Here is a 115,343-nt window from a genome sequence, read left to right as displayed (position 1 = left end):
TGATAGTTAATGAATCAGCGGGGGTTTTAACCAGCATATTTAATTGATTGTTTTATTTTATAAATGTGGGTATAATAAGCTTATCTCTTGCCTGATAAATGCAATGAATTTGATTGCGGATTTGAAAATCACGGCCGCAAAGGTAGTTAAATGAAATCAATAACATTCAAACTAAGGAAGTGTTTGAATAATGTTTACTGTTCCGATTCCATTTTCATTCCATTGAACAGTAATAAAGGAATCTGTTAAAGTTCCTCCTTCCAGAATTGTGTAATTTCCTGTAATTGTCCAGAAATATGTACTACCTTCAATTGACGGGACGCTAAAGGTGATTGGGTTTCCCATACAAATTTCTGTTTCTGAAGCAGTAATGACCGGAGTAAAAGCCGTATAAAACGGATTGTCTATACTCCAAATCGGCCCTGACGGACTACCTCCCAAGTTTAAAAACCCGTCAGTTGGAATTCCCGAAGTGTTGTACGATTGCGCAATATCATTTGCCAACTCTCCGGATCCTTCGTCAAAATGACAAAGCAAAACTGTATTTACGTCACTAATAAAGGGTTGGGTGATTGGTGCAAAACCGGTGCTGTATCTGATTAAATTTGAAATTCGCAGTTCGTCAAAATATCCGTTAAACGAAGGATATTCCACGCCGGCATCGTGTTTTTCTGCTCCAACAACTAAAAATGGATCGCTTAAGGGAAAACCTGTGCTTCGATTGTCGCGGTAGCTGATATTTCCTGTTGGCCCGGTTCCCTGAGCATCCTGAACTCCGTCAACAAAAATCTTCATCAAACCGGAACTTGCGTTTCGGGTAACCGCAATATGATGCCAGAGATTATTGGCGATATTTGTTGTACCAGTTATGGTTCTTCCATTTCCCAATCTGTCAACACCAAAAGCTACTACTCTTTCGTTAGCACTGCCTCCAGTAGATTGTCCAATTGCAATTCCAAAATCACCGTAATCGCCCGAGCCGTAGATATCTCTGTCAATCACGATATTGCCTGTAATCCAGCCGTCTCCATTCATTTGGTCATAAACAAATCCAGTGTTATTTGAAGATAAACATTTCAGCCAGAAATCAATAGTCATATCGTCTCCGACATCTATGACTGTTTGTGGGTTTATCTGAAATTTGACACGGTCAATATCATCAGAGCCGTTGCCAAAAAACTGTAAACTATATTGAGGTAATGAACAAAGGTAGCCGGAATTATCTCCCTGATATTCATAAGCTCCGGCATCGGGCAAACCGTTGTTAATTCTCAAAATCTGATGTTGCTGATGTGTATATTCAAAAACGGGTTGTAATGAAATTCCATCAATTTCACCGGGTACAATTCCTGCGTTAATGGCCGGAGATGCTGATGACAGGTGATAATTATATACCGAAGAATTTTCAAAACCAGGGCTTGTGGTTGAAACATTTCCCTGATTGATATTGGCAGTACCATTCAATACAGTACCGTTACCGGCAAACAGATTGTTTATTAATTGTACCTGTGAAGCTCCGGACTGAACGTACAAAAAAGTCCCCGAAGCTTTATTGTTAACAATGGTATTATGAACCAAATAAAGTTCATTCACCGGATTGCTTAACCCTTCCGCTCCATAAGTGATGATTGTACTGTTGGGTGAAGTTTGTGCCTGCTGAACTATATTGCCAATCACAAATGAACGTCCTCCGTTGGGAAGGTCAATATTGTAGCTCGAAGCCCCATCAGCTTCATCTCCAATTCTGTTGTAATAAATATAATTATTGTGCGCCCTGCTTTTCAGGGTATGTCCGGTAATGCTATGATGTGAATAATTATACCTGAACGTCAGGCTGTTTAAATGATTGATATACACATTGTGAGAAAACCCGCCTGCCCCTTCCCCATGATATGCAAATTCAGAATATTCGATTAACACATTGCTCGAAGTATTACTTCCTGCAAGTATGCCCATTTGATTGTGATGGAAATAACAATGCCTGATTGTTAAATCTGTTCCTTCCAAACGAATCCCTGCTCCATTTTGGTCAGGAACAGCACAACCCGTAAATTCGATATTTTCTACTGTATTGTTATTGCCTTTTATCACCCAAATTGCTTTACTTTCTGCACTGTTGCCATTTGAGTTTAGAACTGCCATGCCGCCTTTGCCCTTAAAAACCAGATTATGTCGTGTCCAAACAGCGACATTGCTTTCGTACAATCCGGCATCTATTTCAATGGTATCGCCATGATTGACTAACGAAGCAACCTGGCTGGGCAAAGTATAGGTTCTTGTTGCCCCAACTTTCCAGATTGTTGCAAATACGGGTAGCTGGCAAGCCCAAAAAAAGCAGAAAACAAAATAAGGGAATTGAATAAAAACAGTTCTCATATCTCACCTCTTAAAGTTAATAATCAAAGCAGATCGAAATACAGATCGAAGCTACAATATTAACCCGATAAGATAAAGCACTGTTTCAAAAAACGAATTGCTGTGTTTTTATAATAAGCAGGAAAACAGTCAAAGAATAAATCGGCAGGTTATTCCTCATCAAAACTTTCGTCTAAAACAGATTCTTCATCTTCATTTTCTTCGCCCGAAAGTTCTCTCATCAACTCCTCCATCATAATATAGTCCACTGCTTCCTGAACAGAAGGTGTGATATTCAATACACTTGAGAGCTGAGAAATGGTAATCAGTTTTTGGACGTTTTCATTCAAACCGGTAATTACCAAAGTTCCTCCGGCAGCTTCGCAAAGTCTGTTTCCGACTAAGATAGTTCCTAATCCTGATGAGTCAACGAAAACAACTTTGCCAAGATCAATTACAATATTAGAAACGCCTCCCTCATTGAGCACTTTCAGTTCAGTTTTAAAATCAGCTGCATTTAGAGTGTGAAGTCTTTCTTCCAATACACTAACAATAGTATAGCTTTCTTTTTTATCGAGTGCGAATTTCATTTTATTAGTTTGTTTAATTGCGAATGAATAAGCGTATTAACCGCTGATAGTACCAAAATGGTTGTGTAAATATAAAATCGAACAAAAATAATGACAAAAATGTTAAAAGTGCCAAGAAAAAGTTTCGATATTGGAATAAAATACTACTTTGTCAAAAAAACAACTGCAAAGATTTTGTTCCATTTATTTTGACATACAAAGGATGACAAAATTGCAGATTATTTTTCATAAAACGACACAATAGCACAATTTCCTGCCGAAAGGTGTTTATTTATTGATAGGAAACATCGTTTAGTTTGGAAATATTTTTTAGGTCTGATTTTTGCCAACTAAATTTTATATGGAAGCAAAATTTTCACAAAAAGTTAAGGACGTAATATCGTTCAGTAAAGAAGAGGCAATGCGCTTCAACCATGGCGAAATAGGTTTGGAGCATTTAGTATTGGGTTTGTTGCGAGAAGGCGAAAGTCTCGCTATTCAGGTTCTTAAAGCACTGAATATTGATGTCATTTTGTTAAGGCGATCAATAGAAGACAATATTAAGAACCAGATTTCTCATCATCAGGCTGTGAATGCCAATAACATTCCACTGACCAAACAAACCGAAAAAGCTTTAAAAGTTACTGTTTTGGAAGCTAAAAGACTACAAAGCGAAATCATCGGTACCGAACATTTAATGTTATCAATTCTAAAAAATCCGGATAATATAGCGATTCAAATTTTAAATCAGTTTGAGGTTAGTTATGACAGTTTCAAGGAAAAATTAGATTTTCTTTTGAACAGACAAAACCTGCCCTCCAATGAATATCCTAACGATTCGGATGATGATTATGATGATGAAAAAAAGAGTGGGTTCAGCACTTCGCGCAAATCAAATATCAAATCAAAAACCCCAGTTTTAGATAATTTTGGTCGGGACATCACAAAATTAGCTGAAGAAGGCAAATTAGACCCTATCGTTGGAAGAGAAACTGAAATTGAAAGAGTTTCGCAGATATTAAGCAGACGCAAAAAAAACAACCCAATTTTGATAGGTGAGCCGGGTGTTGGTAAAACGGCAATTGTCGAAGGATTAGCTTTGCGAATTATTCAACGCAAAGTTTCAAGGGTATTGTTTGATAAAAGAATCGTGATGTTAGACCTTGCTGCTTTAGTAGCCGGCACCAAATACAGAGGTCAGTTTGAGGAAAGAATGAAAGCCATCATGAATGAATTGGAGAAAAACCGGGATGTTATTCTCTTTATAGATGAAATTCATACTATTGTTGGTGCCGGAGGTGCAACAGGTTCTTTGGATGCTTCCAATATTTTCAAACCGGCTTTGGCAAGGGGAGAATTACAAGCGATTGGTGCTTCAACATTGGATGAATATCGTCAGTATATTGAAAAAGACGGCGCATTAGACCGGCGTTTTCAAAAAGTTTTGATTGAGCCGCCAAGTGTTGAGGATTCTTTACTGATTCTCAATAACATCAAAGATAAGTATGAGGAGTATCACAATGTTGAATATTCTGACGAAGCTATCACTGCTTGTGTTTTGTTGAGTAACCGATATATAACAGACCGTTACTTGCCTGATAAAGCGATTGATGTTTTGGACGAGGTTGGCGCAAGAGTTCACCTGAAAAATATTCATGTTCCTCAAAACATTATTGAGTTAGAGCGTCAGATTGAAGAAATCAGGGAGGAGAAAAACCGGGTGGTTAAAAACCAACGATATGAAGATGCTGCCCGTTTGAGGGATAAAGAAAAACGCTATCAGGAAGAATTGGAACGCGCCAAACAGGAATGGGAAGAAGAAGCTAAAATTAAGAAATATCCGGTCAGTGAAGATGATATTGCTGAAGTAGTAGCCATGATGACAGGGATTCCGGTCAAACGAGTGGCCCAAAGCGAAAGCCATAAATTGCTTCACATGGACAAAGACATTAAAGAAGCTATCATCGGACAGGATGAAGCTGTGGGTAAAGTAGTAAAAGCTATCCAACGCAACAGAGCCGGTCTGAAAAGCCCCAAAAAACCAATCGGTTCTTTTATTTTCTTAGGTCCTACCGGTGTTGGGAAAACAGAACTTGCCAAGGCTTTAGCCCGCTATTTATTTGATGGAGAAGATGCCCTTATCAGAATAGACATGAGTGAATATATGGAAAAGTTTTCTGTATCTCGACTCATTGGAGCGCCTCCCGGTTATGTTGGATATGAAGAAGGCGGTCAATTGACTGAAAAAGTACGCCGCAAACCTTATAGCGTTGTGCTTTTTGATGAAATTGAAAAAGCGCATCCGGATGTTTACAATATTTTACTTCAGGTTTTGGACGATGGTCAACTTACAGATGGATTAGGTCGTAAAATAGACTTCAAAAATACTCTGATCATCATGACATCTAATATTGGCGTGCGAACTTTAAAGGATTTCGGTGCAGGTGTTGGATTTAGTACTTCTGCCAAAGAAGAAGAGGCGGATTCTTATGCTAAAAGTGTGATTCAAAAAGCACTGCGCAAAACCTTTTCACCTGAATTTTTAAACCGGATTGACGATGTGGTCATCTTTAACTCATTAAGCAAAGAGGAAATCTTCAGGATAATAGATATTGCACTGAATGATCTTCGCAAACGTTTGACTGCGTTGGGCTATAAATTAGAATTATCGCCTGCAGCCATCAGTTTCCTTGCCGATAAAGGATACGATCCTCAATTTGGCGCAAGGCCATTACACCGGGCTATTCAAAAATATTTAGAAGATCCTTTAGCTGAAGAGATGCTGGCGGCTAATTTGGTTTCAGGTGATACTTTGTTGGTTGATCTTGACGAAGACAATAAAATTATTGTAAAGAAAAAGCAAGCTGAAACCATTGAACATTAAAGTGATTTCATTTAGATAAAGTTAAAAAAGGCTGTCTGAAAAGGCAGCCTTTTTCATTTGATGCTTTGTTAAGTTTCTGCTTCCTCAATAAATCTATTTCAATCAATATCTTCCGTGTAAGAAGTTAAAGTCTTCCACAACTTTTGACACAAACTTATAAGGTTGCATACTGTGTTCAACATCCATCACCAGTGCAACTTTTTCTGCAAGGGTAGTGATGTGATTGGTATTGTTCAGTCTATTGGCTTCAGCAATAACTTCCCTGATAATAGAGATGTCTTTATCACTCAATTTTGCAACCTCCGGAAAGGTAATTTCATAGTTATCGGGAAGAAAGTTGAATAAAACCTCTTTAAGATTGGCTTTACTTTTCAGGTTAACCACGGTAGTTCCGGCTGCTAAATCTCCTAATCGCTGTCCTCCGGTTATAATGATACTGATAATTGCTACACCTCCAAAAGAAATTAAAACATCAATGGGATATAAAAGCCACCTGAGTAAATATCCGCCTATAGAAACCTGAGAACCATCCATATTGACCACTTTCAACCCTTTTGCATATTTGCCTACGCTTTGACCATTGAAAAAAACTTCAGCCAACAGATTGTATAAAAAAATTGGCAAATATGCGATGAGTATATAAAACCAATCGTCTAAATACCAAAGATTAGCTTCATCTACTACGATGATTAGTGCTATTAAATAGGCAATAACAACTAAAACATCAATGATTCCGGCGACATATCTGTCACCGAGACTTGCAATTTCATAATCTATTCCTACGTTTTGGGTGGTAACTACTTTTAACTGCTCTTCCATAAATAATGCTTAATCAAAAACAAACTTTTCATTGATATTAAACCTTAAAAATAGGCAGTTTATCGTATTATTTTATACATTCGCCTGTATTTTTAATTTTTCTTCAGTACTGAATACCGGTTTATTTAACTCACTTTATTAGACAATTTCTTTTATGCGAGAACCGGCTTTTGTCAAACAAAATGCTGAAAAGTGGAAACGTTTTGAGGAACTTTTAAATAAAAAAGCTCAAACAACACCTGATGAACTTGCGGGACTTTTCATACAAATAACCGATGATTTGTCTTATTCAAAAACTTTTTATCCGGATAGTCAGATAACCAAATACCTTAACGCTTTGGCAGCAAAAGCACATCAATCAATTTATGTGAATAAGCGCGAAGACAGAAGCCGGATTTTTAATTTCTGGAAATACGAGTTACCCTTTGTTTTTTACCGTTCAAGGTGGCATTTGTTCTATTCCTTTCTTATTTTTTCACTATCTGTTTTCATTGGCGTTATTTCGAGTGCAAATGATGATACCTTCATCCGTTTAATTTTGGGAGATTCCTATGTCAACATGACACTTGATAATATCAGCAGAGGGGACCCGATGGCAGTTTACAAAGAAAGCAAACAAACTGATATGTTTATGGGAATTACCTTTAACAATGTCAGGGTTTCATTTTTGGCTTTTGCAGCAGGTGTTTTCTTTTCCTTTGGAACAGCGTATATACTATTTTTTAATGGAGTTATGGTGGGAGCATTTCAATATATGTTTTATGAACAGGGGTTATTTATGACCTCATTTTTAACTATCTGGATTCATGGCACCCTGGAGATTTCGGCAATAGTTATAGCAGGTTGCGCCGGATTGGCAATGGGTAACAGTATTTTGTTTCCTCAAACCTTTAGTCGTTTGGAGTCATTCAGAAGAGGGGCTAAACAAGGGCTAAAAATTATTATAGGCTTAATACCTGTTTTTATTACTGCCGGTTTTTTGGAGAGTTTTGTAACCCGTGCAACTGATCTTCCTGATTTGGTTAAATCAGGAATTATATTAACTTCATTAGCTTTTATAATATGGTATTTTATTGTGTATCCGCATCATTTACAAAAAACAGGAATACCAAAAAACGTTTTTGAAAATCTACCGGATTAACATATCCTGTTCACGTTTATTTACCTCTAAGTCCCGGGTCTAAGGTAAATGCTTTTTCAAGGTAAATTTTGGCATTAACAGTATCCCCCAAGTTTTGATAACTGATCCCTATATTTAAATTCGTCTTGGCATTATTGGGTTCTTTTTTAAGAGCAGTCAATCCTGCTTCCAATGCTTTAGTATAATTGCCTTTCAGACCATAGGCAGTAGTAAGATCTTGAAGAGTTTCAACATTGCCCGGCTCAGTTTCCAGTGATTTTTCGAGATAATAAATTGCCCTGTCCAAATCGTTTTTCTTTTTTCCCCAAATTTTTCCTGCAATCGCGTATGGTTTACCGGAAGATGGATTTAAAGGAAGCCATTTCTGCTCTATAAAATTTAGCAGTTTATCTACACTCTTTGGGTCAGTTTCAGAATCGGACATCATTCCTATGTTTTGAACCACCTGAGTATGTTCCGTATTTTTCACCAATAAGGGATAATAGTCTTCCAGCATTTTATCGTAATTGGTATTCAACTCATAATGAGCATTACCTCTTAAAAGTAAAGCGTTGCCGTTTTCAGGATAAATTTTTAACGCTTGGTCTAAGTATTTGATTCCTTCTATCAGCATTTTATCACGATCAGGATTGTTTTTTGCTAAAACTGCCGCTTTTTCTACCAAAGTGCCTCCTGCAGATGTGTTGACTTTTGTGCTGTTTGGTGAGTTATGAACGTCTGTTAAAAACAGGGTTTCGTTACTATGCCAGGCAGGAAGTCTTACCCAGGTTCTTAAAGTATATGCCCCTAAAAGAATTCCGAAAGCAATAAGCAACAATTTTTCTTTGGGCATTGATTTTATATAGAACGGAAGTTTTTGTGTTAAAAACCAGGCTACAATCAAACAAAATCCAATTGAGGGGATGTACATAAACCGGTCGTTCATAAAAGTTCCGATTGGAAAGACGAGGTTGGAAACAATTGAAAAACTCAAAAGATAGACCCAAATGCCATAAGCAGGCAGTTGTTTTTTAAATGTTCCCCACAAAGCAACAGCACCTAAAATCAGGTAAAGCACCAAAGAACCAATGGCACGGGGATCACTCCAACTGATTATAGGGATTTGTTTGGGGTAGTAGTCATGGGTTAAAGTTAAAGGGAAAAAGAGCAGTTTTATGTATAGCCCCATTGTGTAAAAAATGGTCGCGAATTTATCGGATACTGAAGAACCTAAAAATGGATCGTTCAGGAGTTCATCAATGACGACTTTGCTGCTGCCGATGAAATATCCGACTACCATTTGGCGGATAGCTAAAAACAAGAAAGTTGCCGCAAACAGAGGAGCTGCAACCTGAAGATGCTGCTTAAGGGTAGATTTTGTGAAAAAGAAAAGAGTCAAGGGTATAATAGCAAGAAAAGTAATTGCACTTTCTTTTGACATGAGCGCTAAAAAAAAGGTCAGAAAAATAGCTGCTATATGTTTCCAACCTGTGTTACCGTCAATAAATTTAAGTACAAAGTAGAGTGTGAGCAAAACACCGATAGATTCCAAAATTTCAATGCGGCCTTTTATATTGGCAACCACCTCAACATGCAATGGATGTGCCATATAGAGGGCGGTCGCTATAAAAGGAAGAGTCAAATACCATGTCTCAATATCTTTTGGAGAGAACAACCGAAAAAGAACCCTGTATAACAGCACACCAACGAAACAATAAAGCAATATGTTAATAAAATGACTGATGCCGGGTTTTTCTCCCCAAATACCTGTTTCAATGGCATAAGTGATGATACCTAACGGGCGATATCTGCCACCTTCGAGCAAGTCTTTTTTTTGACCCCAAAAACCAACAAGGCTTTCCTGAGAAAGTATTTCAGGGATGCCTGCAAATCCTTTTTTAGTAAATTGGTTATCGGTGATATATAATTTATCGTCCAACGCATAATCAAACGATGCTGAATAGATGTACAACAAAAACCCAATTCCGAACAAAGCGAATAAGGGTTTTGAATAAGATTGCCAAAATCTGGGGAGTTGTTTCTTTTGGGGTTTTGGAGGAACCTGAACTTTTGAGGTTTTCATATATGCAAATGGGATAACTATTAATGAAGTAGTTGTTGGTTGGTCATTTCTTAAAAATGCGGCCAAGTTAAGAGAAATTCAGTCAATAACAAGTGTTGTCTAACATATAGCTTTTTGTCTGTTTGCCAGATTGTTTAATGAATTTCAAATAATCATAACTCTTCTTTCTTAATACCGGTTTGCTTGTCATTTTTCAGTAAAACATGATGTTAAAGACCGTCAAGTTCGGGAATTTTTATCTAAAAAAGTCAGGATTCCTTATATTTATGCGGTTAAAATCATTCACTCAAGCTATCCAATCAGTTCATGGAAACAACAGATACCAATAAGTGTATTTTATTTGCTTTTCTCCTTGTTTTTTCTTTTTCCTTCAACACATCGTTATATTCCCAAACAGTTTACCCGGAATTTTGGGATGGTAAGATTTTTTTCAAGATATCGGAAAAATCTGACCTGCATCTTCCTGATTTTGAAGGCGGCGTTTCTGACATTACCCAGTATCCAAAACTTTCCCGGCTTATCAATGAGTATAAGATTCAAAGAATTTTTCGACCATTTGTAAAGCTCAAAACACCGGTTTTCGACCAAACGTATCAGATTGAGTTTGTACAAGCAAATAATATTGAAACCTTGATAAGGGAGCTAAAAAAGTTTGATTGGATAGAATATGCCGAAAAAGTCCCTTTGGAACGAACAGGGTTAATACCAAATGACCCCTATATCACAAATAATACACAATGGCATATCACTAAAGTACAGTGTTATGAGGCCTGGGATTTGTCAACAGGTTCAGCTAATGTAGTGGTTGCAGTTGTTGACGATGCCGTTAAGTTAACCCATGAAGATCTTGCAGCGAATATTTGGATCAATACCGATGAAATTGCCGGAAATGGTATTGATGATGACGGAAACGGGTATATAGACGACGTTTATGGTTGGGATGCGGCTAACAACGACAATAACCCAAACCCTCCTTCCGATGCTACTAATAATTATTTTTCACATGGCACCCATTGCAGCGGAATTGCAGGAGCTGTAACAAATAACGGCACAGGTGGAGGGGCAATCTCTCATAATGTGAAAGTGATGGCTTGTAAAGGTGCTCGAGACAGCGACGCATCACTAACGGGAATTTGGGGTGCTTTTTCCTATGCCATGAACAATTATCCCGATGTTATCAGTTGTTCATGGGGAGGAAGCGGTTATTCACAGACTTATCAGAATTTAGTCAACGAGGCAAGAAATAACAGAGGGATAGTTGTGATTGCAGCAGCAGGAAACGATGATACCAACTCTTTGTTTTACCCTGCAGGATATAATAATGTAATCAGCGTAGCTTCGAGTGCTCAGAGTGATGCCAAATCAAGTTTTTCCAATTACGGTTCATGGATTGATATTACAGCTCCCGGATCTCAAATCAGAAGCACCGTTGCCGGTTCAAACTCGAGTTATCAATATTATAGCGGAACTTCCATGGCATGTCCAAATGTGGCAAGTTTAGTTGGTTTGATGCTTTCTTATAATCCGTCATTATCCCCGGCTGACGTTGAAAGTTGTCTTTATGCCGGCGCAGACAATATCAATGCACAAAATCCAAACTATATCGGATTGTTGGGTGCTGGCAGAATCAATGCTTTTAACTCCTTGCAATGTGTCAGCCCAACCGGTTGCCTTATTCCGAGTGGTTTGAATGCAACGAATATAACAAGTTCTTCGGCAACTATAGGTTGGAATATGATGCCTAATAGTGTGAGTTATACTATTCGCTACCGGATAGTTGGTACAGCAAACTGGATAACGGTGAATAACTACACAGCTATCAGTCTTAATTTGAGCGGACTTTCTCCTTGTTCTCAATATGAATATCAGATACGTTCAAACTGCGAATCAGACCAAAGCAATTTCTCAAATGTCCGAACCTTCAATACTCCGCCAAACGGGTTGTTAAATTACTGTACTGCTAAAGGAAATAATGTTAATTATGAATGGATATCACAAGTAACTCTAAACACTATCAGCAACAGCAGCGGAGCTAATGCAGGATATGGTGATTTTAGATGTATCAGTACAGCTTTGACACAGGGCAATTCATACACGGCAACATTAGTACCCGGTTTTGCCGGAACAATTTATACTGAATATTGGAGGATATGGATAGATTTAAATCAAAATGGTCAGTTTGACGATCCGACTGAGCGGGTATATAGTTCTACTTCAGCTACTACAAATACTGTTAATGCAACTATAAATATTCCGCTTACAGCTTTAACAGGACCTACCACCATGCGGGTAGTCATGAAATGGGTAGCAAGTTCAGATACTGCTTTACCGGGTGCTTGCGGCAATTTTGCTTATGGGGAAGTAGAGGATTATGCGGTGAATATTACCTCCAGTACTCCTCAACCATCCTGCGACATTGCTACCGGTCTTGGCATTACCGGGTTAACCAATAATCAGGCAGTATTGTATTGGAGTGCGGTAACCGGCGCAGGCAATTACAATCTCAGATGGCGTGAAACCGGTACAAGTACCTGGCAAAATTTAACCCTAAATACAACAACTTATTCTTTGTCCGGGCTTACAGGCTGTACTCAATATGAGTTTCAGGTTCAAACCACTTGTACCAATGGAATTAGCAGCAACTACAGCAATTCTTTTAGTTTTACTACAGCGGGATGTACGGTACCTTGTAATATCCCGGGTTCGGTCTTTACCACTTCAGTTACCCAATCTTCTGCCATCCTGAACTGGAGTGCTGTCAGTGGTGCAATTAGTTATAATGTTCAATACCGTTATGTCAGCAGCCCTATATGGCAAACAGAAACAACAACGGCAACAAATTTCAGCATAACCGGATTAACTCCCTGTTTGCCTTATGAATGGCAGGTTCAGGCAGTTTGCAATGAAAATTCTCAGAGTGCTTTTTCTGCAATACAAAATTTTACTACTCCTTGCAGCAATAGTTGTGATCCGCCTACCGGAATTCAGGCTGTCAATATAACAACTTCAAGTGCAAAAATAGTCTGGAATGCCGCTGCATTTGCCACCGCTTATGAGGTCAGATTAAGGGTTGTAGGAACAACAACATGGTTAACTGCAACGATTTATGATTTGGATGCAGACCTTACCGGTGCTTCAGCATGTACGCAATATCAATTTCAAATCCGCACGCTTTGTGTAGGCGGGTTGACTTCTGCTTGGTCAAATTCTTTGTATTTAACTATTTCAGGATGCAGCGGTTATTGTCAGGTAGCCGGACAAACAACTGCAAATGAATGGATTCAAACAGTTCAAATCGGAACCATAAACAACAATTCGGGAAACAATAACGGATATGGCAATTTTACCTCTCAAATTTTTGAGGCTTATCAGGACAGTTTGTTTAATTTTATATTGACCCCGGGGTTTGGACAACAAATCAACGCGCAATATTGGCGAATTTGGATTGACTGGAACAAAGATTTTGATTTCGAAGATGCCGGAGAACTGGTTTATGATTCCGGCACAACTTTTACCACTCCTGTTCCGGATAATTTATACGTTCCTCAAGATGCTCAGTTGGGAAGTACCCGTATGAGAATAGCTATGAAAAGAGTTAGCGCCAGTTTGCCGACTTTGCCATTTTCCTGTTTGTCCTATACTTATGGGGAGTTTGAAGATTACACCATCAACGTATATGAAAAAATTACACCTCCTCCCCCACCCCCTCCTCCTGCTCCTGCAATTGTTGTAAAACTACGGGTTTTGTTAGAAGGATGTTATGACCCAGTTGAGGATGAAATGACCAATATTTTAAAACAAGTGGTTATTTTGGCCAACTCTCAACCCTTTTTCCGCGAACCCTGGAATTACAATGGCGAAGAAGCGGTGATAAATCAGGGTTTTATCCCTTTAAATACAACAGACTGGGTTTTGGTAGAGGCTTATGATCCTATCAATCTTGTAACGCCGATTGCTCAAAAAGCTGCATTTTTGAGAACAGACGGTAGGATATATGACTATGACGGAATAACTGAAGGTGTGCGGTTTACGGAAATTGAAGAAAACGGCTCTTATTTCTTTGCTGTTAAACCTCGTTCTCATCTCGGTGTGTTTACATCTGTTCCTTTGGTTGTACCTAATGCCGATTGGTATGATTTTACGATTTCAGCAAGTCAGGCTTTAGGAGATAACCAACAAAAACAACTGCCAAACGGTTTGTTTGTGCTTTATGGCGGGGATTTAGATCATAATGGGATCATAAATTATGCCGATTATGACCTTTACTTTACCGACTACCCCATGTTTGGAGAATATATTAATACCGATATTAACAAAGATACTCGAGTGGATATTGAAGATTTTCAAATCTTACAACCTAATTTGCGCATAATCGGCATCAATAATATTCGTTATTAAAAAAACTAGCTTGACAAAGCTTTTATTATAATGCCTCTGCTTCAGTTTTTTAAACCATAATAATGCGCTTATTTTTTACCGCTCTGATTATCTTAAAGGTTAATTGTTTGTTTCCATTTGCAGTTCAAAATATGGCTGCACAGGATGCAAATGATGAAGTAAAGTTGTTTAGTGCTCAGATAAACCGATTTTTAAATGTCCGGGATTTAACCATTTCTCAAAATGGCCGGGAAGTTTATTTTACTATCCAAAGCCCCAATCAGGAAATTTCACAAATAGCTTGTATGAAAATGGGCATAAAGGATTGGGAAGAGCCCACTCTTATGCCGTTTTGTGACGAATATAAATATTTGGAACCATTTTTAACAACTGATGCAAAGCGGTTATATTTTGTTTCAGACAGACCATTGATTCATTCTTCAAATGAAAGAAAAGATTTTGATATATGGTATGTAGAAAGAGCTAATGAAGAGGATGAGTGGTCAGGTCCCTTTAATTTAGGAAGCCCTGTTAACTCGGATTTAAATGAATTTTTCCCTTCGTTATCAGAAAATAACAATTTGTATATAACCATTGAATCCCCTTCTGGTTATGGGAAAGACGATGTTTATTATTGTTCTTGGGATGGAAAAAAATATTCTGCACCTGTTTTGCTGGATGAAAATATCAACAGCAATGGATATGAATTTAATGCTTTTATTTCAAGGGATGAGTCTTTTCTGATTTTCACAAAATATCAAACTCCGGATGGTTTTGGAAGTGGCGATTTGTATATTTCAAAAAAGGGAAATGATGGAAAATGGCAGCCGGCAATGAATTTAGGGATTCCTGTAAACACAAAATATATGGAGTATTGCCCTTTTTATGACGAATCGTCAGAAACCCTGTATTTTACCAGTAAACGCAACTCTATTCAATCCAGAAAATTCAGCGATATTTCTGATTTTGAACAGCACATAAACGAAGGGGAAAATGGTTTAAGTAAAATTTATCAAATTAAATGGAAGATGAAATAAATCTCATTTTGATAAATCTGTAAAAATCGGTTTCAAAAAATTTTTTCTAACCAACTGCCAACAAAGTAAGCAAGTGTAGCTGCGGAACTGCCTAAAAAAACGGTTTCAACCACGCCTTTCCAAGCAGGAGTTTGAGTAACATAGGTTTTAAGGTAGCCAATTAGAGCAAAAGCCAGGGTGGTGAGTAAACAGGCTAAGGCAAACAATTGCTGATGTTCGAGGTTTAGCCAACTTTTGAAAAGGTATGACAATAAAGGGATCAGACCGATGCTGAAGAAGGACAAAAAAGTAACCAAAGCCATATTAAAGGGAGGTTTTGCATCCTTGATCATTTCCAGTTCATCTTTCATCATAGTGTCCACCCAACGTTTTTTGTCAGAGGTAATGACATTGACAATATCTTCGAGCAATTGCCCTTCAAACCCTTTTTTCCTGTAAATTTCTCTAACCTCTTCCTTTTCAGTATCCGGCATTTCTTCAATTTCTGTTTCTTCAATTTTGCGATGTTTTTCGTAATTATCGGCTTCTGATTTTTTGGATAAAAAACTTCCGACCGACATAGAAAAACCATCTGCAATGAGGTTGGCAAACCCGAGAATAATAATGACAGAAATATCGAGATTAGCCCCAACGGAACCTGCTACAACGGCGAATGTGGTGACAGACCCATCAATACCCCCATAAACAAACTCGCCTATATAATTCTGAAACCTGAAGCTGTCATGATTATTATTGCTGTGAAGTTCGTTCATCGGTTTTATTTTTCTAAGGGTCTTAAGAGGTTGTCGCTCAGATTGCGGTCTATTAACTTATGCATGGGGTCAATACCCGCTTTTTCAGGTAAAAAATCCAAAGTAAAAGAGGCTTCCCATTCAGGTTGTGTGATATGATATCTCTTTTTATAAACCACCTTGTCCTCTTTATTGATTGCTCCAATATCAATCCACTCATTCAATACCTGAACGGGATGTTCATTTCCAAGACTGTCTGCATAAATTTTTTGGGTGTTGAATGTTAAATTTATCTTAAATTGACCATTCTCCAGTTTTTCGTAGGTTGCAGTTTTACATTGGTTATCAAATAATGTGATACGGGTAAACAAATCATCTACATTTGTTTTCATACTATCGGGAGTAAATTTGAGGATAAATTTGTAAAAATCATAAGAATTGGAATAGGGAGGTCCTCCAAATTTATATTTTTCCAAATATTCTTTAATCCCTTTGTTGGTTTGGGCTTCTCCGATATAATCCTGCAACGCATACATGGACAGAGTTCCTTTTTGGTAATGAATATATTGCTGATTTTCGTTGAGCAACAAAGGATGTTCTTTTTCTAATTCAACGCCCCTCCCTCTGAGATATCTGTCTAATTCGTATTTCAAAAAACGTCTCATCAACTCTTCACCATATTTTTGGCGCATAACCATCACCGCAGTATATTGTGAAAGAGATTCACTCATTACAGTTGAACCTTGAACAGCAGATCCTATCACCTGATGCGCCCACCATTGATGCGCTACTTCATGAGAGGTTATGTAATAAGTCATATCAATACTATTTTCCGGGTCAATATCCAAAACAAATCCAATCCCTTCAGAGTATGGAATAGTGTTTGGAAAAGACTGAGCAAAGTCTGAATAGCCCGGAAATTCTAAGATTCTGACCTGTTTATGTTGATATGGGCCAAATTCTTTGGTGCAATAATCCAAGGTATGCTTGATTGATTCAATCATTTTGTCTAAATTGTAAGCATGTGTTTTGTGGTAGTAAATTTCGATATTTACGTCATTCCATTTGTCTCTTTTTATCTCGTATCTTGCAGATAAATATGAGTAAAAATTGAGTATTTTGCTATCCATTGAATATTTAAAAAACCGCCTGTTATCTTTTGTCCATTCTTCTTGTAAATATCCCGGAGCTATTGCAGTTTGATCGGCTGATGTACTCACGGTCGTTTCATAGTTAACCCAATCTGCAGCAGCAGAGATATAATTTTGATTTTGGTAACGCAAGGTGTCTGAGATTGCATACATTCTTAGCCGATGAGGCAACTTGTATTTGCGTCTATCGTCCGGATTGTTCATTTCAAAATCAGGCTGATAGCCAATAAGCGGCATATAGAAACTATTAAAAAAAGTGCCGTTGTAAACTATATCTGTGTTGCCCCCGTCATTTTCAAAACCATTATTAACAATTTCGTAAGAAAAGTTCAAAATTAGGCTATCTCCTTTATTTAAAGGATGCTTGAGTTTGTAAAGAAAGAACCCCATCTTTTCATCTTCAATTACTTTTTGCCATTCTGCATTTTCAATTGAAACGTCAAGCCCCTTTAAATGTGAAACGTCAGACATCATATATATAACTGTATCAATCGAATGATCTGCAATGTTTTTAAGCAGATACCGGCCATTTATTTCCACCCTTCTTTGGTCAGGAAAAATAGCTATTTCAGATTTTACAGATTGAATACGGACTTGAGGTGTATTTTCGTACCGTTTATATTGTTGTTCATAGGCTACTTGTTCTTTTTCACGTTCTTTTTTGCTTTGATACTCATTTAAAATATTGGTATTGTAATAAATAAAGCTGCCGCATAGAAAAAACAACCCTATCATTGATACTAAATATAAATTCCCCAAAGTGCTATGAGCATATTTTGATGCTTTTAATCTTGCTTTAAAGTTAAATTCTGTACTTCTTACCCACCATTTTGATGCTAAGCCCAATAAAATTCCTCCAAATATCAACCAGTAAGATGCAAACCATATATTGGGTTTCCAAAAATGTCCAAACCCATTCATATCTGACAATGTTGCTGAAGGGCTTCCTCCAATAAGATATAAATTGTGGTTCCATCCCATTACAGAAAACACAATGGTTATGAGCATCGCCAATAAAATGACGATACCATGGCCCATAAACTTATTGTTGGCTAATGTGTGGACTAAAAAAGCGACACAAGCCCAAACAAGATATGACCAAAGGTCGCGAACAAATAGGGTTTTCAAATAAATATCAGGTTGAAAATTATAATATCCTTTGATTGCCTGAACAACCATTCCTGTCAACATGATAGCTGTTTGTAAAACCAGCAACACAAAAGTCATTGCCGTAAATTTGCCTGCCAACAAAGTGTTTTCTCCTATTGGCAAGGCATCTGCTATCTGATTGATTTTACTGCTGCGTTCGCGCCAAACCAATTCGCCTGTATAAAATACTATGATTATAATCATGAATAAGCCAAACGAATCGGAAGCCATATCTGCCATTGTAACACTCACGGGGAAGGTTTGCAATCCATACATTTTGTTTGCATAAATAAGATTGTTCACCAAACTGAAAATACCCAAAAACACGATGGATAAAAAAGGTATTGAAATGACAATGGTTTTGAACTCAAATTTGGTTACCGCCCACCATTGAATAAGCCGGGATTTGAAATTGAAATTTGGAGAAACCGGTAAGAAAGCTGCGGGCTTATTGAATCTTAAAATTTCATTATCATAGGTTACTTCTCTTTCAGAATTTTTCTTTCTGAACTTGAAAAATAAAGGAGCTGTTGCCGAAAATGCAAACCTGCGATAGGCGAGTAAAAAAATCGTAAAGGAGAGCATTAACCATATCAACCTGTTCAATCCCATTACCGAAAACCACGAAATTATAACTGAGTTCTTTTCTACAGGTGTCCAATATTTGGTAACATAGCTGAAAGCATTCAGCCCTATAGGATCTGTTAATGCAGCAGCGTATGAATTTTCAATGTCTGAAATCATCGAATTGCTGATAAGATATAACACCAAAAAAGCAATTCCCTGTATATATATCACTAACATGCTTCTGCTTAATGCCCCGGAAGCAAAAAACAGACACCCCATTAACAGTGAGTTGGGTAAAATAATCTGTACAAATGGCTGCCAATAAGCCATAAAATTAAAGGGGGCAATCTTATCCGGCTCAACCCACGGCATGATGGTTCCTAAATAAATTCCAATCAAGATGCCTGAAAGTACAAATACCGTAACTAAATATGAACCTACAAATTTTCCGTACCAATATGCCTTTTTTGAAACAGGAGTACTATAATATATTTCATGTATTTGATGATCAAAATCTCTAAATATCGGAACTCCCATCATTGCAGAACAAATCAAAGTACCAAAAATATTCATAATCAATACCGTCCTGTACACCACAAAAGGTGCATTTTTAGCAATCAAGCCAACACCTCCACCGATTGTTATCGCATCTGTAGAAACAAAAAGCATACAGAGCAACAACATAATGGCAAAATAAGCATAGGTAGCCGGTCTCTTAATCCGGTATAAAATTTCGAATTTCAGTATTTCCCAAAACATATTTTGAGGATGATTTTGTAAAAATGATAAGAACACCGATAAGTGTATTGAAATATAATACTGATTGTGTTACTTTAGTGTGTCGTTTCTATGTGAACTTTGCTGAAGTACACATCTTCTAATTGAATATTCGCAGGAGTAAAATTGCCTGTTTCAGGTTGGTCATCAGATAAGACATGGATTTCAATTTCTCCCGCATTAAACTTGTGTGATATTAGACGGTAGTTATTCATATAATCGGTCAGTTCGTTTTTGGGAATAATATTTTGCCAAACTTTACCTTTTAATTGCGCTACTGCTTCCGAAGGTTTACCCTGCATTACAACTTCACCCTGATTAATGATTGCCATATTGTTGCATAATTCTTTGACATCCTCAACAATATGTGTTGAGAAAATAATTATTACATTTTCACTGATTTCACTGAGCAAATTGAGAAAGCGGTTTCTTTCTGCGGGATCTAACCCTGCTGTAGGTTCATCTACTATAATAACTTTGGGATTTCCCAACAAAGCCTGCGCAATACCAAACCTCTGCCTCATTCCACCCGAATAACCCGCTACTGCTTTTTTTCGAACATCAAACAAATTTGTTTGCTGGAGTAGGTTGTTGACAACTTCTTTTCTTTGCTGCTTGTGAGAAATTCCTTTTAAAATGGCTATATGATCCAATAAAGATTCAGCACTGATATTGGGGTAAACACCGAATTCTTGAGGTAAATATCCTAAACTACGCCGCATAACCTCCTTTTGCCGCAACACATCAATAGTTCCTTCTTCCCCTTCAGTTTGCAGTTCAATACTACCGGTATCAGCAGTTTGCAAAGTTGCAATAGTTCGCATCAAAGTAGATTTGCCTGCTCCATTTGGCCCTAAAAGTCCAAACAAACCGGTCGGAATTACCAGATTAACGTCAATTAAAGCTTTTGTTCCGTTGGGATAAGTTTTTGAAAGATTTTTGATTTGAAGTTGCATGGTTGATAAATTTAAATGAAACCTGGTCTGTTTAAACTACTTGTGTCTAACGCATAAAAGCATTTAATTGCCTTGTAAAGTTAAAAATAGTTCAATAAAACTATTTTTGGTCAATAGGTATTGATTAAGATGATTTTCTTACCAATTAAAGCACAAAATCACATACGACAAATAAGATCTGGATTTGAAAATTAAACACAGACAATATCATTTGGAAAATATAATTTTTGAACCATGTGGTTGAGAAATGGGTTATTGCAGTGCTACAAGTCGTTCTATCGCTTGCTTTAACAAGCAAGAGGAAAGTCCGGGCAACACAGAGCAACCACACCACCTAACAGGTGGGGCTTACAGGGTAACTTGTAAGTACAGATAGTGTCGCAGAGAATTACCATTCTGTTTTTTTAAGGCAGGTATTGGGTGAAAACGCAAGTTAAAAAATCTGCGTTCAGATAGGGAAACCTTTCTTGAAGGACAAACCTTGTGGGTTGAAAGGCCAAATATACCGGCACGTTGTTTTACTTTAGGGTAACAACTAAAAGCTGCTCGTTTGATGCCGGGGGGTAGGTCGTTAGAGCCTGATAGCAATATCAGGAGTAGATAAATGATAGAACATGGTTGATTTAACCTCAACCATGACAAAACCCGGCTTACAGACTTGTAGTTTTTTTACTTTTTATAAATACTTCGTGTAAGTTAATGTGCTTACTTCCTTGACCTTTCCCCAATAAATATTGTAGTTTTGCATTTCAATCAACTTTAAGATTTCGATGAATTTAGCTTTGCATATTGCCAAACGTTATTTGATTTCAAAAAAATCTACAAATGCAATCAATATAATTTCCGGGGTTTCAATGGTTGGAATGTTAGTTGGAACTGCAGCCCTGATCTTAGTTTTATCCGTTTTTAATGGTTTTGAAGATCTTGTAACTTCCCTTTACAATACTTTTAATCCGGATATAAAAGTGATACCTAAAGAAGGTAAAACTTTTGAGCCCGATAGCATTCAATTTGAAAAAATCAAACAAATTCCGGGAGTATCAAATATTTCTCATGTTTTGGAAGAAAATGCGCTTTTGCGTTACAAAGAAAAAGATTATATCACAAGGCTGAAAGGAGTAGATGACAATTTCGTATTTGTCAGTCAAGTGGACACTGCGATCATAGATGGCGAATTCAGGTTAAAAAATGAAGATGCAGATTGTGTGGTGGTAGGATTAGGAGTTTTGGCAAGTTTAGGGGTTAACCTTCAAAATCAATTTGAAAGATTAACTGTTTTTATGCCAAGAAGAGAAGGTAAGGTAAGTTCATTTTCTGCTGAAACTGCATTTACACAAGCTTCTTTGATTCCAACCGGTGTTTTTGCCATTCAACAGGATTTTGACAGTCGTTATGCTTTTGTACCAATCAGGTTTATGCGTAAACTCTTGAACTACCCACTTTCCGTTAGTGCTTATGAAATAGCACTGTTGCCAAATGCAAATTCATCGTTTGTAAAGAGTCAAATTGCTGTCATTATGGGTGAAAAATTCAAAGTGCTGGACAGATATCAGCAGGATGAGTTCTTATACAAAGTGATGAAAACAGAAAAGTGGGCAGTATATTTTATTTTAACTTTTATTCTAATCATTTCTGCTTTCAACATCATTGGTTCTTTGTCTATGCTGGTTATTGAAAAGAAACAAGACATCAGTATTCTAAAAGCATTAGGTGCAACAAAAGGATTTATTCAGCGCGTTTTCTTTTTTGAAGGGATATTATTGTCTCTTATAGGCGCATCATGCGGAGTAGTTATAGCCATCGTAATTTGTTTGATACAACAACATTTTGAAATTTTGAAACTACAAGGTGCTTCATTTTTAATTGATGCTTATCCGGTAAGCATGAGAATAGATGATTTCATTCTTGTTTTTGTAACCGTTGTTATAATTTCTGTTTTGGCTTCGGCCTTTCCTGCCTATCGGGCAGCCGAACAAACACAAATTGTTCAGCAAGAGTAATATCCAATAGAGTCCTCCGTTTTAAATGACAATTTTCAGCTTCAGCATAATATTTACCAATCTCTTTTGAAGCAGATTCCTTATTTTACTAATCAATTATTTACAAAACAAGTAATTTGATGCTTATCAGAGTTATAATACTTTCATTCATTCTGTTTGCCAAGGTTCCTTTTGCCCTTGCACAGATGCCTTTACTTGAAGTTGCAAACTTAACTTTAAAAATAGGTCCTAAAAGTGAAGAGGTACTCTATTATGGCTTTGCAAAGGGTGATAAAATAATTTTTACATTTAAAGAAGAAGAGCAAAAAGAACTGACAGAAGTAAGTATCGAAGAATTTCCTGAGCAAATCAGGTTTTCAGATTATAAGGTCAAATCAATTCGTGCAAAACATATTGATGTCAATCAAAAATCAGTATATGTTTTTAAATTTGTAAATAATCAAGCATTCAAAGGCAGGGTTTGTCATATAAAAATTCAACGAATACCTGAAACAGACTTAACCATAGATTTCAACTCACAGGTCAGATGGATTGCATCTTATGATACCACTTTTCAAATAGAAACACGCGAAGTTTTATCGGGGTATGATACCATTTTTTCCAAAAATGAAAGCTGGGAACTTAAGAAATCTACCTTAGAAGAATTTGTTGTTTTTGATAAAAACCAAAAAGTAGCTTCAAGAGCCAATCTCGGAGGAGTTTCTAACCGGATTTGTATCAGATTTGAGTTACCCCCAAATGTCAGCAATAACAGTAGAAAGCAAGTATTACAAGGTTGGGCCTATTGGATCGGTGTGGGTGAAGAAGCAAGTATGGTTTGGACTGAAAATGTTAAAACTATTGCCGGCTTTGCACAGGGAGTCATTGCAATTTATTCTCCTTTAGGTGGATTAGTTGCAGGATTAGTTTCGGGTTTGGCCATTCCAAAAACAGGAGATGATATTTATTACGCAATTACAGATTCCGTTCAGGCTGAATTGTTTTTATCAAAAAAAACCTTCCTCCCAATAGATTGGGGAAAAGGCAAGGGAGGGTTTGGAAAATTCAATCATACGCAACCCTCTGCCTTTTATTTATGTTTGGAAAACGACAACTACTTAAATGCCGTTGATGTAACTATCAAAGTAGTTGCCTTGATTGATACTAAAATTTATGCCAATCAAGAAACATCAAAACAGGTCATAAAACCAAGAATGGAAAAAGTTTCTGTTGAAATTCCTGTCATTACTCCTAAAACATTACCGGTTACCTGGAAATAACTTTTGGTTAATTGAGACTATAACCCTTTTTCTTTTTTACTGCATTTTGAAACCTTTGATTTAAAAAAAGATAGTCTCATTTCATTCATACACACTTTATAGAACAGTCTCGAATATTCCCTTAGAAAAATATTTTTTAACCTTGAAAAACTATTAGTTTGCCTTAGAAAAATATTTTTTTGCCCTGAAATACTATTAGTTTGCCTTGGAAAAATATTTTTTTACCCTGAAATACTATTAGTTTGCCTTGGAAAAATATTTTTTGCCCTGAAATACTATTAGTTTGCCTTGGAAAAATATTTTTTTGCCCTGAAATACTATTTGTTTGCCTTAGAAAAATATTTTTTTACCCTGAAATACTATTTGTTTGCCTTAGAAAAATATTTTTTTACCCTGAAAAACTATTTGTTTGCCTTGGAAAAATATTTTTTTACCCTGAAAAACTATTTGTTTACCTTGGAAAAATATTTTTTTGCCCTATAAATTGCAATTCCTTTATTTCCAGAAAGGGCATTAGCTTCAACTATCCTTCATTTGTACTTCCTGCTACAACAATTACTATTTCACCTTTGACGGCTTTGGATTCAAAATATCCTATTAACTCGGACAAAGTGCCACGTATGTTTTCTTCGAAAATTTTGGTCAATTCCCTGCTGACTGAAGCTTGCCTTTGAGCTCCTAAATATTCGGCTAATTGATTTAAAGTCTTTAGCAATCTATGTGGTGATTCGTATAAAATGATGGTTCTTTTCTCAAGTGAAAGTAATTTCAATCGAGTCTGCCTTCCTTTTTGATGCGGCAAAAATCCTTCAAAACAAAATTTGTCACATGGTAATCCTGAATTAATTAAAGCAGGTATAAAGGCAGTAGGACCGGGTAAACATTCAACAGGAATATTTTCTTTTAAACATTCTCTGACTAAAAGATACCCGGGATCGCTAATTCCCGGCGTTCCGGCATCACTGACAACTGCGATAGAACTTCCTGATTTTAGTGCGGCTATAGTTTTGCTTAACTTACTATGCTCATTGTGGATATGATGAGATTGCATAGGAGTAGTTATCTGATAGTGTTTTAACAGTTTTTGGGTTGTCCGGGTATCTTCGGCGAGAATTAGTGTAACGTCTTTTAACGTTTTAATTGCTCGAAGGGTAATATCTTCAAGATTGCCGATAGGTGTTGGTACTAAATACAATCCGGGTTTCATCATGTACAGTTTATCTGATATTTACAGTCAAAAAAATAGTTACAAATGTTTTAAAATTTCTCTAAGAAGCAAAACAAGAAGGTTTCAGAGAAATTAAAAAATTTTGCCGCAAACAACGTGATTTACAAGTAAATCAAAGTCATTTGCGGCAAATTAAACTGTCTTGAATTTAAGACAGCAAATTCGGAAAATTAGTGAATCAAGGTTACATTGCCTTTAAAGAATTCGGAAGTACCATCGGTAAATGTAACTTCTGCATAATAAACATAAACTCCTAATTCAGCATTTTTACCTTTAAACGTTCCATCCCAGCCTTTTTCAATATCCTCACCAATCATTTGGAACATTTGTCCTCCCCATCTATCATAGATATAAAGGTTGACTGATTCAACATTAAGCCCTGTCAGCCTGAAAATGTCATTGGTATTGTCGCCATTAGGTGAAAACGCATTTGGAATAGTTACTAACTTTTGATAAATCAAACCTAATTGAACAGAAGCAGTTGCTTCACAACCATATTCATCTACGGCGGTAAATGTATAGGTTGTCAGGTCATCTACTGGTGTTGCAATGGTTATCGGGCAATCCGTACAACTCAAAGTGCCACTTGAAGCAGTCCATGTATAGGTTAACTGTCCACTTAAAGCGGATGTTGCTGTTCCTGTTAAAGTTGCAGAAGTTCCTGAGTTGATATATCCTATTGGTGTAGTTGCAGTAACATTCACATTAGAAACTCCAACTTGCAAAGAATAATCAGAGGAACAGCCTTCAGGAGTACTGACTGTTAAAGTTGCAGTATAAGTGCCCGGACTGTTCCATGTTATATTGTGAGGTCCTGCGCCTGTTTGGTTTCCTGCACTGCCAAAGTTCCAACTATATGTACTGGATGGGCTTGCAGTTCCGGTAAAATTAAAGGTAGCCTGATCTCCCAAACAAATTACTTCGGGAGCTGTAAACAGGGCAACCGGCAAATCTACAACTGTAACCGGCAAAGTAGTTATATAGTAACATCCATCGGGATCTGTAAATTCATAAGTGACAGTATGTGTACCTACACCTGCGGAAACCGGATCAAAGGTTGTACCGGTTATTCCGGTGCCGCTGAATATACCACCTGCCGGAGTTCCACTTAATACTACTGAATTCGCATCCACACAATAGCTTGCCGACAGCCCAATTATTTCGGGAGTAATAGTCGGACATGCCACATTGGTAGTTGTACAATCCTGAGAAACGGTTATACTATTACCACATTCAACCGGCCCGAGAGCAAAAATTGTTATGGTAATGGTAGTATTTTGGCTTAATCCGGTTGCAGTATAAGATGTTGTTCCGGCGGTTAATGTTTCCGGAGTACCTCCATCAATACTGATTTCGTAACCGGTAGCACCCGGAATAGGATCCCAGACAAACTGCAAAGTTGTATTGGTAACTGTTCCACAAATTGGTGCAGGCGGCGGCATATTTCCGGGAACCGTAACTGTGGCATTAGATACACATCCGTTGTTGTCAGTGACTGTAACAGCATAATCACCCGGAGCTAAGCCGGTTGCAACTGCTGCATTTAATGTTCCATCATGTGCCCATGTATAAGTAAGCGGTGCTGTACCACCTGCTACTGTAGCTGTTGCGCTTCCATCGGTTAATCCACAGGCAGATCCGATTGAGCTTAAACTTACGGTTGGTGAACCAAAGAAGTTAACCGTAGTAGTTAATACATCCTGACATCCGTTTTCATCGGAAACAGTTACAATATATGTACCTGAAGCAAGCCCAGTAGCAGTTGTTCCTGTAAGTGTTGAATCATGCGACCATGTGTAAGAAATTATCCCTGTTCCTCCAGAAGTTGTTACCGTTACGCTTCCGTTATCGTTAGTACAGGTTGCATTTACCAAAGTTGATAATGCAACGTCAGGCCCGTTTAATGTGCCCACATCCAATGTCACACTTCCGGTACAACCATTAGCATCAGTTACTGTTACGGTATAAGAACCAATTGCAAGGTCAGTAGCAATGGAGCTATTTAAACCATTGTTATGTGACCAGCTATAGGAGTAACCTGCTGTTCCTCCGCTTGCAATTACACTGATAGATCCATCAGACTGCCCGCAACTTGCCGGAGTGATGACATCCTGACTAACAGTTGGTAATGGAGAATCACCAATAGTTGCAGATTGTATGTCCAAACAACCCAATTCATCGGTTACTGTAACTGTATAAGTACCTGCGGCTAAACCTGTGCCTGTAGGACTATCGGGTATTCCGGCCTGAGACCAGTTATAAGACAAAATTCCTGTTCCACCGGTTGTGGTAAAGGTAATACTTCCATTAGCCAAACCACAAGTTGCATCAGAGGTACTTCCCACACTTACAACAGGCCCATCAGGATTTGCTATGACCGCATTCGTTGAATTGGTACAGCCGTTTGCATCTGTTACTGTTACTGTGTAAGAACCGGCAGCCAACCCTGTTACGGTCGGACTATTGGGTAATCCTGCTTGTGACCATGTATAGTTTAGTGCTCCGGTTCCGCCGGAGGCAATAACCGTAATGCTGCCATTATTAACCCCACAGGTTGCATCTGAAATATTGTCCACAGCTATAGTTGGCGGTGTGGAATTTGTAATTGTCGCACTTTCTGTATCCGTACAACCATTAGCATCAGTAACTGTTACGGTATAAGTACCATCAGGTAATCCTGAAGCTGAAGGCCCTGTAGCTCCGGGTGATGACCATGCATAAGTTATCGCTCCGGTACCTCCGGTAGTAGCAAAAGTAATACTTCCGTTAGCATTTCCACAAGTAGCATTGGTTGTAGATGAAACACTAACAACCGGTGATTCCGAACTATTGATTGTTGTATTTGTAGTTGCTAAACAACCATTTGAGTCTGTAACTGATATAGTATAACTACCGGCGGGTAAATCTACAGCGCTATCGCTGTTCAAAGAATTGTCATGTGACCATGAATACGTTAAAGTACCTGTACCTCCTGAACCGGTAACCAAGATACTTCCGTTATCATCACCGCAAGTGGTTTGATTGACCCCGGATATACTAATAGTAGGTAAAGGATCTGCACTGATACTAATATCCAAAGTACTGACACAACCGGTGGCATCGGTTGCAGTTACTGTATAACTGCCGGCAGGTAAGTCTGTTGCAGTTGTGTTGTTTAAAAGAGGAGCATGTGACCATGAATAGGTTAGTGTGCCATTACCACCTGTTGCTGAAATAGTGATACTGCCATTATCATTACCGCAAGTAGCATTAGCAGTACTCACCAAATTTAATACTGCAGCATTTAACGTTGAAATATTTACGGTTGTAACTGCAATACATCCATTTGCATCTGTTACAGTTACGTCGTAAGTGCCGGTTGCTAAGTCTGTAGCTGCATTTGAGTTTAGTGTTGGATCATGAGACCATTCGAACGAGTAAGGTCCGGTACCCCCTGCTGCTGCAACAGCACCACTACCATTGGACTGACTACAACTGGCCGGGTTTTCGGTTGTAACTGCTAATGTCGGATTAGTAGTTGCAACTACAGGCGCACTGATAGATGCTGTACATCCGGTTGCATCAGTAACTGTAACAGTATAAGTTGCAGCAGAAAGACCATTAGCAGTCGGACTGTTTAATGTTCCATCATGTGACCATAAATAATTTATCGGGGCGGTACCTCCGGCAGTTGATATAGTAATACTGCCGGTACCGGCTCCACAATTGTCAGGTAAAACTCCTGTTACTTGTAAAACCGGACTTAGTAAATTACTCACAATAACCACCTGTACAGCTTCACAAGTATTTTCATCAGTAACTGTTACAAAGTAATTACCCGGTGCCAAATCAAATGCGGTAGGACCTGTGAGGGTTGGATCATGCGACCATTCATAAGATAATGTTCCGAAACCACCAGTTGCAGATACTGTGATACTTCCATTATTATTTCCACAAGTAGCAGGACTTACACTATCTACAGCTAAAGTAGGTGCTCCATCATTTGCAACTGCCATAGGCTGAATAGCCTGACATCCGTTTGCATCTGTAGCCGTAACGGTATAGCTTCCTGATAACAAATTAATTGCATCGGGGCTGTTTAAACCCGGGTTATGTGACCATGAATAGGTGATTGGAGAGGTGCCGCCTGAAAGAATAACAGAAACCGAACCATTCGCAACACCACATGCGGCATTTACAACCGCACCCGGAGCTAAGGTTGGACCTGCAAGGTTTGTGATACTTACCGTTTCAACATCGGTACAGTTATTGGCATCTGTGATTGTTACAGTATAGCTGTTTGTGCCCAAACCTGTTGCATTTGGACTGTTGAGCAGTGCATTATGAGACCATAAGTAGTTTACCGGAGCTGTTCCGCCGGAAATTGAAACATCTATTGTACCATTATTTAATCCGCATGTTGCATCATCAGGTAACATGCTGTCAATAGTTGGCCCTGCAATATTAACAATATCAGCAGATGTTGTTGCAGAACATCCGTTTGCATCTGTCACCGTAACACTGTAAGTGCCTTCTCCTAAATTAGTAGCAGATGGCCCTGTAGGGCCTCCGGGTTGTGACCACGAATATGTTAATGGTGCTGTACCACCGGTACCTGTTACACTCATTCCTCCATTGTTATTTCCGCAGGTAGCATCCGTTGTACTTAATACTGAAATACTTGGGTCAGGTTGGAAAGTTACCGGGTAAGTATTTGATTCCCCTGTACAACCATTACTATCTGTAACGGTAACCTGATAGGTGCCCGCTATAGTTGGGTTAATGATTTGTGTAGTGGCACTGTTGTTCCAAATATATTCGTCAAAACCCGCAGGTGCTGTCAGTTCAACAAAGTTTCCGCAACCTATTACTCCATCTATAACCGGAGTTGGGGCGACGTTTAGTTGTACCAAGACGCTGTTTGCACCGGTACATCCATTTGCATCTGTAACAGTAACCGTATAAGTTGTCGGGCCGGTTGGGAAAACTGTGATAGTTTGATTTGTACTACCTGTACTCCAGGCATAAGCTGCATAAGCTCCGGGATTTAATGTTGTTGAGAATCCCGGACATACAACCAATGCACCTGTAATCGAAGGACTCAAAGTAAAATCAACTACAATTTCAACAGAGGCTGTTCTGGTACATCCAATACTATTCGTTGCAGTAACTGTATAGGTAGTTGTTGAAGCCGGAGAAACTGTAAATGACTGTGAAGTATTTCCGTTACTCCATAAATAATCATGTGCCGGATCACCGTTTACAGTAATAGTTGCGCTATTTCCTAAACAAATACTCGGTGGAGCTGTAATGGTGATGTCCGGACTTGGGATGGCATCCACATTTGTAGTTGCAGTACCTGTACATCCGTTCGCATCTGTTACAGTAACAGTATAGATTGTATTGAATTCCGGATTAACAGTTATATCTTTTGTGTTCATTCCATTACTCCATTGATATGCAGAAAAACCACCTGTTGAACTTAACAACACCGGTGAACCTGCACAAACTGTTACACCTCCACCGGTTATAGCAGGGGTTGGTAATGGATTGACAGTTATATTGATAGATTGAGCTGCCGTACATCCTGTTGCGTCAGTTACCGTAACAAAATAAACACCACCTGTAGTAACTGTGGTACTTTGGGTTGTACTGCCATTTGACCAAAGATAAGTTGGGTAGGATTCATCAACTGTAATTACAGCACTTGCTCCTTCGCAGAAAATGGGATTTCCTGAGATTGTTAAAGGAGGTATAGGGAATATATCAACATCTGTAGTAACCGGTGCTGATGGGCAGGCATCCACTGTAACTACCAAAGTATAAGTGCCGGATAACGCACTACCTCCGGATAGGATAGGATTTTGTAATATAGAGCTATATCCACCCGGACCTGTCCACTGATAGGAAACAGTTGTTCCCGATAAACTTGTAGATCCTTGCAATTGAATATCCCCGGCACAAGCAGGCCCATTATTTGTAGCAACTGCAACCGGGCTTGGAAGAACATCTATGTTGACATCTGCACTTGCTGAAGGACAACCATTTACAGTTACTACTAACGTATATACTCCTTCCTGGGCTATATTGACACCCGGAATTAATGGGAACTGATTAGAAGATGTAAATCCTCCGGGTCCAGTCCAACTATATACTACTGTACTGCCCGGAGGAACTCCGCCCGGTACAAAAACATCGCCCGAAAGCTGTAAATCTGTCCCTTCGCAGGGAATATTACTGCCGGGAATTGCAAGTGGAATAGCATTAACTACTACTGTTTCTGTAACCTCTGCGCTACATCCGTTAGCATCTGTTGCCGTAACGGTATAGCTGGTGGTGGTAATCGGATTTACTGAAATAGAGGTTGTGGATTCACCGGTGCTCCAGTAATAAGTAAGACCACCGCTTGCGGTCAATGTTGCCGGATCTCCTTCACAAACGGGCACTGCACCTGTTATGGTCAAGCCGGTTAATTCATTGACAGTAACCGTAACATCATCTGTTGCACTGCAATTATTTGCGTCGGTGACTGTAACCGTATAAGTTGTTGTGGTTGTTGGACTAACTACAATTGATTGATTGTTACCAACAAAACCATCCCAGGAATATATTAAGCCACCTGTTGCTATGAGGGTAGCCGATTCCTGTCCTAAACAAATTTCCTGATCAGGACCTGCATCAGGGGTTGGAAGCGGATTGACAAATACAGTAGTTTGATCTGTTGCCGAACATACTCCGCCAATAGAAACAGTAACAGTATAAACTGTGGTAACTGAAGGACTGACTGCAATAACAAAACCGGTATCTCCATTATCCCAAGTATAAGTATCACCGTTTCCGGTAACCCCAACGAATACCATATCACCGTTACATATACTTTGAGGAGGGTCGGCGACAGCCTGTGGTTGCGAAATTACATTGATGGTAGCATCTGTAGTAGCACTACACCCCTCTGCTCCTGTTACAGTTACATTATAAGTCGTTGTAGCATTAGGTGCTGCAACGATAGATTGAGTGGTTGCTCCGGTTGACCATAGATAACTGTTAAATCCCGGACCGGCATCTAAAGGAGGTGCATTCACACCGGCACAAGTAGATTGAGGAGTTATTGCAGGAGGAATAATATTGTTTTCTGTAACGACAAAATTGCTGGTTCCGGTACATCCGTTAGCATCAGTTACAGTAACAACGTATGTGCCGGGTGTGGTAACTAAAATACTTTGCCCGAAAGCACCGGTTGACCACGAATATTGAACAAATCCGGCATCAGCATCCAGATTCGAATCATCTCCGGCACAAACCGTTGGATCGCCTGAAATACTTACTTCTGGAGCAGGATTTGCAACAACTTCTACCTCAGTAGTACCACTACAATTACCCGCATCTGTTACTGTTACACTATAGATTCCGGGTGGAACAGTAATGCTTGCTGTTGTAGAACCGGTTGACCAAAGATAACTTGCAAAACCTGCACCGACATCTAATGTTGAAGTTTCTCCGGCACAGAGTGTTAAATCCCCACTAATAGCCGGGCTAAGAGACGCTTCCTGTGTAACATTTACTGAAGCAGTACCCGTACACCCATTAGCATCAGTTACAGTTACGGTATATGTTCCGGGTGTGTTGACTGTAATACTGGAAGTTGAACCTGAAGGTGACCAGGCATAAGTGCTAAACCCGGGAGGTGCTGATAATGTTGTATTACTTCCAATACAAAACGAAAGTGAACCACTTATTGCAGGAGCGGGATTATTATTAACAGAAACGGTTCCTGTACCAACAGCCGTACATCCATTTGCATCAGTAACCGTTACAGAATAACTGGTTCCGGTTACAGGGCTTACTGTAATACTTTGAGAGGTGGAACCATCTGACCAAAGGTAATTTGCAAATAAAGGTGGAGCAGAAATCGTAGCACTTCCCCCTAAACATGTAGAAGCCGAAGTAACTGCCGGTGGAGAAATAGTATTTACTGTAACTGTAACACTTGCAGTAGTCGTGCAGGTTGCAGCATTGGTAACTGTAACGATATAAGTTGTTGTTGCAGACGGATTGACTGAAATTGTTTGACTGGTTCCACCGTTGGACCAAGCATAACTTGCATAAGGACCTCCATTCACAGTCAAATCAACTGGAGAGCCTCCCTGACATAATTGCTGGGGAGCTATTGTTGGAGGGGTGATAGAATTCACAGTAACCGTAACACTTCCGGTAGCAGTACAACCCTGAACATTGGATACTGTTACAGTATAAGTTGTTGTGGTTGTCGGACTCACTGAAACAGTTTGACCGGAACCTCCGGAAGACCAACTGTAGGAAGCATATCCTAAACCCGCATTAAGTGTTACAGAGCTTCCCGAACAGATGGTTTGTGGTAATGGATTTGGCGGAACAATGTTGGAACTGATGGTTACATTCACGCTTGCAGATGCAGTACAGCCTGCGGCATTTGTAACAGTAACCGTATAGGATGTATTCACACTTGGGTTTACAGTAATAGTTTGAGTAGCTCCTCCGGTTGACCACAGATACTGCGTGTATCCGGGACCGGCATTTAGACTAACGTTTTGGCCCGGGCAAATACTGGGTGCAGCCAAACTCGGTGGGTTGATATTATTTACAGTAACAGTAGTATTGGCTGTTGCAGTACATCCGTCAGTATTGGTAACAGTAACAGTATAGGTTGTATTTGTAGTAGGTGATATTGTAATCGTCGCATTGGTTCCTAAGCCCGAACTCCATTGATATGTTCCTCCTCCTGTTGCTGTGATAGTCGCACTCTGACCATTACAAATTGTAGAAGCAGGAGAAATACCTGCAGTTGCTTGCGCAAGAACTGAAATCGTAGTTGTAGTACTGCTGCCACAAGGTGCAGGTGTTGTATAAGTAACAGTATAGGGACTTGCACCTAAAGAGGCCGCCAATGCGTAACTGAATTGACCGCTCGTGTTTGTACCGCCTAATATGCCTGGTCCTGACCAGGTGCCTCCGGGAACGTTAGAAGTTAATGTTGTTGTAGCTACCGCCCCCTGACAAACCGGAGTAACCGGATTAATGGACGGCACGGCAACAGGGTTGACGGTTATCGTTGTATTTTGTGTACTGCTCCCGCAGGAATTACTAACTGTATAAGTAATTGTATAAGGGCCTGGACCTGTACCAAATGCTGCCACTGGGTCAAATTCGCCGGTTACAGGATTTACCCCGGGACCTGACCAGGTTCCTCCTGCACTAACTGCTGTTAGAGTAACAGGGGAAGCATTACTACAAAATGGTCCTGCAGGATTGATCGCAGCATTCGGTGGAGCATTACTTACATTGACCTGAATTGTTGCAGTAGTAGTTCTACCGCAAGCATCTGTAACTGTTACAGAATAACTCGTTGATACAGGCGGTGTAACTGTAACAGCAGGACCGTTCTGACCATTACTCCATACATAAGTATAGGGTGTAAATGTACTACCCGAAGCAATTACCGCAATCAAAGCGTTTTCACCGGGACAAATAGTAGGTGGATCGCTGATAAAAGCATTAAATGGTTCCGGGCTGTCGTAAATATTTAATTGTGCCGGTGGGGGGAAAGTACAATTACATTGTAATTCATTGATTTGTACAATGATACTTTCAAACCCTTCGGGTAATAAATCGGCATAAGCAATAACCGGTAACTGATAAGAAATTTGTCCGGCGGGAATAGTTACTGTAATTGGAAGTGTTTGATAGTCAGCACCCGGGGTTGCAGTTCCTGTAACAGAAATTTGAAGTACGATAGGTTGGCTCAGATCCGTAACATCACCTCTAACAAATTCAAAATAACCATCCTGACAACCTTCATAAGCGTCTTGTGTACCACTACTGGGTACAAATGATGTGACTGAAACAGCATTACCCGCATTAAAACTATTTGCAGCTAAAAATACCGCAGAATCTAAAATTGAGTCGCCTGCATCTGCAACTGCCAGTTTTATGGTATAAGTTTGGCAGGGAGTTAGTCCGGTAGCAACTGCGGTCATAACATCCGTATAACCATCATATTGTGTAATGATACTTCCTGCAGGATTGGCATTATAAAAAGCACTGTTATTGGTTGGATTGACTGTATTAATCCCCACATAAGTACTGGTACCTGGAACCAATGCTATGTTTTGAAGTGGTACACCGGGACCGCTTATAAAAAAACCAAATACATCGTTAAAAGATGAGCATACATATTCGGGATATTCATCCGAAGCAAACACATATTGAAACTGAACAGAGTTTGTAAGCGGAACAAATGAAAATTGAATAAATGCTGCGTCAAAAGTTGGTGCAGGGCTGCCACAGGGGGTAGAGGCAGTTAAAGCAGTCAAGTTAGCATCTCCGGGAGTTCCGAAAGCAGAAGTTACTCCGGTTGAGTTATTTGGGCCTTGAGCATTTGTAGCTGCACCGCTTGCAATGATAATTCCTTCGGGAATACCAATACTTGCTCCGTTTATAAAATGTCCGATAGCTTGATTATTACCGGTAAATGTTACACCGGATACTTGTGAACATCCGGTTAAGAAAACATTTTGTACTAACCAGGAGGCATTACTGTTGTTTCCGCCGGTTTGTACGGTTAATGCAGTTGGTGGTGGTGGTGGCGTAATAACCCTGTATGCTAATGTAGCACAATTTGCATTATTGGTACAACCAAAACCGGTTACATAAATGGCAAATGTACCATTTGAAGTAGCGGTCCATGTCAACTGGGATTGAATGCCGCAAAAATCATCATTGTATGCACCGGCAACTCCGGCACCTGCAGCGGTATTAATGCTTAATTCAGTATCCCAACTTGCAGTACCGCCGCTTCCGCAAAATGTAAATGCAAATTGCTGTCCGACAGTTGCATTAAATGTGTAATAATCTCCTCCTGTAACGCATCCTGTTGTTTGCCAGGTGCCGGTAGGAGTAATAGATCCTAAGCTTACGGCACCGACATTTGCACTGAAACTACATTGTGCATTTGATTCTATATTTAAGAATGACAAGCAAATAAAGCAAAAAACAGAAAGCCAAATGTGTCGTGTAGATGTTTTATTCATAACGTGATAATTTGAAAATAAGATTTGACCGATAAAAATAGAAATTTTTTCCTTTATAGCCTAATGCAATTGATAGTCTTTATGACATTTTTTTGATAAAACCTAAAAATAGCATTTTTAAGACTTTTTTTGGACAACTATAAAAGACTGAAAAATCATTCATTATGGTTGCAAAGCTATTGTTCAAAATCTATTTTTAAAAACTTAACAAAAACTATTCAGACGTTTTTATCATTACCGATAACCAGTAAACACAATTATTTTTTATACTAAATGTTTCATAGAAGGGCTTTTTACATCTATTTAAATAAATAGAATGTGACCGAATATTTTAGTTCAAAGTTATTGCTTTTAATTTAATCTGTTCGCGATTAAATCTATATTTAAACTTTTCAGAACTCATTAATGTACAATTTTCTTAACTTGCAATCAAATTTTTTTTATGAACTGTTTTAAACAATTAAGTTTTACTATATTGTTTTTATTTTTTTCCTGCACTTTGTTGGTTGCTCAGGATGCAAAACAGATAGTTCAAAATGCTGTTGATCACTTACGCGGCAATAGTGCCATTTCTGAAATCAATTTCAAAGTCATACGTCCTGCCTGGAACAGATCAATGGATATTAAATCCTGGTCAAAAGGCGATGATTACGCATTAATCCTGATACTTTCACCGGCAAAAGATAAAGGCACTGCTTTTTTAAAGCGCAAAAAGGAAATTTGGAATTGGCTTCCCAGTCTCGAAAGAACTATTAAGTTGCCTCCTTCAATGATGTCTCAGTCCTGGATGGGGACAGATTTTACGAATGATGATTTAGTACAGGAATCTTCAATAGTTGACGATTATACTCATACAATATTAGGTAATGAGCTGGTGGAAGGTTATGATTGCTATAAAATTGAGTTAGTGCCAAATACTGATGCCGCAGTGGTTTGGGGGAAGATTATACTTTGGATTGAAAAGAATAACTTTCTTCAACTAAGAACTGAGTTTTATGATGAGGACAATTACCTCATCAATACCTTACAAGGTTCAGAGGTTAAAGTACTTGATGGCAGACTTCTACCTACTAAAATGGTGATGTCTCCCGCAGATAAACCGGGGCATCTAACTGTTATAACCTACAAAACACTGAAACTGAATATGAATATTGAAGATAACTTCTTTACCTTGCAAAACTTGAAAAAAGTGAAGTAGAATTAGCTAAAACAACCCATCAAATAAGTTATTATATATGTTATTCACCTTAGCCTGGAGAAATTTGTGGCGAAATAAAAGCCGTACTTTTATCACTATGGCCTCGGTTTTCTTTGCAGTTTTATTGTCTGTGTTTACCATATCGCTGCAAAAAGGAGTATGGGACAATCTGACAAAAAATGTCGTGAGTTTTTACACCGGTTATGCTCAAATCCACTTAAAAGGTTATTGGGATGAGCAAATTTTAGATAACAGCTTTGCCAATAAAGATACTCTGAACAAATTGATTTTAAATCAGCAGCATATTAAAGCTATTACTCCAAGACTTGAATCATTTGCTTTAGCATCTTCTTATGAAGTTACGAAGGGAAGTATTGTAGTAGGTATTGATCCGGACAATGAAGATTTTGTTACTAAATTAAAAAACAAGATAATTCGGGGGAAATACCTGACTCTTCAGGATAGTGCGGTCCTGATTACAGAAGGGTTGGCCAAAAAACTGAAAATTGATACCGGAGACACCATAGTTTTGTTAGGCCAAGGGTATCATGGTAGCACGGCAGCCGGTAAATATCCAATTCTTGGAATATTAAAATTTGCTTCTCCTGAGCTCAATGAAGGCATGATCTATATGCCACTAAATGCTGCTCAAAATCTTTATGGAGCATCTGATATGCTAACATCTCTGGTGTTGTCATTAGACGACCCTGCAAATTTGGAAAAAGTGGTGAAAGCACTGATTCCTCTTGCCGGAGTTAAGTATGAAGTAATGACCTGGGCAGAAATGATGCCTGAAATTAAGGAGTTAATCAGAACTAAAGAAGGAAGTACCTATATTATTATCGGCATGTTATATCTGCTCGTATCATTCGGTATTTTTGGAACTCTCTTAATGATGGCTGCAGAAAGAACCTATGAATTTGGGATGCTGATGGCCATTGGCATGAAAAGACTTCGGTTAGCCTGTGTTGTGTTGATTGAGTCTTTATTAGTAACAATTACCGGTTGCATTACAGGCATCATGGTTAGTATTCCTTTAGTTTATTACTTAAGTGTTAACCCATTGCGATTTACCGGGCAAATGGCTGAAATGTACGAGGGTTATGGGTTTGAACCGGTAATACCTACTATTTTCAGCCCATCACTCATGTTGGAACAGACTATAATAATATCCTGTATTGCTTTCTTGTTATCCCTTTACCCTATTATGAAAGTATTTACCCTTAACGAAGTTGAGGCTATGAAAAAATAATTTAAAGACTTGTCAAGTATAATTATCCATTCTATTATGATAGTGAACATTGCCTGGAGAAATATTTGGCGAAATCCTACCCGAAGCTTGGTGATAATGGTTTCTGTCGCTATCGGAATTTGGGCTGGAGCCTTCATAGCTTCCATCTACTGGGGAATGGGACAGGAAAGATTTAAAATAGCTATCGAAAATGAAATTGCTCATATACAACTCCATCATCCTGAATTTACAAAAGATTTTACACAAGCACCAACCATCACAAACGCAAATGATGTGCTTGCTCGAATCACCCAATTACAAGGAGTTAGGGCATCTACTATCAGAACAATTGTAATGGGTATGCTTGCCAATGCAACCGGAAGTAGCGGAATTCAAATTAACGGCATTTTGCCGGATAATGAAGCTTCTGTTTCTCAACTGAAAAGTAAACTCAATGAGGGAGATTACTTTACAAGTAAAAAAGCAAACGGAATATTAATAGGTGCAAAGCTTGCCAAAAAGTTGAAGTTAAAACTGCGCTCAAAAGTTGTATTGACTTTTCAAGACAATGAAGACAATCTGGTCTCTTCTGCTTTTTGGGTAGAAGGTATTTATCAATCTTACAATACTTCACTTGACGAAAGAAATGTTTATGTAAAAATGTCTGACATTGCGGGTTTGTTAAATCTGACAAATGAAGCTCATGAAATTGCAGTTTTACTGCAAAATGATAGCTGGACTGAAACCGTAAAAAACCAGATAACCGCCCATAATCCTTTGCTTAAAGTGCAGGACTGGCGGGAAATTTCTCCTGATACTGCACTAATATTATCAACGATGAATCAAGCTTCTATGATTTTTTCAGTTATTATATTATTAGCACTGGCTTTTGGGATAATCAACACTATGTTGATGGCAATTTTGGAAAGAACCAAAGAGCTGGGAGTTCTCATGGCTCTTGGAATGAACAGGCTTAAACTTTATGCCATGATTATGACAGAAACTGTTTTTTTAGTTTTGTCCGGTGCGCCTGTGGGTTTTTTATTGTCTTTCGGTATCATAAAATACTTATCAGTTCATGGCATTGATCTGACAGCAGTAGCCGGGCAATCAATGGGTGATTTTGGTTTCAGCAACGTGATTTACCCCGATTTGCCATTTACTCAATATATACAAATCCTGATTTTAGTTTTAATTACTGCAGTAATTTCCGCTATCTTCCCTATTATAAGAGCTCTCAGACTAAATCCTGTCGAAGCAATCAGAAGGTAAGTAAGAACTGATTAACTATAGCAGGCCTGAAAATTACAACTTCTACGAAACCTATATGGAATGACATTTTAAAAATTAAAATCCGCAATAAAACTAACAAAGATAAATGGAGACTATTATTGATGCTCAAAATGTGAGTAAAATCTACAATCCGGATACCATCCCCGTATATGCCGTTAATAATGTCAGTTTGCAAATCCAAAAAGGAGAATTTACTGCATTAGTGGGACCTTCAGGTTCCGGAAAAACAACTTTGCTAAACTTAATCGGAGGTTTAGACCGTCCAAATTCAGGACATATCAGAATCAATGGCATAGAAATAACAGGCTTATCGCCAGGCAAACTGATTGATTTCCGATTGTATAATATTGGATTTGTTTTTCAGTCATTTAATTTAATTCCTGTATTAACTGCCCGCGAAAATGTTGAATTCATCATGTTATTGCAAAATATATCAAAACACATCCGTGACCAACGTGTAAAAGCATTATTAACAGAAGTCGGCTTAGCTGATAAAATGGATTCACGTCCTTCACAACTTTCCGGTGGGCAACAGCAACGTGTAGCTGTTGCAAGAGCTCTGGCATCCAAACCTCAATTTATTTTAGCAGATGAACCAACAGCTAATTTAGATTCAGCATCAGCCTCTAATCTGCTCGATATAATGGATAAACTCAATCGGGAAGAAAACATGACCTTTATTTTCTCCACCCATGATCAACGGGTTATTGACAAAGCCCGAAGAGTTATTACCTTAGTAGATGGCAGCGTCGCTTCTGATACTTACGCGGTGGTCTAAACAGGATTGAATAACAACAGAAAATGATTAAGATAAAAAAGCTAAAAAAACAAATTGCAGTAAAGAAAGCAGGCAACCTGTTTTCAGACTTTTTAAAACAATTTGAGCTAACTACAGCCTCTCCTTTTGAAGAAGAAATTCATCAACTGAGAGTAATGGTTAAAAAATGGAGGGCTTTACTGATTTTAGCTTCATTTACAAAAAAAGGAAATTCTGTACGTTCTTATTTTAAGAGTTATTTAAAACTATACAAAGCCGCCGGTAAACTGCGTGATTGTCATAATCATTACAACCTCATCAGCAATAGTCCATTGGCTAAGAAAATGCATCCCTTTTTAGAATTATTGCAACAACAACAAAACTCTTTAGAGAAGAAATTTAAATTCAAATGCCTGAATACCCAATGGCCGGGTAAACAAAAATCAATCAAAAAATTTGCAAAATCAGTTCAAAGTATCAATCAAAGTAGCATAATCAAATACCAACTATATTGTATTGAAACTGCAACTAACAAGATTAAAATCATTTTCGAAAATGAACATGAACTCCATAACCTTCGTAAAATAATTAAACAATGGTCTTATAACTCCAGATTTCTTGTACTATGCGGTTATACTTTTACATTTACCAACCAACTTCTGTCGGTTCTCGATGAAATAGGAGATTTAATCGGTCAATGGCAGGATTATGATGTAGCTATTGAATATCTTCAACAACTGAAAGTAGAAACAATTGTTACGGATGACACAGTTTTTAATAACTTTATCGAAAACCTATACTGTCGAAAAGCAGATTTATCAAAGGAAATAAATCTTCGTTTACCGCATTTAACGGCACTACTGTCAAAAATTAAAGTAGAATGTTGAAGTCTTTTGACATATTTCTGCTTCCTGCCAGAATAGGTATCCTTTGTATGTTAAGCCTTTTAATGAACGAATTGGTTTTAGCTCAAAATGACTCGCTCAAACTTCAAGAATATCAACTGGGCGGTTATGTAAAATCTCTTCAAACTATACAGTATGCCAATGACCTGAATACTATAATTACCGGGCAATTATTACATCACCGAATAAATTTCAAATGGCTGCCAACTCCAAAATTTACTTTTGCAGCCGAGTTGCGAAACCGGGTATTCTTAGGCGAACAGGTAAAAATCAACCCCAATTTTGCAAAGTCAATAGATGTTGGAAACGGTGTTGTTGACTTATCTCAAATTTGGGTGAATAAAAACGGGGCGGTCATTCACAGCATACTCGACAGACTTTGGATAGAGTATCAAACCGAAGTATGGAGTTTGCGCGCCGGAAGACAAAGAATCAACTGGGGTTTAAATACCGTTTGGAACCCCAATGATGTATTTAACTCTTACAATTTTTTAGACTTTGATTACGAAGAACGACCCGGCACTGATGCCATAAGAGCCCAGATTTTTTTTTCCGACTTTACTAATTTAGATTTAGCAGTTGCACCGGCAACAAATTCTGACAATTGGATTGCAGCTACAAAATTTGGATTTAATTTAAAGGGTTATGATTTTCAAATTTTAGTGGGAAAGTACCTGACTGATGCCGTATTTGGTACCGGTTGGGCCGGCAATTTAGGCAATGCCGGTTGGAAAGGTGAGGCTTCTTATTTTTTGCCCTATCAAAATTTATTAAACAACCGCGGAGTTTTGAGTGCCTCAACAGGAGTAGATTATGTTTTTCCCAAAGGTTGGTATGTTAATTTTTCGGCTTTGTTTAACAGTGCCGGTGCCAATTCGTTGGAAAACTTGTCAGAACTTTATTCATTTACTTTATCCCCCAAAAGTTTGATGCCGGTCAAATTAACATCCATGCTTCAAACCGGTAAAAGTTTTACCCCGTTGTTTAATGCCAGTGCTGCAGTTCTCTATTCTCCAAACGGCCATCTTCTTGCAGCACTTCCTTCTCTTTCTTATAACTTAGCTCAGAACTGGGATTTAGACCTGATAGGACAATTATTTTTTGCTCAAACATCCAACAGGAAATCTATTGAAAACCTGGGTAATGCCATATTTTTCAGACTTAAATGGAGTTATTCGGCAATTTAAATAACTTTGACCGACTGAAGTTTTATAAAACTACCTTTTTGTCAATATGAAGCGAAGTTGCCTTTGTTTAGTTCTTGTTCTTTATTTATCTGTTTGGGTTAATCTATTTGCGCAAAGCACATTTTTGCCTCTTCAAAATCACGCGTATCATATCCTTGACCGGATAGAAATAAAATCTGGGCGTTTAGATACTTCTTATATATTTACTGCCCTAAAACCTTATACGCGATTCAATGCGGTTTTACTTGCTGAAAGCATGGATGAGATGCAAAATGTGCGTTTCAAAAAGCAAGACCGATTCAGCCAATACCATTTATATAAAGACAATAACGAATGGACTGATTGGGGGTTGGTTCCTACTAAAAAACCTTTTTTAAAAAAACTGTACCAATATCCATCCGATTTTTTGCGCATTAAACGCAAAGAGGCTGTTTTGATTGTCAACCCCATATTGCACATGCAGCTTGGAAAAGAATCAAGCACCGATGAAATTCGATATATCAACACAAGAGGCATTGAATTGCGAGGCATGATAAACGATGCACTCGGTTTCTATGGATTTTTGACCGATAATCAGGTCAGTTATCCTGAATATGCCGACCAATATATAGTCAGGCATAATGCGGTTCCGGGGGAAGGGCGTTTTAAAAATTTTAACAGCATGATTGGCGACAGTCTTTTTGCTCCCGGATACGATTATTTTCATGCAAAGGGCTATTTCACCTTTCAGCCTTTGGAAAGGATTCGTCTCCAATTCGGACATGATAAAAATTTTATCGGGAATGGGGTACGAAGTTTGTTTTTGTCCGATTTCTCAAACAATTATTTGTTTCTGAAGCTAAACACTCAAATTTGGAGGCTTAATTACCAAAACCTGTTCATGCAATTAACTGGTCAGTTTCGCAATGCAGCGGATGGGTTATTGCCAAAAAAATATGCCGCAATGCACCACTTGAGCATGAACATAACTAAGCGTTTTAACCTAGGTATCTTTGAAGGAGTTGTTTTTGGAAGGGAAAACGGGGATTTTGAATTGAGCTATCTCAACCCCATTGTTTTTTACCGGGCGATAGAGTATCATCTTGGCAGTCCCGACAATGTTATTCTGGGGATGGATTTTAAATACAACTTCCTTAAGCGGTTCTCACTATATGGACAAGTAGTTCTGGACGAATTTAAGTTTGCTGAAATTAAAAACCAAACCGGTTGGTGGGCGAATAAATACGGAATGCAGGCAGGATTAAAATATATAGATGTAGCCGATATAAGCAACCTCGACCTGCAGATAGAATTTAACACAGTCAGACCATACACTTATAGCCACAATACCGAAAGCGGAAATTATACACATTTTAACCAACCCCTCGCCCACCCTTTCGGAGCCAATTTCCGGGAAGCGCTTGCGATCATCCGATACAAACCTCATCAATTCTTAGACCTAAAACTCAATGTTCTGTATGCTCAGTTTGGCGCAGATACGGACTCTGTAAACTGGGGAGGCAACATATTTTTGCTCAATACATCCAACCGCCCACAGGACTATGACAACGAACTTCTTCAGGGCAATGAAACTCAAATATTGTTTGCCGATTTTTTATTGAGCTATATGTGGAAACACAATCTATGGCTCGATTTGAACTATAATTACCGCCGTCAAAAAGCTGAAATACCCACAGGCAATTTATCCAATCATTATTTTGGCCTCGGATTTCGCCTAAATATGGCAAGAAAAGAACTCTTGTTTTAACAGTTAGACATTTACAAATTAGTTTATGTCAATTCAATTGTTGCAAACATTCACCTCTTCGAGGTTGTATTATTGAAGGGCTTGTTGACCATTCATTAATACATTAGTCCACGCTTATCTTATTGAACGCCCAATAAAAACCCAAATCAAAGTCAAACTTCACGTTGGATTTTAATAAAAAGCCCTTCCTCCCGAAAGGAGTAAGGGCTTTTTAAAGATTAAAAGAACGGGTTACTTTGATTGAAGATGCAAAGTTTTGGTTTGGATGCTAATGCCTTCTGCATTTACCAAACGGCAAATATAAAGTCCATTAGGCAACGCCCGTCCATCAAATTCTATGTCGTATAACTGATCGGCTTTTACAGTTCCGGTAAATAATTTCATTACTTCTCGTCCTGCAACATCATACACTTTTAAACTCAGATCATCATCTTTTGGCCAAGAGAAGGAAATGGTAGTTTCAAGTGCAAACGGGTTGGGAGCAACCTGAATCAGGTCATTGGTAAATTCTGATTTACCCCTACCCCGGGTTTGCTTTGGTACCCAAAACCATCCTACTGTGGATTGAGGTGTGCTGCTGCAATCGGTAATTGTAACAACATACCAACCAAATGGCAGGTTAGTTAAGCTATTAGATGTAGCTCCAGGTGCACCGGTCCATGTACTTGGGCCGCTCCATTGATATTGATAAACACCACCGGCACACGGAGTTCCTCCACCAACATTTAAAGATATGGTACCATTGCTCAAACCGAAATCAGGAGTGATTGTGCTGTTAATAATATTCAAAAGTCCCGCAGGATTTGTATTCCCTGAAGTACTGCTAAACTCCAGCAACCCGACACCACATCCATTACTATCGGTAATGGTAACATTCCATGTGGCATTATCGGCATAAATAATATTAATAGTTCCCGGAGATGGAATATTATATACTACATAGCCGGTGTTGTTCCAAACATAATTGTAAGGCGCTAACCCCCCGCTAAAAGTTATAATGTTGACATTGTAAAAGGTCGGAATAATTCCTGCACCTTCAAAAATGTTTACCGTACCTGCTAAAGGAGTTATCTCAGGAGGCTCTACAACTGTAAATGTATTAATACAAACACAACCATTAGCATCTGTAACCGTAACCGTGTAAGTGCCGCCGTCTAATTCGTTGATAGAACTGACATTTCCAAAAGGTCCACCCGTGCCACTCCATGCATAATTATAAGGAGCTACGCCACCACTTGCATTGGTGGTAATAGAACCATTGTTGCTGCCAAAACAAGTGGGATTTACAACAGTAGCCGTACAGTTCAGAGTTTGAGGTTGTGTTAATGTAATCGTCTGAACAACTGTACAACCACTTGGATCGCTGATGGTTACTGAATAAAAACCTGCTGTTAATCCTGTAGCCATGTTTGAACCGGTTTGTCCATTACTCCAAACATAACTATAAGGAAGTATTCCACCACTTGGCGTAGCAGTAATTGATCCGTTATTTCCTCCAAAGCAACTGATATTATAGCCGTTGTAGTTTGAAGCGGTAAGGCTTGCGGTTAACAAACTCACGGTAACCGTAAATGAACAGGTGGCAGTATTGTTTGCACCATCTGTTGCTGTATAGGTAACCGTTGTTGTTCCTAACGGAAACGCTGTTCCCGGGTTGTGAGTCCCCGTTACATTTACGGTTATACAGTTGTCGGTAGCTGTTGGTGGTGTCCAGGTAATGGTGTTGTTACAATTCACGATGTTAGCAGGGCAAGGGCTTAAAACAGGTGGTTGTCCATCGTTGATGGTAACGGTAAACGAACATCCTGCCGAGTTGCCCGAAGCATCAATCACTGTATAGTTTACTGTTGTCGTGCCCGAGAAGGTACTTCCCGACGGAATCGAAGGGGTTACCGAAGCAACGGCACAGTTATCGGCAGTAGCAGGTGTTACCCAACTCACCACAGCATTACAAGTTGTAGGAGATGACAGTTGGGTAATGTTCGCCGGGCAGGTAATGGTCGGAGGAGTAGTGTCCACCCTGTTTACCGTAAACGAACAGGATGCAGGCGAGTTGCCGTTTCCGTCATTGGCGGTTAAGGTTACAGTAGTCGCACCAACTCCTGAAACTATTGTGCCGGATGCAGGGGATTGAGTAACAGTAGGCGTACCGCAGTTATCTGCTGTACTAACCGCACTATATGCCGGCAAAGTAGCCGTACAAGCAGCTCCTAAGGTTAAGGTTTGCGTAGTCGGGCAGGTAATCGTTGCCGGAGTTAGATCTACCCTGTTCACACTAAACGAACAAGTAGCAATATTACCGTTGCCATCATTGGCAGTTAAAACAACCGTTGTTGTTCCAACACCCGTTACCGTAGTTCCCGAAGCAGGTGATTGTGTTACGGTTGGCGTACCGCAGTTATCGGCAGTGGCTGTTGCACTATATGCCGGCAAGGTAGCAGTACAAGCAGCTCCAAGTGTTAGCGTTTGGGTAGCAGGACATGTTACAGTTGGCGGTGTATTGTCCACCCTGTCAACGCTGAACGAACAGGTAGCTATGTTTCCGTTACCGTCGTTAGCAGTCAAGGTTACAGTGGTCGTTCCTACACCGGAAACAGTAGTTCCTGCTGCCGGAGATTGTGTAACGGTTGGAATGCCACAGTTATCCGAACTTCCGGTTGCGCTATATGCAGGCAAAGTTGCTGTACATACAGCACCAAGTGTTAGCGTTTGGGTTGCAGGACATGTTACAGTTGGCGGTGTATTGTCCACTCTGTCAACGTTAAACGAACAGGTAGCTATGTTTCCGTTACCGTCGTTAGCAGACAAGGTTACAGTGGTCGTTCCTACACCGGAAACCGTTGTTCCGGCGAGTGGAGTTTGTGTTACTGTAGGTGTGCCGCAATTGTCAACCGTGCTAACAGCACTGTATAATGGCAAGGTTGCCGAACATGCAAAGCATCTAATAACAGAGTCTGTGTAGAGGGGCATGTTATGGAAGGAGGGGAAATATCTAACCGGTTGACATCAAAAGAACAGGTTGAGATATTTTCGTTTCCGTCATTTGCAGTCAGTGTTATCGTTGTTGTACCGATGCCCGAAAGTGTAGTTCCAGCTAAAGGAGATTGAGTTACGCTTGGTGTAACACAATTATCGGTAGCACTTAAAGCACTGTACAAAGGCAGAGTACCTGAACAAGTGCCATCAAGTATCAGGTTCTGATTAACCGGACAAGTAATTGACGGCGGTGTTATATCTATGTGATTGACCGTGAAAGAACAAGTTGCAAAGTTTAAAGCTATATCTTCAACATACAATGTTACGGTAGTTTGTCCGACACCGAAATTGAGCATACCGGGAGAAGGCTCCTGACTGACCACAGATAATGCACAGTTATCTGTAACACTTGCCGGGCTGTATAAAGGCAAGAAAGAAGCACATGATTCGTTAAGAATAATGTTCTGCGTACCGGGACAGGTAATCTGTGGCGGAATATCGTCTTCATAGCTTACACAACGAGAAAGTTCGGTATAGCAAGAAAATGACGGTATCACGAGACTATTGCCTTCACTGCCAAAGTAATCTGCCGGAGTAATCTGTCCATCGTGGTTCAGGGCATACAGCATACATTCGCTACCCAATATAGGAACAGTTATGTTTTCCATACCATCTTTATTGGTGTCGTAGGTTGTACTAAACACAGCATCACCGCAAACCAAAATAAAATCAAGCTGATAAGTGCCGCTTAAGTTAACCGTAGCAGGATTAACTGCTGCGAGAAAAGACCCACCGGGACATGCCTCATAACAAGGACAATCGGATGCCGGATTGATAAATACCTCAACAGGTGTAGAAGAACAATTGAAACTGTTTGTTACAATAACATCAAAATAATTTGCAGCACTAAGATTACTGATAACTATCTGACCTTGCGGGTTTGCGACTTGTCCTGTTAATACTGTTTGAGGGTAAAAGCTCTTGTAATAGGAAATAGAATAAGTTTCGCTTGGGACTAACCCTGTAATGATAATACTTCCGGTGTTAGGACCTGCGCAAAGTACATCCGTTGTAGTTACAGTTGCATCAGGAACAGGAAAAACAGTTACACAACGGTCAACCATGCTGTAACAAAGGCTATTATTGACCGTTAAAGCATTGTTTGCACCCGCAATATAGCTTGGTGAGCCGACAGTACTATCGTAGTTGATGGCATATACCTGACACCCGCCTGCCGAAACAGAACCGGGTGCAGTAAAAATACCTGTTGAATTTGGAGTGCCTACTATATTGTTGTCACATACTAAAACATAATCTACCAGATAGGGTTCGTCTATGTTGGCAAAACTCACAGAGGCAGTAAAAGTACCACCTGCACAGGTTTCAATGCAAGCGATTACCTGCACATCCCGAGAAAGTAATTCTAAACAACCGCCGGGTTCTCCGAAATTTGTGGGAACAACAAAAGTGCCGTCATGATTAACGGCCGTCAATCTATAAGAACCCACGGGCTGTGGAGGAAATGTTCCGGTAAAACTAGAAGCAACAACATTATTGTTTTCATCTCTCAGCAAGTAGATTAATTCGTAAGGAGGGGTGGTATTAGCGCCTGAAACAGTACCAATTATAGGCTCCGTAGGTGAAACCGTAATCGTGCCTCCCGGTATTTGGGAATATATGTTTTGGCTAATCAGCAATACAATAGATAGTAACCACAACCACCCAAGCGTCCCACCTTTATAAGGTCTTATTTTTATTTTTAAATTCATTTGGAACTTATTTGGAGTTATGAAATAAAGTGGTGAGCAGCTAAAGAGCAGTTTGCCGCTCTTTTGTTTAACTACTCACCGAACAGTCGCAAGTTTTTGTGTAGCACAATATTTTGCTTCCGTTCGCTTGGGTTACTATTAATTATCCCATTGCATATTGGGTGACGCATTACATCCCGGAGGACAATCTACAATATTGGTTGTGGCAGAAAAAGGCTGAATACATCCGGGGAAAGCGGGAGTTGTGCCGCCATCGGGAGATATGCCTCCTTCTTCATCTTCAGCACCAAAGTAAGTACCGGTTAGGGTAGAACTGCCAAGGGTTGCAGGAGGGGTGAATGTAAACATTGTCGGACCTCCAGTTAAATCTGTTCCAGAAAGGGTAAATACTCCTTCAGGTCCTGTTGGTGAACCTGTAAGGATTACGGTAATATCGTTATCAGGAACTCCGCCTGAATCAGAACTGCAATAACTCGATGCCAATCCGCTTACAGCCGGATTGGGATAAGCACATTTATTAGATCCGATAACAGTTGCAATTAACTCCCCGCCATCAAGACCCAAATTGTTTTCAACCGAAGCCCGTACTTCAAAAACAATTGAATATCCAACTTCATCAACATGAGAAAAGAATGGAGTTTCCCACAGTTGTATTTCACCGTTGAAATCAAGTACGGTTCCATTTGGCAAACCTGTAGTACCGGTAGAACTCAAAACTGTTACCTCGAAATCTGCAGGTTCAAACTCAAACTGTGTATCAAAAGAAACACTTGCATATTCATCAAAAGTACCGTCGTTGGCAGCAGTGGTAGCATCGTTGTTACAGATACAAGGATCAAGAAATTCGAATGAAAAATTCAAAGGACAATCTGAAATCGTCAGGTTCAATATTTCCATGTAACAATCGTCAATGTACTCATATATTCCACTTTCAGTATAAAACTGATCATTAGCATACCAATAGTAGCCAAAACATGCTGTAACGGTATTATTTTGAACAAATCCCTCAGTAATGGTTAAATTCAGAGTTTCGGTATGGCAACCATTAACATCGGTATAAGTGCCTGATTCGGTATAAGTAAGTCCGTTAACCGGCCAGGTATAAGTGAAACACTGTGAAATAGTTGTTGAATTTGAAGTAGTAGGGATTATGGTGAGGTCTAAATATTCAGTATGACAACCGTTTACATAACTATAAATTCCTGTTTCTGTATAAGTTACGTTGTTGACCGACCAGGTATGCGAACCGCAGTCAGTTATTGATGTGCTGTTTGAGGTATTGTTTATCACCTCAACAACTTTAACTGCTGAAACAGGACTTCCGCATCCAGTTGATATAGTATAAGTAATCGTAGCGCTTCCCGGCGCGATGGCAGTAACCAAACCGGTACCGGGATCAACGGTTGCTATCAAATCATCGCTGCTGTTCCATGTTCCGCCGGAAGTACCGTCTGTGGTATAAGTATCTGTTGCACCAACACAAAGCGGAGAAGTTCCGGATATAGTACCTGCATTTACGTTTTGATTAATGGTAACTGTTGTATTTGCTGTATTACTGCATCCACTGTTGGGATCGGTTACAGTAACTGTATAGGTTTTTGTCTCTGTTACACTATTTGCCATTGGATTGGCAATATTTGTTGCAGACAAAGTTGTGGGTAATGCAGGACTTTCAGACCATGAATAAGTTAGTGCAGAAGGGGGTGAAAATATCCATGCCTCTGGAGTAGAAATGTTCCATAACACATTGTTGCGTCCGGGAGCTGCGGTTCCTAACGTGCCGGTTGAATTTTCAACTCCTAAAGTTTGTGTAAAAGTAGCGGTTCCATGATTCACAGAAGTTACATGAATCTGAATGACATTGGAGGTTTCATAAAGCTGTATCTGACCGGAAACCGAACCGGTGGCAGAGAAGAAAGGCACATTATTAAAGTCAATAACAAAAATTTGATCGGGTGTTGTGCCGATTGTACCATAAGTAATTTGACCTGCTGTTGGGTTTAAGTCTGACCAACAAAGGCTAATATTATCATTAGGAACGGTTGCATTAGGTATGGTTTGAGCGGTGCGTTGTTGTGCGGCCGAACTGCCGGCATAATTAAACCCGATTTGTCCGTTGGTATTTATGAAAAAGCTGGTTTTGTCTTGACCATAAAAGTTAAAGGTAAAAGGCAAAGGAAGAGAAGCGCTTATGACATCGTCTCCTGAAATACCTGTAGTAAATCCGGCGGTGGGCTGAAGTGCATAAGTAGTAGATGCAACTAAATAATTTATTGTTCCGCCGCCTCCTACGGCATTTAGTTGGGAAGTGCCTGTCACACAATGTTCTGAAGGGGTTGCTGAGGCTGAAGCAGTTATAGCCGGAGATACTGAAACAGATGTTGAGGCTGTTGAAGTACATCCGGAGGCAGTTACAGAAACAGTATAAGTTCCTGCACCTGCAGTTGTTATGTTTGAAATAGAAGGGTTTTGGATGGTGCTACTAAAAGAATTCGGACCTGACCATAGAAAAGTGGTTCCTATATCAGTTGAAGAGGTAAGGTCAAGTGTAGCATCGGAACAAACCGGAGAATTGCTGCTTGCCGAAGCGGTGGGATATGGATTTACAGTAACCGTAAGTTCATTTGAAAAACTGCTGCAAGGACCGCAATTGCTACAAGTAACCTCTAATACATAATAATAAGTGCCCACTAAAAGAGGATCGGTGGTGTATGATGTTGTATTTGCTCCATTTCCACCCGTAACAGGAACATACCCGCTTCCCGAAACTGACGATACCATCCATTGGTAAGTCGTTCCTACGCCTACCGTTGAGCCGGTTGTCGTCATGGTTGCAGTTTGCCCCACACATTTGCTTTGGGTGTTGGGGCTGATAGTGCCACCGGTGGCGACAGAACAAGAGACCGGTGTATATTCATCCGCACCAATGTCGGGAGTAGTAACACTTCGTAATTCGTTGTCATAATCAATTGAACAGGTAACGCCAATTGTGGTTCCCAGGTTGTTCACCGCAGTGCTACCGGTGCTGATATGAAGGTCGGTGCTGGAAACAAAGCCCGGATTCGCCTGAATAGAAGCCCCGTCTTGTGGACCGGGGTTGGTATAAGCAGTTTGCCAATCGCTAAGCAATGTAAACTGTGTAGTTGCCGTAGTGCCGCTTGTAGTTGCGAGACCACCCGTCAGGCATTGAGGGTTTGCGGTATTGTAGTAAAAGTTATTGTTGTTAGAACCACCCGTGCCCCAGGTATATGCAGCAGCCGTACCTGTAACGCAGTAGAAACGAACGGCCGGTGAACTGGACGATGAAAGGTCCATATAAACAATATTGTTTTTCAGGGTAAGATTGTTATGAGTGGTTGCAGTGTTGGAGGTGCGGATACCGCTTCCGAATATGGATGTTGCAGTTGCAGAGGGATTTGGATCAACATCACCTGAAAGCAGGATTGAATTGTAAACCACCTGATCTGTATGACCTCCGCTGATGCCGATACCACATGTTGCATCACCTGCTATGCCATTAGACTTAACATTGTAAATCATGTTGCTGCACACAAAATTGTTCGTGGCTAATCCCCCATTCGTAGTGCCCAATATTAATCCGACTGCCGAATATGTGCGTTCTTCTATAATATCATGAATCAGATTGCGCGTTACCGTGTAGTTGGTCGAAGTGATCGTGGTTGTTGAGGTAACGCTCCAGGTATTTGCTCCAATAGCAATACCGACGCGGTCTGCGCCGCCGGTGGTGCTGGCAAATGGTCCTCCCACAAACTGGACGGTATTTCCACTCACTGTACTGTTGTTGTCTGCCTGCATAAATATCCCAACAATACCGATTTGGTCTGCACCGAAAGAGTCGGGGCCGATTATGTTGTCTATTACCTGTATGTTTTCATTCAGGTTAGTGGTCGTTCCGCGGGTTACAATGCCATGCCGGCACCGGATAATGCGGTTCTCCTGAAAAGTGTTGTTGTCATTGTCAGTACCATTTACAGTGTTGCTGATTGTGGTACCATTCATAATAATACCCCATGTATTAGTAGTGGATGTGTTTTGGGTAGCACCACAGGCAATTTCACAATTGCGGATGATATTGCCCGTACAACCGTTGCCTGCTGCCACACTTGCTAACCAAATTGCTGCAGTAGTGGCTGCTGTGCTGTTGTTTTGTACAGTGATGTTTCGACCGGTGCCTCCAATACGACCATCAATTGTTACATTATCAGCACCATTTAATTTAATAACAGCACCGGCAATAGTTCCCGAAATAACAACCGGAACAGTTGCTGTTATGTTAACTGCTGTCCATGCTCCGGTATTCAATATGGCTGATGCTGTTTCTGTCGTGTTTCCTGACAACGAAATATTAATCGTTGCACCTGTTTGAACTCCGCCATTGATGGCAGTAAAGGCAGCACCTAATGTACTATAAGATCCGTCACCAGCAACAGCGCCAGTAACAGTTACCTGTGCAAACAGGCTTTGCAAACCATTCCCCATAAAAAGGGTAAGAAAAAGAATAAAACCAGCCACATACCTTTTTATTGTAGATGGGCTGTACGGAGGTAAAAATGTTTTTTTCATAGTATTCTGTTTGAGTAATTGTTTTTCTGTTAAAAAATTTTGGTGGCTAATTCTGAAATTGAGCTATGAAATATCTGTGTTAAGTTTTTGAGCTAATAACTTTAAAGCTTCGAACAACTGTTCTTCCCGGGTCAGCTTGGAAGTGTCTAACATTATGGCATCTTCCGCCTGTCGTAAGGGATTGATTGCCCGGGTAGTATCTATAAGGTCGCGGGTTTGCAGATTTTCTTTTACTTCATCTAAAGATATCTCTATTCCTTTCGACTTTAATTCAGAATACCGTCGCTGAGTCCTGACCTCAATATCGGCTGTTACAAAAAGTTTAAGTTCCGCATCGGGAAATACAACCGTTCCTATATCCCGGCCATCCATCACAACCCCTTTATTTTTTCCTATTTCTTGTTGCTGTCTGACTAAAAATTTCCTTACAGCTTCTAAAGAACTAACTTGACTGACAAATTCGCTGACTTCTTTGTCTCTGATTTGAACTTCTACGTTTTGGGAGTTTAAATATGTTTGAAGTTGATTTGAAGTGGGGTGGGATTGAAAAGAAACTTTAATGTGGCTTAGTGCCTCTTCTATTTGCGATTGTTGAGTGAGGTCTGTCTGATGTGTCAAAAAGTAGTAAGTAACTGCCCGGTACATAGCGCCCGAGTCTATAAAAATGTATCCTAATTTTGAGGCTAAATCTCTTGCCAAGGTACTTTTACCGCAGGAGGCGTAACCATCTACTGCAATGTTTATTTTGTGCTTCATTAAACATGCAAAAGTAGCAACTAAATGACTCTTTAGTTACTTTCTGTTAAAAAAAAACATTTCTGTTACAAATGTGTACACATGGTTAATAATCTTGAATATCAATCATTTTTCTGCCAAAACAGTATTATTTTAACACTAAAATCGGCAGGGCTAAGGTTGATGCAATGTGTTGGTATGTAAAGTCTTAATATAACAGGTTAAAAGATGTGTAAACCATGGTTCGTAAACAGAACACCTGTTTTATATGTCTTAGTTTAGACATAACACTTCGGTCTATTATTATTCACTTCAATAAAAAACCGCAAAGCCTTTTTTAATGGCAATGCGGTTTTCACTTTTTTAAAACCCATTTAGATAAGTTTCTAATTCAAGATACCTGTTTTAGAAAATTGAACTAAGTGTAATGTAAATTTGATCAGAATAATCTCCGTAAGGTTCGTTGCCAAGGCGATACTGGGCTACAATTTTCCATGTTTTAGGTTCTTCGCCAGGGGCAATCGGATTGGTTAAAGTAAAATGGGGCTTAACATTGTTACCAAGAAATACTAATCCATTCCCATCGTTTCTGTCCACATAAAAATCAATGGAAGTCATTTTACCTTTTTTCCAATAAATGATCAATTTGCCTCCCACAAATTTTGCCCTAAGTACCGGTTTAACATCTTCGCCGGGAAGCGGCCTTTCAGCACCAATAATTCTTAAATCTCTTCCAATATCAACACTGTAATTGGCGTGTGATTTAATCGTTCTAACCAATCTGGTTAAAGCTCTGAATACCGGTTCGTTAATACTTGTCGGGGGTGTTCCTCTTAAAGTTATTGTCGGAAATGCGTTGATAACCTCCCCCGGTTTACCGTTAAGAAAGATACGTCTGTGGCTAATCAATTCTTTGACATCTGCGCGCAATCCAACTTCTTTAAGAAATAAAAAGTCCGAGTAAGCTTTAACGTCTGCAATGTAGGTTAAAATTTCGGGGGTAAGACTTAGGGTTGTTTCGTAACCTCCAATCTTGACCGAAAAATTATCTATCCACGTTTTTTGTCCCATGTAATCTCTGGGTAACCAATAATCTTGTGCCATAAAAATTTCAATTTGAATTTAACTAAAAAAGTGTTTTATTTGAATAAATGTTATTGTTTATTGTTTTAAAAAGTTTGCTTATTGAAGTTCATTCCGTTAAAGGAAATAGTTTTGATAAAAGTTCCAACAAATAAAAATATTCTCAAAAAAAGTTGCTCTTCACATAAAACATAAGGCCTATTTCTTAATAAAAGCCAATTTTAAGCGAACGAGATTGGTTGATTATTAACCAATTTAAGAAAAACAGGCTTGAACATAAATAAAAATAAGTAAATACCACGCCACAATAGACGTGTACCACACCATGGTAGACGTGTACCACGCAATTATTGATGTGGCCCAAGTGACTGAAGATGTAGCCCAAGTTACGGAAGATGTAGCACAAGTGATGGAAGACGTAGCCCAAGTGTTGGAAGACGTAGCCCAAGTGTTGGAAGACGTAGCCCAAATGATGGAAGACGTAGCCCAAATGATGGAAGACGTGTACCAAATGTTGATAGATGTGGCCCAAATGAGGGAAGATGTGTACGAAATGATGGAAGATGTGTACCAAATGAAGGCAAACAGGTAATAAACATCCTTATCAATGATCATTAGCCCATGTTGTATACATTATTATTGTTAGTAAAGTAGTATCAACAGTTAGCAACCCAAATTAATCTAACTTATGTTGTTGGATAAAAAGGAAACAGCTATACTTGTGGGTAGATTTTGGAGTTGATTATGTTGCCAAACTTAAATCAAGTTGGTAAAGGTAGGATACTAAAAATGTGTAGAGTCCCCTAAATTCGCCTCACAAATTCAAAATGTACAAAAAGGTCATGCTGTTGTATGCCTGTGCTTTACCAAAACAACAATACTCCTTCAAACTAAAATCAATGTTTTATGTACAAACTGCTAAAGAAACCTATGTTTGGCCGATTTATGGTAAAATGGCAAAATCCTTTAACCCCGGAGTCTCAAAAAGAATGGCAAAAAATTCAGGCAAAAAGTAAAACCGGAGGAACTATTTACGGTCTTTTTGCAAAGGCAGTAACCGATCAGGAAAAAGCGACTATTGTATTAGGGCATCCAATGGGTAAAGAAGCCAAAGGATATTTTCTTAAAAATGGTTATACGCAGTTATTGAGAGAAAACGGATTTAATACCCTGATTTTTGACATCAATGGTTTTGGAGAAAGTACAAACGGGAATTTTTCATATTTTGAAGATATTCTTGCCATAGGAAACGAAGCTTTGAAATTAACCCCTCATCTTCCCATCGGATATTTTGGAATTTCGCTTGGAGGTCAATGGGCAACCGTTTCTTTTGCCTATGATACTCATCCTTTTGAATTTGCAATTGTAGAAAGTGCAGCAACCTCTTTGGAAGATTTTTGGATAAAGTATCCTATTCCATACAAACTGCTAAAAGCCTTTTATTTCTTTTTTCCAAAGTACAAAAAAGAATATAACATGCAGGAAAGAATTAAAGAAGCTAAGAAATTAAAATCCTTATTGCTCATCTATTCAAAAAGTGATGATGTTGCGACTGTTGCAATGGGTCGTGTGTTTCACAACAACAGCCCTGTTCCGACCGAGTTATGGACAGTTGAAGAGGCTAATCATGCTTCATTGATGAAATCTAAACATAAGGCTGAGTACGAAAATAAAATTGTTAGTTTTTTTAACAGTCAGACGGGGAATTAAAACTGCCACCAACAAGAGAATGGTGGTATCATGCAATTTCAGGTAAAAATGGTCAAACTATATGAAAAAGAAATTGAACTAAGCCAATACTCAATGACCCTAATAACATCCGGGGGCGCAATCCACACTTATAGAAAGAGAAAACAGCTCTAAACAAAGGGATAGAGAAACGGCAAAACCAATGAAAGTCAATTTCTACAAATACTTAGCCATAATATAAATCTGCTCCTTGCGACCTTTGTCGTCCACGCAGGTTATTTTATTTCTGCCCGGTTTGGGAATAAAAAAAAGTTTACCCGTTGGCATAACCGGTTTTAAATACTGATCATTGACATACCAATATACAACCTGAACATCGTTGGATGTGTTGCAGGTCAAAGCAATTTGAGTATTATCCATCGGGTCTAACAAATATTCCTGTCCGTTTTGAGGAGAGGTAATCAAAGGGGCTGTCCCGCTGAAAAGCCGGTCACATAAGGGGTTATGCGGAGGGAGTTTTTCATAAGGAATGCCTTCTGATTCGTAAAAAGCGACTATTTCAGGAGGATAAACGGGATAGTTTTTCTTTTTAAACCCCGATTCCGGTAAACACGACGTGCAATAACTGATACTGCTGTCAGCGGATACAAAATAGGTTTTTTGATGCTGACACATTTTGTTGTCTGAAATCATGGGCAGATAATAATCCATAACTGTTTTAGTACAATCGGGTTGTGGTAAATGTCCGGTTTCAGAACAAACCCAACGGTAGGAGATTTCATCGGGCGGGGCAAACCAGTCGTTGCCGGGTGAATAGTCAACGCTGTTAAAAATATCAAATAGCAAAGGGGTGGCGATTGTTGCTCCGCCAAGTTCAGGAACTCCTTCCCCCGAAAAGTTGCCGACCCAAACTCCGATGGTATAATTGGCATTATAACCAATGCTCCATGCATCTTTGCGCCCATAAGAAGTGCCGGTTTTCCAGGCAATTTTCGGCAGATTCTTGCTGCTTTCCATATTTTTCGGCAAATCCGGGCGACTGATTTTTGTCAGTGCCTCGGTAAAAATATAGGCGGCCTGTTCTGATATTATCTGCCGGGAACTTGTGTCTTTCGTTCCTTTCAGCCAATTCAGATTGTATAACTTTCCTTTGTTGGCAAATGCTGAATATAAATTAGTCAGTTCTTCTAATCTCACCCCGCAACCGCCCAACGCCAGGGAAAGTCCCATTTTTTCTTTGTCTGCATTAATTTGAGAAAACCCGGCCTGAGTAAGTTGATCGGTAAAATAACCAACTCCTAATTCATTCAGTGTTTTTACTGCAGGGATGTTTAATGAATAAGCTAACGCAGTTTCTATGGTAACACTTCCGTTAAAAACTTGGTCAAAATTAACCGGTGTATATCCCGAAAAGTTAACCGGAACATCGCTTACTTTAAGTTTGGGGGTAATCAAACCTTTGTCGAATGACAAGGCGTATAAAAAAGGTTTAAGGGTACTTCCGGGTGAACGAATTGCTTTTACCCCATCCACCTGACCGCCGTCTTCCGTATTTTCGAAATCGGCCGAGCCGACATAAGCTTCTACCTCGTGGGTTCTGTTGTTTAAAATGATTATTGCTGCATTTCTGATATTCTGAAAATAAAGACGTTTGATATAATTCGCAGTCAGCGTTTCGGCTTTTTTTTGAAAATTAAAGCGCAGTGTAGTTTTAATGATAGGTTGATTGGGAAATTTTTCCTTCATTCTGATAGCAAAATGTGGAGCAAACTTGGGTGCATCCAATCTCCGGGCTTCAAATGGCTCTAAAAGTGCATCTTCTATCTCGGAATTGCTGAAGAGGCGGGCTTTCTTAAATCTGAGCAGCCATTTATTTCTTGCTTCAATCAGATATTCATTGTTTTTACCGATTTGTAAAGAAGTCGGCCGGTTAGGAATGATCGCCAAAATGGTGATTTCAGCCAGACTAAGATGATTGGGTTGTTTGTCAAAAAAAAGAACAGAGGCTGATTTCACCCCTTCAATATTGCTGCCATAAGGCACCAAATTCAGATAAAGTTGTAAAATTTCCGGTTTACTGTAATGCCATTCCAATTGAATAGCCCGAACTATTTCTCCAAATTTATTAAAGTAAGTTCGTTCTTTGGGAGCTAATAGCCTGGCTACCTGCATGGTAATGGTTGAAGCTCCGGAGGTGCGTTTCCGTTGCAGCAAATTATTGGAAAAAGCCCGGATAATGGCTACCGGGTTTATGCCATAATGCAGATAAAAATACTTGTCTTCTTTAAAAATTATGGCTTTCCTCAAAGTTGGAGTTATTTCTTCCAGTTCGGTCAACATTCTCCATTTATCATCAGAAGTAAGAAAGGGATAAAGAATATTGTCGTCTCTGTCTGTAACGATTTGAGAATACTCAATACGAAAAGTAGTTGGAGGGAATAATAAATCGGCGATGAGCGCAACACAAAAAAAAGCAGACAACGAAAATAATACGAAACTAACCTGACGGTCATATCGCAATAAAACCAATTTTAGATGCTTAATTAAATGAAAAAAGTGTTCCTTAAATCTCATACCTTTACCTGCTTGGATACAACAAAGGTAATCGAATTGTATTTCACCTTGTTGATTGAATTGACATAACTTTAACGGACTCTGGCTCAAAGAATTTTTCTGTTGAAATCTATGCCAATATTCAAATTTTAACAACCAGAAACCATGCATATTCTTCAAATTTGTAAAAAAAATCCTTTCCCGGTTGCAGATGGAGAAGCTATCGCAATATGGTCAATTACCAAAGAATTACACAGAGCAGGACATGAAGTTACTTTACTTGCAATGAACACACCAAAGCATAATTTTAACGTTGATCAACTGCCGGAAGATTTTAAATCAGTTGCTAAGTTTGAAACCGTTTTTATCAACACGAACCTGAATTTGTTTAGTGCATTTAAGGCACTTTTACAAAACCGCTCTTACAATATTAAGCGGTTTATCTCTCAGGATTTCGCCAATAAACTCACCACATTGCTGAAAGAACAACACTTTGATATTGTTCTGATGGAAGGTATTTATCTCGCTCCATATTTAAACCTCATAAAAAAAATTGCCCCGGATACCCCCGTGTTTATGCGCACCCATAATATTGAACATTTAATCTGGCAACGGTTAGCACAGGAAGAAAAAAATATCTTTAAAAGTATCTACCTCAAAATATTAGCAAAACAATTTAAGTCCTATGAAAAAAAGATGTTGCCAGAGTTTGACGGGTTAATTCCTATTTCACCAATTGATGCAAACATATTAAAGCAATTAGGCTGTCATCAAAAGATGATGGTTTTACCTGCCGGAGTTGATACAAATAATTACCCCTTTTTATTGCCGGATCAAACTCCCGAAGCAACGCTTTTTTTTATCGGCTCTCTCGATTGGCTTCCAAACAGGCAGGGGTTAATTTGGCTTTTCAACGAAGTTCTCCCAATAGTCCGAAAAACTTTTCCCGAAGTTCAACTTTATGTTGCCGGACGAAATTCACCCGATTCATTTAAACATCAACAAATAGTCGGAGTGAATATAGTTGGAGAGGTTCCCGATGCAATCCGGTTTATGATGAATCATACCATAATGGTAGTTCCTTTATTTTCTGGTTCCGGGATGAGAGTCAAAATTATAGAAGCAATGGCATTGGGAAAGCCTATCGTCGCAACAAGCATTGCTGCAGAGGGAATAGAATATTCAGATGGAAAAAACATTCTTATTGCAGATTCGGCGGAAAGATTTGCCGAAAACATCATTGTTTTGTTAAAAAATAAATCATTCTGTAATCAGATAAGCACGAATGCCCGTAACTTTGCCTTAGAATATCACGACAACAATTTTTTGGTCAAAAAGTTAATCGCTTTCTTCTTTGTAACTGTTTAGACGAAAATAACCTTCAGGACATTTACTCCAAAGAATTTTATTGTGAAATTTCAATTTTTAGCTTAATATAATCCTGCAATTTGCTGCTATTACTACAAATTCTTTTTTGGGTCTCAGCGGCTGCCATTGCGCATACCTATCTCCTTTACCCATTTTGGTTGTCATGGAAAGCAAAAGGAAAATCCCTTAGCCGGGATGTTTTTGCTCCTGATGAAGAACTACCCGAAATTGTGGTTTTAATGGCAGTGTTCAATGAAGAAAAGGTCATTGCTAAAAAACTGGAAAGTATTTTCGATACTACTTATCCTCATCAGAAATTGCATGTTTGGATTGGCTCTGACAATTCAACAGATTCCACACATCAAATTCTTGACAACTATTCTCATCAATTCAAAAACATAAAATTACGGATTTATAATGGCCGTAATGGTAAGCCAAAGATACTTAACCAGGTCATGTCTGATCATGCAGATATACTTCCATCCAATAGCATCTTAGTGCTGACAGATGCAAATGTATTGTTTACCCGCGAACTGCTTTATCATTTAGCTAAACATTTTAAAAGGCCTGATGTGGGAATTGTCGGCGCTAATGTCTTAAACATAGGGGTAAAAGATGTTGGAATTTCATTTCAGGAAATGTGGTATATCAGACGTGAAAATGTATTGAAGCACTACGAAAGTATTATCGGCGGCGCAATGATGGGAGCTTTTGGAGCTTGTTATGCCATGAAAAGCAGTTTATTTGAACCCATTCCCGATAATTTTATAGTAGATGATTTCTACCTGACTCTTACAGTACTTGAAAAAGGGTTTCTTTCTATAAAAGAATTGAAAGCAGTTTGTTACGAAGACGTATCTGATGATTTAACAGAAGAATACCGACGTAAAAAACGTATTTCGGCAGGCAATTTTCAAAATCTTAAAAGGTTTTCTCACTTGCTGCTACCCGGTAAAGGGTATCTGGCTTTTTTCTTTTGGTCTCATAAAGTACTAAGGTGGTTTACCCCTCTATTTTTGATTATTACATACATTATTTCAGCAATTTTGACTTTCCGAACCAATATTTACTTCTTGTTGTTTTTACTCCAATCGGTTAGTCTGTTATTTTGGTTTGCAGATTTTTGTCTTGGTAAATTTAATATTAACATTCGTATTTTCCGTTTTGCCCGATATTTCTATCTGATGAATTTAGGACTGTTTATAGGGCTATTAAAATATTTAAAAGGAGTTAAAAGCAATGTTTGGAAACCCACAAAACGAAACACCTGAGTTTATGCTCAACACCATTGAAGAAGCTATTGAAGACATTAAAAAAGGTAAATTAGTCATAGTAGTTGACGATGAAGACCGCGAGAATGAAGGGGATTTTATCACAGCGGCAAGAAATGTTACCCCCGAAATTATCAATTTTATGGCAACCTATGGCAGAGGCTTAATTTGTGCCCCGATCGCTGAAGAACGTTGCGATGAATTGGGTTTAGAATTGATGGTCAATTCGAACACTGCCACCCACGAAACCCCCTTTACAGTATCAATTGACCTCATTGGGCATGGTTGTACAACAGGCATTTCGGCACATGACCGGGCAAAAACTATCAAAGCATTAATTGACCCCAACACCAAACCGGAAGATTTAGGTAAACCGGGACATATTTTTCCGCTAAGAGCAAAAAGCGGTGGGGTTTTGCGCCGAACCGGTCATACAGAAGCAACGATTGACCTGGCCAGACTTGCCGGCTTTGAACCTGCAGGAGTGTTGGTAGAAATAATGAATGAAGATGGAAGTATGGCCAGGCTTCCGCAATTGCTTGAAGTAGCTAAGCGATTTAATCTCAAAATCATTGCAATTAAAGACCTGATAGCATACAGGCTGCAAAAAGAATGTTTGGTGCATAGGGAGGTTTCGGTAAAACTACCTACAAAATATGGCAGCTTTGATCTCCATGCCTATACTGAAGTTCACAATGGCAATGTTCATTTAGCATTAACAAAAGGACAATGGGAAGAAAACGAACCCATTTTAGTCCGTGTTCATTCTTCTTGTCTGACAGGCGATGTTCTTGGTTCATTAAAGTGTGATTGCGGAGATCAACTTCACAGCGCAATGCAAAAAATTGAACAGGAAGGAAAAGGAGCTATATTATATATGAATCAGGAAGGCAGGGGAATTGGTCTATTAAACAAATTAAAAGCCTATAAACTGCAAGAAAACGGACAAGATACCGTAGAAGCTAACCTCGCATTGGGTTTTAAAATGGACCAACGCGATTATGGTATTGGGGCTCAGATTTTACGAGACCTGAACATTTCAAAATTGAGGTTAATGACCAACAATCCCAAAAAAAGAATTGGGTTGATTGGCTACGGATTAGAAATTGTTGAAAACATTTCCATAGAAGTTTGTCCAAATCCTCATAACGAAGGCTATCTCTTGACAAAAAGAGATAAAATGGGACATGAAATATTAAAAGACTTACATCCGGCCCTTTAATTATTTGCTTTGTCTTATACCTATCTGTTTAAATTCCTTTTGTTGTAATTTATCTGTCGTTTTGTGCGTTAATGCTCAGCATTTTTAGAAAATGTGGTCATTAAATCATAAAAACAATCTTTCTATGAATCTGATTTCGAAATTGTCAATTGTTTTATTCTTACTGCCTTTTAGGTTAATTTTTGCACAAACTGACTTAATATCAGATATGCCTGATACAATCAGAGTAGAAATTTTTGACAAAGAAAAAATAGAAAAAATTTCATCCGAAATTATAGCCGAAAATCGCAATCTCGCCAATCGTTTGTCTGCTTTGGAAAGAGATGCGGTAAACCGCAATGATATAACGGCAATTCTGACTAACGCCAACAAAGAAAAGTACATTTCTTCAACCAATAACCTGAACAACCGCTATAAAGCAGGCGAACAGGTTTTAAATCACATCATCAAAGAAACCAATCAGTTTAATTTGTCTTTTAGTCAATTGCTTCTGCAAAATGAATTTTCTATGCTTGCTGACCCGACAAATTACACTGAATTTAACCGCTCGGTCAATCTGTCTTTGGAAATATTAGGCGAAAGAAAGTTGGGCATGTTTTCTAATATTTTTAACATCGAAGAACTGAAAATGATTACACCGGTCATGGCAAATCCTATAATTTCAACCAGTTTTTCGTTAGTCTCTTACTTTTTAGCAAACTACCACAAAAAAGAAAAGCTGAAAACAGATAGCTTTAAACGATTAACTTGTATTTTGGATTACACAAATCAGGTAAAAGCAGAATACCAAATTGTTTCTTCCGGTGTCAGAAATTTGAATAACAGATTGGATGCATTCAGAAACGCTTCCCGTCAATTTTTTAGCGAATATCTCGATGCCTTGGATTACAACGGTGGTTATGAAAAATATATCCGAGACAAAACCAACCTCTCCTTTGATTTTATGGAGCAACAGCGTAATTTGTTTTTCAACAATTTGTTAGCAGACTCCAATAATATTGGAATAACTAATTTCGAATCAGACAGAGACGATAATGTACAATTTTATGTAGAGCAGGTAAAGTTTTATTTGAATGAATACGAACTCCTCTTACTTGAAATAAATGATTTCATTGGAACATACGAAAAGTTTGTAGAAAAGCAAATGCAGATGAATTCAGAAGTCTGCTCTGTTATATCCAACGAAAATATAGATATTTTCAAACGCATTCAAAAAACATTGGGCACAGTGAAATATAATTTCGATATTGTGTTTAGCGAAAACAGAATAGATAAAAACACAAAAAGAATTTTGTTTGGTTTTTAAAAAACGTCAAACCATTACTTCAGAAAACAAGGACATCCAACTATGATTCCTGATATAATTCTCGATGATGAATTTATTATTGTTGTCAATAAGCCTGCAGGTTTGTTGGCAATTTCTCCCCCGCAAGATGGAAAAGAAAAAAGTCGGCCGCCTGTTACTTTAAGCAGTTTGGTTAAACAATATTTAACTAAACATACTAATAAAACAGGAAGCCTGTATTTAGAATTAATTGCCGCTCCCGATACAGAAACAAGCGGAATTGCTTTATTTTCCAAAAACATCAAAGCAACCCAAAAACTTAAATCAGACATTCAAAAGCTCAAAATTTCATTTGAGTATTGGGCACTAACGACCAACAGACCAAAACTTGAATCAGGAAGTTTAGTACATTTTCTGCGTTACGCTTATGTTAAAGACATCATGCAGGTATTTACAACACATCAGCCAAATTCTTTAAAATCGGTGTTGAGATATGAAATGTTAGCAGCACTTGGAAACAGCAATCTTTTGGTTTTACAAACCTCAACGAACCATAAACAACAAATAAGGGCGCAATTAGCAAGGATTGGAACTCCGGTTAGAGGGGATAAAAAATATGGAGATACCAAAACAGCCTCTGCAAAAATCACCTATGTTCATTTGCGAAAAATAACTTTTAATCATCCGGAATCAAATCAACCTTTAGTCCTATCAACAAAAATTGATGAAAAGGATCAGTTATGGAAAACATTTTTGCATTTTGAAGATTGAAGTTAATTTCGCAGTTTGTTTATCATTGTTTAATATAGTTTACCATATTTTTAACTGTAGAAGATGATATGATTAAAAGCATATACATTGGACAATTTTTTATCACAGGTTTAGTAAGTATCGGACTTTTATTTTTATTTGCTTACTTTTTTCCGCTTTTGTTGCCTTTTGTTAAAATATTGTTTTATGCATTTTGCTTGCTATCAATTTTAGATGTTTTTTTGCTCTATAAGAATGGGCCGTGTTTATATGTACAACGTAGTCTTTCAGATAAATTTTCAAATGGCGACTTAAATGAGGTTAAAATTATTATTGAAAGCAAATACCCATTTGATGTTTGGTTAAAAATTATAGATGAAATTCCTGTTCAATTTCAGGAACGCAATATACAGTTTGAAGTAAAAATTGCGCCCGGAGAAAGCAAGGTAATTATTTACCGGCTTCGCCCAAACAAACGTGGAGAATACCTTTTTGAAAACATAAATGTTTTTGTGCAATCTGCAATTAGTTTGGTTAATAGACGGTATTCTTTTGCTTTAAATAAAAAAGTGGCAGTTTATCCTTCTTTTATTCAAATGCACAAATATGAACTTCTCGCGATATCAAATCGCTTGCATGAAGTTGGCATAAAAAAAATTAGAAGATTAGGGCACAATATTGAATTTGAACAAATTCGCGAATATGTTTCAGGAGATGATTTCAGAACTATAAACTGGAAAGCTACAGCCCGAAAAAACGATTTAATGATTAATCAATATCAGGATGAAAAGTCACAGGAAGTTTATTGCATAATTGATAAAGGGCGATGTATGAAAATGCCTTTCAATCAAATGAGTTTATTGGATTATGCAATTAATGCTGCTTTGGTAATATCTAATATTGCGATTAAAAAAGGAGATAAAGCAGGATTAATCAGTTTTTCAAATAATATTGAAACAATCATTAAAGCCGGTAACAGGGGAAGACAAATGTTAGATTTATCTGAAAGGCTATATCATGAGGAAACTCTGTTTTTGGAGTCTGATTATGAAAAGCTTTTTGTCAGCATCCGAAGAAAATTAAACAGGCGTAGTTTATTATTGCTTTTTTCTAATTTCGAAACTTTATCTGCTTTAAAAAGACAACTGCCAAATTTAAGACGAATAGCCCATCAACATCTATTGGTAGTCATTTTTTTCGAAAACACCGAACTCGAACAATTATTGACTTCACCGGTAAAAACAATCGAACAGGTCTATCTAAAAACAATCGCAGAAAAATTTGCTTTTGAGAAAAAATTGATCGTTAAAGAACTTCTCAGTTATGGTATATACAGTATTCTTACCTCGCCTGAACTATTAACTGTCAATACGATTAATAAATATCTCGAATTGAAAGCAAGAGGGTTAATTTGAAATTGACAGTATCTAACATCCTGATAAAACAGTAAAAGAGGGCAAAAAAAAAACTGCCGTTTCCTTTATGGGAAAACGGCAGTTAGTTTTATACTAAATTCTCAATTTGATCAGAACCAATCAAAAAAATTTGCCCTGAAAAAAATTTGATTTATAGTATCGTAATGGTATAACTTGATCCGGAAACAGTCACTTTAGCCAATGGTTTAAATGTATTTGCACCATCAGTGGCATAATCAGGATCAGAACTGTTCAATACATTAGCCTCAGCTTGTGTGTAAACAACGTTTTCAAACAAACCGGGTTGAGTTGCATAAACAGTAACCGGAAATCCTACAACACTACCGTCAGTCGGACGAACGTCGTTGGCATACAAGTTAACCCATAGATAATAGTCACCGTCATCCATTCCATCAAAGACTAAATGTTCCGGACATGAACCTGTTGCAGCATCATAGATACCCAAATCGTTTTCATCTACATCAAACACATAGATATCAATATCTACTGAACTGCAAAGATTAACTGGTGAACCCTCTACCGTAACATCCCCATCCCAATCAAGAACTAAATCGAGCATAGGTGCAACATAGTTATCAATTTGAATGGTTCTGGTTTGAGTTTCATAACCCAAATTTGCAACTGTATTGTCTCCAATCTGAACTGTTAATGTTTCGGTACCTTCTACTTCAGAATCGGCAAAGATTTTAAGTTCAGCAGAACCCGAAGTCGAATAGGCAGGAATAAAAATTTCTCCTCCCAATTCGAAATCGCTGCCTGCGGTAGCATCTCCGCCAACCTGACTAATAGGGATTCGGATGTCAGCGATCTGCGGTTTATCCAAATTAACTGAAAATGTATAGGTAATATCGGTTTCCACCAAAGAAGAGGGTAAAGTCCAAGTTAAAGTACCCGAAGCGTCAGTAGCTGAAAGGGTGCTGTAGCCGGTGTAATCCTCTTTATCGCAAGATGCAATCGTTGCCACTAAAGCAAACAGCATTAAATATGAAAAAAGTTTTTTGTTGATCATGAGAACAAGTTTTAATTTAAGCATGAATGAATTTAAGCGTTGAAATTACTCAACCACTTTTCTCAGTACTTCATAAAATTCGCGGGGACCGGAGCCTGTAGTAAAATAGCCATAAGACATGTATAGTATGTCTTTACCCTCTACGTCATCGTTTTGAACATAATTTGAAACGCCATCACCACAAGGCACGTTGGTCATATCGGCAGGGTGAGTGTCACAGGTTATTAAGTAACTACCTAAACCGGTAATGGCAACACCATTAAATTCGGGCAAATAATCAATTTGATCTTCCTCTATGGTAAAATAGAAGAATGAGTTAGCATTGTCATTTAAGGTAAAAGGACCAAAGCCAGAATGAAAATATGTAGTTGCATCAACAGAACTTATAATTCTTGTTGCACCGTCCCAAGTAGCTGTAGGAACTCCAATTCTGTAATAACTACTTCCAATAACTTCATAAACACCGGCATATCGTGTAGCAACTGAAACAGATGTCATAGCAGTTGAGGGTGAATTAGTGTGTCTATTTCCTTCACTTGTAACTGAGGTATAAGTAAGTTCCCATTTATCACCGATGCTTAACAATTGGTCATCATCAGGAATAGTACCACCACCAGACAACGTTAACCCTTCTCGCAGGCTGTTATAGTTAAAAGTATAAGAGATGATTGAAGTCCCTCCATTTTCATCAATATCTATTGAAGTTAACAAAGCTTTGTTTGAAGTACCTAAAACACCTTTAAACTGTTTATAAACTTCCAGGGTAGTAGTTTTTACTTCACCTTGAAAAACTTTAACACGTCCTACATAATCCTTTGCATCTCCAACGATATAGTTAATTGACTGATTTTGAGGCTCAACCAAGCCCCCGGTAGCGGCATTTTCGGTTACTAAATCATCTTGTTCTTTATCGCAGGCGGTAAAAAAGGCCGAAATTGCAATTAAAAACAAGGAAAATAATAATGGAAATTTAATTTTATTCATGATTGAAATAAAATTTAAAGTTTTAAAAAATTAGTTCATCCACCAAACCTTGGTAGTTAACAAGTCAGAACCTTGACGAGAAACAGCTGCATCATAATTTGCCTTATTGACAGATTGTTCAATTGCAGGATAGGTATAACGTGACGGAATTTCGTCAATAACAGCTTCGATAGCAGGTTCCAACGCCGGATATCCGGTTCTTCTCCATTCTGTCCAAGCTTCTACACCTTGACAATACAAACCCAGCCAATTTTGCTCAGCAATTTTTTGTAGTCCGGTAGCCGAAGTATAAGCCACAGTACCTTGGGCTAAATAAGCATCTGCAGCAGCCTGACTTAATCCGTTAGCAGCAAAAGAAGCACTAACACCTTGCTGATAATACGAATCAGCACTGCCGGAAATAAGTCCTTTATGGGCTGCTTCAGCCATCAAAAATTTTAATTCTGAATGTGATAAGAAAAATCCGGCAGCTGTAGGTTGGAGGTAAAACGAGCCAACAGGAGATACATTATTGTAATTGTAATCTTCGTTGGGTACATTTTCAATGCCTGCGGGTTTTCCGCGATATTCACCATCTGTATTTGGTTGTGCGTAAACTGGTAAACGTGGGTCATTTAAATCGGCCATCATATCTACCATGACTTCATTTACTTTAAATTCAGCTCTGTTTCCAAATACGATTGTTTCGTAGATAGGATTAGCACTCGGGTCATTAGCCAAATACATTAATTTAGCCTCATCACTGTTTGAATCAAACATCGGACGGCTCATTAAAGCCTGAAGCTGAGTAGCAACATTTACTTTGCCGGAAATTCTCATTAAACAACGGAATTTCAGGGAATTGGCAAATTTCTGCCATTTGGAGTAATCTCCGTGATACAAAATGTCAGAATTAGAGTTGATATCGCCCCCGTCAGCAGAAAAAGAAGCATCTGCTTCGTCCAATAAGGCTAAAATCCCATTGTAAACCTCTTCCTGAGTGTCATATTTAGGAGAAAATATCCCTTCATCTGCTCTAATTGCTTCAGAAAAAGGTATTTCACCAAACATATCGGTTAACACTGAAAATCCATAGGCTTGCATAACCAAAGCCACCCCTTTCATGTTGTCATTTCCTTCTTCTTCAGCTAAAGTCTGCATAGTCTTTGCATCTGAAATAACGTCTTCGAAGTAGGTTTTCCAGATTAAAGTTTCGATTACACTACCACGAGGTTGATAACGTTCTTCATCATTATACTGCACCTTCCCCCAATGTTGTGCCCAACAAGAACCCATGTCACCACCAACAAAGGTGCTATAAAGGGAGTTTCCGGCATTAAAAACAACATCAGCAATTAAAAGTCCGGATGGTACTGCAACAGGATCATTGGGGTTGGAATTGATTTCTTCAAAATCTTTATCACAACCCATAAAGAAAATTAATCCTACTGCTAACGCAAATATTAATGTTATGTTTTTCATAAAATTTTTGTTTTACGGTTTAGAAGTTAAAGTTAAGGTTAAACCCAACACTTCTTGTTGAAGGTAATTGTCCAAATTCCTGACCTTGTTCACTCGTATTGCTGCTAAAGCCGGTTTCCGGGTCAATATGCGGTGCATTGCGGTGCAAAATAGCAAGGTTTCGTCCTACAAAACCAATTGATGCGCCTTGGAATATATTTCTGTCAAACCATTTATTAGGCAAATCAAACGTCAATACTACCTGACGCAACTTGACAAATGAAGCATCAAAAACCGAACCTTCAGCTACTGCGTTACTATAAGCTGCTTTGTTGTAGCTTTCAGCACGAACAACTACGTCATTGGTAACATAATTCGGAGAATCTGAAGCCCCGATATTCATTACCCCATCTCCTACAATACCTGTTTCACGACCGATTAAAGTTTCTTGTAAAACACCGGCATAACGTCCCCAGGTAGTTGTCATTGAATATATTGAACCGCCTTTTTTAGCATCAAACAATGTACTTAAGCTGACAAATTTGTATTTGAAATTAAGATTTAACCCGCCTGTCCAATCAGGTTGAATATCTCCTAATACTTTATAAGTAGGATCAACTTGAGGCAAACCGTTTACGTGAATAATCTGTCCGTCAGGAGATCTGAGATAACCGGGACCAAATAACACACCGTAAGGCATCCCTTCACGGGCTTGTAAGGTAACGTTCCATTGACCTCCCAATGTAAGGGCTTCCAAACCACCCAATGAAACCACTTCGTTATTGTTTTTTGCCCAATTGATTGAGGCATCAAATGTGAAATCTTTGGTTTTAACGATGGTTGCACCCAATTGAAGTTCAACGCCTTTGTTAGACATTTCACCAATGTTCTGAAGAGCAAAAATATAACCTGAACTTGCTGAAACCTCAACCGGAACAATCAAATCCTCACTGGTTTGGTTATAATAAGTTGCATCTATACGCAATCTATTTTTAAAGAAGCGTAAATCGGCTCCAAGCTCAATTCCCGAAGTTGTTTCAGAAATCAAATTTGGATTATTGAGCTGTTGAGGGTTGAAAGGAAGTGAAGTGTTACCCCATCCATCTTCTCTAAATTGAAAGACCTGTTGTAAACTGTAAGGATTAAGTACCCCAACACCACCAACTTTAGCCCAGCCACCTCGTACTTTGGCAAAAGAAAGTATGTCAGAATTCATATCCAACAAGTCCGTAACAACAACGCTAAGGGTTGCTGATGGATAGAAGAAAGAATTATTATCAACCGGTAACACACTTGCCCAATCGTTACGCCCTGTTAAATCTAAATAAATGGCATCTTTAATCCCGATTTGAGCAAAACCGTAAACGCTATTGATTCTGTTTTCTTCTCTTTTATTGGTAAGAACTACGGGAACTCCAGATTTAATGTTAGCAAGATTGTATAGATTTGGCAACTCTAATTGAGGAGCTTCTCCTGTAAGAATATGATATTTTCTATCCATTCGGTTAGCACCTATACTAGCACTCAATTCTACTATATCATTGGCTACACGTTTGTTAAAACTAAGCAAAACATCAGAGTTGGTTTCAGTGTAGGTTCGGGAAATTTCCCGATAGTAACCTTCCTGAAACTCGTTACTTCCAATTGCTTTTTGTTCAGTAACTAAAGATGACCAATAATCTGTCCCTGTTTTAGCCGACAAAGTCAGGAAGTCTGTAATTTTATAAGAAAAATTAACATTTCCTATAATTCTGTCTTTGTTGAGTTTATTCAGGTTGTTGTCCAAAACCCAATATGGGTTATTCTGAAATACAGTATTCCAGTTTAGTGGTGTGCCTTCAGCTGCTGTTCCTACAGGAGATAATGGCAAGTTCTCATAATCTTTTAACAATGAAAAGTCAACATTTCTTCCTGACCAAATCATTTGTTGAACAGGATTTTCGTTGTCATAACCTCCAGTAGGTAAGTTATCACTTTTTGACTTTGTATAGTTTATAGTAAGACCCGCTTTAACTCTGCTGGAAATGTTAAAATCTGTTCCTCCTGACACATTATACCTTGTATAATCGGTATTTGGAACTATACCTTTTTGATTCATGGTTCCTAATGAAAGACGATATCCCAACAAATTATTACCCCCAGTAAATGAGATATTGTTGTTGTTGGTTACTCCTGTGTCGTAGAAGTCTTTAATGTTATCAGGTTGAGAAACCCAAGGCAGTGGTTTTCCGTCATGTGCATAGCTGTTCCATTGAGTAAACTCCAAACCGACATCTAACGGGGGACCCCAACTTTCATCCACTCCTCCGTCATCCGTAGATCCGTTATACCATTCAAAGAAATTTGGATCGGGGCCTTGCCCGTAAGAGTTTTGAAAATCTGGCAAAACCAAAGGTTTTTCAAAAGTAGTAGAAGAGTTAAATGAAACCCCAAACCCTCTTTTACCTCCGGCTGTTCCTTTTTTGGTTGTAATAACGATAACTCCGTTAGAAGCACGTAAACCATACAAAGCAGCAGCATTAGGACCTTTGAGAACAGTAATTGAAGCAATATCATCGGGGTTAATATCTGCTACGCCATTAGGCATATCAAATCCACCGCCATCTCCTGCTGTACTGTAGTTGGTGTTGTCAATTGGGATTCCATCCACAACAAACAGAGGTGAACTTGTTCCGGTGATAGAAGATGCTCCTCGAAGTACAATTCGTGAAGATGCACCTACTGCCCCTGAACTGTTGTTAATTTGCACACCTGCAACTTGTCCGCTTAAAGAGTTAATCAAGTTAGGCTCTCTTGCCTTAACAAAATTTCCTCCATCTAACTCCTGAGTAGCATAGCCTACTGCTTTTTGAGCTTTAGTGATGCCCAATGCAGTAACTACCACCTCATCAAGCACTTCTCCTTCTTTTAAGGCAACATCCACTACATTGGAAGAACCGCTTAGTGAAACGGATTGAGGTTCGTAGCCTACAAAAGAGAATGTCAGCGCATTGCTGCCTGAGGGGACTTGCAAACTATACTTTCCATCAAGGTCAGTAACAGTTCCTGTTGTAGTCCCTTCAATCAAAACGTTCACCCCTATCATAGGGTCGCCCGTATTGGCATCCGTTACTTGTCCTGTAATCATGCGTTGGGCAAATAACTGCCCTGATGCAATTGTTGCAAACAGGATGAGTAAAAAAATCTTTTTCATACGTACATGGTTTTGTTAATAAATAATGTTTGTTTATTCGCTACCTAAAAACTTGGCCAATTTAGGTATCTTTTGTTTACAAAGTAGTGTTTGAATTATTTTTTTCTTACTCAAAAAACTTTTCATACTTTAATTGTTTCTAATTAACTGCCTTAAATAAAGTTGAATAGTATTTTCTAAACCGTAATATAAGGAGTCACAAATTAATGCATGTCCTATTGATACTTCTAATAAAGTTGGTATGTTTTTTATAAAAAACTTAAGATTGTCCAAATTTAAATCATGACCGGCATTAAGACCTAATTTCAGTTCAGATGCTGTTTTAGCAGCTTCAATGTAAGAATTAACAGCAATAGAAGGGTTTCGATAAAATTCTTCAGCATAGGGTCCGGTATAAAGTTCCACTCTTTGAGCACCTGTATGAGAAGCATGTTTTATCATTGTAGAATCGGTTTCTATAAATAAGGAAACTCTGATACCTGAATTGTTCATTTGTTCAATAATAGGTCTTAGGAAATTTCCATATTTGACAGTATTCCAACCTGCGTTAGAAGTAAGGGCATCCGGTGAATCTGGTACTAATGTACATTGATCCGGTTTGACTTCCAATACCATTTTTATAAAATTTTCGTCCGGATATCCTTCAATGTTAAACTCTGTTTTTACCACAGATTTTAGATCGTAAACATCTTTGAATTTAATATGCCTTTCGTCTGGTCTTGGATGTACGGTTATTCCCTCAGCACCAAATCTTTCACAATCTTTTGCTATTTGAATTAAATCTGGCAAATCCCCCCCCCTCGCATTGCGTAATAATGCTATTTTATTAATATTAACGCTTAACCGTGTTTTTTCCATGAAATAAGTAATATCCCCTTTTTAGTTTACCTGAAATTAACCAAGTTAAATTACCTTTTTACTTTACCTATTAAAGAAATTACAATTTCAGGGCAAACTTATTAATTTTTCCAACTAAAAAATAAAAGGGATTCGTTTTTAACAAATCCCTTTTATAAATTATGAAACAAAAAATTAATGATGATTAAATGGTCTTAAAGAAACTAATTGCTGTGTAACTCACTGATCATCAGTTTAGAAACTCAAACATTATTTTAATAACGATAGTATTCTGGTTTATAAGGACCTTCAGGGGTTACACCAATATATTGTGCTTGCTGCGATGTCAACTCATCTAATTCAACTCCAATTTTAGACAAATGAAGCCTTGCAACTTTTTCGTCCAAATGCTTGGGTAGTACATAAACTTTGTTTTCATATTTATCCGAATGATTCCAAAGTTCCAGTTGAGCTAAGACTTGATTGGTAAATGAATTAGACATAACAAAAGAAGGATGTCCCATTGCACATCCAAGATTGACCAATCTACCCTCGGCTAAAATGAGAATATCCTTACCATCAATTGTATATTTATCAACCTGAGGTTTAATTTCCACTTTAGTATGACCATAATTACTATTGAGCCATGCCATATCTATTTCATTATCAAAATGACCTATGTTGCAAACTATAGCTTTATCTTTTAACAATTTAAAGTGTTCTTCAGATACAATATTATAGCAACCTGTAGCAGTTACTACAATATCTGCACGAGGTATAGCATTAATCATTTTTTTAACCTCATAGCCATCCATTGCTGCTTGTAAAGCACAAATCGGGTCAATTTCAGTTATTATTACTCTTGCACCTGCACCACGCAAAGATGCAGCCGAACCTTTTCCAACATCCCCATAGCCGGCTACAACAGCAACTTTACCTGCCATCATAATATCAGTAGCCCGTCGAATGGCATCTACTAAAGATTCTTTACATCCGTATTTGTTGTCGAATTTAGATTTTGTCACCGAATCATTTACATTTATGGCAGGCAAAGGCAATGTTCCTTTTTCTATCCTTTCATATAATCTATGAACACCAGTGGTTGTTTCTTCAGAAATCCCTCGTATGTTTTTTACCAACTCAGGATAGCGATCAAGAACCATATTAGTTAGGTCACCTCCATCATCTAATATCATATTTAATGGTCGGTCATAGCTTCCAAAAAACAAAGTTTGCTCAATACACCAATCAAACTCTTCGTTGCTCATTCCTTTCCATGCAAATACCCCACCATGTTTAGCGGCAATTGCAGCAGCAGCATGATCCTGGGTTGAAAAAATATTACATGAAGACCATTTTACTTCTGCTCCTAATTCGATGAGCGTTTCTATTAAAACGGCAGTTTGAATAGTCATGTGCAAACATCCGGCAATTCTTGCTCCCTTAAAAGGTTTTTGGTTTTTATATTCTTCACGCAAAGCCATTAAGCCCGGCATTTCGGCTTCTGCCAATTGAATCTCTTTTCTCCCCCACTCCGCCTGTGATATATCTTTGACTTTGAAAGGGAGATTTAAATCTACTGATGACGTTACAGTATTCATTTGCGAATTTATGTTTATTTAAAATTTGAATTTAGTTTAAAAGCATAAAAATCCGTTCAGAATTCAAATAAAATGATTTTGAACAAACCTACTTCACTTAACAATTTTTGGAAACAAAGGTTGGTTACAATTTAAGTTTATCGTTAAATAGTAAAACTATCTAAAAATGAAGTATTAAAGTTTCCTTCTCTAAATTGTTGGTTTTTTAACAGCTGTTGATGAAAGGGAATCGTAGTTTTGATACCTGTGATAAAAAACTCGTCTAAAGCCCTACTCATTTTGGTGATAGCTTCATCTCTTGTAGCAGCCCTACATATCACTTTAGCCAATAGTGAATCATAATAAGATGGAACTGTATAACCGGCATAAATATGAGTATCTACTCTTACTCCATGTCCTTTGGGAGTATGAAGTTCACCTATTTTCCCTGCGTTCGGTCTAAAATTGTTTTGCGGATCTTCTGCGTTGATGCGACACTCAATTGCATGTCCGTTTGGGATATATGAGCGACCTGAAATAGGAACTCCGGCAGCAATTTTAATTTGTTCTTTGACAAGGTCGAAATCCATTACTTCTTCCGTAACAGGGTGTTCTACCTGAATACGGGTATTCATTTCCATGAAATAAAAGTTTTTATATTTGTCCACTAAAAATTCAATTGTACCAAGGCTTTCATACTGAATTGCGTCAGCTACTTTAATAGCTGCTTTTCCCATTTTTTGACGTAGTTTTTCGTCCACAAAAGGAGAAGGGGCTTCTTCCACCAATTTTTGGTGCCTTCTTTGGATACTACAATCTCTTTCAGATAAATGACAGACTTTACCATATTGATCTCCTGCAATCTGAATTTCAATATGCCTGGGTTCTTCAATAAATTTTTCGATGTAAATACCATCATTGCCAAAAGCTGCAAATGCTTCTTGTCGGGCAGCGTTCCAGTGTTTTTCAAAATCGTGTTCACTCCATACAATTCTCATCCCTTTACCACCTCCACCTGCTGTAGCCTTCAATATAACCGGATATCCGATTTCTTTGGCGATAGATTTGCCTTCTGAAATATCATTTACTAAACCATCTGAACCAGAAATTACAGGCACCCCGGCATTGCGAACGGTAGTTTTAGCTGTAATTTTATCGCCCATTAACCGAATCATTTCGGCTGTTGGGCCAATGAATTTTATATTGTAATCAGAACACACATCGGCAAACGAAGCATTTTCCGCCAAAAAACCATAACCAGGGTGAATAGCATCCGCATTTGTTATTTCGCAAGCAGCCATAATACTTGCCCGATTCAAATAGGATTTTGCACTTTGAGGAGGCCCAATACAAACTGCTTCATCAGCAAAACGGACATGTAAACTATCTCGATCTGCTGTTGAATAAACTGCTACAGTTTTAATGCCCATTTCTTTGCAGGTTCTTATAATGCGAAGAGCTATCTCTCCTCTGTTTGCAATGAGAATTTTTCTGAACATAAATAATTTACTAATTTACTTTAACAGGGAAACTCGCTGAAATTATTCAAGAATAGCTCGTTATACAGGCATGGCTTTTTTCAAGTTGATATAACTTAACTAAATATCAGTTAGTGCTACTTAATCGGATAATTAAGAATTCAAATACAAAAATCATGGTTTGATTTATACATTCTTTGAATTTATACCGGCTCTACTAAAAACAAAGGCTGGTCAAACTCAACAGGAGCAGCATCGTCTACTAACATTTTAACTATTCTGCCGTTAACTTCTGATTCTATTTCGTTAAACAGTTTCATAGCTTCAATGATACAAAGTACTGTGCCAGGATTAATTGTATCCCCAACTTTAATATAAGGTGGCGTATCCGGTGATTTTGACCGGTAAAATGTGCCGATCATTGGTGATTTAATTGTAATCACATTAGCCTGATTGTCAGAAGTGGCAACATCTTTTGATTGGTTGTTTGTCTGCTTTTCAGAGGTTGATGGCAATGAAGTTTGAGTATAAGAAGAAACCGGAGGAGGGGAAGATTGCAAAATAGGTGTTGCGTAATTAACCGGAAATTGTTGCATTTTAGCGATTTGATTTGCATCAAAAAAGTGTTTGGTCCTGATGCTTAATTTTATATCTTCGCTCTCAAGTTTAAATTCGCCAATATTACTTTCGTTAAGAAGCTGTATGAGTTCCTGTATTTGTTGAAAGTCCATAGAATGGTTAGTTTTCCCTTAGGGTGTTTGTTTGAAATTGGTTGAGCTAATATATCCGTTCAGGTTAAATAGATGAAAAGCGAACAACATATTGTCGGGTTAAAAACCGGCTTTTTCATTTAAAGCCGAATAATACAACAAAGAACCGACAAATATACTGTTCGCTTAAATATTTTTAAAAAAAGGAACCATCACAATTATTTTACTCTTTCTACATATTCTCCTGTTCTGGTATCAATTTTAATTTTTGTGCCTACTTCTACAAAACTTGGAACCGTAATGGTTGCGCCATTGTCAACTGTAGCAGGTTTTCTAACACTGTTGGCAGTATCTCCTCTTACAGCAGGTTCACTGTAAACGACTTCCATAATAACAAAAGGTGGTAATTCACAAATCAAGGGTAGCTCTTTATCTGATTGAAAGGTAATTTCGACAGGCATTCCTTCTTGTAAAAATTGTGGAGCATTTATCAATGGCTCTTGTAAAGTTACCTGATCAAAAGTTTCGTTATTCATAAAATGATAACCACTTTCATCATGGTACAAAAACTGATATTGACGTCGCTCTATACGTATATCTTTAACTGTATGACCTGAAGGGAAAGTTTTATCTACAATTTTTCCCGATTGAAGATTACGCAATTTTGTACGTACAAAAGCCGGGCCTTTTCCGGGTTTTACGTGTAAAAACTCGATTATTTGCCATGGACTATCATCAATTTCCATGCAAAATCCGTTTTTAAAATCTGCTGTACTAGCCATAAAACTATAGTTGAAAATTTAATCAATAATTACTGTTTTTATTTCAATAAGCCCACTTAATATAAACTGCTCCCCAGGTAAATCCGCCTCCAAAAGCAGCTAAAATAATATTGTCTCCTTTTTTGAGTTTGTTTTCCCATTCCCATAAACATAAAGGAATGGTGGCTGCTGTTGTGTTGCCATATTTATGGATATTGAGCATCACTTTACTATCATCTATATCCATTCTTCGAGCAGTTGCATCAATAATGCGCTTGTTTGCCTGATGAGGAACCAACCATGCGACATCCTTTCCTTCAAGACCATTTCTTTCCATTATTTCTGCAGAAACATCAGCCATATTGGTAACTGCAAATTTAAAAACAGTTTTTCCATCCTGAAAAACAAAATGTTCTTTGGCATCTATGGTTGCATGTGTAGGTGGTTTTAACGATCCTCCAGCTTTTTGATGCAAATAGGCACGACCTGATCCATCGCTTTTCAAAATATGATCTAAAATACCACAATCATCTTTAGAGGGTTCGACTAAAACGGCTCCTGCAGCATCCCCAAACAAAACACAAGTTGTCCTGTCTTCATAGTCTATTATTGACGACATTTTATCAGCACCCACCACAATAACCTTTTTATAACCTCCGGCAGAAATAAACTGTGATGCAGTTGTTAAAGCATAAAGAAATCCGGAACAAGCAGCAGCAATATCAAAACTTGGAATATCTCTAATTCCTACCTTATCACAGATAATATTTGCTGTTGAAGGAAAAATCAAATCAGCAGTTACTGTTGCACAAATCAGCAAATCAACTTCTTCTTTTTTAGTTCCTGTCTTTTCTAAAAGAGACTCTACTGCTTTTGCAGCCATATCAGATGTTGCCTTACCCTCACCTTTTAAAATGCGCCTTTCAGAAACTCCGGTTCTAACTTTAATCCATTCATCTGTAGTATCCACCATTTTTTCTAACTCAGCATTCGTCAGCACATAATCGGGTAAATATGCACTTACTCCTGTGATAGATGCAATAATTTTATTCATATACTTTGCAATTGTTTTGCTGTGATACTTGATAGATAAATATGGCAGAAAATTCGTTAGTTATAGGAATTGGAAACTCACAAGTATTTACCCGCGTTTAACTATTTTACAAATACAATGAAAAAAGCAAACCTATAGCAAATTGACGCTATAAGTTTGCATTTCCACCAATTTTAGTAAAGTAAGTTACTTAAATTATCCTGCAATTTCTTTTGCAATTGCTAATTTACCTCTATAAAAACCACATTCACTACAAACTCTGTGGGACAAAACAGGCGCACCACAGTTTGAACAATTAAGTACGTTGTGAACAACTGCCGTATAATGAGTGCGGCGTTTATCTCTTCTGGTTTTGGAGTGTCTGCGCTTAGGATGTGCCATAACTCTAATGATTTCGGTTTATGATAAACAATTTATTTAATGACTTTTTTTATAATGACTAATTAGACAGATTCATTGTCTAATCTATCTTTTAACTCTTTCAGAACATCCCATCTTGGGTCCTGTTTGTTTTCTGTATATTTTGCTTCTTTAGTTCCATTTAATTCTTGCCATTTTTGTAAAACTACCTGATCGCAAAGAGTTTTATCTTTAAGTACGACACATGGTATTCTTTTTGCAGGTAAACTCAACACTATAAACTCATAAACGAGTTGAGAGGTGTTCAAGCTGGTATCTTCACCGGAGATATAGACAATGTCTAAATCACGTTCGGCTTTTTCAGGAATACTTCCTACTGTTTTTACAAACACTTGATAGGAGGTTGAAACCGGTAAATCGGCAGCAACTAAACATCTGTCACAGTTAATATTGACAGTTCCTTCAAACGAAAAATCAAGAATAAACAGGTTATTTTTTTTTGTGAATAAAAGTTTTACATGTAAATCGCAATCGTTACATTCATTAAACGGCGCATATTCAAAATTTCGCAGAAAAGATTGATTTAATTGATATTCAAAAACATAACTTTCGTTTTGCAAACCAATAAACTGAATATCAAAATCTTCTAATCTGGAATTATAGTATTTTTCGGGTTTCAATGGAATGTTTCTTTTACGATTTTCCAATTTAGCGGGCAAAGGTAAGTCATTTTAAATAGTTAATTAACCTTTTTTAAATAAATTGTGTAAAAAAGCGCAAAGAAATCTTTTGAACATTACAGCATATCAGATGTTCGATTGTTGTTCAAATTATCTAACAATAGATCGAAATACTATGTGGACAGAACAAAACAACGAACTTGTACGTCATTTTGAATTTGCCAATTTTATTGAGGCTTTTGCATTTTTAACTAAAGTTGCAATAGTTTGTGAAAAACACAATCACCATGCTCATATCACCAATGTTTTTAACAAGGTAACTTTGCGACTGAACTCACATAGCGAAGGATATATAGTAACCCAAAAAGACCGAAATTTAGCGGCAAATATTGATAAACTTTTAAATTGACTGTGGTAAGTCCTTTAAAGCAATCTTTTATCAATTGACCATATATTATTCAAATGTCTTTATCTAATTGTAATTTATGAAAGAAATAATTGGGGTCCTTCTGGTTAATCTTGGAACACCCAATAGCTACAAAACTGCTGATGTACGCAAATATCTGAATGAATTTCTAACCGATGGTCGTGTAATAGATATTCCATGGTTACCTCGCCAACTTTTAGTCAAGGGAATAATAACACCTTTCAGGTCGGGCAATTCTGCGAAATCTTATAAAGAAATTTGGACTGAAAGAGGCTCTCCCTTAAAGTATATCAGTGAAGATTTGGCAGAAATTTTGCAAAAAGAACTTCAGAACAATGAATTTGATGCCCTACAATTTGAAGTTGTTTTAACGATGCGCTATCAACTTCCTGATATTGCTTCAAGTTTGGAAAAGCTTAGAAAAAAAGGCGTTTCTCATTTTATAATCCTTCCTCTTTTCCCCCAATATGCTTCTGCAACAACAGGTTCTGTTCATCAAAAAGTAATGGAGATTGTTTCTGGCTGGCAAACTATTCCTTCTATATCTTTTGTTCAAAGCTTTTTTGACCATTCTTTATTTATAGAAGCATTTGCTGCACGAGGACAAGAATATGATCTCAACCAATTTGATCATGTTTTATTCAGTTTTCACGGTTTACCAATTCGACAACTGCAAAAGGCTGATATCAATCATTTTTGTACCTCAAAAACCGATTGCTGTGAATCTTTTCATTTGAACAACAGGTTTTGTTATAGTGCACAATGTTGGGAAACAGCACGTTTAATTGCAGCAAAACTTCAGATACCTCGTTACAAATATACAGTTTGCTTTCAATCCAGATTAGGAAATGACCCTTGGATTCAACCTTACACTATTCAAACTCTTGAAAATTTAGCTAAAGAAGGTAAAAAAAAGATTCTTGTGTTTTGTCCAGCCTTTGTAGCTGATTGTTTAGAGACAATTTTTGAAATTGGAGTTGAATATCAGAAAGAGTTTAAAAAATGGGGCGGGGAAAAAGTCCAATTGGTCGAAAGCCTGAACATTCATCCTGTTTGGGTTAATGCCCTTCAGTCAATAATTTTGGAATATGTTCCTTATAGGTCAGGTTTATGATTTCAGTCATTTTTTTTATAGCGTATATGCCTTAATTTTGAACAAAAAGCTATCATGCTTAGGAGATTAATAACAGTGATGGTCTTATTTTTATTGACCTATAGCATAAACGCTCAATGCTGTATGCCCGGAAACCCTTCAGGTGGAACTACAAATCAGGGAAGTTTACTTCCTAAAGATTTAAGAGTAGTTGCCTTTTACCAGTTTTCAAACGGAAGTCACTTTTTTACCGGTTCACAAAAACAAAACTATAATTATATTGAAGGTGCTCATTATCATTTTACCGGCTTATCGGTAGCTTATGGAATTAATCCTAAATATACAATTGAACTCGAAACCGGTTATTTTAACAACCGAACTATCCGTTATAGCAAGCAAGGCTTAAAAGACAACTCTGTCAATCATTCAAAAGGATGGGGCGATTTTTCATTTTTAAATAAATATACACTTTACAAAAACCACCTAAATCATTGGGAGTTCACGCCAATGATTGGGTTAAGAATACCAACCCATTTACACCCAAAAACATTTGAAGGAGAAATTCTTCCAATAGATCTTCAGACAAGCACGCAATCTTTTGGGTTGTTAGGCGGGCTGTTTGTTTACAAAGGTTTAGCTAACAAAAAAACCCATTTATTTTTGAATAACCGGATTACTTATTCCTTTCCTAATTTTGATAAATATCAATTTGGCGTAACTTGGAACAGTGCTTTGTTTGTTTCTCATAACCTGAACCATCGCATTGCTTTTATTAGTCAAATAAGAAATGAATGGAGGCAAAAAGACAGTAAAAATGGATATTTCAAAGAAGCAACAGGCTCTGATGTGGTTTTACTAATACCCCAGATAAATTTCTCGGTAACTCAAAAATGGAATTTTTCAATTCTTGCAGAAGTTCCAGTCTATCATTATTATATTGGAACTCAACTTGCACGTAGTTTTTCTTTGGCTTTTGTACTAAACCGTTTGTTCCGTTTTTAATATTTGGGGGTTCAAACTATTGTTTGTATATCCAAAAAAATATGGATTTTCAAGTTAAAAAATCACTTCTTTAAAAGAAATAATGCGCCTTGGGGGATTTCTGGGAAATAAAAGTTTGCTTAACTGAAACTCTTACTAAATTTTTGTTCATCAAAATCTGTTTCATTTTTCTAATTGATATAAAAAATCAAACTTGATGGAGCAAAAAACACAGATATTAAGTTACCTTTGCGCACTCTAAAATTAAAATGCCCAAGTGGTGAAATTGGTAGACACGCCATCTTGAGGGGGTGGTACTCGAAAGGGTGTGCTGGTTCGAATCCAGTCTTGGGCACATAAATTTGGTTAAAAGCCGCTTTGTTTCAACGCAATAGCGGCTTTTGTTGTTTAACCCTATTCTTTTCAGTGCAAAAAAATTTTCAACCTAAAATAATACAATATTTATGCAAACAATCATTACTTATTTTGAACATTTAAATCCGGTTTATGCTGCTCTTTTAGCCACTCTTTTTACTTGGTTTTTAACTGCTGTTGGGGCCTCACTGGTTTTTTTCTTTAAAGATTTACACAGAGGGGTATTAGATACAATGTTAGGTTTTACCGGAGGAGTAATGTTAGCAGCAAGTTTTTGGTCGCTTCTCAATCCTGCCATTATAATGTCTGAAACAATGTATCCTTCAATGCCTTGGATGCCAGCTGCAGTTGGATTTTCGTTAGGAGGGTTGTTAATTTTCGGTTTAGACAAGCTTTTACCACATTTGCATATCAACTTTAAGAAAGACGAAACTGAAGGAGTTAAAACAAATTGGTACAGCACTACCCTATTAGTGCTTGCCATAACTTTGCATAATATACCGGAAGGTTTGGCAATTGGTGTTTTATTTGGAGCTGCTTCATTAGGAATGGATAATGCAACAACAGCCGGAGCAATTGCACTTGCTATTGGTATAGGCATTCAAAATTTACCAGAAGGAACCGCAGTTGCTGTTCCGTTACGTCGTCAAGGTATAAGCCGGTTGAAAAGTTTTTACTACGGGCAAATGTCCGCAGTAGTTGAACCTATTGCCGGTGTAATTGGAGCTGCTGCAGTTATTACTGTTCAACCTGTTTTGCCCTTTGCCTTGGCTTTCGCAGCAGGTGCAATGATTTTTGTAGTTATTGAAGAGGTAATTCCTGAAACCCAACGAGATAAATATACAGACGTTGCAGCTCTTGGGTTTATAGGTGGATTCTTAATTATGATGATATTGGATGTCGCGCTTGGCTAAAAATCAAATAAATTAAACGGGGCATATTCCTTTTTTTATATGCCCCATTATTATTGGTGTTTTAAATATTTCAATCTATCAATTGTTGAACGGCTTCGCCCGTAAGATTAAAAGTTACTTGTTTACCTTCTCCCTGAACATTTACATTCAAATAAATGGTACGGATTGGGAATGGGATGATAATTCCTTTTTTCCTGTACATGTTAAAGATTGCTTTGATTGCTTCATGTCTGGCGTTCAGATATTCAGATTGAATGTTGGTGAAATCTATCCAAAACCGAACAATATAATCAACCGAACTCTGAGCAAATTCGCTGAAAAAAAATTCTACATTTGAGTTTTCTTTCAAAAACGGCAACGCTGAGATAGCTTCCACCGTAGCTTCCTGAACTGATTGTAAATCTTCGTCGTAAGAAATACCTACAACAATTTCTATCCGCCTCATTCCTGATTTAGAATAGTTTACAACAGGATTTTCAACGATAGTCCTGTTAGGGAGGACTATCCATTTCCCACTGGGTTCAGATATAGTAGTTGACCTAAAGTCCATTTTCATCACATTTCCCGTATAGGAATTTGTTTCGACTAAATCGCCAATTGAGAAAGGACGTTTAACCGCTATAATTACTCCGGAAATAAAATTGATAATGAGATCTTGAAAAGCAAAACCTATGGCTAAACCTGCCAAACCTGCACCTGCTAATAATGAAGCTACTGCTTTGTCTAATTGAAGCACATTAAGTGCTACTGACAGCCCAATAAAAAAAACTATGACACTCAATATTCCGCTCAATATTCTACTGAGTGGAGCATTTTGGGTTATTTTACTGAGTAAACGATAGGCAAATTTTGCTATCACTTTGGTTAAAACCATGAACAAAAGCAAAACCAAACAAGAAAGAACCAAATTTGGCAACATATCAATCAAGCCATCCGACCATCCATTCAGCTTATTGATTATTCTGTCTGTTCCGGAAACAAGTTGGTTTGAGGCTTGTTTTATTCCATTTAAAGAATCCGATTGCATTATAATGTACATATTTGGTTATGTTATGCTAGATTATGATTACCAAAAAAAGTTTGAATTGACATTGTCTAAAAATCGCCAACTATTCGGTTATACTTAATTAAGGCATTTTTTGTGGATGAACAGAAGCATGAAACTAGTATTTTTGAGCAATCATTTTGGTTTTGAATTCAGAAGTGTTGTGAAACTCAATTTCCGGATAATCTCTTTTAGTACTTTCTAAAATCCAGGCAGTTTGAGCTAAAAAAACGGGATTGTTGTCTTTGTCGTAAGCTATGTAGTTAGATTTTCTATGTAAAAACTCTTCCATTTTTTTAGAGTCTTCTGCAGTTACCCATAATGCCTTAAACAATTCTAAATGTCTGAAACTGCATGCTGCTTTGTATTCATTGAGTAATCTGTGTTGTAAGACTTCAAACTGCAATTCCCCTACAGTTCCAATGATTTTTTTGTTTCCAATAGGTTGTATAAACAATTGTACTACTCCTTCGTCAGTCAGTTGGTGAATCCCTTTTTCTAATTGTTTGGTTTTCATGGGGTCTTCGTTAATCAATTCTCTGAATAGTTCCGGAGAAAAACTCGGAATGCCCGCAAACATAAGCATTTCACCTTCTGTCAATGTATCACCTATTTTAAATGTTCCTGAATCATATAATCCCACAACATCTCCCGGAAATGCATCATCAATCACACTCTTTTTTTGAGCCATAAAACTTGTAGGATTACTAAATCTGATTTCTTTATTGGTTCTAACCTGCAAATAAAATTTATTTCTTTCAAATTTACCGGAACATATCCTTAAAAAAGCTATACGGTCCCGATGTTTAGGATCAAGATTGGCATGAATTTTAAAAACAAACCCACTAAACTTGTCTTCGTCCGGGGAAACTATTCTGGTTGTAGCAGCTCGTGGAAGCGGAGGAGGGGCAATGTTTATAAAAGTATCCAATAACTCTTTTACACCAAAGTTATTGATGGCACTTCCAAAAAAAACAGGGGCGAGATAGGCTTCTCTGTATAAATCTATATTAAAAGGCTCATAAATATTTTCTATCAATTCAACATCGGAGCGCAGTTTATCGGCATCATCCTTACTTATGAACCGGTTTAAACTTTCATCATTAAGGTCTTTAATTGCCGTAGTTTCATCTTCAACAACTTGCAATCCCGGTGTAAACAATCGAAGCGTATTGTTAAAAAGATTAAAAACTCCTTTAAAATGAGTTCCCATATTAATCGGCCAACTTAAAGGGCGGGTATGAATATTTAGCTTTTTTTCCAGTTCATCCAGCAAATCAAAGGGGTCTTGACCGTCCCGATCTAATTTATTAATAAACACTATCACCGGTGTATGTCTCATTCGGCAAACCTCCATCAATCGCTCAGTTTGCTCTTCAACACCTTTTACACAATCAATTACTAAAATGACACTATCAACAGCCGTTAACGTCCTAAAGGTGTCTTCTGCAAAATCTTTATGCCCCGGAGTATCCAGAATATTGATAAGTTTTTCTTGATATTCGAAAGACATCACCGAAGTAGCAACAGAAATTCCTCTTTGACGTTCTATTTCCATAAAATCAGAAGTAGCTGATTTTCTGATTTTATTAGATTTAACTGCACCGGCAATTTGAATAGCCCCTCCAAACAACAATAGTTTTTCGGTTAGGGTAGTTTTTCCGGCATCTGGGTGACTAATGATCGCAAATGTTCGACGCTTGTTAATTTCACTTTGATACTTCATCAATTTTTTAAATAAGGTATATATAAACCGCAAAGGTAGTTAATTCACAGATTTAAAGGTTAATCATTAATAGGACTTAACCTATTGCGAAAAATTCTACGGCAAAAAAAATGAAAATTAGACAACCGTTTAAATTTATTGTAATTTAGCCCTAAAAACAGGCAAACTACTATGTCTATTGGACTTTTAATATTAATATTAATCTTAGGTTTGTTGTTGATCGTCATCGAAATTGTAGTTATTCCAGGGATAACATTTGCCGGAATTTCCGGAATCGGATTAATCATCGTAACCATTTTATTAGCCTATATCAACTTTGGTTTTACTATTGGTAATTTGGTTTTAGCCGGAAGCTGTATTACCAGTTTTTCAATATTTTTTATCGGATATAAATTTTTTAATTTCAAGGGTATCGCTTTAACTAAAAAACTTTCGGAAAGCATAGTAAAACCTTCTCATAACGAAATCAATATCAAAATTGGCGATAATGGAGTAGCTTTCGGAGACATTAAACCACAAGGAAACGCTATCATAAACAACCGTTCAATTATAGTAAAATCCAAAGGTGAATTTATTCCTGATAACACAGAAATAGAAGTCATTGAAGTAACTCATACCTATGTAGTTGTAAAACCCAAAGTTCTAAATAATTAAAAACAACCCTTATGGACATTTTATATATCTTAATTATTGCGGTATTAATCATCATTGCTTTAGCACTTTTTTTATATTACGTGCCCCTTATGCTTTGGGTATCAGCAGCAGCAGCAGGTGTTCCAATATCTTTAATTCAACTTGCTTTGATGCGTTTGCGTAAAGTAGATCCTATTGTTATTGTCAATGCATTAATCACTGCTACAAAAGCGGGAGTTAAGGTACATAGGGATGAATTAGAAGCCCATTATTTAGCTAAGGGAAATGTTCCGTTGGTGGTTTCTGCACTTATTTCGGCAAACAAAGCGAATATAGATTTGGATTTTAAATTAGCAACAGCCATTGATTTGGCCGGAAGAGATGTATTTGATGCAGTTCAAACTTCTGTGAACCCAAAAGTTATTAATACTCCTCCGGTATCAGCAGTTGCAAAAGATGGGATTCAACTGATTGCCAGAGCAAGGGTAACCGTAAAAGCAAATATACGGCAACTGGTCGGAGGTGCCGGTGAAGAAACCATCATTGCAAGAGTTGGTGAAGGAATCGTTTCTACTATCGGATCGTCAGACAGTCATAAAAAAGTACTTGAAAACCCAGATTCAATTTCAAAATTAGTTTTAGCCAAAGGTCTTGATTCGGGTACAGCTTATGAAATTCTTTCGATTGATATTGCTGATATTGATGTTGGTAAAAATATTGGTGCAGAATTGATGATTGATCAGGCAAATGCAGATAAAGGGGTGGCTCAGGCACTCGCAGAACAAAGACGAGCTATGGCTATTGCATTAGAGCAGGAAATGCGGGCTAAAGCCGAAGAAGCAAGGGCCAATGTGATACAATCTGAATCGGAAATTCCGCTTGCCATTGCAGAAGCCTTTAGGAATGGCAAATTAGGGATCATGGAATATTACCAGTACCGAAACCTGAAAGCGGATACCGAAATGAGAGAATCGCTTTCTCACTCCTACCATCATTTACAACCGGGAGGAGATTCAAATGTTCAAAACGATACAGACGATGCAGGTGAAGATATTAAATAGTTCAGCGAAATTAAAACTTTTTTCGATGACAAAAGATCTGTCTTAAGCAATCTTCATTTTATTGCCAATTTTGCTTAATATTCCTATATTTAAGTGCTGAAAATCATTGACATTAACATTTAAACCAAATTATATGGTCTGTTATTAGTCTTTTGACAAACAATTATGAAGGTATTAACTGTTACTGTCTATTGAACGACCATTTTAGAACCAACCAAAGTTTGCTGTTGCTCGTTCAGTGAGTCAAGAAGCTATCTTAAAATATTTTGCAAAAATGTATCGAATCATACTTTTTACTTTTTTTCTTTTTCTATACAGTTATGGGTCTTCACAAACCATGTTTGAGCGAACTTATGGACAACCCAGTTATAACGAACTGGCTGTTTCTCATATACAAACCTCTGATGGTGGATATGCCTTGTTAGGTTATTCGGCAAGTTACGGCAACGGTAGCTATGACATCATATTAGTGAAAACTGACCTTTACGGGAACCAACAATGGCAAAAGAACTTTGGAGGAGAGTTGGATGATCTTGGCGTTGCCCTTCAACAAACTGCTGATGGGGGTTATATCTTATTAGGCAAAACCGGCACAACATTACTTCATGATATTCTTTTAATTAAAACCGATCAGGGAGGAAATGAGCAATGGTCAAAAGTATATGGTTCATCCGAAATCAATGAAGAAGCAACTGAACTGATGATTGATACTGATGGCGGGTTTTTGATTCTGGGAGGCAATCCAAATTTTTACCTATTAAAAACAAATGCTTCCGGAGATTTTTTATGGGATAAAAACTATTCGAATACTTACCTCGCAGGTCAATCTCTTCAAAGAACAACTGATGGCGGTTTGATAATTTGCGGGAGTTCTTTTGATACAATGGGGGGTACTGTTATGTTAATTCTCAAAACAGATGGAGTTGGTGAAACACAATGGATACAAACTGTTGCAGATTCTCCTTCTACTTTATACAGCAATCAGATTTTCGGGAAATATGCACTTCCACTGACAGACGGAGGATATTTAGCAGTTGGTTTTACTCAAACAGATGGTTTTTTTAAAATAATTACCCATAAAACCAATCCATCCGGTGGCGAGGTCTGGACAAAAGTGTATGAAGTGAACGAAACATTCAGCACAGTATATGGACTTTACAGAGCAATTCCCAATCAGGTTGTTCAAACATCTGAGGGTGGATTTGTACTTGGCGGTTGTTATAGAATGGTTTCCGGAAATCAGGCTTTTATCTGGCAAATCAACAGTATCGGACTTTTGGTTTCAGAATTGTTACTTGAGGTAGGCATTTTACCTCATACTAATGTAAGCAATTTTGTACAAACTACAGATGGTAATCTTACTATATCGGGATATACATCAGGGTTAGAAACCCCCGGGTATGATGCCCTGTTGCTAAAAACAGACTTAAGCGGGAATCAGATTTGGGCAAAAACTTATGGCGAAAACGGAAACCTTAACAATGAATGGGGATATGCTATCTGGCATAACGAAATTGAAAACACCTATTTACTTGCTGGTCAAACCAACAGCTTCAGTTTGGATGGAAATGAGAATATCAGTTTAATAAAAGTAGATTCCAACGGAGATGAAATCTGGCAAAAAGAATATGATTTTCAAAACAATAACGATGCAGCCTGGGGAATCGCTCCTGCCATAGATGGTGGATATGCCTTGTTTGGTTATACTACGTTTCCTTCAGGTAATAGCGATATGTATTTGCTGAAAATTGATACCGAAGGCAATAAATTATGGGACAAGACATGGAATTTTTCAAGCGACAACAGGGGTTGGAACATTAGCGCAACTCCTGATGGCGGTTTTGTAGTAGTTGGGCAAGTCAGTGATACTTTAGGTGCAAGTGTTTTGACTTATCTGGCAAAACTGAACAGTGATGGCGATATACAATGGGATCAATTATATGGGCTCTCCTCTTCTGTTTGCTACTCCGTTAAACCCGTATCAGACGGAGGATATATTTTAGCAGGAAGAAACAAACAAATTGTTTCCGGCACATCAACTTTAGCCTACTTACTGAAGGTAAACAACACAGGACAGGTTGTTTGGGAATTTTTTACAGGAAATTCGCCATGGTCCCGCTTGTTTGATGTTACGGAAACCTCATCAGGCACATTTATGGCTGTTGGAACGAAATTAGACAGTAATTTACAAAATGCAAAAATGCTCCAGGTCTATATCAATGGCGGAGGTGGATTGATATGGGAAAAAACTGTTGACATTCCCGGATATAACTTTGGTAATTACAAAGTTCTCAAAACAACGGATGGTAATTTTGCTTTCCTGGGAAATGTAGAACTTCAGACCGAACCTCTTGACAGACGTGGATATCTGCTCAAAACCGATGTTTATGGCAATGAAATCTGGAGTAGATATTATGGAGAGACTATAGGTGTTGGCACGGTTTTATACGATGCCGTTTATCATTTGAATGACTGGGGTTTTGTCCTTTTTGGAGGAATACAAACTAAGGGAACAACCAACGACTTTTATCTCATTAAAACTGATTATACCGGTCAAACACCTTTCACTTTTACCGGCACTTCCGGCATTGACAATACGCTTGCTTCCAATAATTCCACCTTAAAAGTTATTCCTAATCCCAATCAAGGAAGCTTTAAACTTCAACTGCCGGAAAATTTACCAATAAACGAAACTATCCGGTGTTGCATTTTTAACACTTTTGGACAAAAGATTTTCGAAATACCGATTTTGGCCAATCCTTTGCATCAAAAGTTAGATATTGAATTGCCGGTTAATATCAAAAAAGGGCTTTATTTAATCCGGATCCAAACAAATTCCATGATTTGGCAATCTAAAATGCTCATACATCCTTAAACAATTTGACCGGTTCAATCCCTTTTTTTCAATTGCAATTTAGTCTTATTCTACTTTCTTATTGACCTGCCAATATTGATAAACAATCAATTTTATAGGTTTTCTAAGCTAAATTGATCAATAAAGATGCCATTCGATAAGTCTGTTGAAATACAAATTTCAATATAATTTTCCGGAGCAAAAAACTGATATTTCTTTCTCACCCAATTAGTATCGGTATTTTCAAACCTAAGTTCTAAGTTTTGTTTGGCACAAATTGACACAATCAACGTGGCAATATTGGGGTTTTCGGGCGAAGGTATTAGCTGAGGTATCTTGCAATAAAAACCTATTTCATACTGTAATCCCTTTTCTAAACATTGTATAGGGCAACGCACTGTTGTATTCGCAAGAAACATGGCAGAATTTCCTGAATACGCATCTCCTTCTTTTAGAATTGCAGTATCTCCATAATAATCCTGATGCCAGTTATTGACAAAACAGGTAATGTCTTCAAAATCTCCACAAAAGATATTGCAAGACTGCACAACATCCTTTTGGCAAGAAAACAATAAGCACAAAACAGATAAAACAGCAATAACGGGATAAAAATAAAAGACTTTTCGTTTCTCCATTATAACTTCATCTGAATATTGAAGATTTTTTGGTATAAATAATACAGTTTATTAACCCATTTTAGCTAATAACTTATCAGGAAGGTTTCGCAAAAGAAAAGCTGCAAACCACCATCTCTTTGTAATATAGGCAATTTTCTGTTTGCGTTTAATGGCAACCATAATCTGGCGTGCGGCTTTTTCTGTGGTGGATACCCAAAACATAGATCTGTTTTTTTCGGTTAAAGGAGTTTTAACATATCCAGGGCGTATATCCGTAACAGCAATATTCAAATTTTTACGGTATGCCTTTTTAATCAACCCGTTCATATAATTGGAAATAAAAGCCTTTGAAGCATTGTAAGCCGGACTTTTTGCACCTCCAACCACCGAAGCAACCGAAGAAACACCAACTAAATGCCCACTATTTTGGTCTGCAAAAAAATTAAATGCTGCATGTGCGATGGCACAAAAACCCATCACATTAGTTTGAATGATATTCACTTCGCTTTCCCATTTCGATGAATAACTACCAACCCCTGCATTGATAATTACTAAATCTAATCCTCCCATCTTTTCAATGAGTTCCAAAAACCCTGCCCTTGCCTCCTCGGTTTTGCAAACATCCATTGACTGGATAAAAATTTTGCCTTTCACCTTTTTTTCAAACTCCTCTTTTAAAGCAACTAAACGTTCATATCTTCGCCCCGTAAGACCCACATCATAACCGGCATTCAGTAAATTTTCAATTAAAGACTCTCCAATTCCTGAGGTTGCTCCAATTATTACAGCTTTCATCTAAAAAATAGTTTGCAGCAAAGATACAAAATACTGTATAAGATGTTTTCTAATGAAATCTTAATTGAATAATGGCATCTGTTGTCCTTTTTACTTTTTTCGCATCTGAAAAGGGAGAATTTTTAGCTATTAATTTGAAGCTAAGAGAATTTAGTTACAAACAGATTTTACTATATTATTTAAACGTTTATAAAATTGTCCTTCAAAGGAATTATAAAGATAAAAAATATAACAAATAATGGGTCTAAACAAATTTACAAAGCCATTTTTATGATTTTTTAAGGTCTTAAATTGAGATTGTCTTAGAAAAACAAGTTGGAATTGAATGATTTTTATCTGTTTTGTCTTAAAACTTTCCTTTTTTTTTAATAAAATTTCAAATTTTTTGAGTCCAGCTAAAAATATTTTTACTCTTATTTCTCATATTTTCTGTCTGAAACGATGTTAGCCTGTTAAAAACTAGTTTGTGAGGGCTGTTTTTTTAAATGAAGACCCCGTATTTTTAACTGAAAGGTCGTCAAAATTTAATGGACGCTCTTTATATTAAATTACAAACTTCTAAAAATGAAACACTTTGTTCTCAGTATAACATTCCTAAGATTTCTGATAATTGTCTAATTTTCGGCCATAATGAAACTCTATTCACATATTTGTGTAGTCAGCCTGATTTTAGAACAGGACAACAGGATATTGATGCTTAAACGTCCACGTCAAAAAGGTGGCAATTATAGTTTGGTGGGAGGTAAAGTAGATGCCAACGAATCTGTAACCCATGCCATTATCAGAGAAGCATTTGAAGAAGCCGGTTTGATTATTAAGCACGAAAATTTGAAAATGGTACATGTAATGCACCGGCAAAAAAATGCAGAATCAATTCTTCATTTCTTTTTTCATGCCAACCAATGGCAGGGAACTATCGTCAATAAAGAGCCAGACAAATGCGATGGTTTGGAATGGTTTGGACTACACGAATTGCCAATAAATACAGCTTCAGCTGTTTTAATGGCGGTTGTACTTTTTCAACAAGGTGTATATTATTCCGAATTTAACTGGAAATATCCGGTTAATGCCTGGATGGCAGGTTCAAGTGTTCGTGGGCTAAAATAATCATCGGATAATTTTATTCTATATTTTTTGAAAACACTCATCACCCAACCCAATTACATTCCCTGGCGTGGTTATTTTTATGCCATTAATTTAGCTGATGTTTTTGTTGTTTATGATGAGGTTCAATATACCCGCCGAGATTGGCGAAACAGAAACGTTATTAAAACTGCCAAAGGATTGCAATGGCTAACCATTCCGGTTTCGGTTAAAGGTAAATACCATCAAAGAATCAATGAAACTATAATCAGTGATCAACGTTGGGCAATAAAACATTGGAAAGCTATCAGTTTGAATTATTCCCGTACCCCTTTTTTTCAAAAATATGCCCCTGAACTTGAAAATCTTTATTTGAGTTTGCAAACTGAACTTTTTTTAAGCAATGTAAATCTTGCATTTATTCATACTCTATGCAAGCTGTTAAATATTCAAACCCGCATCGTTAATTCTTCGGACTTCGGTTTTTCCGGGGAAAAATCCGAAAAATTATTATCTATTTGTCAACAACTGAATACGACTCAATACCTGAGTGGTAAAGCCGCCCTACCTTATTTAGATGTATTTTTATTTGCTCAAAACCAAATAGAAGTAGTTTGGTTGGATTATGACCATTTTACATCTTACCCGCAATTATTCCCTCCTTTTGAGCCCCATGTTTCTGTATTGGATTTGTTGTTTAATACCGGCCCGGAAGCAAAAAATTATTTACTCCCCCAAAATAGTGTTTAATAATAATTATTTTACAACGAGCCCTTTTAGCAAAAACCGATTTATATTAAATCGGTTTTTGTTAAAATTAAATGGATTCAACTTAGCAAATTATCCGGTATCAAAGATATTATCAGAAAATAAGTATTTATAGTTAAATACGAATGGGCGTTATTTTGGTTTTTATAATAGAAATAGTAAGAGGGAATCGTTAAAAGCTTTAGGTATTCATTTCAAAAGTGAACATAGTGGTACCATTTGTAGAATATGAGTATTTAGTATCAATAAAATCAATTAAAAAAAACTGTCAGTTAACTGTTCAGATTCAACTAAAATCGGGTAAGTGAAAATTATTTTTGAAGTTGCTATTTCAGTTTAAATAATCTGGTTGAAATTTGTGTTGAACTTCTAAAACAACAATACAATGCAAAATTTATTCAATCAACAAGACAAAGAGAACCTAATAGAGAGATTATCAAAGTTAACACCAAATCATTTGCCAAAATGGGGGAAAATGAATGTTCACCAAGCTGTGGTTCACATGACTGACCCTCTTCGTTGTGCATTGGGAATCAGACCGGTTTCGGTACATTCAGGTGTGTTGTCAGTTTGGCCGATCAACAAACTGATATCGCAATATCTGCCTTGGATAAAAGGTGCTCCGACTGCTCCGGAATTTATTCAGGGTATTAAAGGTTCTCAACTCATCGAATTTGAAAAAGACAAAGAGGAACTTATTTTAACCATTCACCGCTTTTCTCAGGAACAAAACACAAAACCTTTTCCTTTTCATCCGGTCTTTGGCAAATTAGAAAATACTGAATGGGCAAGGGTAATGTGGAGGCATATTAACCATCATTTAACTCAATTTGGGCTTTGAATTGAATAGATTTAAGTTCCTTTCGATATTTCTTCATCGGCATCTGAAAACTTTTTAACGGAATTTTTCAGGATAATTGCCGTTTCTTCAACAGAAAGCGTATTTGCTGCTGCCCATGCTCCCATTTCAGAAGATGCATACCATTTAACTCTGTTTTTTTCGCGAAGAGGCGGATAAAACTCAATATGGAAACGAAACCAATGCTCACTGCCGTCATATTCAGGACAGTTGACCGGTGTTTGGTGGATACACATCATATAGGGAAATGGCCTGTCAAACACCAAATCAAAAGCACCGGTTATTTTTTTAAGCATGAGAGCTAAACTCATGGTCATGTCTGAAGTAAATTGAGCAAAACTCCCGATATTCTGTTTACAAACGATAAATACACCATAAGGATAATCGGTAAAATAAGGGATATAGGCAATAAAATGTTCATCTTGGTCAATTATTCGTTTATTCTCATTGAGTTCATAACGGTTGAGTGCCTCAAACAAAGGTTCATGATGCATTAAAAAATACTGCCGACAACTTTCCAACTCTGTTTTAACTTTTAGCGGCACAAAAGGATAGGCATAAAGTTGACCGTGTGGATGATGAATAGTTACCCCTACTTCTTCACCTTTATTTTCAAAAGGAAATATGTATTTTATATTTTGGTCGAGGCTTAAAACTTCCTGCCGATGCTTCCAAACTGAAATTAGTTTTTCTATTTGCAACAAAGGAAGTTTATATAGAAATGTATGGTGATCGGACGAATAAAGAACAACTTCACATTTTCCATAGGAAGGTGCTGTGTGGTTAATTTTATTTGATTTGTTGTAAAAATCCTCCTCTGAAACACCCGGAAGTATGCTTAATGCCGGAAAATCGTTGGGATAGATATAAATGTCATATTGATCAGGAACTTTACCGTTACCGGGACAAAATGGACAGTTGTCTGAAGGAAGATGTGGGCGACTTTGGCGATTAGTCGCAATCATTGTATAAGTTTGTAAAAGCGGATTCCAGCGAAGTTCTGACATAAACAAAAGTTGTTAAAAATTTTATCTGATAAACAGGTAAAAATAAACAAAAGGAGTATTGTACCCAACATTATAGGATAAACAAAAAATTGATAGTTTTTTGAAAGAACAGCTTTTCCCAAAAATTGAGAAAAAACTGTTAATTTTGCGGAACAATAAAAATGTACTATTTCTACACACAACTTTTTCACACTCTAACTCATCAACAATTTGTAACCATTTATTGAAAATTATGCCTCAATCATCTTTTAACGCCGCAGCAAATGCATTTGGTGACACGCCAAAGCAAACTTTAGAAGAATGGATAACAGAATTAGCCGATTTTTTTAAACCAACAAAAGTACATTGGTGTACAGGAACGGAAAGTGAATACCAACAACTTTGTGAGGAATTAGTACAAAAAGGAACCTTTATTAAGTTAAATCCTGAAAAACGCCCCAATAGTTTTGCTTGTTTTTCTGACCCAAGTGATGTAGCAAGGGTAGAAGATCGAACTTATATTTGTAGCCCTCGCAGGGAAGATGCAGGCCCAACAAACAATTGGATGGATCCCAGAGAAATGAAAGACATCCTGAATAATTTGTTCAGAGGTTGTATGCAGGGACGCACAATGTATGTTATACCTTTTTGTATGGGTCCGCTTGGTTCTCCTTTGTCGCGATATGGAGTTCAGGTAACTGACTCAGAATATGTTGTGGTCAATATGAAAATCATGACCAGGATGGGCAGCAAGGTTCTTGAAAAAATCAACAAAGACAATTTTGTAAAATGTATTCATTCAGTTGGAGCACCTTTATTACCAGGTCAGGAAGACAGCAAATGGCCTTGTAATCCAACAATAAAATACATTTCCCATTTTCCGTCCGATAAGTTAATCATTTCGTATGGAAGTGGTTACGGTGGAAATGCCTTATTAGGGAAAAAATGTTTCGCATTAAGGATAGCTTCAAGCATGGCTCGCGAAGAAGGTTGGTTGGCTGAACACATGTTGATTTTAGGGGCGGAATCGCCCGAAGGAGAAAAAACCTATGTGGCAGCAGCATTTCCAAGTGCCTGTGGAAAAACCAATTTTGCCATGTTAATTCCTCCTAAAGAAATGGAAGGATGGAAAATAACCACTGTGGGCGATGATATCGCATGGATCCATCCCGGCTCAGACGGAAGATTACATGCAATCAACCCGGAAGCCGGTTATTTTGGTGTTGCACCGGGAACAAATTTTAAAACAAACCCTAATGCAATGGCTACAATAGCCAAAAACACTATTTTTACCAATGTCGCTATTACTCAGGATGGAGATGTATGGTGGGAAGGATTGACAAAAGAAGTGCCTGAGGGTTTGATTAACTGGCAAGGGAAACCACATGACCCGAAAGGAGACAAACCTGCTGCACATGCCAATTCCAGATTTACAACTCCGGCATCACAATGTCCAAGCATTGATCCAGATTGGGAAAACCCCAACGGAGTTCCAATTGCCGCTTTTATTTTTGGTGGAAGAAGATCAACTGCTGTGCCTTTGGTTTATCAGTCATTTAACTGGAATTTTGGAGTCTATATGGCAGCCACAATGGGTTCAGAAATGACAGCTGCCGCATTTGGCAATATCGGACAAGTCAGAAGAGATCCATTTGCCATGCTTCCTTTTATGGGCTATCACATGGGCGATTATTTTAACCATTGGCTTCAGTTTGGTCGTAAATTGCCCAATCCCCCCAGAATTTTTGGCGTAAACTGGTTCAGAAAAGATGAAGATGGTAAATTTATTTGGCCCGGATTTGGTGAAAATATGCGCGTTTTGAAATGGATTATAAGCCGTTCAAGAGGTCGGGCTTCTTCAGTTGAAAGCCCAATAGGGTGGATGCCAAGATATCAGGATTTGGATTGGACCGGAATGAAAGAATTCACAAAAATTGATTTTGACAAAGTTATGTCAGTTGACCGCGAAATTTGGAAAAAGGAATTACTGACCCACGAAGAATTGTTCGAAAAAGGCTACGACCGTTTGCCTAAAGAGTTTCTGTTTATGCGCGAACTCTTGCTTTCTGCACTTTGGCGTTCTCCCGAAACCTGGAAATTACAACCGGAAAGAACTTAATTCCGTTTGCTTTTTTTTCTATCAGATAGGCATAAAACTGCCCCGAATTTTATCAGGATTAGATGAATTCCGGGCAGTTTTTTAATGTATATCCATTAACTTCAAACCTTAGACAACATGAGGTTTTTACAAGATATTGAATTGATCACAGTATTAAAGGGAGGTTTACAATAGCACTTACTAAAGTCTCAATATAATTATCAAAGCCTTTATTCTCAAAGGTTTACTGATTCACAGTAATGAGATACCGGCTAACTTTTCCTGTCACCTTTGCTACAAAACAATCACCAAAACAGCCATTTTTTAATATTGTTTTTAGACAAACTAATATTCTTTTAAGACAGATTAATATTGTTTTGAGACAAACTAATATTGTTTAGAAGCAAACTAATATTGTTTAGAGACAAACTAATATTGTTTTGAGTCAGATTAATATTGTTTTGAGTCAAACTAATATTGTTTTGCGCCAGATTAATATTGTTTTGCGCCAGATTAATATTGTTTTGAGGCAGATTAATATTGTTTCGAGACAAACTAATATTGTTTTAAAGCGGATTAATATTGAATTGAGGCAGATTAATATTGTTTTGAGACAAACTAATATTGTTTTGCGGCACTAATAAAATCGGCTCTCTTTAAAAAAAATCTGTCTCTATTGCTTTTATAACATGACAAAAATCATTTTTAAAGTTCACACAAATCATTGTTATAACTACACAATTACCTTAAATTTGCTTTAATTTTATATTCATCAAACACTTTTGCCCTATGGAAGGATTCAAAAAAATAATGATTGCTTTAGACCTGACTAAAACTGATGAAAGCATCTTGCAATATACAGGTTTTTTACTCGAAAAATTGGGAGGGGTTAAACTATATTGCATACATACAGAGCCCGATTTTGAAATTCCGGCCGAAATACGGGAAAAGTATGGGAATGAATTCGAGATGGAATCGCTCGACGAAAAAATGAAAGAACGAATGATGGAAAATACAGTCCGGGTATTAGGCCATAAGGAGGGCGTAGATATCGAATATGAAGTATTGGAGGGTACTGCGTTTGAAAAATTGGTTCATTGGACAAAAGTTAAAAATGTTGACTTGTTAGTTGTTGGGAAGAAAAAAGTATCAGAAGGCAGTGGAATCGTAGCCAAAAAAGTAGCTCGGCAAACAGAGAGTTCCGTACTATTTGTTCCAAATGGGGCTACATCTGGTATCACTAAAATTTTAGTGCCTATTGATTTTTCAGGACATTCAGCCAAGGCTTTGAAAAATGCAATGGATTTAGCCGCCAAATCTGACAATGCAAAAGTTGTTGCAATTAATATTTTTGATATTCCAACAGTAAATTACTATTATATCGGTCAAAACTATGGACAGTTTACCGCTTTGATTTTAGAAAATGCTCAGAGTGCTTATGAAATTTTTGTAGAAAAATATCAAATTGACAAAACAAAGGTTGAAGCCGTTTTTGAAGAAAACATTTATCTAAGTCCGGCAAAGCATATCAACGAATATTCTCGCAAAAATGGTGTAGATTTTATAGTGATGGGTGCTAAAGGACATTCTGCTATGGAAGTGTTTTTTTATGGCAGTGTAACAGAAAGTTTATTGACCTACAATGAAGATATTCCTTTATTAGTTGTTCGTTAATAGTCGGAAAATAAAATTGAAAAGTAATTATCCCGGAAAAACAAAAGTGTGTTTATACTTGGTTAGACTATAAAGTTAAAGGAATTAATAAGTTTCTAAAACATCACCAAAACAATGAAAAAAATATTTTTGCCGACTGATTTTTCAGATATTGCCAACAATTCAGCTCATTTAGCAGCTTATATCGCCCGTAAATCTGGCTCCAGTATTTTTTTGTTTCATATTATGAGTATCCCGCTTGATTGGGATCATTTATCTGTGGAACAGGAAAAACAATATCCTGAGTTTAAAGCCATGATTGCCAACACAAAAAAACAGTTGAGCGATTATGCTTCTTCAGATTTTCTAAAAGGAATTAAAGTTGATTGGGAAGTATTTATCAACGACACCTTAGACAATATTGTAAATCATGCAGATTCTGTGCAATCAGATATGATTGTGATGGGTACTCATGGTAGTAAGGGCTTTAATGAATTAGTATTGGGTTCAAATACTCAAAAAATTGTGCGATTAGCAAAAATGCCGGTTTTAACAGTTAATAAGTTTCCCCGCCATTACCAATTGAATGATATTGCTTTATTTTCCGATTTTAATAATGCTGACGAATACCAAAGATTGTTAGATCGTTCATTAGAATTGGCAAATATTTTTGGATCAACGATACATTTGGTAAAAGTTTTAACCCCTGCCGACGATTTGCTCGATTTTGAAGTTGTCGGATTGGAGGGTTATAGGTCAAATAAAAAAATAAAAAAAGAAGTAGTTCGAATAGATTATCTTCGTCCAGTTGAAGAAGGAATTTTTAATTATATTGACACCCATAAAGTTGACCTTATTGTCATGGGAACTCACGGCAGAACCGGGTTGGCGCGTTTAATTATGGGTAGCGTGGCTGAAATTATAGTAAACCACTCCCCTGTTCCCGTACTGACATACAAGGTTTAAGATTCTATTCAGTTATAGAGTGCTTGTTTAAACAACCGCCTCACAAATTGATGGAAAGAGGTTATATTTTTACCCTTATTTTGCATCGTTTTAATACTTTTATCTGAAAATTAAATGGCTCTATATTTATAAAATAAAGGGACAAGAAAATAATTTAGGTGTTAAACTAATGCGAATCAAACTTAAGCAAAGAACAAACAAAAGCGATATAAGATACTAAAACGATTTGAATCTGGAGCTTTAATAGTGAAAATTTATCTGTTCTCTGCACATCATTCGACTATACATTTTACCTTTGTAGTGTGAAAAGTAAATGTAGGGTTTTAAGTGTTTCTATCTTTTCAGTTTTATATTGCTTTGCGATAGGAGCAGGCAATATTAATGTTTTTAACCCTCAGGTTACACAAACTTCATTTTCCGGTAGCAGCAGTTACTTCACAAAGAGTCCTTCTGGCTTATTTGCTGTTACACTTCCTAAGGAAACAACTTTCAATGGTCAGAACAATAATACCTCTCCGGTTCAAAAAATTGAAACCGGTGAACTATGGGCAATTTTAAACGGATCCGGACTACATTCAAAAGCCCATTTTTTACTTCAGTTATTATTGTCCAAAAACTTTCCGGTAAAGTTCAGGAAGGCAGATTTAATTTTCCCTTTCCATTATTTTTGGTAACCGTTTTTTGAGTTTTACGTTTAATCAGACTAAAATTATTCAGGCTTTGCAATTTATGCTGCAAGGCCAATTTATCTTTTTATCAAATTCAAAAAAACTTAAAAAATGGACTTTGGAAGTTCTATAATCGGGTTAATTTTTCTTATTCTTTGTACAATACCATTCGTTATATTGAGTATTCGCCGCCAAAACAAAATTAATCTTTTGTTTGAGTCACTTAACAATTTAGCTAAACAAAACAATTGCAACATTTCCCAAAAAGAACAGTTTTCAAATTTTGCAATCGGTTTGGATGAAAATCGAAACTATCTTTTTTTCTATAAAAACAAAAAAAACAAGGAAATTGCACAAAATATCAATCTTGCCGATATTCAAAGTTGCAGGGCTCTAAACTCAGGAAAAATTGCTGGAAACGGATCGGGTAGTTCTAAATTGATTGACAAACTTGAACTTGGCTTGACTCCAAAATCGAACACAGGTGGAGACATACTATTAGAGTTTTACAGTTTGGAGGATTCAATGCAGGTCAACGGGGAGCTTCAGGTTCTGGAAAAATGGGTAGCTCTGATAAACGATCAATTGAAGAGAAAAAGGTAAAATAAAAACAAAGCCATATAGATAATTCTATGTGGCTTTGTTTAACTTTATTCTACATCATAATCTTGGTTTTTCTTCAAATTTTATTAGTTATATTTGCTCAGTATTAATTTCTATAATTAAAAAGCCTATACTAAAAATGTGGAATACCGATACAATTTGGTTTGATGTGGCAGTTATCAGTATAATGATATTGTTTGGACATATCTTTTTAGGTCATTTTGAAGAAAGAAGTCCCAAATGGAGAAAAGTCCTCAAATATTTGGTTACGCTTGTTATTTTTATAAGTTTTTCTGTTTATTTTGGCAGACTTGTAGCTTTTATTGTCTTAGGTTTAGCAATCATTCCTGTTGTCTATATTCACGCAGTTTATTTGCCTCGAAAAGGAATCAACGGCTGGACAGGGGAGCCAAAATCAAAATACTATGACTTAAGAGGTTGGGATAAAAATATTTTTGGTTCTATAGCTGATAAATAGCAAATAAATATCTATGGCTTCTTATTTTTACATTAAAAGCTATTTCTCCAGAATAAAAACTTTTTAGCGTTGACGCTAAGATGTTTGTGAATTCAATTATTTGCCTAATCCAATTTTATCAAAAAGCAATATGAAACCCATAAGTTTACTCATTTTGCCCTTCGTTTTTTCTTTTCTTTTTTTTAATTCAGGATGCAAACAATCAAATCCCAAGAATCATTCATCTAATGAAAATCAAAATAAAATGGACAGTGTAAATCAAAAAATTGAAGCAAACAAACAATTAGCTAAATTGTGGATTCTGGAAGGCTGGAATAAGAACCGAAACAAAGAAGTAGTTGAACAGGTTTTTGCTCAGGATTGGATTGACGGGAACCCTTCTTTTGCTGATCAACCAAAAGGAATCAGTGGTGCTATGTATTTTGTTGAACAATATCGCAAAGCTTTGCCTGATATTCAGTTTAAAATGACCCATCTCATTGCGGATGAAGAGTATGTTACATTCAGATTTGAAGCAACTGCCACGCATAGGGACATGCTTATGGGAATACCTGCGACCAATAAAAAGGTTACGGTAACCGGAATTGTTATTCATAAAGTGGAGAATGGCAGGTTTGCAAAGTCTTGGAATGAAATTGATCTTTATGGATTGAAAATGCAACTCGAAGCGAAGTAAGTTGTTTTTTCCCCAATAATTTTAATCCTGTTGGATAGGCTTTTTAATTCTCAGATTGCCATTATATCTTTTGGTAAAGTACTGTTGTTTACCAATAATTCTGAAAGTTTATTTGCAAAATAGGTACTCATTAATACTCCTTTTGTACCTAATCCATTCAAAATGCCTATTTGAGGATACTTATGATGCATTCCTACTAATGGACGGCGTTGTAATGTACTTGGTCTGATTCCTGCCCAATGATCAACCACTTTAAAAGGCACTGTTAACATATTTTTTAAGGCGTTTTCTATTTCTATTCTGCCTTCTTCAGAAATATTCTCGTCGGGTTGATCAAAATTATATTGCGATCCGGCCCAAAACAAATCATTTCCCAATGGCACTAAAAAAGCGCTCCCTTTGATTAAATGATCGGTGATTTTTAAATCCCCTGCCTCAATAACTAAAACTTCTCCTTTATTGGGTGCTAAAGGCAGATGATTAAAAAACGGGTTTTGACCCGCTAAATATCCCTCGCAAAATATGATTTTTGAAGCTTTAACGTTTTTCCAAATAACACCTTCTGACAAAAAGGTTAAATCTTTGATTTCCACAAAGTCATCAATTAACCGATTGTTTTGTAAAAGATGAGTTCTATAAGATTGTAGTAGTAATGATGTATTTATATAATTCCCGGTAACAACGGCATAACCAACGGCAGACTTAAATTCGGGCTTCCATATCCCTCTTTCTACTGCTAAAATATGTTGATGGTATCCATCTGCCGAAGAACGAGCACTGAAATTATTCAAATCTTGCTCGTTTTGCAACAACCAAACAATATTGCGATTGTACCAAACCTTTATGTTAAACTTTTGCTCAATTTTCTGGTAAGCAGATTGGGCAAAGTTATACATCTCATCAAACATCCATGTTTTTACTAACTTTCGCCCGGTAATAGGATTGACTATTCCAGAAGAGATGTTGCTGGCAGAATTTGGATTTTTTCGGTCAATAACGATACAGCGTTTTCCTGATAAACTTAAAAAATAATCCAACCAAGTACCTGCAAGACCTTGACCAACAATCAAGAAATCGGCTTCTACCATTAATATATTTTATCGTGAAACATCTGATTGACTATTGCAACATAGACACATCCCTGATTAAGATGTTTTTGCGGTAAATATAAATAAGATTCAACTTTTTTAAGTCATTTAACACAGTAGTAACTGTTTGTCTTGATGTTGCAGTGATATTTGCAATTTCCTGATGAGTCAAAAATTGTTTTAACAATACTTCATATCCGACTTTAATACCCATAGATGCAGCAGATTCCTGCAAGAACTCAACAATCCGGCTACGAGCATCTTTAAAAACCAAAGTTTCGAGACGGCGATCGGCATGGATTAACCTGTTACCTAACTGAGTAATAAATTTAAGGCTTAATTCAGGATACTGATTTAATAAACTCATCAAAGCATGATAAGGTATAACATACAACTTCACCTCCTGATTCATGGCTTTAGCAAAATCGTTCCGTCTGGCATTACCGGCTAAACTCATTTCTCCGAATATCTCGTTAGATTGAACGATGGATTTAATAACTTCTTTACCTTCGTTTGAGCAATTAATAATTTTAACTCTTCCCTGTTTCACTAAATATATACAATCTGCAGCATCACCTGGGCGATATATAACAGATTGTTTTGGAATAGTTCTCAATTCACCGATACCGGCAAGTCGCAAATTTTCTATTTCACTTAATTCAAATTGTAACTTTGGAGTAATTTGCCGTGTTTCTTTTACTTCGTGCAAGGCTAACATAATGTTAATGTTTAAGGTTGTGAAAGATGGATGTGCTTACAAAAATTGTTGGTCTAACTTTGATTTATGTACAAATTTGAAAGTTTTCCAAAAAACGTTCAAATACAAATTTCACGTATTTCCGCTAATTCTGCTCTATAATTATTAGTTGTTAAACTATAAGTTAATTTATAAAACACTGATAATAAATACTTAGCAACTGCAAAGAATTAAACACAAATGATGTGTTTCCTAAAAAACGTGGTATAAAAACGAGTGTTTTCCAAGATTTTTTCAAAAAAAAAGCTAAAAAATCCACTTTGGAATAATTAAAAAATGTAAATCAGGCAACACAAAATCTTAGTTCAGGATAAGTTTTTTATCGAATTTGGATTATAAAAGGTTTTGTTAGAAATTGATTATAAGGAAGAATCAAAAAAAAATTTACATTAACCTACATAAAAAATCCCCTCATTTTCGGTTTTGGTTTCAATTGAAATCAACCGAAAAAGAGGGGGATGGAGGTAAAGACTGATTGGTTAGTCTTCTTTTAAAAACCGTTTGCTGACTACCATAAAATATCCAATAAAACCAATAGCCGTGAACAAAACTACTACTCCCACTGACATTAAGCCTATAGGTAAGTAATTGGCAATAGTTAAACCTAAACCTAATCCGGCAGCTACCAAACCCCACTTCAGGCTATCGTATAATCCCAATTCCGGATTAGCTGGAAGAAAATAATTTTTCAAACTTTCGTCAGAAATTCCTTTCTCAACCATTCTTGATTTTAACCGGTAATCAAAAAAGGCTTTGAACATCGTTACAATTGTTAAGAAAAAAGCAATAAATCCTGCTAACGGAGTTAATTCCTCAATTGTATGTACAAAATCCTGAGATGGTGTACTGGGGCGATAAGGGTCTTCATACACGAGCTGATGTGAAGGCGGTTCGGGTGGCAATACCACAGTAGTTTGAGTTTGTAAACTGTCTTGTGCCTGAATCAATTCGAAACAAGCAAGCAACAAAATACTCAAGGTAATCAGGGCGACAAGCTGAAACAAAAATGTTTTCATTTAACTAAGCGATTTAAAGTTGGTGAAACAATATTTTGGTTGCATCAGACAGACATGCACTTAATATGTTGCAGATTTTTTCAAAAAAATTTGTGTTTTCTTAAGTATCTGGTATTTGAAGACAAAAAACAGAAAACAGGATTACTCTTGTGGTCTTAAAACATTAACATTGCCAGTCAAGTACAAGAAGAATATTTATTACCTTTGTTTGAGGTTTGTTAGCTAATTCTGCAACATTTCTACATCTAATCTGTCTCATTGTTCTATTTCCAAAGAGGCCTATGAAAGACAAGGTTCTGAATAAAGAAGATGAACAAAAAATGGTAAGGGCAGTTTTGCTTAACGATCGCAATGCTATTTTGCAGTTGATTCGATTGTATGAGCGGTTGGTTGTCAGCCTTGTATTTAAGATGATAGATAGAGATGCTGACAGGGAAGATTTATGTCAGGATGTGTTTATGAAAGTGTTTTCAAATCTTAAAGAATTTAAGTTTGAATCTAAACTTTCAACATGGATTGCTCAAATTACTTATCATCTTTGCCTGAATTTTTTACAAAAAAAGAAAAACCTGTTCATTGAAGATGTTTTTAAGCCATTGAACGGATATGGAACTGATTTTGAAACACACGATAATACAGAATTGATAACTAAAGATTTCAGCCACCAGGAAACTGAGATGCCGGATGAAATTTTATACCAAAACGAAACCAATCGCAATCTTCATGCTGCAATTGAAAAATTGCCGGTATTGTTTCGCACTTTAATTGAATTATATCATATAGAAGAAATGAGTTACGCTGAAATTTCTACAATTACGAAACTGCCAATGAATACTGTAAAAAGTTACCTGTTCAGAGCCAGAAAAATGCTGAAAGACTCTCTTATTCATCAATTTAAAATTGTACATCCTTAATTTTTTAAAAATGGAACTGCAACATATATCAGATTTTGATTTACAAACTCATATTGAAGGCAATCCTCTAACAAATTTGCAGCAACTGCATCTGAATAGCTGCCCTTCTTGTGCTGAAAAGTTATTAGTTTACCAACAATTGTTTGTGGGATTGAAACATCTTCCCCAACCGGTATTAACTTTTGATTTGGCAGAAGCAGTGCTGAGCAAAATGCCAATACCAAATACCTCTGAAAGCAAACTAAACCCTTATGTTGAAAATATTTGGGTGACAGCTACTTTTCTTTCTTTGTTCTGTTCAATCGGCTTGGCTTGGTATTTTGGTTATCTAAAAGAAGTGCCTATTTTAATTAGTTCCATTATAACTTTTATTCCAATGCTTATAGCAATTTTAGGTACCATACTTTTTTTCCAATGGATAGAATACCGGTTTTGGAGTCAAAAAATACTAAAAACATAGATGTTTTTTCTGACGCAATAATTAAAGGGGGCAGTATAAATAAAAAAAGGGAATTGTGTTTCATGTCAACACAAATCCCTTTTTTTTATAAAATCTACGGAACATGGTATATGATAACCATCAGCGTTTCAATAATTTGAATGCAATATTTCTTCCTTGTCGTTGGGTGATTGCGAGATTTATCCAAAAGAGTGCGAAATCTTCAAGCAATTGTATTTTATCATCTCCTCCAATATCGTAACATTCAGCAAATCCCACTTCTTTTGCAAGTTGTTTGACTATTGTTTTGCCTTTTTCACTGTTTCCTGCACAAAACATATCAATTGCCGATAAAGGATATTCTGGATTTGCTAAATTTTCCCAACCTGTTGAATTAAAACATTTGACCAAATGCCTGCAGCGGGTAAGTCCAAGTAATGCCTCGGCTGTATTTCGATAAGGCTCCGGCTTAGTTCCAACAGAATTCATGGCATCTATGATAATTTTATCAGCCACATAACCCAGATTTTTAGCTACATCAAAAACGGATTGAGAAGGGACTGCAATTAATATGACTTCAGCTTCCTGTGCAGCTTCGTAAATAGGTTTTACAGTTACCCTGTCGCTTAATGCTAATAAACTTTGAACTCCGTCTGATTCAATATCCCGGACACCAAGCAGAATATCATGTCCGGTTTTCAACCATGCTTTCGCCAATGTTCCTCCAATATTACCCACACCAATAATAGCAATTTTCATTTTTTACTCGGTTATGACTTAAGAAAAAAAAAATTTTAGGTCGTAAAAGCCTTAAAATCAATTGGTTTTAAAAAAATGGAATAAAAATTTCGGGTAAATGTATGAAATGGTTTTGATTTTTTAAACTATTCAAGTTTTGAAGTCAGAAATGGCCCGATTATTGGTAAATGTTTATTGAAATGAAGTTAGATATAGAAATAATCCGTACAACTGCTTTCGTTTTTTAATGACCTATAATGAATCAACTGATGAATATGTCCTACTTAAGTTGCAAAGTTTTATGTCTTGTTCTCCTGTTCAGTAGTAATCTGCTTGTAGCACAACAGAATATTGAAAAACCGTATATTAAAATTGATAATGGAGATTTGACTTATTATACAAAAGCTGTTTTTTCAATCAACAGCCAAAATATTATAGCTGTTGCAAGTGACAACAGTATTTGTGTGTTTAATAACCAAGGGCAAAAAATCAATGTATTAAAAGGGCATGAAAAGCCAATCAGAAGCATTTCAGTAAATAGTCAAAGCAATATATATTCTGTGTCTGAAGATAAAAGCATTAGAATTTGGTCTCCGGAAGGCAAATTGATACAAACTATTGATGCACATTCAAAAGCAGTTACATCTGTTGCAGTTTCAAAATCAGGATCTTATTTTGTCAGTTCATCAGAAGATAAACTATGCAAGATATGGGACCGGTCCGGTAAGTTGAAGCATATACTAAAAGGCCACACAGATGTAGTAAATTCCGTTGCTATTTCGGAAGACGAAAACTTTATTTTTACAGCATCAGATGATAACAGTCTTAAGCTATGGACAATAAATGGCGAGATGCTTCGCACATTTAATAAATTTGACGGACAAATTCGATCCATTCAATATTCTCCGGATAATAAGAAAATACTGATTTCTATTGCTAATGAAGCTTATCTATTGACACATACCGGTAAACAAATTTCGGTTTTCACCGGACATAATGGTAGAGTTAATCAAGCTGTCTTTTCTCCGGACGGGCAGTTTGTTTTGACCGCTTCGAATGACCATACAGCCAAACTTTGGAATTTGGAAGGGACATTGATGTTTACATTTAACGGTCATTATAGTGCTGTGAACAGTGTTGCTTTTTCGCATAACGGAAACCAAATTGTAACAACTTCATTAGACAATACTATTCATATTTATCAAAATCCTACAAAAGAAATCTTTGTTCAAACAAACGAAATTTCAACTTATCTGCCCTCAAACATAAGAACCGGTTTAGCCATTGCGAATATACCCAAAAAACTTTCAAATGAAGTTAAATTCATGAAAGCAGATTTTCCGGTTGTTACACCAAAAAGTTTACAACAAATACAACAGGTAACCCATAGTTCTGACAATCAGGTTGAAACTTTAAAAACCACAACAGACAATAAACAATTGATTGCAGAGAATGCTCAACCTTTACAGCCTAAAACAGATGAATCATTTCTAAAGGAAGTAAAAAGATACAATGGTCCATTGTTCTCAGTTTTTGATTATGAAACAATGAAACGTGAAACAAATAAGCCAAAAGTGTTTGCAGTTGTTGTCGGCATTGCGAGCTATAATCATGTTCAAAGTTTGAAATTTACTAAAGATGATGCATATCTGATGTATGCTTTCCTAAAAAGCCCGGAAGGAGGTGCAATACCAGATAATCAGATTACCTTATTGATTGACGGCAATGCCACAAAAGACCGAATTATGCAGGCATTGGTTAAGACTTTTAGCCAGGCAGGGGAAAATGATGCCATTTTATTTTATTATGCCGGACATGGGTTAAATACTGGGCTTTTACCTATTGATTATGACGGCTTTAACAATATTCTACCATACGGTGACATCTATGATGTTTTTGAAAACAATCATGCCAAGTATAAATTTTGTATCACAGATGCCTGTTATGCAGGTAGTTTCAGTCAATATGCATCCAGAGATGGTTTTGATGAGGTTGAAAAAGTACTATCTAATTATTATAATGCAATCAATAAGACAACTGGAGGAACTGCTATTCTGATGTCATCAAAAGCACAGGAAAAGTCGGTCGAATATTTGGGTTTAAGACAAGGAGTATTTAGCCATTTTTTAATTCGCGGTTTGAAGGGAGAATCTGATATTAACAAAGACAAACTCATTACTATTTTAGAACTTTACGATTACGTAGAAAAACAAGTAAGAAGCTATACGGGCAATAACCAAAGTCCTTCGTTGTTTGGCAATTTTGATTTGAATATGCCGGTAGCAGGAGTGAGATAAATTTGTTAAAATTTGGTAGGATCCCAAAACCAAAACGGCCGGAATGTATTATTTCCGGTCGTTTTTTTTTAAAAAAACAGCAAAGTAGTAAATGTAGAAATTTATGAGGTTGAATCATTGAGGAGGATGGTAAATTTATGATCAGTTGGGTCTATGTGTTTTTTTAACAATGATATAAATTGTCCGTTTGACAAAAGAAAAAACGGGATAAAGTTTTCATAGCGTTCCTGAAGATTACCATTTGGAAAAAGCTTGTTTTTGATGTTTTTTATTTGTTGTAACACTGTATCGTATTTGCGTTTTTCTGCTTTGAGCAATTTGGCTTCAATATTTTCCATTCCATTCGTGGCTTTAGTTGCTTCTGCCGATACTGATGCTTCAAGGGTTGGGTCAATCTTTAAAGCCTGGAGTTTGATTTGATCATATATTTGAATGATAAGTTTTTTTTGTTCAGAAAGATTTAAGTTATGGATGCTTTGCTCTTCCACATACCTTGATATTAAAGTTTCTGTATCAACAAACAATTGTTCAGGTTGTAAAGAAATGGCATTCATTTTTGTAACAACCGCAGCATCAATAAATAAAACCGAGTTTCGAAGCCATAACATTGGAAAAGATACCTGATAATAATCAAAAACTGATTTTAACTGAAGCCAATAAGCCAATTCTCCGCCTCCTCCTATGTATGCTATTGATGGAAGAACGGTTTGTTGGAAAAGGGGTCGCAAAATAACATTGGGACTAAACCGTTCGGGATGGTTTTCCAATTCATAAAGAATTGCATCAGAAGTAAAACTAAGATTAGTCTGATGGATGGTAAAACTATTATTATCCGGATTTTTCTCTATACGATTTCGAAACTCATCCGTGAGATAAAACAAATTTATTTGACGGGCAAAAGCCTGATTAGGGTAGCCTTTCTCCTGAAGAAGTTCGTTTGTTGTCTGAACGAGATGAAAACTCCTGCCGGCCAACAGTTCATCTTTCATAACAGGTGCAAACTGTTTTTTCAATTCTTTATCGTCCTGATCAATTACAATCAAACCATCATGTCCAAATAAATAATTGACCAAAAAACGTGTGGATTGTGCTAAGGTTTGATGTTGAAGATAAGCGTGTTCAAAAACCTCCATTAGGTTATTCGCTATTACAGATTGCCCGGTAATGTTTCGCAATTCCTCTAATAAAGACCTTAAAGTTTGGGGGGATAGTCTTCCTGTTGCAGTTCGAAGTGGTTGGTCCCAGGTAATTGTTTTCCCAAAAAGATTGATATGATTAATTTCATCAAAATCATGATCATCAGAACCCATCCAATAAACCGGCACAAAATGTTTAGAGGGATGTTGCAGGTTCAATTTTTCAGACAAATTAATCGCAGTGATTATTTTATACAAAAAATATAAAGGGCCTGTTAAAATACAGGGCTGGTGTCCGGTTACAACGGTAAAACTATTGGGTTGAAGCAAACTTTGAATATTGTGTCTTGTTGCATCCGAAATTTCAAAACCGGAATATTGCCGGTCAAGAACTTTCACCAATAACTGTCTTGAAGATTGTGGAAATGAAAATTTCTGAGCAATTGTCAATGCGTTTTCAATCGTAGGTGCATAATTGTAAAAAGGTAAAACTGTATTTTTTTGCGCTAAATAGTCTTGAATAAGAGTTGAAAAAAACCCTGTTTTTGAATAGTCAATCAAAATTTTTTGCATAGCTACTTAGTTTGTAAACGAGGATTAGTTCATAGATACAGCATTTTACTGTATTCCTCTTATGAAAAAAGTGTAATGCTAATTGAAATTTTAGTTAAGTCCAAATGATAAAGATTCAACGTCTTAGTTACTGATGTTCTGTTTCAAAACAATTGAACTATTGAGGTGAACAAGATGGATTTACAATCAAATTAAGGCTAATGCTTCTTGAAAAAAATGTTAACCTAAAAGAAAAATGAAGCAAGAACTGAATCAATTCTTGTTTTCTTGTTTCCCAAAAAGTCAATTTTATTTTCTAAGTTTAACTTTTCTTTGGATTAAAAAGAAATTTTTGCCTTTTCAATTATCATTTTAACCTACTTAATTATAATTTTCAACTATTCAATTATCATTTTTTTCTTTAGAATTGTTTTTTTTCTAAATTTTGAAAATAGTTTTGTTTCAATTCCTATTTCATTAAAGGGAAAAATGTCAATTTTATTCGTTTTTAAAACAAAATTTTCACAGGAATTCAAGACAATTTCAAATAAAAATCTTTACAAGAATCTTCGATTTACGAATTGGGGTAGCATTTTTTTGATTTAGACCACTTGTAATTGCAGTTTTGGTGGCTAATTTTAGGAGAATACATGGCATAAATCAAATTTCAATTGTATTGATATAACAGACAGAAATGGTATAGTGAATTGGGCTAAAGAGAAGCATTTTTTAAAAGAATTAATCTGCAAATATTGTTTCAAGTACGCTGATTGATTTTAAATCTCCAAAACCCTCGATATGGAGTTTGTAATAAGTGAGCAGGGCATGTAGCAATTGAGTTCTCTCTGATTTTGATAATCGTATTTGTTCTGTTTGATTGGCTCGAAGATTCATTAGTTTGAATAATACATGACTTAAAGGAAGTTTTAAAAAGTAAGAATGGGTTGGTGGATGATGGGTAAACTCGCCTTCTACTAAATTAAAATAAGGACGTTGTGTATAAAAAAAGTTTTGACGAGGTGAAAAACCGAGGAACTGAGCAAAATGTATCAAAAACCATAAATGAAGGTTCGCAAAAGCTGTTGGAAAAGAAATTTGATCAAAACAGACTATAAAATCATCTAAAAACTTAAACTGATCCGGATTAGGAGATTCTTCTTTAATGGTTCTATACAATACCTCTGAGAAAAACAACGTAAGTGCGCTTTTAACGACATCTGTCAATAAACTTACAAAAAGATACGCCGGCTTTATTTCTTTGATATGTTGAATGTTTTTGTGTTCCCGATAATACGCAACAATATCTAATATGGTTAAAGGTTGCAATAGAGCGGGTTTGTTTTTGTTGTTTTTAGCATAAACCCCGTTTATTATATATGATTGAAGCCCAAATTTTTCCGTATAAATTTTAGCAATAACACTTGTTTCGGAAAATTTGAAAGTTTTGAGCACAATGCCTTGTGTTTGATGTAGCATTTCCTTTGTGCGATTAAGTTTAAATCGAACTCTATGTGTTGTATAAAGTTTATTTTTGTAATAATGCAGCCCTATTTTTAATAGGTCAAAGGTCAGAATAATACTTTAAAATCTTCACAAAATTTCATTATTAACAGATTGAAGGCTATTTTTGAATTAAAAAATAGTTCAATTTGCGCGTTTTGCCTTTTCCCAAATAACGGATTGATTTCCGGTTAATATTCTCCAAAATCCCGCATAAACGGCATAATTCATGACACAAAAATAATAAGGTATAAAAAACACCTTAAACTTCAATTTTCTGGATTCAAGAAAATATCCAATTAAAGCTGAAAGATA

At 37.3% G+C, this 115,343-nt stretch carries 82 protein-coding genes, 1 tRNA gene and 1 other RNA gene (2 of these 84 only partly in view); 43 read left to right on the top strand and 41 right to left on the bottom strand.

Annotated elements, in window-relative coordinates:
- The 3 genes from IPM47_13000 to IPM47_12990 all read right to left on the bottom strand — a co-directional run.
- Window positions 1-37, bottom strand: the beginning of a protein-coding gene (locus IPM47_13000; GenBank protein ID QQS27793.1) for an acyl-CoA thioesterase. It extends 476 nt beyond the left edge of the window; 37 of the gene's 513 nt are visible here — the first part of the coding sequence; the start codon lies at window positions 35-37; the stop codon falls past the left edge of the window.
- A gap of 134 nt (window positions 38-171) precedes the next feature.
- Window positions 172-2,376 carry a right-handed parallel beta-helix repeat-containing protein gene (locus IPM47_12995; GenBank protein ID QQS27792.1) on the bottom strand — a complete coding sequence of 735 codons (2,205 nt, stop codon included), beginning with the start codon at window positions 2,374-2,376 and terminating at the stop codon, window positions 172-174.
- 149 nt (window positions 2,377-2,525) lie between these two features.
- Entirely contained in the window at window positions 2,526-2,945 is a 420-nt protein-coding gene (locus IPM47_12990; protein QQS27791.1) for an STAS domain-containing protein, read from the bottom strand.
- A 340-nt stretch (window positions 2,946-3,285) separates the two neighbouring features.
- Here IPM47_12990 and IPM47_12985 point away from each other — a divergent pair, with 340 nt between their 5' ends.
- Window positions 3,286-5,808: an ATP-dependent Clp protease ATP-binding subunit gene (locus IPM47_12985; protein QQS27790.1), complete on the top strand. Its 2,523-nt coding sequence runs from the start codon at window positions 3,286-3,288 to the stop codon at window positions 5,806-5,808.
- A 102-nt stretch (window positions 5,809-5,910) separates the two neighbouring features.
- Here the strand turns inward: IPM47_12985 and IPM47_12980 are convergent, their stop codons facing one another.
- Window positions 5,911-6,627, bottom strand: a complete 717-nt coding sequence (locus IPM47_12980) for an RDD family protein (protein QQS27789.1) — start codon at window positions 6,625-6,627, stop codon at window positions 5,911-5,913.
- A gap of 154 nt (window positions 6,628-6,781) precedes the next feature.
- On the opposite strand from IPM47_12980, the gene IPM47_12975 reads away from it, so the two are divergent.
- Entirely contained in the window at window positions 6,782-7,768 is a 987-nt protein-coding gene (locus tag IPM47_12975; GenBank protein ID QQS27788.1) for a stage II sporulation protein M, read from the top strand.
- Between the two features lie 16 nt (window positions 7,769-7,784).
- Here IPM47_12975 and IPM47_12970 read toward each other — a convergent pair whose 3' ends face one another.
- Window positions 7,785-9,830: a DUF1736 domain-containing protein gene (locus IPM47_12970; protein QQS27787.1), complete on the bottom strand. Its 2,046-nt coding sequence runs from the start codon at window positions 9,828-9,830 to the stop codon at window positions 7,785-7,787.
- 306 nt (window positions 9,831-10,136) lie between these two features.
- Here IPM47_12970 and IPM47_12965 point away from each other — a divergent pair, with 306 nt between their 5' ends.
- Complete coding sequence (locus IPM47_12965; GenBank protein QQS27786.1) at window positions 10,137-14,228, top strand: S8 family serine peptidase; 4,092 nt, start codon at window positions 10,137-10,139, stop codon at window positions 14,226-14,228.
- A gap of 131 nt (window positions 14,229-14,359) precedes the next feature.
- Complete coding sequence (locus IPM47_12960) at window positions 14,360-15,244, top strand: PD40 domain-containing protein (GenBank protein ID QQS31469.1); 885 nt, start codon at window positions 14,360-14,362, stop codon at window positions 15,242-15,244.
- Between the two features lie 32 nt (window positions 15,245-15,276).
- Here IPM47_12960 and IPM47_12955 read toward each other — a convergent pair whose 3' ends face one another.
- The 3 genes from IPM47_12955 to IPM47_12945 form a co-directional block, all read right to left on the bottom strand.
- Complete coding sequence (locus IPM47_12955; GenBank protein ID QQS27785.1) at window positions 15,277-15,996, bottom strand: VIT1/CCC1 transporter family protein; 720 nt, start codon at window positions 15,994-15,996, stop codon at window positions 15,277-15,279.
- A 5-nt stretch (window positions 15,997-16,001) separates the two neighbouring features.
- Complete coding sequence (locus tag IPM47_12950; GenBank protein QQS27784.1) at window positions 16,002-19,601, bottom strand: hypothetical protein; 3,600 nt, start codon at window positions 19,599-19,601, stop codon at window positions 16,002-16,004.
- 74 nt (window positions 19,602-19,675) lie between these two features.
- The gene (locus IPM47_12945) at window positions 19,676-20,575 is read right to left on the bottom strand and encodes an ABC transporter ATP-binding protein (GenBank protein QQS27783.1); all 900 of its coding nucleotides are present in this window, start codon (window positions 20,573-20,575) and stop codon (window positions 19,676-19,678) included.
- Between the two features lie 262 nt (window positions 20,576-20,837).
- Between IPM47_12945 and rnpB the strand changes: the two genes are divergently transcribed.
- From rnpB to IPM47_12930, 3 genes are all read left to right on the top strand, one after another.
- An RNA gene (gene rnpB / locus IPM47_12940) (RNase P RNA component class A) lies at window positions 20,838-21,244 on the top strand.
- Between the two features lie 101 nt (window positions 21,245-21,345).
- The gene (locus IPM47_12935; protein QQS27782.1) at window positions 21,346-22,575 is read left to right on the top strand and encodes an ABC transporter permease; all 1,230 of its coding nucleotides are present in this window, start codon (window positions 21,346-21,348) and stop codon (window positions 22,573-22,575) included.
- A gap of 119 nt (window positions 22,576-22,694) precedes the next feature.
- Window positions 22,695-23,834, top strand: coding sequence for a hypothetical protein (locus tag IPM47_12930; GenBank protein QQS27781.1), 1,140 nt, complete (start codon window positions 22,695-22,697; stop codon window positions 23,832-23,834).
- Window positions 23,835-24,357: 523 nt separating this feature from the next.
- On the opposite strand, the gene rsmI is transcribed toward IPM47_12930, so the two are convergent.
- Both rsmI and IPM47_12920 read right to left on the bottom strand, forming a co-directional pair.
- Window positions 24,358-25,041: a 16S rRNA (cytidine(1402)-2'-O)-methyltransferase gene (gene rsmI, locus IPM47_12925; protein QQS31468.1), complete on the bottom strand. Its 684-nt coding sequence runs from the start codon at window positions 25,039-25,041 to the stop codon at window positions 24,358-24,360.
- Window positions 25,042-25,232: 191 nt separating this feature from the next.
- Window positions 25,233-36,107, bottom strand: a complete 10,875-nt coding sequence (locus IPM47_12920; GenBank protein ID QQS27780.1) for a choice-of-anchor L domain-containing protein — start codon at window positions 36,105-36,107, stop codon at window positions 25,233-25,235.
- A gap of 442 nt (window positions 36,108-36,549) precedes the next feature.
- On the opposite strand from IPM47_12920, the gene IPM47_12915 reads away from it, so the two are divergent.
- From IPM47_12915 to IPM47_12885, 7 genes are all read left to right on the top strand, one after another.
- Complete coding sequence (locus tag IPM47_12915; GenBank protein ID QQS27779.1) at window positions 36,550-37,305, top strand: outer membrane lipoprotein-sorting protein; 756 nt, start codon at window positions 36,550-36,552, stop codon at window positions 37,303-37,305.
- A gap of 37 nt (window positions 37,306-37,342) precedes the next feature.
- On the top strand, window positions 37,343-38,557 hold the full coding sequence (locus IPM47_12910; GenBank protein QQS27778.1) for an ABC transporter permease: 1,215 nt from the start codon (window positions 37,343-37,345) through the stop codon (window positions 38,555-38,557).
- 36 nt (window positions 38,558-38,593) lie between these two features.
- Entirely contained in the window at window positions 38,594-39,808 is a 1,215-nt protein-coding gene (locus tag IPM47_12905) for an ABC transporter permease (protein QQS27777.1), read from the top strand.
- 106 nt (window positions 39,809-39,914) lie between these two features.
- Complete coding sequence (locus IPM47_12900; protein QQS27776.1) at window positions 39,915-40,607, top strand: ABC transporter ATP-binding protein; 693 nt, start codon at window positions 39,915-39,917, stop codon at window positions 40,605-40,607.
- A gap of 23 nt (window positions 40,608-40,630) precedes the next feature.
- Entirely contained in the window at window positions 40,631-41,473 is an 843-nt protein-coding gene (locus IPM47_12895; GenBank protein ID QQS27775.1) for a CHAD domain-containing protein, read from the top strand.
- Entirely contained in the window at window positions 41,467-42,678 is a 1,212-nt protein-coding gene (locus tag IPM47_12890; GenBank protein ID QQS27774.1) for a hypothetical protein, read from the top strand. Before IPM47_12895 ends, IPM47_12890 begins: the two co-directional genes overlap by 7 nt.
- Window positions 42,679-42,802: 124 nt before the next feature.
- Window positions 42,803-44,425, top strand: coding sequence for a hypothetical protein (locus IPM47_12885; GenBank protein QQS27773.1), 1,623 nt, complete (start codon window positions 42,803-42,805; stop codon window positions 44,423-44,425).
- Between the two features lie 231 nt (window positions 44,426-44,656).
- On the opposite strand, the gene IPM47_12880 is transcribed toward IPM47_12885, so the two are convergent.
- The 5 genes from IPM47_12880 to IPM47_12860 form a co-directional block, all read right to left on the bottom strand.
- Window positions 44,657-47,395 carry an HYR domain-containing protein gene (locus IPM47_12880; protein ID QQS27772.1) on the bottom strand — a complete coding sequence of 913 codons (2,739 nt, stop codon included), beginning with the start codon at window positions 47,393-47,395 and terminating at the stop codon, window positions 44,657-44,659.
- On the bottom strand, window positions 47,290-49,170 hold the full coding sequence (locus tag IPM47_12875; GenBank protein ID QQS27771.1) for an HYR domain-containing protein: 1,881 nt from the start codon (window positions 49,168-49,170) through the stop codon (window positions 47,290-47,292). The genes IPM47_12880 and IPM47_12875 overlap by 106 nt, the downstream gene beginning before the upstream one ends.
- Before the next feature lie 138 nt (window positions 49,171-49,308).
- Window positions 49,309-53,754, bottom strand: coding sequence for an Ig-like domain-containing protein (locus tag IPM47_12870; protein QQS27770.1), 4,446 nt, complete (start codon window positions 53,752-53,754; stop codon window positions 49,309-49,311).
- Window positions 53,755-53,817: 63 nt separating this feature from the next.
- Window positions 53,818-54,510 carry a (d)CMP kinase gene (locus tag IPM47_12865; GenBank protein ID QQS27769.1) on the bottom strand — a complete coding sequence of 231 codons (693 nt, stop codon included), beginning with the start codon at window positions 54,508-54,510 and terminating at the stop codon, window positions 53,818-53,820.
- A 384-nt stretch (window positions 54,511-54,894) separates the two neighbouring features.
- Window positions 54,895-55,593 carry a hypothetical protein gene (locus tag IPM47_12860; GenBank protein ID QQS27768.1) on the bottom strand — a complete coding sequence of 233 codons (699 nt, stop codon included), beginning with the start codon at window positions 55,591-55,593 and terminating at the stop codon, window positions 54,895-54,897.
- 334 nt (window positions 55,594-55,927) lie between these two features.
- On the opposite strand from IPM47_12860, the gene IPM47_12855 reads away from it, so the two are divergent.
- Window positions 55,928-56,164, top strand: coding sequence for a hypothetical protein (locus IPM47_12855; GenBank protein ID QQS27767.1), 237 nt, complete (start codon window positions 55,928-55,930; stop codon window positions 56,162-56,164).
- A 314-nt stretch (window positions 56,165-56,478) separates the two neighbouring features.
- On the top strand, window positions 56,479-57,282 hold the full coding sequence (locus IPM47_12850; protein QQS27766.1) for an alpha/beta hydrolase: 804 nt from the start codon (window positions 56,479-56,481) through the stop codon (window positions 57,280-57,282).
- 195 nt (window positions 57,283-57,477) lie between these two features.
- Here the strand turns inward: IPM47_12850 and pbpC are convergent, their stop codons facing one another.
- Window positions 57,478-59,835, bottom strand: coding sequence for a penicillin-binding protein 1C (gene pbpC, locus IPM47_12845; GenBank protein ID QQS27765.1), 2,358 nt, complete (start codon window positions 59,833-59,835; stop codon window positions 57,478-57,480).
- Window positions 59,836-59,979: 144 nt separating this feature from the next.
- Here pbpC and IPM47_12840 point away from each other — a divergent pair, with 144 nt between their 5' ends.
- From IPM47_12840 to IPM47_12815, 6 genes are all read left to right on the top strand, one after another.
- Window positions 59,980-61,182: a glycosyltransferase gene (locus IPM47_12840; GenBank protein QQS27764.1), complete on the top strand. Its 1,203-nt coding sequence runs from the start codon at window positions 59,980-59,982 to the stop codon at window positions 61,180-61,182.
- A gap of 80 nt (window positions 61,183-61,262) precedes the next feature.
- Window positions 61,263-62,453 carry a glycosyltransferase gene (locus IPM47_12835; GenBank protein ID QQS27763.1) on the top strand — a complete coding sequence of 397 codons (1,191 nt, stop codon included), beginning with the start codon at window positions 61,263-61,265 and terminating at the stop codon, window positions 62,451-62,453.
- Window positions 62,454-62,457: 4 nt separating this feature from the next.
- Window positions 62,458-63,675 (top strand): bifunctional 3,4-dihydroxy-2-butanone-4-phosphate synthase/GTP cyclohydrolase II, encoded by a 1,218-nt coding sequence (locus IPM47_12830; protein ID QQS31467.1) that lies wholly within the window; start codon window positions 62,458-62,460, stop codon window positions 63,673-63,675.
- Window positions 63,676-63,799: 124 nt separating this feature from the next.
- Entirely contained in the window at window positions 63,800-64,981 is a 1,182-nt protein-coding gene (locus IPM47_12825; GenBank protein ID QQS27762.1) for a hypothetical protein, read from the top strand.
- A 42-nt stretch (window positions 64,982-65,023) separates the two neighbouring features.
- Window positions 65,024-65,731: an RNA pseudouridine synthase gene (locus tag IPM47_12820; GenBank protein ID QQS27761.1), complete on the top strand. Its 708-nt coding sequence runs from the start codon at window positions 65,024-65,026 to the stop codon at window positions 65,729-65,731.
- Window positions 65,732-65,799: 68 nt separating this feature from the next.
- Window positions 65,800-67,125 (top strand): DUF58 domain-containing protein, encoded by a 1,326-nt coding sequence (locus IPM47_12815; GenBank protein ID QQS27760.1) that lies wholly within the window; start codon window positions 65,800-65,802, stop codon window positions 67,123-67,125.
- 151 nt (window positions 67,126-67,276) lie between these two features.
- Here the strand turns inward: IPM47_12815 and IPM47_12810 are convergent, their stop codons facing one another.
- The 12 genes from IPM47_12810 to IPM47_12755 all read right to left on the bottom strand — a co-directional run bounded on the left by IPM47_12810 (window position 67,277) and on the right by IPM47_12755 (window position 81,271).
- The gene (locus tag IPM47_12810) at window positions 67,277-68,155 is read right to left on the bottom strand and encodes a hypothetical protein (protein ID QQS27759.1); all 879 of its coding nucleotides are present in this window, start codon (window positions 68,153-68,155) and stop codon (window positions 67,277-67,279) included.
- 45 nt (window positions 68,156-68,200) lie between these two features.
- The gene (locus IPM47_12805; GenBank protein QQS27758.1) at window positions 68,201-69,139 is read right to left on the bottom strand and encodes a hypothetical protein; all 939 of its coding nucleotides are present in this window, start codon (window positions 69,137-69,139) and stop codon (window positions 68,201-68,203) included.
- 30 nt (window positions 69,140-69,169) lie between these two features.
- Entirely contained in the window at window positions 69,170-70,600 is a 1,431-nt protein-coding gene (locus IPM47_12800; GenBank protein QQS27757.1) for a SusD/RagB family nutrient-binding outer membrane lipoprotein, read from the bottom strand.
- Between the two features lie 19 nt (window positions 70,601-70,619).
- A complete protein-coding gene (locus IPM47_12795; protein ID QQS27756.1) occupies window positions 70,620-73,772 on the bottom strand; it encodes a SusC/RagA family TonB-linked outer membrane protein in 3,153 nt (1,050 codons plus the stop codon).
- 129 nt (window positions 73,773-73,901) lie between these two features.
- Window positions 73,902-74,630, bottom strand: a complete 729-nt coding sequence (locus IPM47_12790; GenBank protein ID QQS27755.1) for a pyridoxine 5'-phosphate synthase — start codon at window positions 74,628-74,630, stop codon at window positions 73,902-73,904.
- Between the two features lie 254 nt (window positions 74,631-74,884).
- Window positions 74,885-76,210: an adenosylhomocysteinase gene (locus IPM47_12785; protein QQS27754.1), complete on the bottom strand. Its 1,326-nt coding sequence runs from the start codon at window positions 76,208-76,210 to the stop codon at window positions 74,885-74,887.
- A 143-nt stretch (window positions 76,211-76,353) separates the two neighbouring features.
- Complete coding sequence (gene accC, locus IPM47_12780; protein ID QQS27753.1) at window positions 76,354-77,688, bottom strand: acetyl-CoA carboxylase biotin carboxylase subunit; 1,335 nt, start codon at window positions 77,686-77,688, stop codon at window positions 76,354-76,356.
- A 182-nt stretch (window positions 77,689-77,870) separates the two neighbouring features.
- Window positions 77,871-78,398, bottom strand: coding sequence for an acetyl-CoA carboxylase biotin carboxyl carrier protein (accB, locus tag IPM47_12775; GenBank protein QQS27752.1), 528 nt, complete (start codon window positions 78,396-78,398; stop codon window positions 77,871-77,873).
- 197 nt (window positions 78,399-78,595) lie between these two features.
- Entirely contained in the window at window positions 78,596-79,159 is a 564-nt protein-coding gene (efp, locus tag IPM47_12770; GenBank protein ID QQS27751.1) for an elongation factor P, read from the bottom strand.
- 43 nt (window positions 79,160-79,202) lie between these two features.
- Window positions 79,203-80,192 (bottom strand): ketoacyl-ACP synthase III, encoded by a 990-nt coding sequence (locus tag IPM47_12765; protein QQS27750.1) that lies wholly within the window; start codon window positions 80,190-80,192, stop codon window positions 79,203-79,205.
- A 195-nt stretch (window positions 80,193-80,387) separates the two neighbouring features.
- The gene (rpmF, locus tag IPM47_12760; protein QQS27749.1) at window positions 80,388-80,573 is read right to left on the bottom strand and encodes a 50S ribosomal protein L32; all 186 of its coding nucleotides are present in this window, start codon (window positions 80,571-80,573) and stop codon (window positions 80,388-80,390) included.
- 62 nt (window positions 80,574-80,635) lie between these two features.
- Window positions 80,636-81,271 carry a DUF177 domain-containing protein gene (locus IPM47_12755; GenBank protein ID QQS27748.1) on the bottom strand — a complete coding sequence of 212 codons (636 nt, stop codon included), beginning with the start codon at window positions 81,269-81,271 and terminating at the stop codon, window positions 80,636-80,638.
- A gap of 136 nt (window positions 81,272-81,407) precedes the next feature.
- Between IPM47_12755 and IPM47_12750 the strand changes: the two genes are divergently transcribed.
- The 5 genes from IPM47_12750 to IPM47_12730 all read left to right on the top strand — a co-directional run bounded on the left by IPM47_12750 (window position 81,408) and on the right by IPM47_12730 (window position 85,022).
- Complete coding sequence (locus tag IPM47_12750; GenBank protein ID QQS31466.1) at window positions 81,408-81,641, top strand: 4a-hydroxytetrahydrobiopterin dehydratase; 234 nt, start codon at window positions 81,408-81,410, stop codon at window positions 81,639-81,641.
- Window positions 81,642-81,717: 76 nt separating this feature from the next.
- A complete protein-coding gene (gene hemH / locus IPM47_12745) occupies window positions 81,718-82,773 on the top strand; it encodes a ferrochelatase (GenBank protein QQS27747.1) in 1,056 nt (351 codons plus the stop codon).
- Between the two features lie 54 nt (window positions 82,774-82,827).
- Entirely contained in the window at window positions 82,828-83,754 is a 927-nt protein-coding gene (locus IPM47_12740; protein ID QQS27746.1) for a hypothetical protein, read from the top strand.
- Between the two features lie 250 nt (window positions 83,755-84,004).
- Window positions 84,005-84,088: transfer RNA gene (locus IPM47_12735), tRNA-Leu, on the top strand.
- Between the two features lie 109 nt (window positions 84,089-84,197).
- Window positions 84,198-85,022 (top strand): ZIP family metal transporter, encoded by an 825-nt coding sequence (locus IPM47_12730; GenBank protein ID QQS27745.1) that lies wholly within the window; start codon window positions 84,198-84,200, stop codon window positions 85,020-85,022.
- A gap of 70 nt (window positions 85,023-85,092) precedes the next feature.
- Here IPM47_12730 and IPM47_12725 read toward each other — a convergent pair whose 3' ends face one another.
- Together IPM47_12725 and IPM47_12720 are read right to left on the bottom strand one after the other, a co-directional pair.
- Entirely contained in the window at window positions 85,093-86,061 is a 969-nt protein-coding gene (locus tag IPM47_12725) for a mechanosensitive ion channel (GenBank protein ID QQS27744.1), read from the bottom strand.
- Between the two features lie 124 nt (window positions 86,062-86,185).
- Window positions 86,186-87,793 carry a peptide chain release factor 3 gene (locus tag IPM47_12720; protein QQS27743.1) on the bottom strand — a complete coding sequence of 536 codons (1,608 nt, stop codon included), beginning with the start codon at window positions 87,791-87,793 and terminating at the stop codon, window positions 86,186-86,188.
- 171 nt (window positions 87,794-87,964) lie between these two features.
- On the opposite strand from IPM47_12720, the gene IPM47_12715 reads away from it, so the two are divergent.
- The 3 genes from IPM47_12715 (at window position 87,965) to IPM47_12705 (ending at window position 92,362) form a co-directional block, all read left to right on the top strand.
- The gene (locus IPM47_12715; protein ID QQS27742.1) at window positions 87,965-88,447 is read left to right on the top strand and encodes a hypothetical protein; all 483 of its coding nucleotides are present in this window, start codon (window positions 87,965-87,967) and stop codon (window positions 88,445-88,447) included.
- A gap of 11 nt (window positions 88,448-88,458) precedes the next feature.
- Window positions 88,459-89,487, top strand: a complete 1,029-nt coding sequence (floA, locus tag IPM47_12710; GenBank protein ID QQS27741.1) for a flotillin-like protein FloA — start codon at window positions 88,459-88,461, stop codon at window positions 89,485-89,487.
- Window positions 89,488-89,761: 274 nt separating this feature from the next.
- Entirely contained in the window at window positions 89,762-92,362 is a 2,601-nt protein-coding gene (locus IPM47_12705) for a T9SS type A sorting domain-containing protein (GenBank protein QQS27740.1), read from the top strand.
- Between the two features lie 92 nt (window positions 92,363-92,454).
- On the opposite strand, the gene IPM47_12700 is transcribed toward IPM47_12705, so the two are convergent.
- Complete coding sequence (locus tag IPM47_12700; GenBank protein ID QQS27739.1) at window positions 92,455-92,976, bottom strand: hypothetical protein; 522 nt, start codon at window positions 92,974-92,976, stop codon at window positions 92,455-92,457.
- Window positions 92,977-93,027: 51 nt separating this feature from the next.
- Window positions 93,028-93,753 (bottom strand): SDR family NAD(P)-dependent oxidoreductase, encoded by a 726-nt coding sequence (locus IPM47_12695; protein QQS27738.1) that lies wholly within the window; start codon window positions 93,751-93,753, stop codon window positions 93,028-93,030.
- A 630-nt stretch (window positions 93,754-94,383) separates the two neighbouring features.
- Between IPM47_12695 and IPM47_12690 the strand changes: the two genes are divergently transcribed.
- The 3 genes from IPM47_12690 to IPM47_12680 all read left to right on the top strand — a co-directional run bounded on the left by IPM47_12690 (window position 94,384) and on the right by IPM47_12680 (window position 96,445).
- Window positions 94,384-94,860, top strand: coding sequence for an NUDIX domain-containing protein (locus tag IPM47_12690; GenBank protein QQS27737.1), 477 nt, complete (start codon window positions 94,384-94,386; stop codon window positions 94,858-94,860).
- A gap of 27 nt (window positions 94,861-94,887) precedes the next feature.
- Window positions 94,888-95,586 carry a WbqC family protein gene (locus IPM47_12685; GenBank protein ID QQS27736.1) on the top strand — a complete coding sequence of 233 codons (699 nt, stop codon included), beginning with the start codon at window positions 94,888-94,890 and terminating at the stop codon, window positions 95,584-95,586.
- A gap of 403 nt (window positions 95,587-95,989) precedes the next feature.
- Window positions 95,990-96,445, top strand: a complete 456-nt coding sequence (locus IPM47_12680) for a DUF1569 domain-containing protein (GenBank protein ID QQS27735.1) — start codon at window positions 95,990-95,992, stop codon at window positions 96,443-96,445.
- A gap of 11 nt (window positions 96,446-96,456) precedes the next feature.
- Here the strand turns inward: IPM47_12680 and galT are convergent, their stop codons facing one another.
- Window positions 96,457-97,470 (bottom strand): galactose-1-phosphate uridylyltransferase, encoded by a 1,014-nt coding sequence (galT, locus tag IPM47_12675; GenBank protein ID QQS27734.1) that lies wholly within the window; start codon window positions 97,468-97,470, stop codon window positions 96,457-96,459.
- A gap of 232 nt (window positions 97,471-97,702) precedes the next feature.
- Between galT and IPM47_12670 the strand changes: the two genes are divergently transcribed.
- On the top strand, window positions 97,703-99,568 hold the full coding sequence (locus IPM47_12670; protein QQS27733.1) for a phosphoenolpyruvate carboxykinase (GTP): 1,866 nt from the start codon (window positions 97,703-97,705) through the stop codon (window positions 99,566-99,568).
- 335 nt (window positions 99,569-99,903) lie between these two features.
- On the opposite strand, the gene IPM47_12665 is transcribed toward IPM47_12670, so the two are convergent.
- Window positions 99,904-100,101 carry a hypothetical protein gene (locus IPM47_12665; protein QQS27732.1) on the bottom strand — a complete coding sequence of 66 codons (198 nt, stop codon included), beginning with the start codon at window positions 100,099-100,101 and terminating at the stop codon, window positions 99,904-99,906.
- A 235-nt stretch (window positions 100,102-100,336) separates the two neighbouring features.
- Here IPM47_12665 and IPM47_12660 point away from each other — a divergent pair, with 235 nt between their 5' ends.
- From IPM47_12660 to IPM47_12635, 6 genes are all read left to right on the top strand, one after another.
- Entirely contained in the window at window positions 100,337-101,221 is an 885-nt protein-coding gene (locus tag IPM47_12660) for a universal stress protein (protein ID QQS27731.1), read from the top strand.
- 114 nt (window positions 101,222-101,335) lie between these two features.
- Window positions 101,336-102,166 (top strand): universal stress protein, encoded by an 831-nt coding sequence (locus IPM47_12655; GenBank protein QQS27730.1) that lies wholly within the window; start codon window positions 101,336-101,338, stop codon window positions 102,164-102,166.
- Window positions 102,167-102,468: 302 nt separating this feature from the next.
- Window positions 102,469-102,840 (top strand): hypothetical protein, encoded by a 372-nt coding sequence (locus IPM47_12650; GenBank protein ID QQS27729.1) that lies wholly within the window; start codon window positions 102,469-102,471, stop codon window positions 102,838-102,840.
- 204 nt (window positions 102,841-103,044) lie between these two features.
- Window positions 103,045-103,437, top strand: a complete 393-nt coding sequence (locus IPM47_12645) for a hypothetical protein (GenBank protein ID QQS27728.1) — start codon at window positions 103,045-103,047, stop codon at window positions 103,435-103,437.
- A 139-nt stretch (window positions 103,438-103,576) separates the two neighbouring features.
- Window positions 103,577-103,915, top strand: coding sequence for a hypothetical protein (locus tag IPM47_12640; protein ID QQS31465.1), 339 nt, complete (start codon window positions 103,577-103,579; stop codon window positions 103,913-103,915).
- 244 nt (window positions 103,916-104,159) lie between these two features.
- Window positions 104,160-104,591, top strand: coding sequence for an ester cyclase (locus IPM47_12635; protein ID QQS27727.1), 432 nt, complete (start codon window positions 104,160-104,162; stop codon window positions 104,589-104,591).
- Between the two features lie 50 nt (window positions 104,592-104,641).
- On the opposite strand, the gene IPM47_12630 is transcribed toward IPM47_12635, so the two are convergent.
- From IPM47_12630 to IPM47_12620, 3 genes are all read right to left on the bottom strand, one after another.
- The gene (locus IPM47_12630; GenBank protein QQS27726.1) at window positions 104,642-105,679 is read right to left on the bottom strand and encodes an FAD-binding oxidoreductase; all 1,038 of its coding nucleotides are present in this window, start codon (window positions 105,677-105,679) and stop codon (window positions 104,642-104,644) included.
- Between the two features lie 31 nt (window positions 105,680-105,710).
- Window positions 105,711-106,397, bottom strand: a complete 687-nt coding sequence (locus IPM47_12625) for a Crp/Fnr family transcriptional regulator (protein ID QQS27725.1) — start codon at window positions 106,395-106,397, stop codon at window positions 105,711-105,713.
- A 518-nt stretch (window positions 106,398-106,915) separates the two neighbouring features.
- Window positions 106,916-107,452 (bottom strand): hypothetical protein, encoded by a 537-nt coding sequence (locus IPM47_12620; protein QQS27724.1) that lies wholly within the window; start codon window positions 107,450-107,452, stop codon window positions 106,916-106,918.
- 281 nt (window positions 107,453-107,733) lie between these two features.
- Between IPM47_12620 and IPM47_12615 the strand changes: the two genes are divergently transcribed.
- Together IPM47_12615 and IPM47_12610 are read left to right on the top strand one after the other, a co-directional pair.
- A complete protein-coding gene (locus tag IPM47_12615; GenBank protein QQS27723.1) occupies window positions 107,734-108,366 on the top strand; it encodes a sigma-70 family RNA polymerase sigma factor in 633 nt (210 codons plus the stop codon).
- 10 nt (window positions 108,367-108,376) lie between these two features.
- Complete coding sequence (locus IPM47_12610; GenBank protein ID QQS27722.1) at window positions 108,377-108,826, top strand: hypothetical protein; 450 nt, start codon at window positions 108,377-108,379, stop codon at window positions 108,824-108,826.
- A 120-nt stretch (window positions 108,827-108,946) separates the two neighbouring features.
- Here the strand turns inward: IPM47_12610 and IPM47_12605 are convergent, their stop codons facing one another.
- Entirely contained in the window at window positions 108,947-109,564 is a 618-nt protein-coding gene (locus IPM47_12605; protein QQS27721.1) for an NAD(P)-binding domain-containing protein, read from the bottom strand.
- Window positions 109,565-109,818: 254 nt separating this feature from the next.
- Here IPM47_12605 and IPM47_12600 point away from each other — a divergent pair, with 254 nt between their 5' ends.
- Entirely contained in the window at window positions 109,819-111,840 is a 2,022-nt protein-coding gene (locus IPM47_12600) for a caspase family protein (protein ID QQS27720.1), read from the top strand.
- Between the two features lie 101 nt (window positions 111,841-111,941).
- On the opposite strand, the gene bshC is transcribed toward IPM47_12600, so the two are convergent.
- The 3 genes from bshC to IPM47_12585 all read right to left on the bottom strand — a co-directional run.
- Entirely contained in the window at window positions 111,942-113,549 is a 1,608-nt protein-coding gene (gene bshC / locus IPM47_12595) for a bacillithiol biosynthesis cysteine-adding enzyme BshC (GenBank protein QQS27719.1), read from the bottom strand.
- Between the two features lie 717 nt (window positions 113,550-114,266).
- On the bottom strand, window positions 114,267-115,004 hold the full coding sequence (gene recO / locus IPM47_12590) for a DNA repair protein RecO (protein QQS27718.1): 738 nt from the start codon (window positions 115,002-115,004) through the stop codon (window positions 114,267-114,269).
- Between the two features lie 168 nt (window positions 115,005-115,172).
- On the bottom strand, window positions 115,173-115,343 hold the 3' end of the coding sequence (locus IPM47_12585; GenBank protein QQS27717.1) for a glycosyltransferase family 2 protein. The gene runs 1,017 nt beyond the window's last position; 171 of the gene's 1,188 nt are visible here — the last part of the coding sequence; its start codon lies off the right edge, out of view; its stop codon occupies window positions 115,173-115,175.

This window comes from Sphingobacteriales bacterium (assembly GCA_016700115.1).
Lineage (GTDB): Bacteria > Bacteroidota > Bacteroidia > Chitinophagales > UBA2359 > UBA2359.
The sequence above is the reverse complement of the archived record's forward strand: the minus strand, read 5'-3'. Positions and strand labels throughout refer to the sequence as shown.

Excerpts from the sequence above, each read along its gene's own strand:
- IPM47_12995 (QQS27792.1), bottom strand. The coding sequence starts at position 2,376 with ATGAGAACTGTTTTTATTCAATTCCCTTATTTTGTTTTCTGCTTTTTT.
- IPM47_12990 (QQS27791.1), bottom strand. The coding sequence starts at position 2,945 with ATGAAATTCGCACTCGATAAAAAAGAAAGCTATACTATTGTTAGTGTA.
- IPM47_12985 (QQS27790.1), top strand. The coding sequence starts at position 3,286 with ATGGAAGCAAAATTTTCACAAAAAGTTAAGGACGTAATATCGTTCAGT.
- IPM47_12980 (QQS27789.1), bottom strand. The coding sequence starts at position 6,627 with ATGGAAGAGCAGTTAAAAGTAGTTACCACCCAAAACGTAGGAATAGAT.
- IPM47_12975 (QQS27788.1), top strand. The coding sequence starts at position 6,782 with ATGCGAGAACCGGCTTTTGTCAAACAAAATGCTGAAAAGTGGAAACGT.
- IPM47_12970 (QQS27787.1), bottom strand. The coding sequence starts at position 9,830 with ATGAAAACCTCAAAAGTTCAGGTTCCTCCAAAACCCCAAAAGAAACAA.
- IPM47_12965 (QQS27786.1), top strand. The coding sequence starts at position 10,137 with ATGGAAACAACAGATACCAATAAGTGTATTTTATTTGCTTTTCTCCTT.
- IPM47_12960 (QQS31469.1), top strand. The coding sequence starts at position 14,360 with ATGGCTGCACAGGATGCAAATGATGAAGTAAAGTTGTTTAGTGCTCAG.
- IPM47_12955 (QQS27785.1), bottom strand. The coding sequence starts at position 15,996 with ATGAACGAACTTCACAGCAATAATAATCATGACAGCTTCAGGTTTCAG.
- IPM47_12950 (QQS27784.1), bottom strand. The coding sequence starts at position 19,601 with ATGTTTTGGGAAATACTGAAATTCGAAATTTTATACCGGATTAAGAGA.
- IPM47_12945 (QQS27783.1), bottom strand. The coding sequence starts at position 20,575 with ATGCAACTTCAAATCAAAAATCTTTCAAAAACTTATCCCAACGGAACA.
- IPM47_12935 (QQS27782.1), top strand. The coding sequence starts at position 21,346 with ATGAATTTAGCTTTGCATATTGCCAAACGTTATTTGATTTCAAAAAAA.
- IPM47_12930 (QQS27781.1), top strand. The coding sequence starts at position 22,695 with ATGCTTATCAGAGTTATAATACTTTCATTCATTCTGTTTGCCAAGGTT.
- rsmI (QQS31468.1), bottom strand. The coding sequence starts at position 25,041 with ATGAAACCCGGATTGTATTTAGTACCAACACCTATCGGCAATCTTGAA.
- IPM47_12920 (QQS27780.1), bottom strand. The coding sequence starts at position 36,107 with ATGAATAAAACATCTACACGACACATTTGGCTTTCTGTTTTTTGCTTT.
- IPM47_12915 (QQS27779.1), top strand. The coding sequence starts at position 36,550 with ATGAACTGTTTTAAACAATTAAGTTTTACTATATTGTTTTTATTTTTT.
- IPM47_12910 (QQS27778.1), top strand. The coding sequence starts at position 37,343 with ATGTTATTCACCTTAGCCTGGAGAAATTTGTGGCGAAATAAAAGCCGT.
- IPM47_12905 (QQS27777.1), top strand. The coding sequence starts at position 38,594 with ATGATAGTGAACATTGCCTGGAGAAATATTTGGCGAAATCCTACCCGA.
- IPM47_12900 (QQS27776.1), top strand. The coding sequence starts at position 39,915 with ATGGAGACTATTATTGATGCTCAAAATGTGAGTAAAATCTACAATCCG.
- IPM47_12895 (QQS27775.1), top strand. The coding sequence starts at position 40,631 with ATGATTAAGATAAAAAAGCTAAAAAAACAAATTGCAGTAAAGAAAGCA.
- IPM47_12890 (QQS27774.1), top strand. The coding sequence starts at position 41,467 with ATGTTGAAGTCTTTTGACATATTTCTGCTTCCTGCCAGAATAGGTATC.
- IPM47_12880 (QQS27772.1), bottom strand. The coding sequence starts at position 47,395 with ATGCCCCTCTACACAGACTCTGTTATTAGATGCTTTGCATGTTCGGCA.
- IPM47_12875 (QQS27771.1), bottom strand. The coding sequence starts at position 49,170 with ATGAATTTAAAAATAAAAATAAGACCTTATAAAGGTGGGACGCTTGGG.
- IPM47_12870 (QQS27770.1), bottom strand. The coding sequence starts at position 53,754 with ATGAAAAAAACATTTTTACCTCCGTACAGCCCATCTACAATAAAAAGG.
- IPM47_12865 (QQS27769.1), bottom strand. The coding sequence starts at position 54,510 with ATGAAGCACAAAATAAACATTGCAGTAGATGGTTACGCCTCCTGCGGT.
- IPM47_12860 (QQS27768.1), bottom strand. The coding sequence starts at position 55,593 with ATGGCACAAGATTATTGGTTACCCAGAGATTACATGGGACAAAAAACG.
- IPM47_12850 (QQS27766.1), top strand. The coding sequence starts at position 56,479 with ATGTACAAACTGCTAAAGAAACCTATGTTTGGCCGATTTATGGTAAAA.
- pbpC (QQS27765.1), bottom strand. The coding sequence starts at position 59,835 with ATGAGATTTAAGGAACACTTTTTTCATTTAATTAAGCATCTAAAATTG.
- IPM47_12840 (QQS27764.1), top strand. The coding sequence starts at position 59,980 with ATGCATATTCTTCAAATTTGTAAAAAAAATCCTTTCCCGGTTGCAGAT.
- IPM47_12830 (QQS31467.1), top strand. The coding sequence starts at position 62,458 with ATGCTCAACACCATTGAAGAAGCTATTGAAGACATTAAAAAAGGTAAA.
- IPM47_12825 (QQS27762.1), top strand. The coding sequence starts at position 63,800 with ATGAATCTGATTTCGAAATTGTCAATTGTTTTATTCTTACTGCCTTTT.
- IPM47_12820 (QQS27761.1), top strand. The coding sequence starts at position 65,024 with ATGATTCCTGATATAATTCTCGATGATGAATTTATTATTGTTGTCAAT.
- IPM47_12815 (QQS27760.1), top strand. The coding sequence starts at position 65,800 with ATGATTAAAAGCATATACATTGGACAATTTTTTATCACAGGTTTAGTA.
- IPM47_12810 (QQS27759.1), bottom strand. The coding sequence starts at position 68,155 with ATGATCAACAAAAAACTTTTTTCATATTTAATGCTGTTTGCTTTAGTG.
- IPM47_12805 (QQS27758.1), bottom strand. The coding sequence starts at position 69,139 with ATGAATAAAATTAAATTTCCATTATTATTTTCCTTGTTTTTAATTGCA.
- IPM47_12800 (QQS27757.1), bottom strand. The coding sequence starts at position 70,600 with ATGAAAAACATAACATTAATATTTGCGTTAGCAGTAGGATTAATTTTC.
- IPM47_12795 (QQS27756.1), bottom strand. The coding sequence starts at position 73,772 with ATGAAAAAGATTTTTTTACTCATCCTGTTTGCAACAATTGCATCAGGG.
- IPM47_12790 (QQS27755.1), bottom strand. The coding sequence starts at position 74,630 with ATGGAAAAAACACGGTTAAGCGTTAATATTAATAAAATAGCATTATTA.
- IPM47_12785 (QQS27754.1), bottom strand. The coding sequence starts at position 76,210 with ATGAATACTGTAACGTCATCAGTAGATTTAAATCTCCCTTTCAAAGTC.
- accC (QQS27753.1), bottom strand. The coding sequence starts at position 77,688 with ATGTTCAGAAAAATTCTCATTGCAAACAGAGGAGAGATAGCTCTTCGC.
- accB (QQS27752.1), bottom strand. The coding sequence starts at position 78,398 with ATGGACTTTCAACAAATACAGGAACTCATACAGCTTCTTAACGAAAGT.
- efp (QQS27751.1), bottom strand. The coding sequence starts at position 79,159 with ATGGCTAGTACAGCAGATTTTAAAAACGGATTTTGCATGGAAATTGAT.
- IPM47_12765 (QQS27750.1), bottom strand. The coding sequence starts at position 80,192 with ATGAATAAAATTATTGCATCTATCACAGGAGTAAGTGCATATTTACCC.
- rpmF (QQS27749.1), bottom strand. The coding sequence starts at position 80,573 with ATGGCACATCCTAAGCGCAGACACTCCAAAACCAGAAGAGATAAACGC.
- IPM47_12750 (QQS31466.1), top strand. The coding sequence starts at position 81,408 with ATGTGGACAGAACAAAACAACGAACTTGTACGTCATTTTGAATTTGCC.
- hemH (QQS27747.1), top strand. The coding sequence starts at position 81,718 with ATGAAAGAAATAATTGGGGTCCTTCTGGTTAATCTTGGAACACCCAAT.
- IPM47_12740 (QQS27746.1), top strand. The coding sequence starts at position 82,828 with ATGCTTAGGAGATTAATAACAGTGATGGTCTTATTTTTATTGACCTAT.
- IPM47_12730 (QQS27745.1), top strand. The coding sequence starts at position 84,198 with ATGCAAACAATCATTACTTATTTTGAACATTTAAATCCGGTTTATGCT.
- IPM47_12725 (QQS27744.1), bottom strand. The coding sequence starts at position 86,061 with ATGTACATTATAATGCAATCGGATTCTTTAAATGGAATAAAACAAGCC.
- IPM47_12720 (QQS27743.1), bottom strand. The coding sequence starts at position 87,793 with ATGAAGTATCAAAGTGAAATTAACAAGCGTCGAACATTTGCGATCATT.
- IPM47_12715 (QQS27742.1), top strand. The coding sequence starts at position 87,965 with ATGTCTATTGGACTTTTAATATTAATATTAATCTTAGGTTTGTTGTTG.
- floA (QQS27741.1), top strand. The coding sequence starts at position 88,459 with ATGGACATTTTATATATCTTAATTATTGCGGTATTAATCATCATTGCT.
- IPM47_12705 (QQS27740.1), top strand. The coding sequence starts at position 89,762 with ATGTATCGAATCATACTTTTTACTTTTTTTCTTTTTCTATACAGTTAT.
- IPM47_12700 (QQS27739.1), bottom strand. The coding sequence starts at position 92,976 with ATGGAGAAACGAAAAGTCTTTTATTTTTATCCCGTTATTGCTGTTTTA.
- IPM47_12695 (QQS27738.1), bottom strand. The coding sequence starts at position 93,753 with ATGAAAGCTGTAATAATTGGAGCAACCTCAGGAATTGGAGAGTCTTTA.
- IPM47_12690 (QQS27737.1), top strand. The coding sequence starts at position 94,384 with ATGAAACTCTATTCACATATTTGTGTAGTCAGCCTGATTTTAGAACAG.
- IPM47_12680 (QQS27735.1), top strand. The coding sequence starts at position 95,990 with ATGCAAAATTTATTCAATCAACAAGACAAAGAGAACCTAATAGAGAGA.
- galT (QQS27734.1), bottom strand. The coding sequence starts at position 97,470 with ATGTCAGAACTTCGCTGGAATCCGCTTTTACAAACTTATACAATGATT.
- IPM47_12670 (QQS27733.1), top strand. The coding sequence starts at position 97,703 with ATGCCTCAATCATCTTTTAACGCCGCAGCAAATGCATTTGGTGACACG.
- IPM47_12660 (QQS27731.1), top strand. The coding sequence starts at position 100,337 with ATGGAAGGATTCAAAAAAATAATGATTGCTTTAGACCTGACTAAAACT.
- IPM47_12655 (QQS27730.1), top strand. The coding sequence starts at position 101,336 with ATGAAAAAAATATTTTTGCCGACTGATTTTTCAGATATTGCCAACAAT.
- IPM47_12640 (QQS31465.1), top strand. The coding sequence starts at position 103,577 with ATGTGGAATACCGATACAATTTGGTTTGATGTGGCAGTTATCAGTATA.
- IPM47_12635 (QQS27727.1), top strand. The coding sequence starts at position 104,160 with ATGGACAGTGTAAATCAAAAAATTGAAGCAAACAAACAATTAGCTAAA.
- IPM47_12630 (QQS27726.1), bottom strand. The coding sequence starts at position 105,679 with ATGGTAGAAGCCGATTTCTTGATTGTTGGTCAAGGTCTTGCAGGTACT.
- IPM47_12625 (QQS27725.1), bottom strand. The coding sequence starts at position 106,397 with ATGTTAGCCTTGCACGAAGTAAAAGAAACACGGCAAATTACTCCAAAG.
- IPM47_12620 (QQS27724.1), bottom strand. The coding sequence starts at position 107,452 with ATGAAAACATTTTTGTTTCAGCTTGTCGCCCTGATTACCTTGAGTATT.
- IPM47_12615 (QQS27723.1), top strand. The coding sequence starts at position 107,734 with ATGAAAGACAAGGTTCTGAATAAAGAAGATGAACAAAAAATGGTAAGG.
- IPM47_12610 (QQS27722.1), top strand. The coding sequence starts at position 108,377 with ATGGAACTGCAACATATATCAGATTTTGATTTACAAACTCATATTGAA.
- IPM47_12605 (QQS27721.1), bottom strand. The coding sequence starts at position 109,564 with ATGAAAATTGCTATTATTGGTGTGGGTAATATTGGAGGAACATTGGCG.
- IPM47_12600 (QQS27720.1), top strand. The coding sequence starts at position 109,819 with ATGTCCTACTTAAGTTGCAAAGTTTTATGTCTTGTTCTCCTGTTCAGT.
- bshC (QQS27719.1), bottom strand. The coding sequence starts at position 113,549 with ATGCAAAAAATTTTGATTGACTATTCAAAAACAGGGTTTTTTTCAACT.
- recO (QQS27718.1), bottom strand. The coding sequence starts at position 115,004 with ATGCTACATCAAACACAAGGCATTGTGCTCAAAACTTTCAAATTTTCC.